This is a genomic window from Aestuariivirga litoralis, from assembly GCF_003234965.1.
Lineage (GTDB): Bacteria > Pseudomonadota > Alphaproteobacteria > Rhizobiales > Aestuariivirgaceae > Aestuariivirga > Aestuariivirga litoralis.
Genome location: NZ_QKVK01000002.1, coordinates 504452 through 614125 on the forward strand (window position 1 = coordinate 504452; position 109674 = coordinate 614125).

General features: G+C 62.5%; 124 protein-coding genes (2 of these 124 only partly in view). 49 read left to right on the plus strand and 75 right to left on the minus strand.

The window, feature by feature from the left end:
• On the minus strand, positions 1 to 1276 hold the 5' portion of the coding sequence (locus DK847_RS06320; protein ID WP_111196942.1) for a thiamine pyrophosphate-dependent enzyme. It extends 887 nt beyond the left edge of the window; the window shows 1276 of its 2163 coding nt (coding positions 1–1276); the start codon lies at positions 1274 to 1276; its stop codon lies off the left edge, out of view.
• Between the two features lie 274 nt (positions 1277 to 1550).
• Here DK847_RS06320 and DK847_RS06325 point away from each other — a divergent pair, with 274 nt between their 5' ends.
• The 5 genes from DK847_RS06325 to DK847_RS06345 are packed head-to-tail and all read left to right on the plus strand — an operon-like array spanning position 1551 to position 6627.
• Positions 1551 to 3086, plus strand: coding sequence for an ABC transporter substrate-binding protein (locus DK847_RS06325; RefSeq protein WP_111196943.1), 1536 nt, complete (start codon positions 1551 to 1553; stop codon positions 3084 to 3086).
• A gap of 59 nt (positions 3087 to 3145) precedes the next feature.
• Positions 3146 to 4153: an ABC transporter permease gene (locus DK847_RS06330; RefSeq protein ID WP_111196945.1), complete on the plus strand. Its 1008-nt coding sequence runs from the start codon at positions 3146 to 3148 to the stop codon at positions 4151 to 4153.
• Positions 4146 to 4961, plus strand: a complete 816-nt coding sequence (locus DK847_RS06335) for an ABC transporter permease (protein ID WP_111196947.1) — start codon at positions 4146 to 4148, stop codon at positions 4959 to 4961. Before DK847_RS06330 ends, DK847_RS06335 begins: the two co-directional genes overlap by 8 nt.
• Complete coding sequence (locus DK847_RS06340) at positions 4958 to 5803, plus strand: ABC transporter ATP-binding protein (RefSeq protein ID WP_111196948.1); 846 nt, start codon at positions 4958 to 4960, stop codon at positions 5801 to 5803. The genes DK847_RS06335 and DK847_RS06340 overlap by 4 nt, the downstream gene beginning before the upstream one ends.
• Positions 5803 to 6627, plus strand: a complete 825-nt coding sequence (locus tag DK847_RS06345; RefSeq protein ID WP_111196950.1) for an ATP-binding cassette domain-containing protein — start codon at positions 5803 to 5805, stop codon at positions 6625 to 6627. Before DK847_RS06340 ends, DK847_RS06345 begins: the two co-directional genes overlap by 1 nt.
• 19 nt (positions 6628 to 6646) lie before the next feature.
• Here DK847_RS06345 and DK847_RS06350 read toward each other — a convergent pair whose 3' ends face one another.
• The 7 genes from DK847_RS06350 to DK847_RS06380 all read right to left on the minus strand — a co-directional run bounded on the left by DK847_RS06350 (position 6647) and on the right by DK847_RS06380 (position 13545).
• Entirely contained in the window at positions 6647 to 7135 is a 489-nt protein-coding gene (locus DK847_RS06350; RefSeq protein WP_111196951.1) for a DUF922 domain-containing protein, read from the minus strand.
• Positions 7132 to 7728 (minus strand): 5-formyltetrahydrofolate cyclo-ligase, encoded by a 597-nt coding sequence (locus DK847_RS06355; protein ID WP_111196953.1) that lies wholly within the window; start codon positions 7726 to 7728, stop codon positions 7132 to 7134. The genes DK847_RS06350 and DK847_RS06355 overlap by 4 nt, the downstream gene beginning before the upstream one ends.
• 115 nt (positions 7729 to 7843) lie before the next feature.
• Positions 7844 to 9907: a YgiQ family radical SAM protein gene (locus DK847_RS06360; protein WP_111196955.1), complete on the minus strand. Its 2064-nt coding sequence runs from the start codon at positions 9905 to 9907 to the stop codon at positions 7844 to 7846.
• A 214-nt stretch (positions 9908 to 10121) separates the two neighbouring features.
• Entirely contained in the window at positions 10122 to 11384 is a 1263-nt protein-coding gene (locus tag DK847_RS06365; protein ID WP_111196956.1) for an ABC transporter substrate-binding protein, read from the minus strand.
• A gap of 50 nt (positions 11385 to 11434) precedes the next feature.
• A complete protein-coding gene (locus tag DK847_RS06370) occupies positions 11435 to 12511 on the minus strand; it encodes an aldo/keto reductase (protein ID WP_111196958.1) in 1077 nt (358 codons plus the stop codon).
• 4 nt (positions 12512 to 12515) lie between these two features.
• Complete coding sequence (locus DK847_RS06375; RefSeq protein ID WP_111196960.1) at positions 12516 to 12863, minus strand: TIGR04076 family protein; 348 nt, start codon at positions 12861 to 12863, stop codon at positions 12516 to 12518.
• Positions 12856 to 13545: a GntR family transcriptional regulator gene (locus DK847_RS06380; RefSeq protein ID WP_342634747.1), complete on the minus strand. Its 690-nt coding sequence runs from the start codon at positions 13543 to 13545 to the stop codon at positions 12856 to 12858. Before DK847_RS06380 ends, DK847_RS06375 begins: the two co-directional genes overlap by 8 nt.
• Before the next feature lie 155 nt (positions 13546 to 13700).
• On the opposite strand from DK847_RS06380, the gene DK847_RS06385 reads away from it, so the two are divergent.
• The 5 genes from DK847_RS06385 to DK847_RS06405 are packed head-to-tail and all read left to right on the plus strand — an operon-like array spanning position 13701 to position 18555.
• Positions 13701 to 14489: an ABC transporter ATP-binding protein gene (locus tag DK847_RS06385; RefSeq protein WP_111196963.1), complete on the plus strand. Its 789-nt coding sequence runs from the start codon at positions 13701 to 13703 to the stop codon at positions 14487 to 14489.
• Entirely contained in the window at positions 14486 to 15223 is a 738-nt protein-coding gene (locus DK847_RS06390) for an ABC transporter ATP-binding protein (protein WP_111196965.1), read from the plus strand. Before DK847_RS06385 ends, DK847_RS06390 begins: the two co-directional genes overlap by 4 nt.
• A complete protein-coding gene (locus tag DK847_RS06395; protein ID WP_111196967.1) occupies positions 15220 to 16131 on the plus strand; it encodes a branched-chain amino acid ABC transporter permease in 912 nt (303 codons plus the stop codon). Before DK847_RS06390 ends, DK847_RS06395 begins: the two co-directional genes overlap by 4 nt.
• A complete protein-coding gene (locus DK847_RS06400) occupies positions 16128 to 17090 on the plus strand; it encodes a branched-chain amino acid ABC transporter permease (RefSeq protein WP_111196968.1) in 963 nt (320 codons plus the stop codon). Before DK847_RS06395 ends, DK847_RS06400 begins: the two co-directional genes overlap by 4 nt.
• A gap of 1 nt (position 17091) precedes the next feature.
• Complete coding sequence (locus DK847_RS06405; RefSeq protein WP_111196970.1) at positions 17092 to 18555, plus strand: aldo/keto reductase; 1464 nt, start codon at positions 17092 to 17094, stop codon at positions 18553 to 18555.
• Positions 18556 to 18572: 17 nt separating this feature from the next.
• On the opposite strand, the gene kynA is transcribed toward DK847_RS06405, so the two are convergent.
• The 3 genes from kynA to DK847_RS06420 all read right to left on the minus strand — a co-directional run bounded on the left by kynA (position 18573) and on the right by DK847_RS06420 (position 23075).
• Positions 18573 to 19409, minus strand: coding sequence for a tryptophan 2,3-dioxygenase (gene kynA, locus DK847_RS06410; protein ID WP_111196972.1), 837 nt, complete (start codon positions 19407 to 19409; stop codon positions 18573 to 18575).
• A 15-nt stretch (positions 19410 to 19424) separates the two neighbouring features.
• Positions 19425 to 21041: an AMP-binding protein gene (locus DK847_RS06415; RefSeq protein ID WP_111196974.1), complete on the minus strand. Its 1617-nt coding sequence runs from the start codon at positions 21039 to 21041 to the stop codon at positions 19425 to 19427.
• 234 nt (positions 21042 to 21275) lie between these two features.
• Positions 21276 to 23075: an NAD(P)/FAD-dependent oxidoreductase gene (locus DK847_RS06420; protein WP_111197292.1), complete on the minus strand. Its 1800-nt coding sequence runs from the start codon at positions 23073 to 23075 to the stop codon at positions 21276 to 21278.
• Between the two features lie 179 nt (positions 23076 to 23254).
• On the opposite strand from DK847_RS06420, the gene DK847_RS06425 reads away from it, so the two are divergent.
• The 3 genes from DK847_RS06425 to DK847_RS06435 all read left to right on the plus strand — a co-directional run bounded on the left by DK847_RS06425 (position 23255) and on the right by DK847_RS06435 (position 25697).
• A complete protein-coding gene (locus tag DK847_RS06425; protein ID WP_111197293.1) occupies positions 23255 to 23743 on the plus strand; it encodes a lysozyme inhibitor LprI family protein in 489 nt (162 codons plus the stop codon).
• Between the two features lie 27 nt (positions 23744 to 23770).
• Positions 23771 to 24673, plus strand: coding sequence for a pseudouridine synthase (locus tag DK847_RS06430; protein WP_111196976.1), 903 nt, complete (start codon positions 23771 to 23773; stop codon positions 24671 to 24673).
• A 325-nt stretch (positions 24674 to 24998) separates the two neighbouring features.
• Positions 24999 to 25697 (plus strand): Crp/Fnr family transcriptional regulator, encoded by a 699-nt coding sequence (locus DK847_RS06435; protein WP_111196978.1) that lies wholly within the window; start codon positions 24999 to 25001, stop codon positions 25695 to 25697.
• A 3-nt stretch (positions 25698 to 25700) separates the two neighbouring features.
• Here the strand turns inward: DK847_RS06435 and DK847_RS06440 are convergent, their stop codons facing one another.
• Positions 25701 to 25913: a DUF1858 domain-containing protein gene (locus DK847_RS06440; RefSeq protein ID WP_111197295.1), complete on the minus strand. Its 213-nt coding sequence runs from the start codon at positions 25911 to 25913 to the stop codon at positions 25701 to 25703.
• A gap of 180 nt (positions 25914 to 26093) precedes the next feature.
• Between DK847_RS06440 and DK847_RS06445 the strand changes: the two genes are divergently transcribed.
• Both DK847_RS06445 and DK847_RS06450 read left to right on the plus strand, forming a co-directional pair.
• Entirely contained in the window at positions 26094 to 26606 is a 513-nt protein-coding gene (locus DK847_RS06445; protein WP_111196980.1) for a hemerythrin domain-containing protein, read from the plus strand.
• A 12-nt stretch (positions 26607 to 26618) separates the two neighbouring features.
• Entirely contained in the window at positions 26619 to 27812 is a 1194-nt protein-coding gene (locus DK847_RS06450; protein WP_111196982.1) for an NnrS family protein, read from the plus strand.
• On the opposite strand, the gene DK847_RS21105 is transcribed toward DK847_RS06450, so the two are convergent.
• The 4 genes from DK847_RS21105 to DK847_RS06475 all read right to left on the minus strand — a co-directional run bounded on the left by DK847_RS21105 (position 27809) and on the right by DK847_RS06475 (position 31496).
• Complete coding sequence (locus DK847_RS21105) at positions 27809 to 28006, minus strand: oligopeptide/dipeptide ABC transporter ATP-binding protein (protein ID WP_111197297.1); 198 nt, start codon at positions 28004 to 28006, stop codon at positions 27809 to 27811. The two genes, DK847_RS06450 and DK847_RS21105, sit on opposite strands and share 4 nt — an antisense overlap.
• Before the next feature lie 357 nt (positions 28007 to 28363).
• Entirely contained in the window at positions 28364 to 30082 is a 1719-nt protein-coding gene (locus DK847_RS06465) for an ABC transporter ATP-binding protein (protein WP_161957172.1), read from the minus strand.
• On the minus strand, positions 30079 to 30660 hold the full coding sequence (locus tag DK847_RS21110; protein WP_111196987.1) for a glycosyltransferase family 29 protein: 582 nt from the start codon (positions 30658 to 30660) through the stop codon (positions 30079 to 30081). The genes DK847_RS06465 and DK847_RS21110 overlap by 4 nt, the downstream gene beginning before the upstream one ends.
• Positions 30657 to 31496 (minus strand): polysaccharide pyruvyl transferase family protein, encoded by an 840-nt coding sequence (locus tag DK847_RS06475; RefSeq protein WP_161957174.1) that lies wholly within the window; start codon positions 31494 to 31496, stop codon positions 30657 to 30659. Before DK847_RS06475 ends, DK847_RS21110 begins: the two co-directional genes overlap by 4 nt.
• A gap of 58 nt (positions 31497 to 31554) precedes the next feature.
• On the opposite strand from DK847_RS06475, the gene DK847_RS20555 reads away from it, so the two are divergent.
• Positions 31555 to 31779, plus strand: coding sequence for a hypothetical protein (locus tag DK847_RS20555; protein ID WP_161957175.1), 225 nt, complete (start codon positions 31555 to 31557; stop codon positions 31777 to 31779).
• Positions 31780 to 32010: 231 nt separating this feature from the next.
• Here DK847_RS20555 and DK847_RS21115 read toward each other — a convergent pair whose 3' ends face one another.
• Positions 32011 to 32520 (minus strand): DUF2478 domain-containing protein, encoded by a 510-nt coding sequence (locus DK847_RS21115; RefSeq protein ID WP_111196991.1) that lies wholly within the window; start codon positions 32518 to 32520, stop codon positions 32011 to 32013.
• Positions 32521 to 32845: 325 nt separating this feature from the next.
• On the opposite strand from DK847_RS21115, the gene DK847_RS06485 reads away from it, so the two are divergent.
• From DK847_RS06485 to DK847_RS06500, 4 genes are all read left to right on the plus strand, one after another.
• Complete coding sequence (locus DK847_RS06485) at positions 32846 to 34072, plus strand: efflux RND transporter periplasmic adaptor subunit (RefSeq protein WP_245414536.1); 1227 nt, start codon at positions 32846 to 32848, stop codon at positions 34070 to 34072.
• Positions 34069 to 35202: an ABC transporter permease gene (locus tag DK847_RS06490; RefSeq protein ID WP_111196992.1), complete on the plus strand. Its 1134-nt coding sequence runs from the start codon at positions 34069 to 34071 to the stop codon at positions 35200 to 35202. The genes DK847_RS06485 and DK847_RS06490 overlap by 4 nt, the downstream gene beginning before the upstream one ends.
• Position 35203: 1 nt before the next feature.
• Positions 35204 to 35911, plus strand: coding sequence for an ABC transporter ATP-binding protein (locus DK847_RS06495; RefSeq protein WP_111196994.1), 708 nt, complete (start codon positions 35204 to 35206; stop codon positions 35909 to 35911).
• A 221-nt stretch (positions 35912 to 36132) separates the two neighbouring features.
• On the plus strand, positions 36133 to 36834 hold the full coding sequence (locus DK847_RS06500; RefSeq protein ID WP_111196996.1) for a Crp/Fnr family transcriptional regulator: 702 nt from the start codon (positions 36133 to 36135) through the stop codon (positions 36832 to 36834).
• A gap of 4 nt (positions 36835 to 36838) precedes the next feature.
• On the opposite strand, the gene DK847_RS06505 is transcribed toward DK847_RS06500, so the two are convergent.
• The 6 genes from DK847_RS06505 to DK847_RS06530 all read right to left on the minus strand — a co-directional run bounded on the left by DK847_RS06505 (position 36839) and on the right by DK847_RS06530 (position 44441).
• Positions 36839 to 38758, minus strand: a complete 1920-nt coding sequence (locus tag DK847_RS06505; RefSeq protein ID WP_111197301.1) for a nitric oxide reductase activation protein NorD — start codon at positions 38756 to 38758, stop codon at positions 36839 to 36841.
• An 8-nt stretch (positions 38759 to 38766) separates the two neighbouring features.
• A complete protein-coding gene (locus DK847_RS06510; protein WP_111196998.1) occupies positions 38767 to 39576 on the minus strand; it encodes a CbbQ/NirQ/NorQ/GpvN family protein in 810 nt (269 codons plus the stop codon).
• Positions 39576 to 40949, minus strand: coding sequence for a cbb3-type cytochrome c oxidase subunit I (locus tag DK847_RS06515; protein ID WP_111197303.1), 1374 nt, complete (start codon positions 40947 to 40949; stop codon positions 39576 to 39578). The genes DK847_RS06510 and DK847_RS06515 overlap by 1 nt, the downstream gene beginning before the upstream one ends.
• 14 nt (positions 40950 to 40963) lie before the next feature.
• Positions 40964 to 41416, minus strand: coding sequence for a c-type cytochrome (locus tag DK847_RS06520; protein WP_111197000.1), 453 nt, complete (start codon positions 41414 to 41416; stop codon positions 40964 to 40966).
• 89 nt (positions 41417 to 41505) lie between these two features.
• Positions 41506 to 42384 (minus strand): FAD:protein FMN transferase, encoded by an 879-nt coding sequence (locus tag DK847_RS06525; protein ID WP_161957176.1) that lies wholly within the window; start codon positions 42382 to 42384, stop codon positions 41506 to 41508.
• A 23-nt stretch (positions 42385 to 42407) separates the two neighbouring features.
• Entirely contained in the window at positions 42408 to 44441 is a 2034-nt protein-coding gene (locus tag DK847_RS06530) for a NosR/NirI family protein (protein ID WP_111197004.1), read from the minus strand.
• A 126-nt stretch (positions 44442 to 44567) separates the two neighbouring features.
• Here DK847_RS06530 and DK847_RS06535 point away from each other — a divergent pair, with 126 nt between their 5' ends.
• The 11 genes from DK847_RS06535 to DK847_RS06590 all read left to right on the plus strand — a co-directional run bounded on the left by DK847_RS06535 (position 44568) and on the right by DK847_RS06590 (position 54716).
• The gene (locus DK847_RS06535; protein WP_111197006.1) at positions 44568 to 46325 is read left to right on the plus strand and encodes a nitrite reductase; all 1758 of its coding nucleotides are present in this window, start codon (positions 44568 to 44570) and stop codon (positions 46323 to 46325) included.
• Positions 46326 to 46339: 14 nt separating this feature from the next.
• Positions 46340 to 47185 (plus strand): uroporphyrinogen-III C-methyltransferase, encoded by an 846-nt coding sequence (cobA, locus tag DK847_RS06540; RefSeq protein ID WP_204508248.1) that lies wholly within the window; start codon positions 46340 to 46342, stop codon positions 47183 to 47185.
• 22 nt (positions 47186 to 47207) lie between these two features.
• A complete protein-coding gene (locus DK847_RS06545; RefSeq protein ID WP_245414537.1) occupies positions 47208 to 47486 on the plus strand; it encodes a c-type cytochrome in 279 nt (92 codons plus the stop codon).
• Positions 47483 to 48655 carry a cytochrome D1 domain-containing protein gene (locus tag DK847_RS06550; RefSeq protein ID WP_193548178.1) on the plus strand — a complete coding sequence of 391 codons (1173 nt, stop codon included), beginning with the start codon at positions 47483 to 47485 and terminating at the stop codon, positions 48653 to 48655. The genes DK847_RS06545 and DK847_RS06550 overlap by 4 nt, the downstream gene beginning before the upstream one ends.
• A gap of 2 nt (positions 48656 to 48657) precedes the next feature.
• Complete coding sequence (ahbB, locus tag DK847_RS06555) at positions 48658 to 49647, plus strand: siroheme decarboxylase subunit beta (RefSeq protein ID WP_111197012.1); 990 nt, start codon at positions 48658 to 48660, stop codon at positions 49645 to 49647.
• Entirely contained in the window at positions 49644 to 50117 is a 474-nt protein-coding gene (locus DK847_RS06560) for an Lrp/AsnC family transcriptional regulator (protein ID WP_111197014.1), read from the plus strand. The genes ahbB (DK847_RS06555) and DK847_RS06560 overlap by 4 nt, the downstream gene beginning before the upstream one ends.
• Positions 50114 to 50602, plus strand: a complete 489-nt coding sequence (gene ahbB / locus DK847_RS06565; RefSeq protein WP_111197016.1) for a siroheme decarboxylase subunit beta — start codon at positions 50114 to 50116, stop codon at positions 50600 to 50602. Before DK847_RS06560 ends, ahbB (DK847_RS06565) begins: the two co-directional genes overlap by 4 nt.
• 3 nt (positions 50603 to 50605) lie before the next feature.
• Positions 50606 to 51829, plus strand: a complete 1224-nt coding sequence (gene nirJ, locus DK847_RS06570) for a heme d1 biosynthesis radical SAM protein NirJ (protein ID WP_111197018.1) — start codon at positions 50606 to 50608, stop codon at positions 51827 to 51829.
• Positions 51804 to 53357 carry a cytochrome D1 domain-containing protein gene (locus DK847_RS06575; RefSeq protein ID WP_111197020.1) on the plus strand — a complete coding sequence of 518 codons (1554 nt, stop codon included), beginning with the start codon at positions 51804 to 51806 and terminating at the stop codon, positions 53355 to 53357. Before nirJ ends, DK847_RS06575 begins: the two co-directional genes overlap by 26 nt.
• Before the next feature lie 70 nt (positions 53358 to 53427).
• A complete protein-coding gene (locus DK847_RS06580; protein ID WP_204508250.1) occupies positions 53428 to 54069 on the plus strand; it encodes a hypothetical protein in 642 nt (213 codons plus the stop codon).
• Between the two features lie 269 nt (positions 54070 to 54338).
• Positions 54339 to 54716: a c-type cytochrome gene (locus DK847_RS06590; protein WP_111197024.1), complete on the plus strand. Its 378-nt coding sequence runs from the start codon at positions 54339 to 54341 to the stop codon at positions 54714 to 54716.
• 51 nt (positions 54717 to 54767) lie between these two features.
• On the opposite strand, the gene DK847_RS21120 is transcribed toward DK847_RS06590, so the two are convergent.
• Positions 54768 to 55280 (minus strand): RrF2 family transcriptional regulator, encoded by a 513-nt coding sequence (locus tag DK847_RS21120; protein ID WP_111197025.1) that lies wholly within the window; start codon positions 55278 to 55280, stop codon positions 54768 to 54770.
• A 137-nt stretch (positions 55281 to 55417) separates the two neighbouring features.
• On the opposite strand from DK847_RS21120, the gene hemA reads away from it, so the two are divergent.
• Entirely contained in the window at positions 55418 to 56629 is a 1212-nt protein-coding gene (gene hemA / locus DK847_RS06600; RefSeq protein WP_111197026.1) for a 5-aminolevulinate synthase, read from the plus strand.
• 547 nt (positions 56630 to 57176) lie between these two features.
• On the opposite strand, the gene DK847_RS06605 is transcribed toward hemA, so the two are convergent.
• The 3 genes from DK847_RS06605 to DK847_RS06615 all read right to left on the minus strand — a co-directional run bounded on the left by DK847_RS06605 (position 57177) and on the right by DK847_RS06615 (position 60242).
• Complete coding sequence (locus tag DK847_RS06605) at positions 57177 to 57971, minus strand: class I fructose-bisphosphate aldolase (RefSeq protein ID WP_111197027.1); 795 nt, start codon at positions 57969 to 57971, stop codon at positions 57177 to 57179.
• A gap of 64 nt (positions 57972 to 58035) precedes the next feature.
• Positions 58036 to 59544 carry a GMC oxidoreductase gene (locus DK847_RS06610; RefSeq protein WP_111197028.1) on the minus strand — a complete coding sequence of 503 codons (1509 nt, stop codon included), beginning with the start codon at positions 59542 to 59544 and terminating at the stop codon, positions 58036 to 58038.
• A complete protein-coding gene (locus tag DK847_RS06615) occupies positions 59541 to 60242 on the minus strand; it encodes a GntR family transcriptional regulator (RefSeq protein WP_111197030.1) in 702 nt (233 codons plus the stop codon). Before DK847_RS06615 ends, DK847_RS06610 begins: the two co-directional genes overlap by 4 nt.
• Positions 60243 to 60326: 84 nt before the next feature.
• Here DK847_RS06615 and DK847_RS06620 point away from each other — a divergent pair, with 84 nt between their 5' ends.
• Together DK847_RS06620 and DK847_RS06625 are read left to right on the plus strand one after the other, a co-directional pair.
• The gene (locus tag DK847_RS06620) at positions 60327 to 61439 is read left to right on the plus strand and encodes an iron-containing alcohol dehydrogenase (protein ID WP_111197031.1); all 1113 of its coding nucleotides are present in this window, start codon (positions 60327 to 60329) and stop codon (positions 61437 to 61439) included.
• A gap of 31 nt (positions 61440 to 61470) precedes the next feature.
• Positions 61471 to 62265, plus strand: a complete 795-nt coding sequence (locus DK847_RS06625) for an SDR family NAD(P)-dependent oxidoreductase (RefSeq protein WP_111197033.1) — start codon at positions 61471 to 61473, stop codon at positions 62263 to 62265.
• 1 nt (position 62266) lies between these two features.
• Here the strand turns inward: DK847_RS06625 and DK847_RS06630 are convergent, their stop codons facing one another.
• From DK847_RS06630 to DK847_RS20770, 11 genes are read right to left on the minus strand one after another with little or no spacing between them, the layout of a single operon-like run.
• The gene (locus tag DK847_RS06630) at positions 62267 to 62524 is read right to left on the minus strand and encodes a hypothetical protein (protein ID WP_111197035.1); all 258 of its coding nucleotides are present in this window, start codon (positions 62522 to 62524) and stop codon (positions 62267 to 62269) included.
• 2 nt (positions 62525 to 62526) lie between these two features.
• Entirely contained in the window at positions 62527 to 62700 is a 174-nt protein-coding gene (locus DK847_RS20560; protein WP_161957178.1) for a hypothetical protein, read from the minus strand.
• A gap of 11 nt (positions 62701 to 62711) precedes the next feature.
• On the minus strand, positions 62712 to 63254 hold the full coding sequence (locus DK847_RS06635) for a TIGR02594 family protein (protein WP_111197037.1): 543 nt from the start codon (positions 63252 to 63254) through the stop codon (positions 62712 to 62714).
• A 3-nt stretch (positions 63255 to 63257) separates the two neighbouring features.
• Positions 63258 to 63584 carry a hypothetical protein gene (locus DK847_RS06640; protein ID WP_111197039.1) on the minus strand — a complete coding sequence of 109 codons (327 nt, stop codon included), beginning with the start codon at positions 63582 to 63584 and terminating at the stop codon, positions 63258 to 63260.
• A gap of 8 nt (positions 63585 to 63592) precedes the next feature.
• Complete coding sequence (locus tag DK847_RS06645; RefSeq protein ID WP_146256062.1) at positions 63593 to 63799, minus strand: hypothetical protein; 207 nt, start codon at positions 63797 to 63799, stop codon at positions 63593 to 63595.
• The gene (locus tag DK847_RS20765; protein WP_111197043.1) at positions 63796 to 65448 is read right to left on the minus strand and encodes a hypothetical protein; all 1653 of its coding nucleotides are present in this window, start codon (positions 65446 to 65448) and stop codon (positions 63796 to 63798) included. The genes DK847_RS06645 and DK847_RS20765 overlap by 4 nt, the downstream gene beginning before the upstream one ends.
• A gap of 9 nt (positions 65449 to 65457) precedes the next feature.
• Positions 65458 to 65979 carry a hypothetical protein gene (locus DK847_RS06655; RefSeq protein ID WP_111197045.1) on the minus strand — a complete coding sequence of 174 codons (522 nt, stop codon included), beginning with the start codon at positions 65977 to 65979 and terminating at the stop codon, positions 65458 to 65460.
• 3 nt (positions 65980 to 65982) lie between these two features.
• Complete coding sequence (locus tag DK847_RS06660; RefSeq protein WP_111197047.1) at positions 65983 to 66333, minus strand: hypothetical protein; 351 nt, start codon at positions 66331 to 66333, stop codon at positions 65983 to 65985.
• Complete coding sequence (locus DK847_RS06665) at positions 66330 to 68021, minus strand: hypothetical protein (protein WP_111197049.1); 1692 nt, start codon at positions 68019 to 68021, stop codon at positions 66330 to 66332. The genes DK847_RS06660 and DK847_RS06665 overlap by 4 nt, the downstream gene beginning before the upstream one ends.
• Positions 68021 to 68446, minus strand: a complete 426-nt coding sequence (locus DK847_RS06670; RefSeq protein WP_111197051.1) for a hypothetical protein — start codon at positions 68444 to 68446, stop codon at positions 68021 to 68023. The genes DK847_RS06665 and DK847_RS06670 overlap by 1 nt, the downstream gene beginning before the upstream one ends.
• A gap of 5 nt (positions 68447 to 68451) precedes the next feature.
• Positions 68452 to 71211, minus strand: coding sequence for a phage tail family protein (locus tag DK847_RS20770; protein WP_111197053.1), 2760 nt, complete (start codon positions 71209 to 71211; stop codon positions 68452 to 68454).
• Positions 71212 to 71283: 72 nt separating this feature from the next.
• On the opposite strand from DK847_RS20770, the gene DK847_RS06680 reads away from it, so the two are divergent.
• Positions 71284 to 71508, plus strand: a complete 225-nt coding sequence (locus DK847_RS06680) for a hypothetical protein (RefSeq protein WP_111197055.1) — start codon at positions 71284 to 71286, stop codon at positions 71506 to 71508.
• Here DK847_RS06680 and DK847_RS06685 read toward each other — a convergent pair.
• The 15 genes from DK847_RS06685 to DK847_RS06755 all read right to left on the minus strand — a co-directional run bounded on the left by DK847_RS06685 (position 71484) and on the right by DK847_RS06755 (position 82875).
• Positions 71484 to 72116: a DUF6441 family protein gene (locus tag DK847_RS06685; RefSeq protein WP_111197057.1), complete on the minus strand. Its 633-nt coding sequence runs from the start codon at positions 72114 to 72116 to the stop codon at positions 71484 to 71486. The genes DK847_RS06680 and DK847_RS06685 overlap by 25 nt on opposite strands.
• Positions 72117 to 72297: 181 nt before the next feature.
• Positions 72298 to 72714 (minus strand): phage pre-tape measure protein, encoded by a 417-nt coding sequence (locus DK847_RS06690; RefSeq protein WP_111197059.1) that lies wholly within the window; start codon positions 72712 to 72714, stop codon positions 72298 to 72300.
• Positions 72714 to 73214, minus strand: coding sequence for a phage tail tube protein (locus tag DK847_RS06695; RefSeq protein ID WP_111197060.1), 501 nt, complete (start codon positions 73212 to 73214; stop codon positions 72714 to 72716). The genes DK847_RS06690 and DK847_RS06695 overlap by 1 nt, the downstream gene beginning before the upstream one ends.
• A 42-nt stretch (positions 73215 to 73256) precedes the next feature.
• Positions 73257 to 73700 carry a hypothetical protein gene (locus DK847_RS06700; RefSeq protein ID WP_111197062.1) on the minus strand — a complete coding sequence of 148 codons (444 nt, stop codon included), beginning with the start codon at positions 73698 to 73700 and terminating at the stop codon, positions 73257 to 73259.
• Positions 73697 to 74047 (minus strand): hypothetical protein, encoded by a 351-nt coding sequence (locus DK847_RS06705; protein WP_146256063.1) that lies wholly within the window; start codon positions 74045 to 74047, stop codon positions 73697 to 73699. Before DK847_RS06705 ends, DK847_RS06700 begins: the two co-directional genes overlap by 4 nt.
• Positions 74044 to 74319 (minus strand): hypothetical protein, encoded by a 276-nt coding sequence (locus DK847_RS06710; protein ID WP_111197065.1) that lies wholly within the window; start codon positions 74317 to 74319, stop codon positions 74044 to 74046. The genes DK847_RS06705 and DK847_RS06710 overlap by 4 nt, the downstream gene beginning before the upstream one ends.
• Positions 74320 to 74330: 11 nt before the next feature.
• Entirely contained in the window at positions 74331 to 75143 is an 813-nt protein-coding gene (locus DK847_RS06715; RefSeq protein ID WP_111197067.1) for a hypothetical protein, read from the minus strand.
• Entirely contained in the window at positions 75143 to 76609 is a 1467-nt protein-coding gene (locus DK847_RS06720; protein WP_111197069.1) for a hypothetical protein, read from the minus strand. The genes DK847_RS06715 and DK847_RS06720 overlap by 1 nt, the downstream gene beginning before the upstream one ends.
• Before the next feature lie 39 nt (positions 76610 to 76648).
• A complete protein-coding gene (locus DK847_RS06725) occupies positions 76649 to 78088 on the minus strand; it encodes a phage tail protein (RefSeq protein WP_111197071.1) in 1440 nt (479 codons plus the stop codon).
• 9 nt (positions 78089 to 78097) lie between these two features.
• Positions 78098 to 78295 (minus strand): hypothetical protein, encoded by a 198-nt coding sequence (locus tag DK847_RS06730; protein WP_111197072.1) that lies wholly within the window; start codon positions 78293 to 78295, stop codon positions 78098 to 78100.
• On the minus strand, positions 78282 to 78641 hold the full coding sequence (locus DK847_RS06735; protein WP_111197074.1) for a hypothetical protein: 360 nt from the start codon (positions 78639 to 78641) through the stop codon (positions 78282 to 78284). Before DK847_RS06735 ends, DK847_RS06730 begins: the two co-directional genes overlap by 14 nt.
• A gap of 27 nt (positions 78642 to 78668) precedes the next feature.
• The gene (locus DK847_RS06740; RefSeq protein WP_111197076.1) at positions 78669 to 79004 is read right to left on the minus strand and encodes a DUF2190 family protein; all 336 of its coding nucleotides are present in this window, start codon (positions 79002 to 79004) and stop codon (positions 78669 to 78671) included.
• Positions 79005 to 79076: 72 nt separating this feature from the next.
• Entirely contained in the window at positions 79077 to 81164 is a 2088-nt protein-coding gene (locus DK847_RS06745) for a prohead protease/major capsid protein fusion protein (protein ID WP_204508252.1), read from the minus strand.
• Between the two features lie 15 nt (positions 81165 to 81179).
• The gene (locus DK847_RS06750) at positions 81180 to 82664 is read right to left on the minus strand and encodes a phage portal protein (protein ID WP_111197077.1); all 1485 of its coding nucleotides are present in this window, start codon (positions 82662 to 82664) and stop codon (positions 81180 to 81182) included.
• A 7-nt stretch (positions 82665 to 82671) separates the two neighbouring features.
• Positions 82672 to 82875, minus strand: a complete 204-nt coding sequence (locus DK847_RS06755) for a phage head-tail joining protein (RefSeq protein ID WP_111197079.1) — start codon at positions 82873 to 82875, stop codon at positions 82672 to 82674.
• An 84-nt stretch (positions 82876 to 82959) separates the two neighbouring features.
• Here DK847_RS06755 and DK847_RS06760 point away from each other — a divergent pair, with 84 nt between their 5' ends.
• Together DK847_RS06760 and DK847_RS06765 are read left to right on the plus strand one after the other, a co-directional pair.
• Positions 82960 to 83193, plus strand: a complete 234-nt coding sequence (locus DK847_RS06760) for a hypothetical protein (protein WP_111197081.1) — start codon at positions 82960 to 82962, stop codon at positions 83191 to 83193.
• 108 nt (positions 83194 to 83301) lie between these two features.
• Complete coding sequence (locus tag DK847_RS06765; protein ID WP_111197082.1) at positions 83302 to 83511, plus strand: cold-shock protein; 210 nt, start codon at positions 83302 to 83304, stop codon at positions 83509 to 83511.
• A gap of 9 nt (positions 83512 to 83520) precedes the next feature.
• On the opposite strand, the gene DK847_RS06770 is transcribed toward DK847_RS06765, so the two are convergent.
• Both DK847_RS06770 and DK847_RS06775 read right to left on the minus strand, forming a co-directional pair.
• The gene (locus tag DK847_RS06770) at positions 83521 to 85476 is read right to left on the minus strand and encodes a phage terminase large subunit family protein (RefSeq protein WP_111197310.1); all 1956 of its coding nucleotides are present in this window, start codon (positions 85474 to 85476) and stop codon (positions 83521 to 83523) included.
• A gap of 56 nt (positions 85477 to 85532) precedes the next feature.
• Positions 85533 to 86087, minus strand: a complete 555-nt coding sequence (locus DK847_RS06775) for an elements of external origin (protein WP_111197084.1) — start codon at positions 86085 to 86087, stop codon at positions 85533 to 85535.
• A gap of 276 nt (positions 86088 to 86363) precedes the next feature.
• Here DK847_RS06775 and DK847_RS06780 point away from each other — a divergent pair, with 276 nt between their 5' ends.
• Both DK847_RS06780 and DK847_RS06785 read left to right on the plus strand, forming a co-directional pair.
• Positions 86364 to 86585 (plus strand): hypothetical protein, encoded by a 222-nt coding sequence (locus tag DK847_RS06780; RefSeq protein WP_111197086.1) that lies wholly within the window; start codon positions 86364 to 86366, stop codon positions 86583 to 86585.
• Positions 86586 to 86685: 100 nt separating this feature from the next.
• Positions 86686 to 87219 (plus strand): DUF3489 domain-containing protein, encoded by a 534-nt coding sequence (locus DK847_RS06785; RefSeq protein WP_111197088.1) that lies wholly within the window; start codon positions 86686 to 86688, stop codon positions 87217 to 87219.
• Between the two features lie 395 nt (positions 87220 to 87614).
• On the opposite strand, the gene DK847_RS06790 is transcribed toward DK847_RS06785, so the two are convergent.
• Entirely contained in the window at positions 87615 to 88409 is a 795-nt protein-coding gene (locus DK847_RS06790; RefSeq protein ID WP_204508255.1) for an outer membrane protein, read from the minus strand.
• An 81-nt stretch (positions 88410 to 88490) separates the two neighbouring features.
• Positions 88491 to 88760, minus strand: coding sequence for a DUF7220 family protein (locus DK847_RS20775; protein WP_146256064.1), 270 nt, complete (start codon positions 88758 to 88760; stop codon positions 88491 to 88493).
• Between the two features lie 93 nt (positions 88761 to 88853).
• Here DK847_RS20775 and DK847_RS06800 point away from each other — a divergent pair, with 93 nt between their 5' ends.
• Complete coding sequence (locus DK847_RS06800) at positions 88854 to 89030, plus strand: YdcH family protein (RefSeq protein ID WP_111197314.1); 177 nt, start codon at positions 88854 to 88856, stop codon at positions 89028 to 89030.
• On the opposite strand, the gene DK847_RS06805 is transcribed toward DK847_RS06800, so the two are convergent.
• Positions 89031 to 90311, minus strand: a complete 1281-nt coding sequence (locus DK847_RS06805) for a site-specific DNA-methyltransferase (RefSeq protein ID WP_111197091.1) — start codon at positions 90309 to 90311, stop codon at positions 89031 to 89033.
• 575 nt (positions 90312 to 90886) lie between these two features.
• Here DK847_RS06805 and DK847_RS06810 point away from each other — a divergent pair.
• Together DK847_RS06810 and DK847_RS06815 are read left to right on the plus strand one after the other, a co-directional pair.
• Positions 90887 to 91177, plus strand: coding sequence for a hypothetical protein (locus tag DK847_RS06810; protein WP_111197093.1), 291 nt, complete (start codon positions 90887 to 90889; stop codon positions 91175 to 91177).
• A gap of 49 nt (positions 91178 to 91226) precedes the next feature.
• Positions 91227 to 91535 (plus strand): integration host factor subunit beta, encoded by a 309-nt coding sequence (locus DK847_RS06815; RefSeq protein ID WP_111197095.1) that lies wholly within the window; start codon positions 91227 to 91229, stop codon positions 91533 to 91535.
• A gap of 45 nt (positions 91536 to 91580) precedes the next feature.
• Here the strand turns inward: DK847_RS06815 and DK847_RS06820 are convergent, their stop codons facing one another.
• A complete protein-coding gene (locus DK847_RS06820) occupies positions 91581 to 92267 on the minus strand; it encodes a Crp/Fnr family transcriptional regulator (protein WP_161957179.1) in 687 nt (228 codons plus the stop codon).
• A 300-nt stretch (positions 92268 to 92567) separates the two neighbouring features.
• Between DK847_RS06820 and DK847_RS06825 the strand changes: the two genes are divergently transcribed.
• The gene (locus tag DK847_RS06825) at positions 92568 to 93665 is read left to right on the plus strand and encodes a DUF937 domain-containing protein (protein WP_146256065.1); all 1098 of its coding nucleotides are present in this window, start codon (positions 92568 to 92570) and stop codon (positions 93663 to 93665) included.
• A 144-nt stretch (positions 93666 to 93809) separates the two neighbouring features.
• Here the strand turns inward: DK847_RS06825 and rnk are convergent, their stop codons facing one another.
• Complete coding sequence (gene rnk, locus DK847_RS06830; protein WP_111197100.1) at positions 93810 to 94211, minus strand: nucleoside diphosphate kinase regulator; 402 nt, start codon at positions 94209 to 94211, stop codon at positions 93810 to 93812.
• 1040 nt (positions 94212 to 95251) lie between these two features.
• On the opposite strand from rnk, the gene DK847_RS20380 reads away from it, so the two are divergent.
• Positions 95252 to 95578 carry a hypothetical protein gene (locus DK847_RS20380; protein WP_146256066.1) on the plus strand — a complete coding sequence of 109 codons (327 nt, stop codon included), beginning with the start codon at positions 95252 to 95254 and terminating at the stop codon, positions 95576 to 95578.
• A 231-nt stretch (positions 95579 to 95809) separates the two neighbouring features.
• On the opposite strand, the gene DK847_RS06840 is transcribed toward DK847_RS20380, so the two are convergent.
• The 15 genes from DK847_RS06840 to DK847_RS06910 form a co-directional block, all read right to left on the minus strand.
• Positions 95810 to 96070, minus strand: coding sequence for a formate dehydrogenase subunit delta (locus DK847_RS06840; protein ID WP_111197103.1), 261 nt, complete (start codon positions 96068 to 96070; stop codon positions 95810 to 95812).
• A gap of 95 nt (positions 96071 to 96165) precedes the next feature.
• Positions 96166 to 96420, minus strand: a complete 255-nt coding sequence (locus DK847_RS06845) for a hypothetical protein (RefSeq protein WP_111197105.1) — start codon at positions 96418 to 96420, stop codon at positions 96166 to 96168.
• Positions 96421 to 96521: 101 nt separating this feature from the next.
• On the minus strand, positions 96522 to 97079 hold the full coding sequence (locus tag DK847_RS06850) for a hypothetical protein (protein ID WP_111197107.1): 558 nt from the start codon (positions 97077 to 97079) through the stop codon (positions 96522 to 96524).
• A gap of 2 nt (positions 97080 to 97081) precedes the next feature.
• Positions 97082 to 97366, minus strand: coding sequence for a DUF6378 domain-containing protein (locus tag DK847_RS06855; RefSeq protein WP_146256067.1), 285 nt, complete (start codon positions 97364 to 97366; stop codon positions 97082 to 97084).
• Positions 97363 to 97851: a crossover junction endodeoxyribonuclease RuvC gene (locus DK847_RS06860; protein ID WP_111197110.1), complete on the minus strand. Its 489-nt coding sequence runs from the start codon at positions 97849 to 97851 to the stop codon at positions 97363 to 97365. Before DK847_RS06860 ends, DK847_RS06855 begins: the two co-directional genes overlap by 4 nt.
• Before the next feature lie 385 nt (positions 97852 to 98236).
• On the minus strand, positions 98237 to 100504 hold the full coding sequence (locus DK847_RS06865; RefSeq protein WP_111197112.1) for a PriCT-2 domain-containing protein: 2268 nt from the start codon (positions 100502 to 100504) through the stop codon (positions 98237 to 98239).
• A complete protein-coding gene (locus DK847_RS06870) occupies positions 100504 to 100728 on the minus strand; it encodes a DUF6511 domain-containing protein (protein ID WP_111197114.1) in 225 nt (74 codons plus the stop codon). Before DK847_RS06870 ends, DK847_RS06865 begins: the two co-directional genes overlap by 1 nt.
• Positions 100725 to 102461 (minus strand): DEAD/DEAH box helicase, encoded by a 1737-nt coding sequence (locus DK847_RS06875; protein ID WP_111197116.1) that lies wholly within the window; start codon positions 102459 to 102461, stop codon positions 100725 to 100727. The genes DK847_RS06870 and DK847_RS06875 overlap by 4 nt, the downstream gene beginning before the upstream one ends.
• Positions 102455 to 103402 (minus strand): PD-(D/E)XK nuclease family protein, encoded by a 948-nt coding sequence (locus DK847_RS06880; protein ID WP_111197118.1) that lies wholly within the window; start codon positions 103400 to 103402, stop codon positions 102455 to 102457. The genes DK847_RS06875 and DK847_RS06880 overlap by 7 nt, the downstream gene beginning before the upstream one ends.
• A gap of 3 nt (positions 103403 to 103405) precedes the next feature.
• Positions 103406 to 103777 (minus strand): hypothetical protein, encoded by a 372-nt coding sequence (locus tag DK847_RS06885; RefSeq protein ID WP_204508257.1) that lies wholly within the window; start codon positions 103775 to 103777, stop codon positions 103406 to 103408.
• Between the two features lie 74 nt (positions 103778 to 103851).
• Positions 103852 to 104370: a DUF669 domain-containing protein gene (locus DK847_RS06890; RefSeq protein WP_111197120.1), complete on the minus strand. Its 519-nt coding sequence runs from the start codon at positions 104368 to 104370 to the stop codon at positions 103852 to 103854.
• A gap of 29 nt (positions 104371 to 104399) precedes the next feature.
• Positions 104400 to 105146: an ATP-binding protein gene (locus DK847_RS06895; RefSeq protein WP_111197317.1), complete on the minus strand. Its 747-nt coding sequence runs from the start codon at positions 105144 to 105146 to the stop codon at positions 104400 to 104402.
• A gap of 8 nt (positions 105147 to 105154) precedes the next feature.
• Complete coding sequence (locus DK847_RS06900) at positions 105155 to 105433, minus strand: hypothetical protein (RefSeq protein ID WP_111197121.1); 279 nt, start codon at positions 105431 to 105433, stop codon at positions 105155 to 105157.
• A gap of 59 nt (positions 105434 to 105492) precedes the next feature.
• Positions 105493 to 105951, minus strand: a complete 459-nt coding sequence (locus DK847_RS06905) for a hypothetical protein (protein WP_111197123.1) — start codon at positions 105949 to 105951, stop codon at positions 105493 to 105495.
• 8 nt (positions 105952 to 105959) lie between these two features.
• Positions 105960 to 106448, minus strand: a complete 489-nt coding sequence (locus DK847_RS06910) for a sigma factor (protein ID WP_161957180.1) — start codon at positions 106446 to 106448, stop codon at positions 105960 to 105962.
• 368 nt (positions 106449 to 106816) lie between these two features.
• Here DK847_RS06910 and DK847_RS06915 point away from each other — a divergent pair, with 368 nt between their 5' ends.
• The 5 genes from DK847_RS06915 to DK847_RS06935 all read left to right on the plus strand — a co-directional run.
• Positions 106817 to 107575: an ImmA/IrrE family metallo-endopeptidase gene (locus DK847_RS06915; protein ID WP_111197127.1), complete on the plus strand. Its 759-nt coding sequence runs from the start codon at positions 106817 to 106819 to the stop codon at positions 107573 to 107575.
• Positions 107572 to 107853: a helix-turn-helix domain-containing protein gene (locus tag DK847_RS06920; protein ID WP_111197129.1), complete on the plus strand. Its 282-nt coding sequence runs from the start codon at positions 107572 to 107574 to the stop codon at positions 107851 to 107853. The genes DK847_RS06915 and DK847_RS06920 overlap by 4 nt, the downstream gene beginning before the upstream one ends.
• Before the next feature lie 84 nt (positions 107854 to 107937).
• Positions 107938 to 108618: a hypothetical protein gene (locus tag DK847_RS06925; protein ID WP_111197131.1), complete on the plus strand. Its 681-nt coding sequence runs from the start codon at positions 107938 to 107940 to the stop codon at positions 108616 to 108618.
• Positions 108619 to 108953: 335 nt separating this feature from the next.
• Positions 108954 to 109394 carry a DUF2924 domain-containing protein gene (locus tag DK847_RS06930; protein WP_245414538.1) on the plus strand — a complete coding sequence of 147 codons (441 nt, stop codon included), beginning with the start codon at positions 108954 to 108956 and terminating at the stop codon, positions 109392 to 109394.
• Positions 109391 to 109674 carry the 5' end (the start) of a recombinase family protein gene (locus DK847_RS06935; RefSeq protein WP_111197133.1) on the plus strand. 1048 nt of this gene lie beyond the right edge of the window, so only the first 284 of its 1332 coding nucleotides appear in the window; it begins with the start codon at positions 109391 to 109393; its stop codon lies off the right edge, out of view. Before DK847_RS06930 ends, DK847_RS06935 begins: the two co-directional genes overlap by 4 nt.

Consider the following 109674-nt stretch of genomic DNA (forward strand, 5'->3'; position numbering starts at 1 on the left):
GCTTCATCGCCGCGAAGATGGGGCGCTCCGGGCAGCCGGTGCAGAAGCCGGGCGGGCGCGGCGGCACGACATTCGCCAGCGCCTGGACTTCCCTGCTGTTGAGAACCGGCGAGGCATCGGGCAGCGGCGGCCGGTTGCCGAGAAGGCGCGGCGCGTGCTTTTCGAGGAAGCCCATCAAGCCTTTCTGCATCACCGTGGCAGTATATTCCCCCGCCATGGGGAAGACGTCCTTGCCGGAGATGCGGGTGTTGATGTCCCGCCGGCGCAGCAGGGTGTTGAGCGCCTGCTCGATGAACTCGGGCTGCCCCTCCTCGACCACCACCACGGCGGATTTTCCCGTGCAGAAGGAGACCACCTCCTCGTCCACCAGCGGATAGGTGACGTTCATGACATAGAGCGGCACCCTGGTATTGCCATAGGCATCCGACAGGCCCAGCTGCTGCAGGGCGCGGATCACGCCATTGTACATGCCACCCTGAAGGATGATGCCGACCTCGCCGTCCTCAGGCCCGAAGACCTCGTTGAGCTTCTGCTCTCGGATGAAGTTGACCGCGGCGGGCCAGCGCTTCTCGATCTTCAGCTTCTCGTGGATGAAGGAGGCGGGCGGCAGCACGATGCGGTTGACGTCGCGCACCGGGTTCTCCAGCGCCTGCTTCAGGGTGTAGGCGGGCTTCCTGTTGTCCTTGGCCCTGAAGCGGCCATGCACGTGGCAGCCGCGGATGCGGACCTCGACCATGACCGGCGTGTTGGAGGCTTCCGAGAGCTCGAAGGCCTTCTCGACCATGTGCACCATGGTGGGCAGATCGGGGCGCGGGTCCATCAGCCAGATCTGCGACTTCATTGCATAGGCGTGGCTGCGCTCCTGCATGATGGAGGAGCCTTCGCCATAATCCTCGCCGATGATGATGACGGCGCCGCCATTCACACCACCGGAGGAGAGGTTCGACAGCGCGTCACTCGCCACGTTCGTTCCGGCCGTGGACTTCCAGGTGACGGCACCGCGGATCGGATACATGACGGAGGCCGAGAGCATGGCGGCGGCGGTGGCCTCCGAGGCGGAGGATTCGAAATGAACGCCCAGTTCCGCCATGTAGTCGGACGCGTCCGCCAGCACGTCCATGAGGTGCGAGATGGGCGAGCCCTGGTAGCCCCCGACATAGGAAACGCCCGACTGCAGCAGCGCCTTGGTGATGGCGAGGATGCCCTCGCCGCGGAATTCCTGGCCGTCACCCAGCCGGAGATCCTCCACCTCACGCGCAAAAGACCGTTCAGCCATCTTCCGCTTCGCCTTGAATTACATTCAAATGCATATATCCAAGCTTCGACAGGCGCCTGACCAAGCCCCGCCGGAACCTGCGAATACTGACCCTCCTACGCCTGTTTATCAAGCAATATCGAATTTCTTGTGCAGTGCGTCATGAATTCCATGCGTTTGCATGGTGAGGGCCCTGACGGATGTGAAAAATGCACTTGAATATTTTCAACGCACAGCCCCAAAATGCTGTTCAATCCGGCGTGAACGAAGCGCACGGCACAACAGGGAGGACAACATGATCGAACTTTCACGCCGCCAGCTGCTGCAGGGCGGCCTGGCCGGGCTGCTGGTGGGACCGGGAATGATGGTCACCGCGGCCCACGCCGAGGGCAGCACCGTCACCATCGCCTACAACGTGAACCTGCCGTCCTGGGACCCGACCACCGGCCTCTCCGCCGTGAACCCGACGATCCAGGCCATCTACCGCTCGGTCTTCGACCAGTTCATCGGCCAGAAGCCGGACCTCGCCTTCCAGCCGGGGCTTCTCACCGAGTGGGGCTGGTCGGACGACAAGAAGCAGGTGTTCATGACCGTGCGCGACGGCGTGAAGTGGCATGACGGTTCGCCCTTCACCGCCGAGGACGTGGTGTGGTCCCTCGAGCGCGCCGGCAAGATGGATGGCGGCAACCCCATCGCCTTCATCTGGTCGAAGATCGGCAACTTCAAGGTCGACGGCAACAAGATCACCGCCGATGTGCTGCAGTTCGAACCCACCTTGTTCAAGTGGATGGCCTTCCTCACGGGCTATGTGATGCCCAAGGCCTATTACGAGAAGGTGGGCGCTGAAGGCTTCGAGGCCAAGCCCATCGGCACCGGCCCCTACATGGTCGACCAGTTTGAGCGCAACGCCTTCGTGCGCCTCAAGGCCAACCCGGATTACTGGGGCGGCAAGCCGGCCTTCGACACCGTGGTGTTCAAGTTCGTGCCGGATGCGACGAGCCGTGTCGCTGAAATCGAGTCGGGCTCTTCGGATGTCACGGTGGACGTGCCCTTCGAGGAATATGACCGCCTGAAGGCCAAGGACGGGCTTGCCGGCGTCGTCACCCCCGTCTCCGACATCGGCATGATCTTCCTCAACAATGACGGCCCGATGCTGGACAAGAACGTGCGCATGGCGGCTGCCATCTCGATCGACAAGAAGGCCATCGTCGACAAGCTGCTGCGCGGCTACGCAACGCCGATCAGCACGCTGGAGGCGCCGGAATATGTCGCCTTCGATCCGGCCATCGTGGTGGAATACGACCCGGAGAAGGCCAAGGAACTGCTCAAGGCTTCGGGCTTTGGCCCGGACAATCCGGTGAAGTTCACCATCCAGACCACGCGCGGCCTGAAGCCCAAGGACTACGAGATGGTGCAGGCCATCGTCGGCATGTGGCGCAAGGTGGGGATCGAGGCCGAGATCGAGGTCTACGAGATCGCCAAGCACTACGAGCTGCGCGCCGCCGACAAGCTGGCGCCGGCCGCCTTCTACAACTGGGGCAACGCGATCGGCGACCCGACCACCTCCACGGGCTTCGCCATGTTCGGTCCCTCGCCGCACTCGGTGTGGAACACCGATGACCTCGACGGCATGATCGGCCCGCTGTGGGGCGAGGCGGACGAGAAGAAGCGCATCGACGGCTGGAAGGCGGTCGACAAGTACATCGCCGAGAACGCCTATGTGATCCCGCTGATCCAGTATCAGCAGCCGATCCTGTTCAAGAAGACGGTGAAGGTGACGCCGAACGTCGCAGGCTCGCCCGAGCCGGCGCAGATGTCGCCCGCCTCGTGATCAACACCTGACAGCATGCGAGGCCCGGCCCCGGCCGGGCCTCGCTGCTTCTCAACACCATGCCGCTCAGCCTCATCCTGTCCCGCGCGCTCTCCGCCCTCGTCACGCTGTTCGGCGTGATGGTGGTGGTCTTCGTGTTGGTGCGCGTGGTGCCGGGTGACCCGATCGCCATGATGATCGCCCCCGGCGCGACGGATGCCGACATCGCCGCGCTCAGGGCGCATTACGGGCTGGACCTGCCGATCTGGCAGCAGTTCTGGATCTGGTTCGGCCAGGTTCTGCACGGCAATCTCGGCACCTCGATCTCGATGAAACAGGGCGTCATCACCATCATCGGGCAGCGCCTGCCGGCGACACTGGAACTCGCCATCTTCGCCCTCACCATGGCGGTGGTCTGGGGCGGGTTCATCGCGCTCGTCTCCACCGCCTGGCGCGGCACCTGGGTGGAGCGCGCCATCGACAATTTCAACGGCGTGATGCTGGCCGTCCCCGACTTCATCTGGGGCCTCACCTTCGTGCTCGTACTGGGCGTGCTGGTGCCGCTGCTGCCGATCTCGGGGCGCAGCGACCCGTCGATCGATGCGGGGCTTTATACCCAGTTCTACGTTCTCGAAGGGCTGCTGAGGGCCAAGTTCGGCTTCGTGTGGGACGTGCTGAAGCACATGCTGCTGCCGGCCTGCGCGCTGGCCTTCCCGCTTGCCGCCGTCATCGGCCGCGTGCTCAAGAACACGATGATGGACGTGATGGTGCAGGACTACATCACGCTTGCCCGCATCAAGGGCCTCTCGAGCCTGCGCATCCTGCTGCAGGAAGCACTGCGCAACGCCGCCGTTCCCGCTTTGGCATTGACCGGCGTGCAGTTCACCTTCCTGATCGGTGGCACGGTGATCACTGAACGCATCTTCTCCTATCCCGGCATCGGCAATCTCGCCATCGATGCCGTGATCAACCGCGACCTGCCGCTGATCCAGGGCCTGGTGCTGACCTTCGGCATCATCTTCATCGCGGTGAACATGCTGGTCGATGCACTCACCGTGTGGCTGAACCCGAGGCTGCGGCATGCCTAGGGACCTGCGCATCTGGCTCGCCGGCGGCTTCATCCTGTTCCTCGTGCTGGTGGCGGTCTTCGCGCCGCTGCTCGCCCCCTTCGACCCGCTGGAGCAGGACCTGATGGCGGCGACCGCCGCACCGGGCGTCGAGCCCGGCCACTGGCTGGGCACCGACAGCCTCGGCCGCGACGTGCTCTCGCGCCTCATCCATGGCACGCGCATCGCACTCACCGTGGCCTTCGTGGCGGCGACGCTCGCCTGCCTGCTCGGCACGCTGCTCGGCCTTCTGGCGGGCTATTACCGGGGCTGGGTCGATGCCACGGTGAGCCGCCTCGTCGACATCTGGATGGCCTTTCCGCCGGTGCTGCTGTCGATCCTGCTCGTCGCCGTGCTGGGAGCGGGCCTCACCTCCGTCATCGTCGCCATCGTGGTGATCGACTGGACCCGCTTTGCCCGGGTGGTGCGCGCCGAGACGCTGCAGCAGGCACGCCTCGAATATGCGGAAGCCGCCTCCGCCCTGGGCATGGGGCGCGGCGCCATCCTGTGGCGCGAGGTTCTGCCCAATGTGCTGCCCGTGGTGCTGGTGCTGCTGTCACTCGAGATGGGCATCGCCGTCATCGTCGAGGCGATCCTGTCTTTCGTCGGGCTGTCGGTTTCGACCGATACGCCGACCTGGGGCGGCATGATCGCGGAAGGCCGCCAGATCATCTACCAGGCCTGGTGGGTGCTTGTTTTCCCGCTCGGCGCATTGTTCCTCACGGTCCTCGCCTTCAACCAGCTGGGAGACGGATTGCGCCAGTGGCTCGACCCGATGCTGAAGCGATGAGCCCGGTGATCGACATCAAGAACCTCTCCGCGCGCACCGCGGTGAGCCCCATCCTGCGCGATGTCTCGCTCAGCGTGAACGCCGGCGAGGTGATGGCGCTGGTGGGCGAGAGCGGGGCGGGAAAATCGACGATCGCCAAGGCGGTGCTGGGCATATTGCCCGCCGGCATCAAGGTGACCGGGGGCAACATTTTCTTCGAAGGCACCGATCTCCTCGCCCTCGCTCCCGCAAAACTGCGCGAGCTGCTGGGCGTGCGCATCGCACTGATCCCGCAGGACCCGCTCACCTCGCTGAACCCCGCCCGCCGCATCGGCGACCAGCTGACGGACGGCTTGCGCCTGCGCGCAGGGCTGAGCCGCAAGGCGGCTTTCGACAGGGCGCTTTCGCTTCTGAACGACGTGCACATCCGCGAGCCGGAGCGCGTGCTGCAGCGCTATCCGCATGAGTTGTCCGGCGGCATGCGGCAGCGCGTGCTGATCGCCCAGGCCTTCTCGCTCAACCCCCATGTCATCATCGCCGACGAGCCGACCACGGCCCTCGACGTGACCGTGCAGAAGCAGGTGCTGCGGCTGATCCGCGACATGCAGCGCGAGCACCGGACGACACTTCTCTTCGTCACCCATGACCTGGGCGTCGTCGCGCAGATCTGCGACCGCATGACGGTTCTCTATGGCGGCAAGGTGCTGGAACAGGGGGCAACGGCGGAGATCCTGCAGAACCCGCAGAGCCCCTATACCCGCGCCCTGCTCGCCGCGAGCCCGCGCTATGACCAGCCCGAACAAAGCCTGAAGCCGGTTCCCGAAGCGCTCATCGCCGAGCTCAGGCGGGAGATCGGCATGTGATGCTGATCGAGGCGCGCAACATCTCGCTCGACGTGCCGGACATGGGGCACCAGGTGCTGATCGGCCAGCGCCGAAAGCTGCGCATCCTGAACAACGTCTCGATCTCGCTGAAGAAGGGCGAGACGGTGGGTCTCGTCGGCGAGTCCGGCTCCGGCAAGACCTCGCTCGGCCGCTCGCTGCTGCGCCTTTATGAGCCGAGCGAAGGGCAGTTGCTGTTCGAAGGCCAGGACATCACCCATGCAGGCCCCGCGCAGCTGAAGCCCCTGCGCCGCCGCATGCAGATGATCTTCCAGGATCCGCAATCCTCGCTCAACCCGCGCCACACCATTGGAAACATTCTTGCAACGGCCCTGAAGCTGAACGGGATGGATGCGGGCGAAACGTCCATCGCCGCGATCCTCGACCGCGTGGGCCTGCCCTCCTCCGCCATCAGGCGTTATCCGCACCAGCTTTCGGGCGGGCAGCGCCAGCGCGTCGGGATTGCGCGGGCCGTGGCGCTGAAACCCGACTTCGTGGTGGCGGACGAGATCGTCTCCGGCCTCGATGTTTCCACTCAGGCGCAGGTGCTCGACCTGCTGCGCGGGTTGCGCGACGAGATGGGGCTGGCGCTGGCCTTCATCAGCCATGACCTGTCGGTGGTGCGCTATCTCTGCGAGCGCGTGGTCATCATGAAGGGTGGCGAGATCGTCGAGGAAGGACAGACGGCGGAGGTCTTCGCACGGCCCCGGACCGACTTCACCCGCACTCTCATCGCATCAATCCCGCTGCCAGAGGTGACACCCGGCTGGCTGGACGAGACACCGCTGGAGCGGGCAAGACCCTGACGGCCGCGGCCGGACCCCTTCATTCATAGCGCAATGTGGCGCCGCTGCGGACCCCGTGCTTGGTCTTCCGGTCGAAGGCCCGCTCCACCGCCATCCAGCGCCGCACCACCTTGCGGTAGTCCGCATTGCAGCCGAGGCCATCGACTTCGACGGCGGCGTTGCGCGCAAACTGCACATGCTGCGCCTCGTGCGCCAGCAATGCCTTGTAGAAGGCATCCCACTTGCGCTGCACCCGTGCCGGAGCCCGGCTCCTGTCGGTCCACTTCGGCAGGGTCTGGCGGATTTCGAGTGTCGTCACGCAAGACTGGCGCGATACCCGCCACCACGTATAGGCCCAGGCACCATTGGTGCGGCTGCGGTTGAGGCTGCGGATCAGCTCGTTCACCGACCTGCCCTTCACCGCCTTGTAGGTGATGCTCGCGGTGACCACCGGCTCCGCCCGACCGTGATCGGGCATGCCAAGCACCATCGCGCCCGCGAGCAGCAGGATCAGGACCGCACGCCTCATTGCAGCGCGGCCGGCTGGTGCAGGCCGGCCTCGGTCACGATGGCCTGCATGGGAATGTCATGCCCGAGGGGATGGATCGTGGCGATCGCCTGCAGCTCATAGCCGACGCCGAACACCCGCGGGCGCGGGGCGCGCAAGGCCAGCGTCCGGTCGAAGAAGCCACCGCCATAGCCAAGACGAAAGCAGTGCGGGTCAAATCCCACGACGGGCGCGATCACCACGTCCGGCTCCACCTCCGCACCCTCTGCGGGAACGGGAATGTTCCATACCCCGCGGACCAGCGGCTCGCCCTCCTTCCAGCGGCGAAACACCAGGGGCTGGCCCTTGGCAAGCACCACCGGAAGGGCACAGCAGCCACCCATTGCCTCCAGCCGCGCCATGAGGGGCCGCAGGTCGGGCTCGCCGCGAAACGGCCAGTAGGTGCTGACGATCAGGCCATTGGCGGCGCCAATGGCGCGCTGCAGCACATCCGCGATTGCGTGGCTCCAGGCGGCACGCTGGTCGCTTGCCGCCGCGAGGCGCGCCGCGATCAGGCGCTCGCGCTCGCTCTTGCGCCATGCCATCACCTCGCCACGCGTCCAGCCCGAGCCCATGCCGCAGTTACTCCCTGCCCGGCGATCATCCTACGACGGCCTGTCCGGCGCGCACGGGGAATTTGCCTGCGGCGCATGCAGTGCTCCCATGAACGGCCAGCCAGCGGCCCGCCGCTCAGCCGGCGCCGGGCGGGCGGCGCGGCAGCACGCCCTTGGTGAGGAAGGTGCCGCCCTTCGGCGCACCCGGCTTCTGCCGCCCCTTGTGGCCCACGCGCTTGCCCTCGCCCTGCCCGCCGGTGCCCTTGGGCTGCCAGGCGGGCACCAGCTGGTGCTTGCCAGGCCCGATCAGGTCGGCCCGGCCCATCTCCTTCAGGGCCTCGCGAATGGTGGGCCAGTTCTCCGCATCGTGGTAGCGCAGGAAGGCCTTGTGCAGGCGGCGCTGCTTGAGGCCGCGCACCGTGTCCACGGGTTCGGAGACGCCGCGGCGCACCGGCTTCAGCGGGTTGAAGCCGGTGTGATACATCGCCGTCGACAGCGCCATGGGCGAGGGCAGATAGGTCTGCACCTGGTCGGCGCGATAGCCGTTCTTCTTCAGCCACAGGGCGAGGTTCATCATGTCCTCGTCGGTGGTGCCGGGATGCGCCGCGATGAAATAGGGGATGAGGAAATACTTCTTGCCCGCCTTCTTCACCGCCTCGTCGAACAGCTTCTTGAAGGCGTCATAGCTGCCGATGCCGGGCTTCATCATCTTGGAGAGCGGACCGTCCTCGGTGTGTTCCGGCGCGATCTTCAGGTAGCCGCCCACGTGATGCTCGACGAGCTCCTTCACGTATTCGGGGCTCTCGACGGCGAGGTCATAGCGCACGCCGGAGGCCACGTTCACCTTCTTCACGCCGGGCACGGCGCGCACCTTGCGATAGAGCTGGATCAGCGGATCGTGGTTGGTGTCGAGGTTCTTGCAGATATCCGGATAGACGCAGGAGGGCCGGCGGCACAGGGCCTCGGTCTCGCGGTCCTTGCAGGCGATGCGATACATGTTGGCGGTGGGGCCGCCAATGTCGGAGATGACGCCGGTGAAGCCTTCCGTCCTGTCGCGGATGGTCTCGATCTCCTTGAGGATCGACTCCTCCGAGCGTGACTGGATGATGCGCCCCTCATGCTCGGTGATCGAGCAGAAGGAGCAGCCACCGAAGCAGCCGCGCATGATGGTCACCGAATGGCGGATCATCTCCCAGGCGGGGATCTTCTGGCCCTTGTAGATGGGGTGCGGGGCGCGCGCGTAAGGCAGGTCATAGACGCCATCCATCTCGGCCGTGGTGAGCGGAATGGGCGGCGGGGTGAGCCACAATTCCTTGTCGCCATGGCGCTGCACCAGCGGCAGGGCATTGCCGGGGTTTGCCTCCTTGTGCAGCACGCGCGAGGCGCGCGCATAGAGCTCCTTGTCGTCGGCCACCTGCTCGAAGGCGGGCATGCGGATGACGGTGGGCACATGCTGCATGTGCTTGCGGCGGATCCCTTCGTCCGGGCTGTCGATATCGTCGGCATGGGCCTCGAGGAAGCCCTCGGGCACGGCATCACGCAGGAAGGCCACGCCGCGCACGTCGCTGAAGTCCGACGTGATCCCGGACTTGGCGATGCGGTGCGCCACCTCGACCAGCGCCCGCTCGGCATTGCCATAGAGCAGGATATCAGCCTTGGCATCCATCAGGATCGAGCGGCGCACCTTGTCCGACCAGTAGTCGTAATGCGCGATGCGCCGCAGCGAGGCCTCGATGCCGCCGAGCACGATGGGCGCATCGGGGAAGGCCTCGCGGCAGCGCTGGGCATAGACGATCACCGCGCGGTCCGGCCGCCTGCCGCCCTCGCCGCCCGGCGTGTAGCTGTCATTGTGGCGGAGCCGCCGGTCGGAGGTGTAGCGGTTCACCATCGAGTCCATGTTGCCCGAGGTGACGCCGAAGAACAGGTTGGGCCGGCCGAGCGCCCTGAAGGCGGAGGCATCGCGCCATTCCGGCTGGGCGATGATGCCGACGCGGAAGCCCTGCGCCTCCAGCAATCGCGCCACCAGCGCCATGCCGAAGCTCGGGTGATCGATATAGGCATCGCCGGTGACCAGGATGACGTCACAGGAATCCCAGCCGAGCTCATCCATCTCGGCGCGCGACATGGGGAAGAAGGGTGCCGTGCCGAAGCGGTGCGCCCAGTATCTGCGATAGGAGAAGAGCGGCTTTGCAACCGGCATCGGGGCGGGCGCTGGGGCGGCAAGGAGCGTGGTCGTGGTCATGGGATCCGGCGGCTGACACGGAACGGGCACACAGGCCCGCGGCGCTCCGGTTCTGTCGGATTTGGCCCATCAGGTCAACATGGCGCGAACCCGGCCAGGACCTTCCCGCAACCCCGGATCCACACGGCGTGGGGCGGCGGCCTCGCCAGGAGGCCGCCGCTCCCTGTTTCGGCTACTTCAAGGAGGCCTTGATCTGGCCGACCTCGTGGGCGCTGATTTCGCCGGTGGTGGTCACCACGCCATCCTTGATCTTCCACAGGCGGAAGGGACCCGTGATGTCGCCATACTGGTCGAAGGCGATGGGACCGATCACGCCTTCATACTTGATGGTCTTGCCGTCCTTGATGAGGGCAAGCGCCTTGGCGAACTCGTCCTTGCCGGCGTGGATGGGCGTGCCGTTGGGGTCGGTGACCTGCGGGATTGCGGCCTTGATGGCCGCCGCATCGCCCTTGCCGGCCTTGGCGGTGGCGAGCGCCACGATGGCCCCGGCGTCATAGGAGCGGTCGGCGGCCGGTGCATCGGGCTTGATGCCGCCGGAGAAGGCCGCGAAGTTGCCGTTGAAGTACTTGGTGGAGTCGGTTTCGGTGGTCCCCGACGACGTGCCGTAGGCGTCGTTGAGGTATTGCGCGCCGACGGCCTTGATGAAGTCCTCGGAGTTCATGCCGTCGTTGAGCAGGAACTTCTGCGGACCACCGGCCGAGATCCAGGCGCGCGCCACCGTGGCGCCGTCGACCGGATAGCTGACGAGATAGAGCGCTTCCGGATCGCCCGCCATCGCAGCGCTGGCTTCAGAGGCATAGCTCGACTGCTTCTCGTTGTACGGCGTGACCGAGGTGATGGTGCCGCCCAGCTTCTTGTAGGCATCCGAGAACTCGCGGACCATGTTCACGCCGAAGTCGTTGTTGACATGGACGATCGCGATCTTCTTGAGGCCCTGGTCGACCGCGTATTTGGCGGCCGCCGTGCCCTGCAGCGCATCCGACGTGATGGTGCGGAAGAACACGCCATTGGTCTTGCCCTGGCGGCCGAGCTCGGTGAGCGTGGGCGAGGACGAGGCGGGCGAGACCTGCACCACGCCGGCAGGTGCCGTGACCGAGGTCAGCATCGGGATCGACATGGGCGAAATGATGCCGCCGATGATGACCGGCACCTTCTTGATGTTGACGAGCTGGGTCGCCTGGTCGACGGCGACGTTGCCCTGGGTCTGGCTGTCACGGGTGTCGGTGATGATCTTGCAGCCATTGACGCCGCCGGCGTCGTTGAAATCCCTGAAGGCCATTTCCACGGCCTTGGCCCCGGCCTGGCCATATTCGCCGGCGGGACCCGTGAGTTCGAGCACCAGGCCGATGGTGACGTCGCAGTCAGCGGCCTGCGCCGTGGAGGCGAGGCCGGCCGCGACGCCCAGCATGGTCGCGGCGAGGAACAGTTTCTTCATGAGTGTCTACCTTCCCTGTTGGAGTTTCTGTGTGTTGCCGTCGTCAAGAATCATCGCGCCGTCTCCCGCGGCGCAGCGGTCTTTCCCTCGCTGTTGAGATTGTATTTCATGATCGAGCCGTGGCGGCCCGTCGCATCGCGCTCCAGCGCATAGACGTCGCCATCGAGGTCATTGAACCCAGCCTGCACCGCGTCGATCGCGGCGTGGTCCTCCGCCGTCAGCGCCAGCGAGGCGATGCGCAAGTTGGCGGCGAGGTGGCTGCGGTTGCGGGCGCCGACGATGACGGCCGAGACACCGGGGCGCGCCAGCATGGCGGCACTCGCCACCGTGGCGATGTCGGTGCCGTGGCGGCGGGCGATGGCATCCAGCACGCGCAGCAACTGCTGGAACAGGTCCCAGCCGCCGAGTTCGTCGATGATCAGCTTGTATTTCACCAGCGAGCGGTTCTCGAGCGGTGCTTGCGGCTCTGGCTGCCCCAGCCAGCGCTCGCCCAGGAAGCCACCCGCCACGGTGCCATAGCAGAAGATGGCGACGTCCTGCGCCTGGGCTGCGGCCACCAGCGTCTTCTCCGGCCGGCGGTCCAGCAGGGAATACTGCACCTGCATCGAGGACATGGGCACGCCCGCCTGGCGCATCGCCAGCAACTGCGCCGTGTCGAAATTGGTGCCACCCACCCGCCGGATCTTGCCGGCCTTTCGCAGTTCTTCCAGCCATTGTGCCGTTTCGATCCAGCGCTCGATGCCGACGTTCCACCAGTGGAACTGCACCACGTCGAGGCGCTCCATGCGCAGGCGCTTCAGCGATGTGTCGATCACCTTCTCGACATAGGCCTTGTCGATGACCGGCAGCACGGCCAGATCCGGCACGAACTTGGTATGAACGTGGATTTTGGCGAGCGCCTCCCGGCCCCGCAGGTCGGCATAGTGCTGGCGGAAGGTGCCGATCGCCTCCTCCACACCGGTATAGATATCGGCGCAGTCGAAGGTCGTGATCCCGGCATCGGCGAAGGCCACCATGTCGCCCACCGGATCATCGCTCACCGCCTGGCTGTGGCTCGCCGACAGTTGCCAGCCGCCGCGGATGACGCGCGAGATCTCATAACCGGGCTCGAGGGTGATGCGCTGCACGGTTTCAATCCTTGGGCAAGGGCACGGCGGTGGTCTGGGCATGGCTGAAGCGCCGGAGCCCGGTCCGCGTGATCCGGAAGCGGGTGGAGCAATTGGGGTCGGGGCAGGCGACCTCGGCATCGCTCGTCATCCAGTCGTTCCTGTGGGTCGGGCGCTGCTTGGCCGGCAGCAATGGCAGCAGAGCTGCGAGCGAATAGATCGAGAAGCCCTGCCCCGGCGGGAAATGGATCATTTCACCGCGCATCTCGAAGTAATCGCCAGGCTTGGCGCCGCAGTAGATCGGGCCGCCGGGAGGCGCCGTCACCTCCACCCGCAGGTCATAGAGTTCGAAGCCGTCGTCAGTGTCAGCCATGATGCCTTGCCCTGGCGTCTGCCTCGTCCGCATCGAGCTTGTTGCGGAGCAGGCTGAACGCCCGTGTGATGTCGCGCGTCAGCGCCGCGATGGCGCCCGTCGCGTCGCGCTTCTCCAGCGCGGTGATGAGTTCCCAGTGATGGTGCGTGCCGGCAGGATCGTTCGTCTCGTCGTGGAGGAAGGCGGCGGCATGCACATAGGGCCCGGACTGCAGCCACAGGCTCTCGATCATCGGCTGCAGCACAGGCGAGGCGGCGGCGCGGTAGATGTGGTCGTGGAAGGCGTGGTTCAGCTCGGTTGCGTGGCGGATATTGTTCTCGTTCCGCTCCGTGAAGGCGGCCTCGCATTGCCGGGTCAGGTGCCTGAGGCGGACGAAGTCAGCCTCATTCAGGTGCGCCATGGCGCGCGCGGTCACCTCGCCCTCGATCAGCACCCGGGCACGCGCCAGGTCGTCGAGCTTCTCGCGCGTGATGACGGGGACACGCACCGTCCGGTTCGGAAGCGCTTCCAGCGCCTGTTCGGAAATCAGCCGGGCCAACGCCTCGCGCACCGGCATGGTGGAGGTGTTGAGCTTTTCGGCCAGGTCCTGGATGCGCAGCATCTGCCCTGACACGAAGACACCATGGATGAGCGAGCGGCGGAGCTCGGCATAAACCCGGTCATGCAGCGTTTCGCGGCGCACTGGCGTGATCCCGCCCCTGCCTGCGCGTGCCGCCTGTGACCCGTTGCCGTCCGGCATCTCTCTCCCTTCAGGACCTCTTCCGGCTTGCGCCGGGCGCGGGCCTCCCATAGAGATATCTTTGATCAAACATCAGCCGTCCGCAAGAGAGATTCCGGATGACCGGCACCGCAGCCCACCCAACTGACGCGCTCCTCGCGGCGAAGGAGGTCGTCATGCATTTCGGTGGCATGCGGGCGGTGGACGGCATGTCGCTGGAGCTCAGGCGCGGCGAAATCCTGGGGCTCATCGGGCCCAATGGCGCCGGCAAGACCACCATGTTCAACCTCATCGCCGGCAGCCTGAGGCCGTCCGCGGGCCAGATCCTCGCGGGCGGCGCCGACATCACGCGCGAGGCGCCCGAGCGGCGCATCGGGCGCGGCATCGGCCGCACCTTCCAGATCCCCCGCCCCTTTGCCGAGATGACCGTGCTGGAGAATGTGCTGACCGGCGCGCAGCACCAGACCGGCGAGAACATGCTCGCCAACTTCCTGCAGCCCGGCAGGGTATCCAGGGAGGAACACGCGGCGGTGGACAAGGCGCAGGGTCTTCTCGACTTCCTCACCCTGTCGCACCTCGCCAATGAGCCGGCCCGTGTGCTTTCCGGCGGCCAGCGCAAACTGCTTGAACTGGCACGCGTGCTGATGGCGGACCCGAAGGTGATCCTGCTCGACGAGCCCGCGGCGGGCGTGAACCCCGCCCTCCTCGAATTCATCATCGCCCGTATCCTCGATCTCAATGCGCGCGGCACGACGATCCTGCTCATCGAGCACAACATGGACATGGTGGCCCGGCTCTGCGGCCGCATCATCGTCATGGCGCAGGGCAAGCTGCTGCGCGAGGGCAAGCCCGACGAGGTGGCGCGCGACCCGGCGGTGATCGAGGCCTATCTCGGGGTTGCCGCATGAGCGAGGGAACCGCCCTCTCGACGCGCGGGCTGATCGCCGGCTACGAGCGCGACCTTCCCATCGTGCGCGGCATCGACTTCGATGCGAAGCCAGGCGAGCTGGTGGTCGTGCTGGGCCCCAATGGTGCGGGCAAGTCAACCTTCGTAAAGGCCATAGCCGGCACCGTGCCGGTGTTCGCGGGGCGCGTGGCGCTTGGAAATGACAACGTCACCCAGCTACCGGCTCACGACAAGATCAGGCGCGGCCTCGCCTTCGTTCCGCAAACCGAGAACATCTTCGCCACGCTTACGATCCTCGAAAACCTCGAACTGGCGGCCGACATCCTGCCGCGCCACCTCAGACGGCAGCGGATCGCATCTGTCGAGGCCATGTTCCCCGATCTCGCCAGACGCCCGGCACTCCGGGCCGGTCAGCTGTCGGGCGGCCAGCGCCAGATGCTGGCGGTGGCCCGGGCGCTGATCGTCGACCCGAAGGTGCTGATCCTCGACGAACCCTCGGCGGGCCTGTCGCCCCGCATCGTGGGCGAAGTCTTTTCCAGCCTCGCGCGCATCAACCAGTCCGGCGTGACCATCATCCTGGTGGAGCAGAACGTGAAGGCCGCGCTCGCCGTCGCTCATCGCGGCGTGGTGCTGGTCGAAGGCCAGCTTCGCCATGAGGGCCCCGCCGCGACGCTGGCACATGACCCGATCATCGCCGAGCTCTATCTCGGCGTCGCCCCGGCACTGCCCGCATGATCGCGCAGGCGCTGATGGACGGGCTCATCGCCGGCACCATGATCGGGCTCGGCGCCATCGGCATCACGCTGACCTATTCGATCCTGCGCTTCGCCAATTTCGCCCATGGCGAGCTCATCAGCTGGGGCGCCTATGCGGCGCTCGGAGTGAGCGGCGCGCTGGCCACCGCCTATGCCCCGCTCGCCGCCCCCATTGGCCCCTTTTCCTTCGGCTGGTCGCTGCCCATCGGCCTCGTCGCCTCAATGGTGCTGACGGGGCTTCTGGCACTGCTCGTCGATGTGTTGCTGTTCGGCAGGCTGAGGGCGCGCAAGAGCGCGGTCATCATCCTGGTGATGGCAGGATTCGGCGCGGCATTGACGCTCCGAAGCCTGCTGGAATTCCTCTTCACCTCCAAGCCGGCCTATTTCACCGACGCGCTGCAGATCGCCATGAAGCTGGCGCCCGGCGTGCGCGCCACGCCGGACCAGCTGCTGTCGCTTGGCGTGTCCGCGCTGCTGGTCTTTGCCGTCCACCTGCTGCTCACCCGCACCGCCATCGGCCGCGCCATGCGGGCGGTGAGCGAAAACCAGCAACTCGCGGCACTTGCAGGCGTCGACGTGCGCCAGACCATCCGCATCGTATGGCTGCTGGGTGCGGCCCTCGCCGCCGTGGCGGGCGTGATGGCGGGGCTTCTCGTGCAGATCCGCCCGCACATGGGGCATGACCTGCTGCTGCCGCTCTTCGCGGCCGCCATACTGGGCGGCATCGGCAGCGTGCCGGGCGCCATGCTGGGCGGCCTCATCGTCGGGCTGGCGGAGGCGCTGTCGGTTCAGGTCATCGGCGCCGAATGGCGGGCCGCGGTGGCCTTCGTCATTCTTGTCGCCGTGCTGCTGTTGAGGCCGCGGGGCCTGTTCGGGAGCGCGGCATGATCGAGCTCCTCTCCTATGGCGCCTTCTTCCTCACCGTGGCGCTGACCTATGCCATCATCTGCCTCGGCCTCAATGTGCAGTGGGGACAGACGGGACTTTTCAATGTCGGCGTCGCGGGCTTCGTGGCCATGGGCGCCTATACGTCCGCGCTGCTGACGACCCCGGAGGATCCTGTCCGCTTCGGCGGCTTCGACCTGCCCATCGCCGTCGGCTGGCTGGGCGCTGCCCTGATGGCGGGACTGCTCTCGGTGCTGGTCGGCCTCCTCACCATCAGGCTCCGCGCCGACTATCTCGCCATTGCCACCTTCGGTGTCGCGGTGGTGATGCAGCTCTGCGCGCTGAACCTCGAACCGCTGACCGGCGGCCCCTTCGGCATCGGCTTCATTCCCCGGCCCTTCGGCTGGATGGCGGAGGACCGGCTCACCTTCGGCCTTCTCAACCTCGGCCTCGTGGTGTTGACCACACTCGGCGTCTACCTCGCCCTCGAACGCCTTCTGAGAAGCCCCTGGGGGCGCGTATTGCGGGCCATCCGCGAGGATGAACAGGCAGCCCTTGCACTGGGCAAGAATGCCTTTGCCTTCCGGCTGCAGGCCTTCGCCGTCGGGGGGGCCATCATGGGTCTCGCAGGCGCGGTTCAGGCTCATTTCATCGGCTTCATCGCGCCGGAGAACTATGTGCCCATGCTCACCTTCCAGGTCTGGGCCATGCTGATCGTCGGCGGCTCCGGCAACAACAAGGGTGCCGTGCTGGGCGCGGTACTGGTGTGGGCCGTCTGGGCGGCCACCGCCGCGCTCATCTCCGCCGTCGTGCCGCCCGAACTGCAGGCGCGTGCCGCCGCCCTGCAGATCGTGATGATCGGCCTTGCCATCTGCATCATGCTGCTGGTGCGCCCGCGCGGCATTCTGGGAGAGGTGCGCACCGTCTCCCGCCACGTCCACGAAGCCTCAGGGAAGAAGTGACATGACCAAGCCGCCCCGCACCCGGATCGCCAGTGACCTCGATATCAGCCGCATGGTCTGCGGGCTGTGGCAGGTGGCCGACATGGAGAAGGACGGCACCACGCTCGACCCCCACAGCGCCGCCGCGCATCTCGCGGCCTATGCCGCCGCGGGCTTCGACAGCTTCGACATGGCCGACCATTACGGCAGCGCCGAGATCATCACCGGCACGCTGCTCAAGCGCTATTCCGCCGAACAGCGCCGACCGGTGGCCTTCACCAAATGGTGCCCGGAACCCGGGCCGATGACGCGAGACGTGGTGCGCCGCGGCGTGCAGGAACGGCTGGACCGGCTCGGTGTCACGTCGGTCGACCTCCTGCAATTCCATTGGTGGAGCTTCGAGCACCCGGCCTGGCTCGACGCCCTGCACGAGATGAAGGCCATGCAGGAGGAGGGCCTGATCCGCGCCATCGGCGTCACCAATTTCGACGCAGCGCATCTCGGGCTGGCGCTTGCCGACGGCATTCCCATTGCCACCAACCAGGTCTCCTTCTCGATGGTGGATCGCCGTGCCGCGGGGGACTTGTCTGAACTCTGCCGCGCCAGGGGCGTGAGGCTCCTCGCCTATGGCACGCTGTGCGGCGGCTTCCTGTCGGAGAAGTGGCTCGGCAAGCCGGAGCCCAGGGCGATCGCCGACTGGAGCAAGTCGAAATACAAGCGCTTCATCGATGCCGCCGGCGGCTGGGACCGCTTCCAGGCGCTGCTTGCGGCAGCGAACAGCATCGCGCGGAAACACGGCGTCTCCATCTCCAATGTCGCGACGCGCTGGGTGCTGGAACATGACAGCGTTGCCGCGGTCATCATCGGCGCCAGGCTCGGCGAAAGCGAGCACCGCGACGACAATCTCAAGGCCTTCGGCTTCGCCCTCGATGCCGCCGACAACATGCTTCTCGGCCAGGCCTTCGCCGCCATGACGCCCATTCCCGGCGATTGTGGCGACGAATACCGCAAGCCGCCCTTCCTCACCGCATCGGGCGACCTGAGCCATCACCTGAGCGCCATTCCCTCCGCTTATGAAGCCCTGCCCATGCAGCACAGGAAAGGTACGCGCATCTCCACGGGGAGCGTGTGGGAGCCGATCGCCGGCTACAGCCGCGCGGTGCGGGTGAAGGACATGATCTGCGTCTCCGGCACCACCGCGACCCATTCCTCCAGCCGCTGCGTGGCGCCGGGGGACCCCGGTGCGCAGGCCGTCTACATCCTCGACAAGATCGCGGCGTCGCTTGCCGCGGCGGGCGGGCGCATCGAGGATGTGGTGAGAACCCGCATCTACCTGCGGCATGCCGGCAACTGGGAGCCCGTGTCCCGCGCCCATGGCCGCGTCTTCGGCACGATCCTGCCCGCCAACACGCTGGTGGAGGCCAGGCTCGTGGGCGACTACGAGGTCGAGATCGAGGCCGATGCCGTGATTGGTGCGGCTGACTGAATGGCGCGCGGGTCCCGTCAGAGGGATGTCCGCACCCGCCACAGCTCGGGGAAAAGTTCCACCTCCAGCATGCGCTTGAGATAGGAGACGCCCCCGGTTCCGCCCGTGCCGCGCTTGAAGCCGATGACGCGTTCGACCGTGGTGACGTGATTGAACCGCCAGCGCCGGAAATAGTCCTCGAAATCAACGAGCTTTTCAGCCAGCTCATAGAGCTGCCAATGTGCTTCCGGAGCGCGGTAGACCCCGGCCCATGCCTCCACCACCGCGTCGTCGAAGCGGTGTGTCTCGCGCACGTCGCGGGTCAGCACGGCCTCGGGCATGACCACGCCGCGGCGCTGCGCCAGCCGCAGCACCTCGTCATAGAGGCTCGGCGTCGCAAGCTCGGCTGCGAGCTTTGCAAGCACCTCCGGCCGGTGCTCATGCGGCTTCAGCATCGCGTGGTTGCGGTTGCCCAGCACATACTCGATCATGCGGTATTGCCATGACTGGAAGCCGGAGGACTGCCCGAGCTCGCGCCGGAAATGCGTGTAGTCGGCGGGCGTCATGGTGCGCAACACGTCCCAGGCATTGTTCAGCTGCTCGAAGATCCGCGACACGCGCGCCAGCATCTTCATGGCGGGGGCAAGATCATCGCGCGCGATGGCAGCGCGCGCGGCGGACAGCTCATGGATGGCGAGCTTCATCCAAAGCTCCGACGTCTGGTGCTGGATGATGAACAGCATCTCGTCATGCGCCGTCGTGCGCACCGCCTGGGCATCGAGGATCCTGTCGAGACGGAGATAGTCGCCATAGGACATGCGCCCATCAAAATCCATCTGGGCGCCGTCACCGGCCGGGTCGAAGTCACGTGTCATGGCGGGCCTCCACCGTCAGGATTCGCGCAGCCGGAAGCGCTGGATCTTGCCGGTCTGGGTCTTGGGCAGCGCATCGCGATACACCACGCGGCGCGGATACTTGAAGGGCGCGATCACCGCCTTCACATGGTCCTGCAGGATCCTGGTCATCAGCGCGTCACCCGCGTGGCCCTTCGCCAGCACGACATGCGCCTCGACGATCATGCCGCGTTCGTCGTCGGGGGCGCCGATCACGGCACATTCGGCAACGGCCGGGTGGGACAGCAGGGCTGCCTCCACCTCCGGCCCTGCGATGTTGTATCCGGAAGAGATGATCATGTCGTCCGAGCGCGCGGCGAAATGGAAGTAGCCGTCCGTGTCCTGCCAGAAGCTGTCGCCCGTCAGGTTCCAGCCGTTCCTGACATAGCTGGTCTGGCGCGAATCGTTGAGGTAGCGACAGCCGGTGGGGCCGCGCACCGCGAGGCGCCCGACCTCGCCTACCGGCTTCTCGTTGCCGTCGTCGTCCACGATCCGCGCCTCATAGCCCGTCACCGGCTTTCCGGTGCAGCCGGGGCGATGGTCACCGAACCGGTTGGTGATGAAGATGTGCAGCATCTCGGTGGCGCCGATCCCGTCGAGGATGGGCTTGCCGGTGCGTGCGATCCATTCCTCATAGACCGGCGCCGGCAGCGTCTCGCCGGCGGAAACCGCCGCCCGCAGCGTCGAGAGGTCGGTCCCCTCGGCCATCGCCTTCAGCATGGCGCGATAGGCGGTCGGGGCGGTGAAGCAAACGGTGGCCTTGTGCTGCTGGATGATCTCGATGAGGTTGGGCGGCGTGGCATGCTCCAGCAGAGCGGCCGCCGCCCCGAAGCGCAGCGGGAAGATCGCCAGGCCGCCGAGGCCGAATGTGAAAGCCAGGGGTGGTGAGCCGACGAACACGTCGTCAGGCGTCACGTTCAGCACCTCCTTTGCGTAGGCATCGGCGATGATCAGGATATCGCGGTGAAATGCCACTGCGCCCTTGGGCGTGCCCGTGGTGCCGGAGGTGAAGCCGATCAACGCGACGTCGTCGCGCCCGGTCTTCACCGCGGCGAACTTCACGGGCTTGGTCAAGGCGATGCGATCGAGCTCGGCATCATGGTTCGCCGTGCCGTCAAAGCCGACGATCGTATGGAGGAACTTCGAGGCCTTCCCGCAGGTGACGAGTTCTTCCATCAGCCGCGTGTCGCACAACGCAAATGCGATCTCCGCCTTGTCGACGATCTGTGCCAATTCGCCGTGGCGCAGCATGGGCATGGTGTTGACGACCACGGCCCCGGCCTTCATCGCGGCCAGCCAGCAGGCCACCATGGCAGGGTTGTTGGCCGAGCGGATCAGCACCCGGTTGCCGGGTTTCACGCCATAGACATCAACCAACGCGTGGGCGATGCGGTTCGACCAGTCGGTGAGTTCCTTGTAGGTGCGCTGCCGGCCATTGCCGAAGAGCGCCACATGATCGCCGAAGCCGTTCTCCACCATGCGATCGGTAAGCTCGACCCCGGCATTCAGCCATTCGGGATAGGAGAACCCGTCGGTCAGGATCACCGGCCACTGATCGCGAGGCGGCAGGCGGTCGCGGGTGAATGTGTCGGAATGGCCTGTGGGCCCCAGCATTCTCGTCCCCTTCGACAGAAGAGCATGCAAAACAGGTTGTCGAGGCTGCCACGCACATCAAATTGTTTCAAGCTTAAAATATTCATCTGCGTGAGCGGCTCCCTGCAGCGCCCAGGTGCGGAGATGAACAGGCGGTTGAGGGACCGCGCCAATGCGCGAGATCCCCGCGCCGTTTCGGGCTGCGGGGATCCTTCGTTCACGAGCGTCGCTCGTATGGTGGGTCTCTCCGGCGCGTCAGCCCAGGTGATGGGTTGGCGGAATGCCATAGACCGGTGTGGCAATTCCCTCGTGCCGCGCCTTCAGCTGCAGGGCGAGGAATTGCGAGTAATGCCGTGACTGGTGCAGGTTGCCGCCGTGGAACCACAGCGCCTCCTGCTGGGTGGGCTTCCACATGTTGCGCTGTTCGCCGACCCACGGCCCGGGGTCCTTCGTGGTGTTGGACCCAAGACCCCAGCACTTGCCCACCTTGTCGGCCACGTCCTTGCCGATCAGGTCGGCCGCCCAGCCGTTCATCGAGCCGTAGCCCGTGGCGTAGACGATGACATCGGCCGGCAGGTGCGTTCCGTCCTCGAGCATCACGCCGGTTTCGGTGATCTCCTTCACCTGCCCATGTGCAAGCTTGATCTTGCCGTCGATGATGAGCTGGCTCGCGCCGACGTCGATGTAGTAGCCCGACCCGCGCCGCAGATATTTCATGAACAGGCCCGAGCCATCGTCACCCCAGTCCAGCTTGAAGCCTGCCTTTTCCAGTCCGGCATAGAAATCGGCGTCCCGTTCACGCATCTGCTCGTAGAGAGGGATCTGGAATTCGTGGAGGATGCGATAGGGAAGGCTGGCGAATATCATGTCCGCCTTGTTCGTCGTCATGCCGCCGCGCACCGCCTTTTCGGAATAGAGCCCGCCGAGGCCGATATCCATCAGGGTGTCCGACTTCACGATATGGGTCGAGCTGCGCTGGACCATCGTGACATCGACGTCGTTTTCCCAGAGTGCTGCGCAGATGTCGTGGGCGGAGTTGTTGGAGCCGATCACGACCGCGCGCTTGCCCTTGTAGGCATCGGGGCCCGGGTGCTTGGAGGAATGATGCTGGTCGCCCTTGAACTTCGCCATGCCCGGATAGTTCGGAAGGTTGGGCTTGCCCGACATGCCGGTGGCGAGGACCAGCTGCCTGGGCTTCAGCACGACCTCCTGGCCGTCCCGATCGACGACCACGGTCCATTCCCCGGTGGCTTCATCAAACCGGGCGGATTTGGCCGTGGTCTTGGACCAGTAATTGAGCTCCATGATCTTGGCGTACATTTCCAGCCAGTCGCCGATCTTGTCCTTCGGCGCAAACACCGGCCAGTTGGGCGGAAACGGCAGATAGGGCAGGTGATCGTACCAGACGGGATCGTGCAGGCAGAGAGACTTGTACCTGTTGCGCCAGCTGTCTCCGGCGCGCGCATTCTTCTCGATGATGATGGTCGGCACCCCGAGCTGGCGGAGCCTTGCGCCCAACGCTATGCCGCCCTGTCCGCCGCCGAGGATCACGACATAGGGCTGCCTGGTGTAGCCCAGTTCACGCGCCTCGGCCTCGCGCTCTTCCAGCCATGTGGGCCGGTGCTTTGCGGCACCATGCTTGGCGCCCAGGGGACGGTCATACCCGAGCGGCTCCTCATGCCCCTTGAGTTCGACCATCGTGGTCAGCAGCGTCCAGATCTTGTCGCCGCGCAGGCGAATGAGGCCGTAGCCACGGGCCACGGCCGTCTCGAAGCTGATCCACGCGGTGATCACGCCACCCTCCTCGGTGGCCTCCTCGCCCTCGGCCACCTGCCAGTTCGAGGGCTTGCAGCCCGCAAGCTGGTGACGGAGCATGTCGGCGATTTCCGCCTTGCCTTCCATGGTCTTGATGTTCCACGTGAAGGTTACCAGATCGCGCCAGTAGCAATCGTCCTCGAACATGCCGGTCACGGCCTCGATGTCTCCGGCAGCCAGTGCTGCGCCGAACCTGTCAAGAAAAGCCGCGACCTTGCCTGTCGCCGTTATGTCGAGCATGGGGTCCTCCTTTGTGTTCTTTGTGACGGCAGGTTGCACTGCATGAAACCCGGATGCAACATGCTACGCCGTGCCCATGCCCAGATTCTTGATGGTCAATGGCACGCCTGAGGAGTTCGATCTGCCAGATGTCAAAGACCAGGTTTCGACATTTTCGTCCCGTCGCCACGGGGCTCGCGATGACACTCGTCCTCATTTCACCGGCGCATTCGGACCCGCTGTTTTCTCCCGAGCTCACGTCAGCTTGCGTGTCCGCAGCTGTATCCGCCTCGCCCGGCCTTTCCGGTTCGGCCGTTCTCGACTGCATCGGCAAGGCCTCGCAGGCCTGCATGACTTCCCCGGGTGGCGACACCACGATCGGAATGGTCGACTGCCTTCAAGGTGAATTGGCCTATTGGGACAAGCGGCTCAATGCGGCCTATGCCAAGCGGCTCGCGGTGGCCAGGAAAGACGACGCGGAGATGAAGAGCGCACGGACCGCCAAGGTCTCCGTCGAGGAGAGTTTGCGAAACATGCAGCGCGCGTGGATCGCCTTTCGGGATGCAGCCTGCCTTTACGAGCAAGTGCAGTGGATGGGCGGCTCCGGTGGAGGCCCGGCAACTGCCGCTTGCCGCCTGCAGGAGACCGCCCGGCAAGCGCTGAGACTTGAAGGCTGGTGGTCCCAGTAGAACGTGGAGTTCAGAAGGATCTGAACGATGCACATCCCGACACGCCACGGCGTGGGCCCCACTTGCGTATCGCTGCCTGCCGGTCCCTGGCCCACGGTGCTGGACTTCCTGGTCGAACGCATGCCCCACATCCCGCGCGAAACCTGGGCCGAGCGCATGCGCAGCAAGTCGGTGTTGAACGCGGATGGCCGGCCGGTGCCGCTCGCGCAGGCCTACACGCCGCACACGCGGCTGTTCTACTACCGCCACATCGAGGATGAACCACAGCTGCCGGAGCTGCCCGGTATCGTGTTCGAGGACGATCATCTCCTGGTGGCCGACAAACCCCATTTCATGCCCGTTACACCGGCGGGGCGGTATGTGCAGCAGAGCATGCTCGTGCAACTGAAGACGCTGACGGGGTGTGACGATCTGGTGCCGCTGCACCGCATCGACCGCGAAACCGCGGGCCTGGTGCTGCTGGGAAAACGCCCGGCCGACCGCGACGTCTACCACGCGCTCTTTCGCCAGCAGCAGATCCACAAGACCTACCTCGCCGTCGCCCCGTTTCGGCCTGGTCTGGCGTGGCCCCGCATCCATACCAGCCGCCTCGTGGCGGGCGAGCCCTTTTTCCGGATGCAGGAAGTTGCGGGCGAACCCAACAGCCAAACCCGCATCAGCCTGCTGCGCAGCGATGGCTCTCGCGCGCTGTACCAGCTGGAACCTGTCAGCGGCAAACGCCACCAGCTGCGGGTCCACATGCAGGCGCTGGGGCTGCCCTTGGAAGGTGACCTGTTCTACCCGGAGGTACTGCGCACACCGGATGCGCCGGACGACCATGCCCACCCCCTGCAACTGCTGGCGCAGCGCATCGCCTTCACCGACCCGGTGACCGGCGCGAAGCGTGTGTTCCAGAGCCAGCGCAGCCTGCGCTTTCCCGATCGGGTGTAATGGCGGAGGGAGAGAAGCTGGCTGCGAACTCTCTTTCTTTCCAAGCCATTGATTTTGTTAGACTCGGTATTTAGCGGCGTTCGAATCCCGCGCGGGGATCCAAACTCTATCGATTAGACCCGAAGCTTCAGGTCGCGATCCAGCGGGAACATCGCGTAGACAGAGGTGCGGCGCTCTTAGCGTGTCGTGGAGAGCGCGCCGCTGTCGCAGACGATGAGGCGGCCGGCGACGGGTTCGAAGGCGACGCAGAAGTGAAGCATTGCAACGCGTCGCGGCTGGGCTAAGAGCAGTGGGTCCACCCTTGGCAAATCGCGCGGAGGTTGCCTTGCCTGCACTCGACAGATCGCTGGTCGCCAGCCTGCCCGTGTTCCAGGGCCTGACCCCGGAGCAGCAGGATGACGTGCTGGGCGAAGCACAATCGGTTCGCTATCCGAAGGGCGCCGACGTATTCCAGCAGGACCAGCAGGCGCAGCACTTCTTCCTGCTGCTGCATGGCCATCTGCGTGTCTATCGCCTGACGCCGGATGGCCAGCAGGTGGTGGTGCGCTACATCTCGCCCGGCGAGATTTTCGGCGTGGCCATGGCGCTCGGCCGCACCACCTATCCGGCCACCGCTGCGGCCGTCGTCGACAGCGTGGCGCTGGTGTGGCCCAATGCCGTATGGCCGCGCCTGTCCGAGACCTATCCGGCACTTCTCGCCAACACGCTGCGGACCGTGGGCAGCAGGCTTCAGGATGCGCAGACGCGCGTCGTCGAGATGTCGACCGAGCAGGTGGAGCGCCGCATCGCCCACGCGCTGCTGCGGCTTGCCCAGCAGTCGGGACGCAAGGTCGAGACCGGAATCCAGATCGACTTTCCCATTTCCCGCCAGGACGTGGCGGAAATGACGGGAGCCACGCTCCACACGGTGAGCCGCGTGCTCAGCGCGTGGGAAGACCGGGGCCTTGTCGAAGGCGGCCGCCAGAAGATCACGCTTCGTGACCCGCACCGCATCTTCATGCTTGCCGAGGGCAATGGCGGCTGAGCCTCACGCGGCGCGCGCCGCGAGCCGCCGCAGATCACGCAGGAAGACATCGGCCTCGACATGGTGCTCGCGGCAGGCATCCGCCACAGTGTGGAAGCAGGCGATGGGACAACCGGGGCAGTTCATGCGGTGATCGAGGAAGGCGCGGATCGTTTCAGGCCAGCCGCGCATGACGTCATCCACGAGGGTCGCAGCGGTGATGTTCAGTTCGGTCATGTCAATCTCCATCGGCAGCTTGCCCCTCCTTGCTCCTGATTAGCGCCGACCGGGCAAAGCTGCTTTGCGACACCGCAAAGAGCGGGCGAATGGGCTTCGGCGCCGCGATTTGCGCCAGCACAAAGTCTGCCGTCGGCCCGCCCGCTAAGCATGGCCCGACACTGAACAGGAACGAGCACGATGTCCCTCATGGTCCCGACTTCGCCCGACACCTTGCCTGTCAACGAGCTCATCGCCCACATCGCGGCCCGCTACCAGGAGGTGCATCGGCGCGACCTTCCCGAACTGATCGAACTTGCCCGCAAGGTGGAGCGGGTGCACGAAGCCGCGCCGGACGCACCGATGGGCCTAGCCGACGCACTGGACCGCATCTTCCTCGAACTCGACATGCACATGCAGGTCGAGGAAAACGTGCTGTTCCGCGCGATGCGGCAGAACCTCGACGGCGCCATCGCGCATCCGATCGCGCTCATGCGGAGCGAACACGCCGACTACGTCGGTGAGCTCGAGAATATGCGCGAACTCGCGCATGGTTTCATCCCGCCGGAGGGCGCCTGCGGCTCTTGGCGGCGCCTTTACCAGGGTGCGGCAGCGCTCGACGCGACGCTGCGTGAACAGATTCGGCTGGAGAACGAGGTGCTCTTTCCACGCTTCGAGGTGGCGCAGACGCGCTGCACCTGCGCGCATGCCTGAGCGGAAACCGTCATGAGCACATCGGCACAGCAGATCAGGGCCTGGAACGGGCCGCAGATCCTCGGCTACGGCTTCCGGCCCTTCTTCCTGGGCGCGGCACTCTACGCGGCCTTCGCCATGGTGGCGTGGATCGGCGCGCTGACAGGCGCCTGGACAATTCCCTCCGCCTTCGGGCCAGTGGAATGGCACGTGCATGAATTCCTCTGGGGATACCTCTCCGCCGTGGTGGCGGGCTTCATGCTGACGGCGGTCCCCAACTGGACGGGACGGCTGCCCATCGTCGGGGTGCCGCTCGCGGTCCTGTGGAGCAGCTGGCTCCTGGGGCGGATTGCGGTGTTCTTTTCCGCGGGCTGGCCACCCGTGCTGACGGCGGCGCTGGACCTCAGCTTCCTCGCATTCCTCATTGCGGTGCTGGCGCGCGAGATCATTGCCGGCCGCAACTGGCGCAACCTCAAGGTCCTGGTCATGGTGGGCCTGCTGCTCGCCGGCAATGCAACGTATCATGCCGAGATGATGCGGGGCGGCATGGCGCATGACAGTCTCGGCCTGCGCATCGGGCTGGCCAGTGCGGTGCTGCTGATCGCGGTGATCGGTGGGCGCATCATTCCGAGCTTCACCCGCAACTGGCTGGTGCGGCGCGCCCCTGGCGCCCTGCCGATGCCCTTCGATGGCGATGACAAGGTGATCATCGCGGTTACCGCCCTTGCCCTGCTATTGTGGATCGCGATGCCTCATGCGCTCACGACTGCCATCGCCATGCTGGCGGCGGGCATTGCCAATCTCTGGCGGCTGTCGCGCTGGGCAGGATGGCGCAGCCTGGCCGAACCGCTCGTCGGCATCCTGCACCTCGCCTACCTGTTCCTTCCGCTCGGCTTCATCGCAATGGCGGCGGCCACACTGCTTCCTGATGCGGTGCCGCATTCCGCCGGCCTTCACACCTGGACTGTAGGTGCCATCGTGCTGATGACCCTCGCGGTGATGACGCGCGCCAGCCTTGGCCACAGCGGCATGCCGCTGCATGCCGACCGGCGCATTTCGGGCATCTACCTGCTGGCGGCGGTGGCTGCGGTGGCGCGTGTCTGCGCCGGCCTCTTCCCGCAGGCCGACTGGCTGCTTCATCTTGCGGCGGCGTCCTGGGTACTGGCCTTCCTGCTCTTCGCAGGTGTCTACGCCCCGCTCTTCGTGAGGCCGCGCGTCCGCACCTAGGTTTCTCCGGCGAAATGGCAGCGGGCGCGTGATGCGCCTGCAGGCCGGAAGGCCGGAGCTTCGGCGCGGCAGATGTCCTGCGCGATCGGGCAGCGGGGATGGAAGGCGCAGCCTGCCGGAATGTTCTCCGGGTTGGGCGGGCCGCCGCGCAGCAGCGCATGCGATCTGCGTTTCGTGAGATCGATCTCCGAAATGTGGAGATCGGCGCCTGGGTAAAGATATCCTTCGGGGTACCCAGCGCTACGTCTGGCAGCCCCTCTTCGACGATGCGGTCAAGATACATCACCGCCACGCGGTCGCTCACATGCTGCACCACCGACAGGGCACCCATCTCCGCTTCCACGAGAGCATCGAAACCCTCACGCCGCCCGCAATCTACTTCGGGCGCGGTCAGACAATCTTGCTAGAAGGAGAACGGATCAAATACGACACCATCAAGACCAGATGCTTGCAACACCGCGGAAAAGCCGCATAAAATCAAACCAAGATGCGCCAATTCCTCTCTTCAATGACGCACCCAATTGTCTCAGAATATCTGATGTCGGAACACTCTAGGCTGATATCCTTGGAAGGAGGTCGGTTACTTCCACCTGCATGCACACACCAGCTTGCAAGTCGTATATCCTATCAGCCGCCATAGCCCATGCTGCTCGGTGTGAAACGGTGAACACAGTAAGCCGCCCTTTAAGAGCAACTATATTTGCAAGTACCTGAGACTCAGTGACGGGATCAAGCGCACTCGTCACCTCATCGAGAATAAGAAAGGATGGCCGCCCGACAAGTGCTCGAGCCAGCGATACTCTCTGGCGTTCACCGCCCGAGAGCTTTGACCCCATCTCGCCCACGACGGTATCGAGGCCACTCGGCATCTGCCTAACCAACTGCGCGGCACCGGCCAGAACCAGTGCCTCCCACACCTCTCCATCACTGATCGTTGGATCGAGCAGAGTTATGTTCTCCCTTATGGATGCGTGGAACAAGTTCAGTTCCTGTGGCACATAGCCGATATGTCGCCGCCAAGCCCAGATATCCACATCGGGCAATGACACATCTCCCAGAACCACTCGCCCTTCCGAAGGCGAGATGAGGCCGAGGATCAAGTCTATAATGGTCGTCTTTCCTGATCCGGAATGGCCTTGCAGAACAGTAATTTTTCCCTCTGGTATCTCCAGGCAGGCGTTCTCCAGCACACGGTTCTGTCCTCGCCAAAAGCTGACGCCTTCAAGTCTCAGACTGCAAGGCACCGCAGGCTCAAGATGGCCGCCATTGATCTCACGATTTGCCTCCACATCTGCAATCAGCGACGTTGTACGCAAAAAGGCACTCTCAAGCGAAGCTGCCTGCTGAAGATAGCGCTGCAATCTAGAAACGACAGTCAGGATCTGAAAGAATCCGATGCCGCTGATGATGAGCGCGGGCAACGGCAACCCGCCAACGGCATGACCGAGATAGAGGCCGCCGCCGATAAGCACGGCCAGCAGCAAGTCGCTCCCCTGAGCCAATCCAGCCTTCGACACCTCTCTAGCAACCAATGAGCGGTGCACGCCTGACATTGCTCGCCCAATTCGCTCTTGAATTGCATGCTGGCGCCACATGGACTTGATCGGCTTGAGACTTGCCAGAGCGTCGGTGGTCAGCATGGAGAGTTGGGCGGTGCCATCCGTCTGGCGATAACCCGCACGACGCCCAATCTCCACAAGACGACCGAGGCTCAGCACAACGACTAGGCCGCCTCCCAAACCGAACAGAGCCACACGCCAGTTTATGAGAAAATTGAGAGCAACATAGGAAAGCGCCTGGATTGCATATGCCGCCACCTGAGCCGAGACGAGATAGGCGTCTCCAGCGCGTGCTGCATCATTGCCCAGCGAATTTGCCACGTGGCCTACTTTCTGGTCGGCAAGATAAGGCCAGCGAGCATCAAAGAGACCTGCTACAAGCCGTCGGCGCAGTGAGACCGACACTCTCGCCGCAAGAATTCCGGCATAGGAAAGGGCGGAGAAGGAAAGCAGAGACTTGGCAGCCATGAGTGATACGGCGAGCAGAATTAAGTTGCCGAAGGTCGGCGCTACACCAAGCGCTGCGAGCCCACTTTGAACGTAGCGACCGACAGTCGAATTGCTCTCACTAGAGCCGTTTGCAATGGTTGACAGCGCTGGAAGCAGAGATCCGATGCTGGCTGCTTCGGCGAGGCCCGACAGCAACAGGCACACCAGGACAACGCCAGAGGCTGCCTCTCTGCGCTCCAACAGCGTGCGAGGCAGGCTCAAGCGCATCCTGTGGCGCCGCTGACCAGAGAAATCCGAGGTTCTGATTGCAGCAACTCGGAAACGTATTCTCGCTCTCGATCGAAGTCATGCGGAGGTGGTGAAGTTAGGCCTCGTTGACTGAGGGAGCCCGATTCGAAAAAATCAAAGCCAAACAACCGCAACTCGGAGAATCCTCCCAAGCGCAAGATGAGGTCAATCACCATTGCCCCCGTGCTCGGCCGGGCTCCGCCCAGTCTCGCAGCCAATATATGCCACCATTCACTAGGATAGAACGACATTGGGAGCAACGCCCCATAAGCCAAAAGAGCGAGCGCTCGGCGTCGGGGGGACATCCAGATCAGACGCTCCGGTTTGAGAGCCTGCAGGCGGCGAGGTGAAAGGAGCGTGCTGGAGGCAATCCAGCTTGTGCGTGCGCCATGGCTCCCTGTCTTCTGGTTAGGTGCTGTATTCAGCCGAATGACGAGTTCACAACTATCGATTTCTTGACCGTGGGAGAGGGTCGACAAACTCCGGGCATTGCCAACAAGGGCAACGGATCTGCCGGACACACGTCGTGCTAACGTCGATCTCATCGTCATGACGCAACCTGTCTCGACATCATGGCCGCTGATTGAGCTATATGATCGAACATTTTGTTGGCTCGGGCGATAGCATCGCGCCGATAGCGTCGAATTCTGTTGATCTCATCATTGCTCAGAGGCGGTACGAGCAGTGTTTGCCTTTGCAGGTCTCCAGTTTGGATCAATCGTTCGGGCGTTCCCAATGCCTCTAGAAGCAGTGACTCGATTTTCGCTGTATTAGATCTGACTGCCAGAAATGGGGTCTCGCTCATCAACGAAAAGACAGCGGCGTGGAAACGCCCTGTCACCACGGATTGAGCAGCAGCAATGGAGGAGAAGTATCGAATGGCAGAACGCTCGTGAGCCCCAGGCGTTACGGTCCATCGCATCATGGACTTGAACCGAGACCGCTGCATCGGGAGGAATGTCGCCTCATAGACGATCGCTTGACGGCGCAGAAGACGCGAGACTTCCGGCAGTGTACTATCGGTGACCACCTTTCCCTCGCCCTTCATGGCCGGGCCAAGGCGCGCACTGAAACAGAGGTCAGACGCTATTACGGCTGAAAGTCCGTTCGCTTCTGCGTACCTGCAAGATCTGGTATCACGCAGGAAAAGCCGCTCGCAGTGCTGCAGCACCGAGAAGTCCCGTGACCGGAGATTTTCAATCGTCGCGTTGATGAGAAATATCGGGGCGCTGGTGGCACCGCGGATTCGCTTGATCGCGTGCAGCAGTCGTCGCGCTCCAGGCCGCGCGGCCGTGTTGTGGAGAGTACCTTCTCCATTGACGACAACGACATGGGCCTGTCGCAGTGCGGGTGAGAGCTCCAGTCCAAACTGGGGCTCCGCCCCCATGGGCCACCGTCCTGAGACGGCTATTCCACGTGCCTCGAGACTATCTTTGATTACAGACATGACGGTCACGCAGCCCGGATGGCCGGAGACGCTCGTGTCGTTCACCAAGAAGGCGCTTCGGCCCCTCATTCGCGATTCTCAGATGCTGTTCCCTGCTTTAAGGCTGGTAGGGGGCCTGAACCGGAAGCTCTTTGCGGTAGCGCAAACTGGCCTGCTACAATGCCTGACTTCATCTCGATCGAAGAGCGACAAGAAGCTGGTGCCGGTCGCGCCGTCTCGTTAAGGATTAATTGAGTCCGTTGGTTCACGACGGAAAGTCCAACTCCTGACCGGCTCGTCGGAATGGAGTTCCCCTGGTCTGAGGCTCATCCAAATTGGCTGTCTGCAGCAATTCCAAAGTCAGGTCATGCGCGCCTAGCGCAGCTATTGTTCCCAAAGGATTTTGGGCCGCTCGACTTTGAACTTCCTCCAAAGGAGGGAATATCTCGATCTTCTTTGCTCACTGGCATGACGCTCAGGGACTTGCTTCCTGTCGACACCACGCCAGGATTGCGTCCTCGTGAGAGGGCAAGCTGGTCGCTAAGCCACCTGAGAAGCGCTCAAAGGCGATACGGTGTGTCGGGGAGAGACCAATGAGGACCGGCAGGCCAATGCCGAGCGCGTCGGCTATCAAGGCACGGAAGCCTCTACCTTCCGCTTCGCTAAGTCCGAACTTGTTGAGAATGACGAGATCAGCGCCGCCAGCCTTAAGCCTTGTGGTCGCTAGCCCCACGGCGTCCTCAAATGCGCCTGTATCCATTCGGCAGGCGGTCGACCCGGGACCCAGATTCTGCGTAATCCGGGCCATGGGACCATCGGGAAGCAGCCACAAGTCACTTTCGCAGTCCCATGTTCCTGCTATGGCCGGAGCTACTCGCAGAGCGCCGACCATTCGTACGCCGTCTCGCTTTAGCTGCAGATATACGTGGTTTAACAATGCATCGGTATGACCGCGTTGGTTTGACAAGACGCTTGCTATGGCCATCAAAGGACAAGTCCCGAGTAAAGGGCGCTGGGCGGACCAAAAAGGTGTCGCGAACTAGGTCAGATCCGAACCCACTATAGTCAGTCCACGATTCCGCTTTTCCAGGCGGCAAGAATAATGGCCATTCCAGCAACCGTGAGCAGCACCAAGATTCCAGCCAGCATTGAGTCCTCCCAAAGTATGCGAGGTGACTATTGCCTTGGCTCGAGTAAACCTCGTTGCGCTGCCGCAACTAAGGTACGCTCGATTGATCGGCGCTGATAAGACGTCCCGGGCGAAGGAGAGCGGCGAAATTCTCGGATTGATGAGGCCGATAGAGTTGGTCATGAGCCAGTTGCTTGATCCACATCAACCAGTGCGCGACCATCATCTCTTAAATGATCGAGCAATCGAGTGGATCAGAACCATGTCCAGAAAATGGGTAATTCTTGCAGTTACGGCCATAGCGACAACAGCGGCGGCGGTACTCATCTTCCAACGGCCGCTGTCCGTTACCGTTGTGCGCCCGGAGTCTGATGTACCACTCCGGATTTACGGTCTTGGCACCGTCGAAGCCCGTGTGCTGAGCCGTGTGGGCTTCGAAGTTGGCGCCGCCTTGCTGTCCCTCTCAGCGGACTTGGGCGATCATGTCGCCAAGGACCAAGAGCTGGCGAAGCTTCACCCAGCCGAACAGGAAGCTCGCGTGGCGCGCGCCGAGGCGGCCATCGATGCCAATGCAGCAGCACTCCTGAAAGCCAAGGCCGGCGTCGAAAAGGCCCGCGCTGTCCTCGCTGAACGCGAGGTTGCCAACAAACGTCTCCAGGACCTCGCCCGCAAGGATGTCGCCTCCGTCCAGAGGGCGGAGGAAGCCCAGCGTGACGAGGATGTGGCGCGCGCTGAATTCGCGGTCGCTGAGGCTGACGCCGCTGTCGTTGCAGCCCAGGGCGCGGACTCCGTGGCGGCTCTGAAGTTCGAGAAGACCTTGCTGGAGCATCATCGGCTGCTTTCGCCCTATGATGCGGTTGTCGTTGCGCGCCATGCGGAACCGGGCACGGTCGTTCGGGCGGGAGATCCGATTTTCACGCTCATCGATCCTACCAGCGTGTGGATCCAAGCTTACATTGACGAAGAGCGGGCAGGCCGGCTGGCACTCGCCCAACCCGCGACGATCCGGCTGCGGTCCCAACCGCAACGAGAGTTCGTGGGAACTGTCACTCGCATCGGCCTCGAAAGCGACCGCACGAACGAGGAGCGCCGTGTCTGGCTGACATGTACCGACTGCCCAGTCCCCATGTATCTGGGAGAGCAGGCAGAGGTGCGAATCACGACAGGCAGCCGCCCCTCTGCGCTGATGGTTCCGGAAGTTGCAATCACGGGTTTTGACGGCCACCACGGCAAGGTGTGGCTGCTGAAGGATGGCAAACTCACGCAGGCCACGCTGACCTTCGGCGACCGCGATGATCGCGGGCGGGTCGAGGTGAGCGGAAGCTTGCCGGAAGGTGCCAGCATCGTGGCAGATCCCCTACCCCAGGGGCGTGAGGCCCGCGCGGCGAAGGCCGAAGCGACGCCATGAACCTGGCGCTGAAGGACATCCAGCACGGTCTTTTCCGCTTCGTTATGACGTGCTTCGGGCTTGGCCTCTTAATGACGGTCGTGTTTGCGATGACCGGTATCTACAATGGCCTGGTCGTCGAGGCTCTTGCGGTGGCACGCGCACCCGCAGCCGATCTCTGGGTGGTCGAGGCGGGAACGAAGGGGCCATTCGCTGAAGCCTCAAGCATACCTGCCGACACGCGAGACGCGGTGGCAAGGCTTCCGGGAGTTATCGAGGCGGGCGCGGTCAACTACCAAAACGTCGAGGCCAGCCATGCGGGCAAAAGCCTGCGGCTCTATGTCATCGGTTACGAGCGTGGCCGGCCCGGAGGACCAGCCCGCATTGTGGAAGGCCGCGCACTCGACGCCAGTCACTTCGAACTGGTCGCTGACCGCAAATCCGGGCTCCGACACGGAGATACGATCAAGCTGGGTCGAAACCGGTTCACTGTCACCGGCCTCACCGACGGTGTCATCAATTCAGGGGGTGACCCTGCTGTGTTCATGACGATCGCCGATGCCATGGCTCTTCAGACTGAACTCGACCCGTCGGCCGAGCGTGTGCAGGTCGCGCGCAACGCCACCTCCGTCAAGTCCGCCTCCGTGGCGGCCGTCATCGCAAGGCTCCACCCTACGGCAGATACGGCCCTGCTGAGTGCAACGGTCCGGCAATGGAAGCACATGTCGGCTCTGACACAGGCCGAGCAGGAACAGTTGTTGCTCGTCTCGGTGGTGGACAAGGCACGGCGGCAGATCGGCCTTTTCCTGATTATCCTGTTGACAGTGTCGGCGGTTGTAATCGCGCTCATCATCTACACCATGACGATGGAAAAGCTGAAGCAGATCGCGACACTCAAGCTGATCGGCGCACCAGACCGCACCATCGTGTCGCTCATCGTCCAGCAGGCACTGATCCTCGGTGCTTCCGGGTGGACGATCGGCCTGCTCCTCATTCTCTTGGTGGAAGACTACTTCCCGCGGCGCGTCGTACTCGAGCCCGTCAATGCCGCGGCTCTTGCAGGCATCGTATTCGTGGTCTGCATTGCGGCATCCGCTCTCGGCGTTCGGGCGGCCATGAAGGTTGAGCCGGCGACGGCATTGGGAAGCTGAGATGACCCGGGAAGATGTCCTGATCGACCTGCAGGGGATTGCCAAGCACTACGGCGAGGGTGAAACGCGTGTTGACGCCTTGCGCTCCATTGATCTCCAGGTAAGAGCCGGCGAGGTCATTGCGCTGCTTGGGCCATCGGGATCAGGCAAGACGACGCTGTTGAACATCATAGGCTGCATCCTGGCCCCCTCGGCCGGACGCGTGACACTCGATGGGGAGCCGGTCTTTGACGGACACTGGCTCAGAAGAGACCTTCGGCGCCTGCGTCTGGAGAAGATCGGATTCATTTTCCAGTCGCACAATCTTCTACCTTTTCTCACCGCGGAAGAGAATGTCTCTGTGGTTCTCGATCTAGCTCGCTGGCCGGCTGACAAAGCTCGGGAACGATCACGTCAACTGCTAGACTATCTCGAGGTGGGCCGCCGTGCCGCAGCCAAGCCGGCTCTTCTGTCGGGTGGCGAAGCCCAGCGCGTGGCGATCGCACGGGCGCTGGCTAACCAACCCCGCATCATTCTGGCCGATGAGCCAACTGCCGCCTTGGACAGCAAGCGAGCCCAACTGGTAATGGACCTCCTGCGCAAGTTGGCAGCCGAGCAGCAGGCCTGCATCGTGACGGTCACCCACGATGAAAAGATATTCGACCGCTTTGATAGATTGATCCACCTGCGAGACGGAATGCTGAGCAGCGATGGACCCGGTGTTGAATGAGCGTGCATCCGGAAAACAGAGAATATCGCTTACTTAAGAGTGTATTTATAGCCACATCTTGCGCATTCAATGTCTAAAACGGTGACAGACGCCATACATGGATTGATCTAAAGCAGTTCCGTACAAGCCAAAACCGCGTAATCATCCCTTTGGTTGCAGTGCCGAAATACAGCAGCCATCCCGTGGCTATTGGAAACGCAAGTAGGGAAAGGGTCAGCAGGATGATTGCAGAGCAGGAGCATATCGCCCGCTGCAGCCCCCTCTTGAAGAGCATTCCGCCGCCCATTGTCGATGCTCTACTGTCCGCTTCGGCAGTGCATGAGTTCGATCGGGGATCGACAATCTTCCTTCAAGGAGAACAGGCCAAGGCCATTTTCATCGTTACCGAGGGATGGGTGAAACTCTATCGGATATCCCCCAACGGCTCGGAAGCGGTCGTAGCCGTGTTTACAAAAGGTGCCAGTTTCGGCGAGGGCATCGCCTTCCGGAATGGAAATTACCCCGTCACGGCGGAAGCGGCCACCGATTGCCGCCTCGTCATGGTGCCGGTTGACACCCTGATCAACCGCATCAGAGAATCTCCTGAGATCGCCCTTTCAATTCTATCGGCAGCATTCATCCACCTCCAGGGCCTTGTCGCCCAAGTGGAACAACTCAAGGCTCGGACCGGTGCCCAAAGGGTAGCCGAATTCCTCCTTGAACTTGCGCCCTGCGAAATCGGGTCATGCGAGGTTGTTTTGCCATATGACAAGGCGCTGATTGCAGGAAGATTGGGCCTCAAGCCTGAGAGTCTTTCTAGGGCATTCGCAAAGTTGCGTGACTATGGCGTAACTGTAAAGCTGAACAATGCGAGCATCAGCGACCTCAAGACGCTTCGTGAACTGGCGAACGAAGATCCAGCCCTCTCATGGTCGAAATCCTGATTCCTCAGCCCGAAGCCAGCTGTCGATAGATCGCAGGCAGGATTTGCGTTAGTTTCTCGGGATGTGGAACCAATGCATAGGCGCCCTGTCCGAAGATGCGAGGGAACCACGACTTGCCATCACGTTCGATGGTAATGCCAAAGACAGCATGGCCGGCACTGCGCGCCTCTCGCACGGCCATGTGGCTATCCTCGATGCCGTGGCGCCCTTCGTAATGATCGAGGTCGTTGGGTTTGCCATCGGTGATTACCAGAAGCAGGCGGCGCTTGCGTGGTTCTCGTGTGAGGCCTGCAGAAGCATGGCGGATTGCAGCACCCAGGCGAGTGTAGAAACCGGGCTTCAGGCCAGCAATCCGCTGTTCTATGAGGCCCGTCATGGGCTCTCCGAAATCCTTCGCGCACTGGACGTAGACACGGTCGCGCTTCAGTGACGAGAAGGCGTTAATGGCGAAGTCGTCACCGCAGGCATCAAGGCCCCAGGCGAGAGCTGCAAGCGCTTCGCGCTCGATGTCGATAACACTGCGACCATCGTGCCCATGGCCCGGCAATGCAGCCTGCGTTGATCGGGAGATATCAAGCAGGATCGATACTGCAAGGTCTCTCTTCTGCGGCCTCACCTGTGTCCAGATACGGTCATCGGAATCACCGGTTGCCAGAAAGTCCGCACGAGCACGCACTGTGCGATCCATGTCAAGGTCATCGCCGTCGATGCACCCGCTGACAGTAAGGCGTGCGGGGCGCAGCGCCTCGAACTGACGTTTCACCGCCAGGATGCGAGCCCGTGCCCTTGGATCGAAGCGTGCCTCGACGGTGTCACCACAAGCGTCGATCCTGGACGCCAGGACACGGACATGACTTTTGAGATATGAGCCACTGCGCACATCCCATTCAGGATAGGTCAGCGCAGCTGAGAGTGCCTCACGATCAACGTCCTCTGGAGCCAGATCGAGATGGAGCTTCAGCCGCGTGGCAGGCGCTTTCGATATCTGACCGAGCCCGATCTCGTCCTGGTCATCGGCTGCCTTCTTCGCATCATCCGTGTCGTCATCCTCAACACGACGGTTGAGATTGATGAACTCGGCCCAGCTCAGGAGCGCCTCGAACTTGTGCAGAATGAAGCTGTCTTTGCGCTCCGCCTGGTCCGACTTGCGCCGACGCGCGCGATGGGTTCGTGAACCCTCGCCTTCCTCGGGAGCACCATCGGTTGCGCGAGTTTCTACACCACTTGCTTCACAGCGACCAGGTCGTCCCAGGTCGGGCCAGAGCGGTACTGGCCGGAAGGCGCGGTAACCACGCGGGGCTCGCTCAAGAACGAGTTCAGCTGGCGTCGGCCCCTCATCTCCAAGAGCTCGACGAATTAACATCTCCACCTGCGCTTCTACGGCCGGCAATGCCGCTCGAGGGCGGTTGGATAGCACCGCACGGCAGAGTTCAGCATATAGCGGCCTGAAGCCAGGAGCTGCTTCCAGCGTATGGTCAACCATCAGGCGCGCTGCCTCGATTGCGGCCATATCCGCCTTCAGCGGATCGTCCTCCTCGATTGCCGGACCGGCGTGGGCAGAGCAGGCAGCAAGCCAGACATAAAGCGCAGCGTTGGCTTCCCGCGCAGGAAACACGTTAAGGCTTTCCGGCAAGCGTAGTGTTTCGCCGTCAAAGCTGGCATGTGGTACTCGCTCCTCGGAGTTGCCCAGACGCCGCAGGAGGCCGAGGCGGTGGCGGGATGCTTCCTCCGGCGCCGCGCGCAAATCCACCGCCGGGCTACCGCCAAGGCCGCGGAACAATACGGCCAGCCGTCCGCCAACCTCTGAGAGGTTGACCCGGGCTCCATCGTTGACGAGGGGGGCGTCAAGACGGCTGGCAAGCACGTGCCAGAGTTTCCCGATGGTTTCCTCGGGTTCCCATGGCGCGATATCGATCCCGGACACCGCCGGCCTCACCCGAATACGGCGGTGACGAGATCGAGGAGCCCACGTTTCACATCTGCGTCATCGGTGAGCGGCTCGATCATGGCGGCACGGATGGCGCGTTCGACCGGCATGCCGCGCTGGATGAGAGTTGCCGCATAAACCACGAGGCGGGTGGAGACACCTTCTTCGAGATCCTGGCCTTTAAGTGCACGCAACTTGTTGGCCAATCGAACCAGCGGTCGCACCCGGTCCTCGGGGAGACCGCTTTCGCGGGCAACCACCGGAACCTCGTGTTCTGGACGTGGAAAGTTGAATTCCAACGATACAAAGCGCTGCCGGGTGGACGGCTTCAGTGTCTTGAGAATATTCTGGTACCCGGGGTTATAGGAAGCGACCAGCATGAAGCCAGGCGCAGCCTCGAGTTCTTCTCCAGTACGGTCGATGGGCAAGATGCGCCGGTCATCGGTCAGCGGATGCAGCACGACAGTGACATCCCTCCGCGCCTCAACGACTTCATCGAGATAGCAGATTGCTCCCTCGCGGACCGCGCGCGTCAAAGGACCGTCAACCCAAACCGTCTCACCTCCCTTGAGGAGGTAGCGTCCGATGAGGTCGGCTGCGGCCAGATCGTCATGGCAAGCAACCGTGTGCAGCGGCCGGCCCAGCCGAGAAGCCATGTGGGCCACAAATCGAGTCTTGCCGCAACCTGTCGGTCCTTTCAACAGCAAGGGCAGTTCGTTGGCGTGGGCAAGCTCGAAAACTTCACATTCATCGCCCTGGGGTAGATAGAAGGGGGCCTCTGCCCCCTTCACCGATATCATGCCATGCATGAGCATCACTCCGCCGGAGTTGCCGCAAGCGACGGACCGCGGGCGATCACTTCACGACGCGGGAACATCACCGAGTAGATGAACAGCAGTGCTCCCAAAACCACCGCAACGCCGGAACCGAAGCGCATCGCGTAGAACATCCACAGCTGGTCCTGAACGTCCATATAGTTCATGCCCATCACCCGTTGCAGGTGGGTCTGCAGTGCCCCGGCGAAGGTCAGCGTGACGGTCATGAATACCATCCCGCTGCTCATCAGCCAGAAGGAAGCCATATTGAGCACTTGGTTATAGGGATCACGCCCGCGCAGGATCGGCATGGCATAGGTGATGATCGCGAGGTTGACGCAAACGTAGGCTCCATAGAAAGCCAGGTGGCCGTGAGCCGCCGTGATCTGGGTACCGTGGGTATAGAAGTTCACTCCGTGCAGAGTGTGCAGGAAGCCCCACACGCCGGCTCCGAAGAAGGACAGCACACCACAACCAAGGCTCCAGAGGAGTGCTGCCTTGTTCGGATGATCACGGCGTCCCTTCCACACCATGACAAAGGCGAAGGACATCATGGCGAAGAACGGGATGATCTCAAGCGACGAGAAGATCGAACCGGTCCACTGCCAATATGCAGGTGTGCCGATCCAGTAATAGTGGTGCCCGGTGCCAAGGATGCCCGAGAACAGCGCGGTCGCCACGATAACGTAGAGCCACTTCTCCACAACCTCACGGTCGACGCCCGTCAGCTTCAGCATGAGGAAGGCGAGGATCGATGCCATGATCAATTCCCATACGCCTTCCACCCAGAGATGGACGACGTACCACCAGTACTGCTTGTCCACCGCTAGGTTGGACGGATTGTAGAAGGCAAAGAGAAACAGGAGCGCCAGTCCCCACAGACCGAGAAGCAGGATGTTGGTGATAGCGGTCTTCCGGCCCTTCAACGTCGTCATCGAGACATTGTAGAGGAAGATCAGCGCAGCAACCACAATACCAGCCTTGACCCAAGTTGGCTGCTCCAGGAACTCACGTCCCTGCTTACCCAGGAAGTAGTTGCCCTCAAACAGATTGAACAGGTAGGTGACGACCACGCCCAATGTCCCCAGCACAAGAATGGCGAGTTGGACGTAGGCCAATGCCGGCGAGTGGATTTCGCGTTCCGATTCCTCGGGTATCAGGTAATAGGCTGCGCCAAAGAAGCCAAGCAGCAACCATACGATGAGGCTGTTGGTGTGCAGCATACGCGCGATATTGAAGGGGAGGATGGTACTGAGGAAATTCGGTTCGACGTAGATCCAGCCCATGAGCAGGCCGATCGAGACCTGCACGGTAAACAGCGCCATGGCCACCGTGAAGTAGGCAAGCGCGATCTTCTGTGTGTGATACTTCATGATGCTCTGCCTCCTCAGCCCGCGTCGTTCGGCGGCCAGTTTTGGGTATTGATCTTGCCCGTCCACAGCAGGAAGTCGGCAAGGTTCTTGAATTCCTCGTCGGTGAGGTTGAAGTGCGGCATCTGCCGCCGGCCTTCGATGCCCGTGGGCATCGAGGTCATCCAGCCTTTCAGCATCTCGGTGGCGGCTGCGGGATCGTCCTGCACCTTCCACCTCTTCATCACATTGCCAAGTTCAGGAGCGAAATATGCTCCTTCGCCGAGGATTGTATGGCAGTTAATGCAGCTATTCTTTTCCCATACGTGCTTGCCGGCGGCCACGCTGGCTGTCAGCCCCGCGGAATCGGTGGATTTATTGACGATATAGTAGTGGCTCTGGATCGACAGCCCTACAAAGATGACGATGAAGAACAGCGACCCGCCATAAAAGATGTTACGGGCCATGTTCTTCGTCAGGACCTCACGCATTGCGCTCTCCTCCCCGAAGACAAAATTGTAACAACTATGCATGTTTTAGTCGCGGGAGCGACGCGCGCCTTAACGAAAGTCAACCGGCTCTAAATAATGGCCTGGAGGTGAACCTCGGGGAGGACAGCCAGTGTCCGGTCGATAGCGCTCCTGTCCATAAGGCAAAAGGCCGTTGATAGACCATCGGCGACTGCCGCACTTGAAGCAGAGACCGCCGCCAACTTCCAGACTGGCGGAAGCTGCTCTCTGGGATTGACAATATGGGGCGCTCCTGGACCGATCCTTGTCCCTTCGGGCGAAGATACCGCCAGCGCCATGTCAGAAAGCTCAGCCCGCCCCACCAGGCGACCACTCGGAAGCATAATGTCGGCCCGCCAGCACTTGCCATCGGGCCGCAAGCCACGTGCTGAGATTTCGCCCGTATCAATCATTACGTCTCGATAACCCTCTTCCGCCAGAAGCAGCGCGACCAGGTCGGCGGCATGCCCCTGCGCAATGCCGTTGAACGTCAGTTGCATGCCAGGCTCCAAGGCGATTTCGTCCTCCGAAACGTGAACACGGTGCCAGCCGACGAGTTGCTGAGCGTGCTTGACATCACCGGACCCTGCTATCGCGAGCCATAACGGTAGAATTGTCGGGTCGAAGAGCCCCTCTGTGGCTGCATGGATATGATCGACCAACTGGAATAGCGAAATCATTGCAGTTGGCGGATGAGTCAGACGGCCAATGCGGTTGAGGCGTGTCAGTGCTGAGTCGCGGTACAGCGAAAAGTGTTCCTCGACGCCATTCAGGACTGCTTCCATCTTGCCAAATGTGCGGAGGGCCTGTTCAGGGGTGCCACCGACCAAGGAAATCTTGACTTCAGCGCCAAGCGCATAGCCACTCCAGATCGTCGGCTCGGCCAAAGCCGTAGCAGAGGACGCCGCCAGCGCGGCGGCGGAGATTGCCAGGAAGCGTCGACGATTCATTGTGCCTGATCTCGTCATGAAACTCATACGGTAGCCCCCTCTCCAGAGCGCGCACGACGCTTCAGCACCGGACATTGAGTATTGTCACCCATGATCACCTGACATCTCAGACAGAGCACACACTCGTTGGGATTGATGCGGCCGAGCGGGTCGATGGCCCCAACGGTACATTTGGTCTCACAAAGGCGGCACTCGCGACCACACTGCGGCCGGCGCTTGAGCCAATCGAAAATCTTGAGTTTCGCGGGAATCGCCAATCCTGCTCCAAGAGGGCACAGATAGCGGCAAAAAAATCGTTCAATGAACAGGCCGGCGAACAACAAGACGACGACAAAGGCCACGAATGGCCAGGCGCGAATCATCCGCAGTGATATTGCGGTCTTGAAGGGCTCAGCCTCCGCCATGACCAGCGCATCATGCATGGAATAGAATGAGAGCCCCAGGATGCCGACGAATATGGTGTACTTGATGACCCACAGCCGCTCATGAAGCCCTTGTCGAACTGCTATTTGCCGTACTCCGATCCGTTGTGCCAGAACATTCAGCAACTCCTGCAGCGCCCCAAAGGGGCAGAGCCATCCGCAGTAGACCCCCCTGCCCCAAAACAGCAATCCGAGCGCGACAAAGCCCCAGAGCATGAAGATGACAGGGTCCATGAGGAAGGTCTCCCACCGGAACCCAGATAGTAGCGAGTGAATAAAAGCAACGACCTGAACGACCGAGAGTTGCCCGTTAATGCCCCAACCAAGCAAAAGCAGTGTCGCAGTCAGAAAGCCCAGTCGAAGATTGCGCCACAGACGCGGCTTCCTGGTGATCCAGTCCTGCGCAAAGAGAATCAACGTCAGTATCACAAGCATGCTTGCGACCAGGAAGGTCTCAAGGCGCTTCTTTGACCAGATTTCACGCCACAGCGGCTCGGAGGTCTCTGATGACTGACTGAGCATGAATTGCGGAATGGTGTAGTCTGCAACAACGCTCGCCTGTTTCTCGCCGCCACTCGTCATTGGCCGTGAGGCCGTGATCTCGATGCGTAATGGCTTCGCTGGATCGATCACCTGCGGTAGCCGAAAGACGCTCACTTCCTTGAATTCTGGTGCACCGGCTGCGCGGAGGTTCTTTATGAAGAGATAGTCGCCCGCCTGCGGTGTATATCGCGTCTCGCCTTGGACGATCGCAATTCGCTCAAAACTGCCCGTTCGCTTCCAATCCGTACCACGATGCGAATGAAGTCCGGTCGTCGCGATCAGCAAAACACTCTCACCGGGGCCGATAGCGCCGACCGCCTCGGTATAGGCCTGTTGTCCCAGGAGATTTCTTCCCGCCGTGGGAGAGTCAACGATGCCGGCATAGAGGTCCAGGAAGGCACCATTTCCGGCTGGTACCGGGACGACGGCGTGTTCGAATATCCTGGAGGCCTCGTCCATGCTCATTCTGGCATGGGTGAGTACCCCCCTGTCGATGATTGCGGTCCAGTCCAAGGGCGTGAAGTCAATCCTGTCTATGCCACTTCCGCCGGCAAGAAGGCCTCGGGCAATGGCCAGAGTGCGTGCAGTCCGCAGCACGCCGTCACGGATCACGCCTGTTGAAACCGTGGCGCGCGCAATGACGTCGGGAAGGTCAGACTGACTTTCGAGAATGTTCTTGCGACTGACATGAAGATCAACGCCCTTGAAACCATTGACATAATTCCGGATGTCGTCGTCAGAGATGCCTAATGTCAGTACAGGTTCATTATGCTGAACCAGCGCGGCACCGGCGATAAAACCCTCCGGCGACACCGCAACCAGAACGTCAATTGGCCGCCCGGAATAGCCCACCGTATTTGCGATTTCCCAGCTCGATCCAATGTAGCCGGCCAGACCGGCCGATGACGTGACCGTCCAGCCAGGCACCCCGGCCTCTGTTCGTTGCACGCTCACGGGTTCGCTTACGCCAAGAAGTCGAGCGGCGAGTGCCGCGTCCGGTGCGGTGACCACGATCGCCTCCGGCGTGACGGCCGCCTCAGCCGGCACAACAAAGGCCAGAGCAAGCAGAATGATCAGGGCAACAAGGCGCATCTGGCCTCCATGGACGAGGGAGACCTTGGACCGAGCGCGCCACCCTCTCCTTAACGAAAGTCAAGGCAGCGCACTCTCGTCAGATGCATGGTTGCATGGCCCCACCCGACGAATGGAGAGACAAACATGAGATTCCCCGCCACCCTTGCCAGGAGACTTCTGCTGTCATGCGCCATCTTGGGCGTGGCAGCTGGTGCTGGTCTCGCAGACGAAAAGCCCAAAACGCACGGCGACACGCCCGCTGCGGCCTATCAACCGTCGATGACGACGCTCGGCCAGATCAAGGTCGAGATTCCAGGCCGCAAGGAAAACGACCCGGTAATGAGCCAGGAGGAGTTCCAGAAGGCAACAGAGATCTATTTCGAGCGGTGTGCCGGTTGCCACGGAGTATTGCGCAAGGGCGCCACCGGCAAGCCATTGACGCCTGACCTCACGCGTTCGCCTGACAAGGGCTACGACTACTTGAAGAACTTCATCACCTACGGATCTCCCGCCGGTATGCCCAACTGGGGCACCTCCGGACAACTCGATGAAGCCACCGTCGACATGATGGCCCGCTACCTGCTGCTCGACCCGCCTGCCCCCCCAGAGTTTGGCATGCCCGAGATGCGCGCTTCCTGGAAGCTCATCGTTAAGCCTGAGGACCGTCCAACCAAGAAGCTGAACGACATAAACATCGACAATCTCATGTCGGTAACCCTCCGTGACGCCGGACAGGTGGCTTTGATTGACGGGGGCACCTATGAAATCAAGGCAATCATCGACACCGGCTATGCAGTACATATCAGCCGCATCTCCGCTTCAGGCCGATATCTCTTCGTGATCGGGCGCGACGGCAAGGTGGTGATGATTGATCTCTGGATGAACCCGCCGGCACCTGTCGCTGAAATCAAGATTGGCTCGGAGGCCCGTTCAATTGAGACCTCCAAATTCAAGGGGTTCGAAGACAAGTACGCGATCGCCGGTGCTTATTGGCCGCCGCAATACGTAATCATGGACGGCAACACGCTGGAGCCAAAGAAGATCGTCTCTACCCGCGGCAACATCTATGATGAGCAGGTTTATCACCCCGAACCTCGTGTGGCGTCGATCGTTTCGTCGCACTTCAAGCCCGAGTTCATCGTAAACGTGAAGGAGACGGGCAAGATCCTGTTGGTCGACTACTCGGACATCAAGAACCTGAAAACCGTCGAGATCGAAGCAGAACGCTTCCTGCACGATGGCGGTTTCGACAGCACCAAGCGCTACTTCCTGGTGGCTGCCAACGCCCGTGGGAAGGTCGCGGTCGTCGACACCAAGGAGGACAAGTTGGTCGCACTGGTGGAAACCGGTGGCCAGACTCCCCACCCAGGTCGTGGCGCCAACTTCGTGCATCCGGTGTTTGGCCCCGTCTGGGCCACATCCCATCTTGGCGACGATTCAGTCGCCCTGATCGGAACCGACCCTGAAGGCCATCCCGATAACGCCTGGAAGGTCGTTGACAGCTTCCCGGCTCTGGGCGGCGGATCGCTGTTCATCAAGACCCACCCCAAGTCGCAGCATCTCTATGTCGATGCTCCGCTTAACCCCGAGGCGTCAATCTCATCGTCGGTTGCGGTGTTCGACATCTCGAAAATGACGAAAGATGGCGATCCCGAGATCACGACCCTGCCAATTGTCGAATGGTCGGGCATTGCCGAAGGCCAGCCGCGCGTAGTCCAGCCCGAATTCAATGAGGATGGCACCGAAGTGTGGTTCTCAGTCTGGGGCAAGGCCTCCGAGGAATCGGCAATCGTGGTCGTCGACGACAAGACACTGCAACTGAAGAAGGTGATCAAGGACAAGCGCCTCGTGACCCCGACCGGTAAGTTCAATGTCTTCAATACCCGCGAAGACGTCTACTGATCCAGAGGCGGCGGGTGGCTGATGCCTCCCGCCGTCACCCTTCAACCTTCGACGAGGCTGATGCGATGAGAAACCCGCACATGGGAAAGGTCACGCTCGTAGGCGCCGGCCCCGGAGACCCTGAACTGCTGACGCTACGTGCCTTGAAAGCCATAGAGCAATCCGATGTGGTCGTGCACGACAGGCTTGTTTCGTCCGAGATCATGGCCCTCGTCCCCTCCCATATCCGGCGTATCGATGTGGGGAAACTTCCACGCTATCACGCCGTTCCACAGGACGAGATCAATGAATTGCTGGTGAGCCTGGCGCTCCAAGGGCTCAATGTCACACGCCTGAAGGGTGGGGATCCACTCATATTTGGACGGGGAAGTGAGGAAGCCCAAGCACTCTCCGAGGCAGGCATTGGCGTTTGCTATGTGCCCGGCATCACTGCCGCACAGGGCGCTGCTGCCTCAGCAGGTGTACCGCTGACCCACCGTGGGCTTGCCACCGGCGTCCGCTACGTTACCGGGCATCGTGCACGTGACGCCGAACTCGACCTTGACTGGCAAAGCCTCGCTAGCGGTGAGACAACACTCGTTGTTTACATGGGAGTTTCGAGCATCGGAGAGATCGCCACGCGCCTGGTTGAGCACGGTCTATCCATGTCGACACCAGTATTGATGGTGGCTGCCGCCACAACCCCGCGCGAGGAACGCAGGCTCTCCAACCTTTCTCGGATTGCGTGTGATGCGGCAGGGCATACGTCCGAAGTACCAGCGCTGTTCATCATAGGATCCGTCGTGTCGCTCTATGTTGCAGGAACGCCCGCGGCGCCGATCGACGGCTTGCTTGAGTGCGAGATGGCGGACAATGGCTAGCCGAGTGGCAATTGCCGGGCTCATGGCATTGCTGTCTGCGGGAAGTTCACTTGCCGAGGACAGCAGGCGCCTTGAACATGTGGTGAAACAGGACTGCGGGTCCTGCCACGGCCTGACGATGAAGGGCGGCCTCGGAAAGCCGTTGACCCCTGAGGCCCTGGCCGGAGTGGACCAGCAGACAATTGCCAGCATTATCCTTGACGGTGTTCCTGGAACCGCAATGCCGCCGTGGCGACCGCTGCTTGCAGAGTCCGAGGCACTGTGGATTGCCAACTACCTGAAAGGAGGAAAACTCCAATGATCACGCGCCGTTCGATACTCTCCGGTGCGGTGCTGTTCGGCGCCTCGCCGCTGATCCGCACGGCTGCCGCGGGCCAACCGGGCACAATGGCGACCGGAGGACTTGGCCTCGTCGTCGAGCGCGCCTCCGGATCGCTGGTTCTCGTAGATCGCCTTGCGCATTCGGCCGTTGGCAGAATCGAGGGATTAGGTGACCTCTCACATGCAAGTTTGACCTATTCGCCGGACGAGCGCTTCGCCTACGTTTTTGGCCGCGATGGGGGACTCACCAAGGTGGACATGGTCAACCGCAGCATTGCGGGTCGGGTCGTCCAGGCTGGCAACTCCATTGGAGGCGCAATCTCGGACGACGGAAAGCTGGTTGCCGTCTCAAACTACGAACCAGGTGGCGTGCGAGTATTCGATGCCGATACCCTCGAAATGGTGCAGGACATACCTGCCGGCTCCAAGACCATAGGCCTCGCCGACATGCCGGGCCGCCGCTTCATTTGGAGTCTTTGGGACACCGGCGAAACCTGGATCGCGGACTTGTCGGGCTCCGAGATGAAACTCCGCAAACTGGCGGATGTCGGCAAGAACCCCTTTGACGGTGTGATGACCGACGACGGCAGCACCTATCTCGTGGGATTGTTCGGCGAAAAGGGCGTAACCGCCATCGATCTGTGGAGCAAAGACCCGAAGCCGGTTCGCTTCCTCAAGAATTATGGCAAGAAGGAAGATGACCTTCCCGTCTACAAGATGCCTCACTTGCAGGGCTGGGCTTTCACTGACGGCCAATTCGTCCTGCCTGCCGTGGGCGCGCATGAACTTCTCTGGGTGGACCGCATAACGCTCGAGGAAACCGGCCGCACAGCCGTTCACGGTCAGCCTGTCTTCATAATTTCTCAGCCTGCCAGCCCCTACGTGTGGACCAACTTTGCGATGCCGCTGAACGATACCGTTCAGGTTGTGGATAGCCGCAGTCACGCCGTCGTCAGGACACTGCAGCCAGGTCCTGCCGTATTGCATATGGAATTCGCACCGCGGGGCGCTGAAGTGTGGATCTCCGTGCGTGATGCCAATGTCGTTCAGATCTACGACACGCTTACCTTCGCAAAGATCGGCGAGATTCCAGCTCAGAGCCCGTCCGGCATCTTCTTCACGGCGCGCGCCCACCGCAATGGGCTCTAGCAATGCCACATCGAATCGACACAATCGACCACCGCCTGCTTGACGAGTTCCAACGAGGGCTGGCTCTCGCGCCGCGACCCTACGCCGCAATTGGGAAAGTACTGAACATCGATGAAGGCGAGGTGATCAAGCGCCTCTCGAGCTTAACGGAGCGCGGTTACATCTCTCGTGTCGGAGCCACCATCCGCCCAAACACGGCTGGTGCGTCGACGCTCGCCGCAATGTCGGTTCCCCTGCAACAGGTCGAGACGGTTGCAGCGCTGGTGGGTGCCGAGGCCGGTATCAACCATTCCTATCTCCGCGAGGACGACTGGAATCTTTGGTTTGTCGCCACTGCGCCGACTTCGGATGAGTTGCAGGCCCTGCTCGATCGTCTATCGGCAGTCACAGGGTTTCATATCCTCAACCTGCGTCTGCTGCGCCCCTTCAACATAGACCTCGGCTTCAGCCTTTCCGGTAGGTCGACGCCCATGCCCAACCGGGTGCTACCTCGGCTTGAGTTGATCCGCGACGAGGACCGCCCCCTCCTGCAGTTGTTTTCACTCGGTATGCCCCTTGCGACGCGCCCCTATGCTGCCATGGCAGACAGCCTAGGAAAGAGCGAAGAGTGGGTAATCGAACGCCTGGGTACGCTCATTGCGGCGGGAATCATCACACGACTCGGCATTATCGTACACCATCGCGCCATGGGGTGGACTGCAAATGCAATGGTTGTTTGGGACATGCCAGAACATCGGATTCTCGAAGCAGGTCAGGTGGCGGCCAGCTTTCCAGGCGTTACCCTCTGCTATCAGCGGTGCACGGTTCCCGGTCTGTGGCCCTACTCACTCTACAACATGGTGCATGCTCGCACACGGGAAGAGGCACTCGCTGTCGTGAAGGAACTGCAGCGACGTCCGCAGTTCGCCAACGTCGCGCATCGCGTCCTGTTTTCCACTCGTTGCTTCAAGCAGACGGGTGCGCTGGTACATCGGAAGGAGGCTGCAGCATGAGCCGAACACCATTGGCCCAGAATGAGCTTGACGTCATAGACAGGACTATCCTCAATGAGCTCCAGTCCAACTTCCCGCTCACTCATCAACCCTTTACGGAAGTCGGTCGTGACCTCGGCATCAGCGAGCAAGAGCTGATTGACCGCATCCGACGGCTGCGAACCATCAAGGCGATCACCCGATTCGGGCCCTTCTTTGACGCCGAAGCCATGGGCGGCGCATTCTGCCTTTGCGCAATGGAAGTGCCCGCAGAAAGGTTTGAGGAGGTCGTGACTTTGGTCAATGCACATCCCCAAGTCGCGCATAATTATGAGCGAAGCCATCGCCTGAACATGTGGTTCGTTCTCGCCTGCGAGACGCCGGACGGCATCAGGGCGGCGGCGGACGATATCGAACAGGAAACAGGGCTGCCAGTGTTACGCTTTCCAAAGCTCAAGGAGTTCTTCATCGGCTTCCGGGTGAACGCATGAACTTGGATCCAACAGACCGAAGACTCATCGCCGCCACACAGAGTGGCCTTCCACTCACGCCATTCCCCTATGCGGAGGTGGCGAGCTGGCTCGACTTGTCAGAGGAAGAGGTGCTCTCGCGTCTCGCCGCACTTCGTGAGCGTGGCATTATCCGAAGAATTGCACTGGCACCGAACCATTACGCTCTTGGGATCAGCGCAAATGGTATGAGCGTCTGGGATGTCGAGGATACGGAAGCAATCGACCTCGGCCAAAAGGTTGGGGCGCTGGACTTCGTGACACACTGCTACCTGAGGCCACGCGCATTGCCGGACTGGCCCTATAATCTATTCGCCATGATCCATGGCGCAGACCGAGGCGAGGTGGAGGCCAAGCGATGTGCGATCGCTGACCTTCTCGGTCCCGCAAGTCACGCCAGCGACATTCTTTACTCAACGCGCATACTGAAGAAAACTGGAATGCGCCTCGCCCAAGCGGGAGACTGATCGATGTTCAGACTGACCCAGTACATGAAGGAGCTGTTTCATCCCACGCCCCCTCGCCGCCGCGGAGACGGCACAGGAGGTGTCAAGCCTGTCGTCATCTGGAACCTCACCAGACGCTGCAACCTGCGCTGTCGACATTGCTACACAACCTCGGCGGATATTCCCTTTCCAGGGGAGCTCTCACACGAACAAGCCATGGCCATCCTTGAGGATCTCTCGGACTTCCGCATCCCCGCGCTCATCCTTTCCGGCGGTGAGCCCTTGGCTCGGTTTGACTTCTTCCAACTCGCCCAACGAGCCCGTGATCTGAACTTCCGCCACCTCTCTCTATCCACCAACGGTACGCGACTCACTGGCGAGAATGCCCGCCGAGTAGCCGATTTGGGCTTCGACTATGTTGGAATATCGCTGGATGGCATCGGTGCAACGAACGACTGGTTTCGTGGTGTGAACGGTGCATTTGCAGACGCACTGGCTGGCGTCCGCGCTTGCAAGGCACTGGGCGTGAAGGTCGGTCTCCGGTTCACCATAACGGAGGACAACGCAGGCCAACTTCCTGACATGCTTGATCTCTGCGATGCTGAAGGTGTGGATAAGTTCTACTTGTCACACCTTGTCTACGCGGGGCGCGGTGACAAGCACCGCGGCGAAGATACTGGTCACTTGCGCACCCGAAATGCAATGGATCTCCTGATCGATCGAGCCTGGGCCGCCGTAGCGGAAGACAGACCTCTCGAGATCGTCACCGGCAATAACGATGCTGATGCGGTCTACCTGCTGAGATGGATCATGCGACACCTCGGAGAGGAGAAGTCTGAGCATGTGAGAGCACATCTCGAAGCCTGGGGAGGCAATTCATCCGGCGTCGGAGTGGCCAACATCGATCCACAAGGCCTCATACACCCAGACACCTACTGGTCCGATTACACGATTGGCTCCGTGAAGGAGAAGGCATTCTCCACGCTCTGGACAGGAGACGATCCTATGCTCGCAACCCTCCGGCAGAGGCCCCGGCCTCTCAAGGGGCGTTGCGGAGATTGTGCCTTCAAGGCCGTTTGCGGAGGCAACACACGAATTCGTGCCCTGCAATTGTCTGGCGACCCTTGGGAGGAGGATCCCGCCTGCTATCTTACAAACCAGGAAATCGGGCTTTTGGGGGAGACGACCCGCTTGCCACTCACTCCATTTCGCGGCAAGAGTCATGACCCGGTTCATCGCTTCCATTAGCCTGCTGTGCATTCTTGCCGGTCAGGCATATGCTGGATCGGACGCTGCCACGCTGTTTCAGGAGCACTGCTCCTCATGTCACGCTCCCACAAGGTTGGGGGGTACAGGCCCGGCCTTGATCCCGGAAAGTTTAGGAAAACTGAAGGGCAACACTCTTGAGTCGGTCATCACCAACGGTCGCCCCGCTACCCAGATGCCCGCCTTTGGAGATACCCTTTCCAAGGGAGACATCTCCGCTCTTGCTTCCTATGTGACAACACCACTGGCATTTGAGCCTAGCTGGACTGCTGATGACATAACATCTACCCGCACTCTCGATACCTCTTACAAGCCCGCTGAGAGGCCGGTGTTCAGCGGCGACCCAATGAACATCACTCTTGTCGTTGAGACGGGGGACCACCATGTCAGCGTGCTCGACGGTGACAATTTCAGCATTCTTGATCGTTTCGCCACTCCATTTGCAGTTCATGGCGGCCCGAAGTTCAGTCCCGACGGACGCTATGTGTTCATCATGTCGCGAGACGGATGGGTTCAGAAATACGACATATGGTCTCTAAAGGAAGTGGGACGCATTCGAGCGGGTTTGAATAGCCGAAATATTGCCATGAGCCATGACGGCCAATGGCTCGCTGTTGCGAACTACCTCCCGGATACGCTTACGATTATTTCCACCAGAGATCTGAGCGTCATTAAGGTAATCGACGTAAAGGGGAAGGACGGTACGCCATCGCGGGTATCCGCCGTCTACCAGGCACCAGACCGCAAGAGCTTTGTGCTGGCTCTGAAGGATGCTCCCGAGATTTGGGAAGTCGCCACCTCCCCAGACGCTGGACCGTATCACGACGGCTTCGTTCACAGCTTCGAATCCGGAATGGAAGAGTCTCTCGCCGCAGAAAGAGGATTGTTCGCCCGCCGCAGGATCATGATATCTGCTCCCCTCGACGATTTCTTCTTCACGCCGGGCTACAGGAACCTCATTGGCTCCAATCGAGCGGGCGATAAAGGAGTCGTAGTCAACCTGGATGTTGGACGAGAAATTGCCGAACTTCCACTTCCCGGGATGCCGCATCTGGGTTCAGGCATCACGTGGGAGTCTCAAGGCCGTCACGTCATGGCAACACCTCATCTCAAGGAGGGTATTCTCTCCGTCATCGACATTGATAACTGGACGCTCATTAAAACCATCAAAATGGATGGGCCAGGCTTCTTTTTGCGTAGTCATGAAAGCAGCCCGTATGTGTGGGCTGATGTGTTCTTCGGCCCCCACAAGGACGAAATGCACATCATCGACAAGCAATCACTTGAAATCGTCAAGACTCTCAATCCGGCACCAGGGAAGACCGTTGCCCATACGGAGTTTACGCGGGATGGTCGCTACGCACTCGTTTCGGTCTGGGAGGATGATGGAGCGGTCATCGTCTATGACGCCAAGACCCTTGAAGAGGTAAAGCGACTGCCGATGCGAAAGCCAGCGGGCAAGTATAATGTGTGGAACAAGATCACGTTCTCGGATGGAACGAGCCATTAGAATGACCATGCATAACGCCGTTATTGTTGCTCATGGCTCACCAGGGACTCCTCAACCTCAGGACGCGGCGATGGCAGTTCTCGCGGCCAGTGTCTCGGATGTGCTCCCGAATTGGACGATACGTGGAGCAACTTTGGCATCGCCAGGCAGTCTCGAGTCGGCACTTCACGGCGTGGACAGCCCCCTTATCTATCCATTCTTCATGTCTCAGGGCTACTTCACGAGTGACATTCTACCAAGGAGACTGAGTAGCGCTGGATGCAATTATCTGCAGTTGCCACCATTTGGAGCGGATCCGGCGATCCCTGCCCTTGTAGCGGAAGCTGCGATGACGGGCGCTCGCACTGCAAATCTCATTCCGGAAGAGACTTCGCTCCTGCTTGCCGCTCACGGAAGCGAGGTCTCGCCAGCTTCCCGCATTGCCACTCTCGCGTTGGTCGAGCAACTTCTCGCGGCTCTGCCGTTTAAAGCAGTCGTGGCAGGCTTCATCGAAGAGCCGCCATATCTGGGGGAGTCAGCACGTGATCTCGGACGGGCTCTCTGCCTGCCACTTTTCACGTTGACCGCAAGCCACGTTCTCGATGACGTGCCTGATGCCATGCTTCGAGCCGGCTTCACTGGCCCGATTCTTCCTGCCATTGGATCGCATCTGGCCGTTCCACGCGTCATTGCGGCCGGCCTTGAACGCTACGCCACGCGGATAGCGGCATGAAGAAGCGCGCCGAGGACATATGGCCTGTCTGGAAGCTCGGCCTGTTGCTATACCCCTTTGCGACTGCGGCAGTTGCAGTTAATCTGTTCATGCTAGCACTTCTTGGGAGCTGGATTGGACTTGGCACGCTGTCGCCCATGTCTGCTGTCTGGCTTTCGCTACCCCTTGGCATTCCTGCCACGTGGGCATCAGCACTATGGGTGCAACGACTTCTTGTCCAAGCGTCACGTTGAACTAATGACAGGCAACAACAGAAGGGAAAAGCAAACATGAAGATTACTACAATCATCGCGGCGGCAGTTATTGCTGCCATGTGCCTTCCTGCCCTCGCAGATGGCGATGCGGCAAAGGGAGAAAAGGTGTTCGTTAAGTGCAAGACCTGCCATGACGTTGACAAAGGCGTCAACAGGGTTGGACCAACACTCAAGGGCGTCGTCGGCCGTCCGGTCGCGTCAGTTGAAGGTTTCAAGTATTCTGAGGACATGCTTGCCAAGGGCAAGGAGGGAGCGGTTTGGGATGAAGCTACCCTTGCTGCCTATCTTCCCGATCCAAAGGCCTGGGTTCCCAAGACAAAAATGGCGTTTGCGGGCCTCAAGAAGCCCGAAGATGTCATGGATCTCATTGCATATTTAAAGACCAAGCCCTGATCAACCACCGCTTGAGAACTCCGGGCGGGTTACTTGCCCGGAGTTGCCCCGTCAGCATGAGGATTTGGCGCTTCGTCTATTTCGAACAAGATCAGCCAACGTCGCCTTATCTAGTTCACTGAGGAACGACATCATTGCGTCTTGGAGGTAGATTGGACCTCGGCATATGTTCTCCAAGCTGCACGCCCCCGGCGTCGACATGCATTGTACCGGCAGGAGAGTTGGCTCGGTCACTCTGATTATGTCTCCCAATCGGATATCTTCAGAACTCCTGCTGAGGCGAATTCCGCCTCTTCTTCCTCTTGTGCCAACTATGAAGTCTTTCCTGACCAATAAGTTGGCAATCTTGATGAGGTGGTTTTTTGATAGTTTCAGTGTGGCCGCAGCATCCCCTATCGTGATGGAGTGCCCTTCCTCCATCGCGAGCAACATGAGCAGTCTTATAGCGTAGTCGGAGAATTGCGTGAGTTGCACTCCACTCTCCCTTTGGGAGGATACTGAGACAGACTCCGTCGAGACTGAATGACCAAAGTCAAGAGGGCGCACACAGGTTTTCTCCCCCATCGCGTACGCGGTTCCTGGCGCATCCACGGTTAGGGCACATGACTACAGTTTAGGGCAATTTAACCAAAGTCAATGCCAATAAACTGAAGGTGTCGGAATCTGGCCGGGAGACTTTAGATCCTCTCCGGAGTGCCCTGATGGACTATGAAAGCTTTTTCCAGACCGAACTCGACGCGCTGAAGACCGAAGGCCGCTACCGCGTCTTCGCCGATCTCGAGCGCAAGGCGGGCAATTTCCCGAAAGCGACGCACTACGGCCCGGACAAGAAGGAGATCACCGTCTGGTGCTCAAACGACTATTTGGGAATGGGCCAGAACGCGTCCGTCATCGCGGCAATGCACGAGGCGCTGGATCGCTGCGGCGCAGGCGCCGGCGGCACGCGCAACATTTCCGGCACCAACCACTACCATGTCGAACTCGAGCGCGAGCTGGCGGACCTTCACGGCAAGGAAGGCGCCCTGCTCTTCACCTCCGGCTATGTCTCGAACTGGGCGGCGCTGGGCACGCTGGCGAGCTGCATTCGCGGGTGCATGGTGTTCTCGGACGCCGGAAACCATGCCTCGATGATCGAGGGCATTCGCCACAGCCGCGCCGAGCGCCACATCTTCAGGCACAATGACCTCGTCGACCTCGAGCGCCTGCTCAAGGCGGCCGATCCGTCGCGCCCCAAGCTCATCGCCTTCGAGTCGGTCTATTCGATGGATGGCGACATCGGCCCGATCAAGGAGATCTGCGACCTCGCCAACAAGTACGGCGCCATGACCTATCTCGACGAGGTACATGCGGTGGGCATGTATGGCCCGCGCGGAGGAGGAATTGCCGAGCGCGAGGGGCTGATGGACCGCATCACGGTAATCGAGGGCACCCTCGGCAAGGCCTTCGGCGTCGTCGGCGGCTACATCACCGGCTCCGCCGCGCTGTGCGACTTCGTGCGCAGCTTCGCCTCAGGCTTCATCTTCACCACCGCCCTGCCGCCGCACTGCGCCGCAGGTGCCGCTGCCTCGATCCGCCATCTCAAGGCCTCGCAGTTCGAGCGCATGCGCCAAAAGGACCGGGTTGCACGGCTGCGCAAGAAGCTGGACCAGGCGGGCGTACCTTACATGGCGAACAGCAGCCACATCGTTCCGGTGATGGTGGGCGATGCCAAGAAGTGCAAGTGGATCAGCGACATCCTGCTCTCGCAGCATGGCATCTACATCCAGCCCATCAACTACCCCACCGTGCCGCGTGGCACCGAGCGGCTGCGCATCACCCCGACCCCCTTGCACAGCGATGCCGACATCGACCAACTGGTGACCGCCCTCTCCGAGCTTTGGTCGCAATGCGCCCTGTCTAGGGCGGTTGCCTGATGGCGGATTGGAGAACCGCAGCGACGCCCAGCGGCCTCTAGACCATCAGGTGAAATAGATTGAGGGCAATTCGCGTCCAATGGACAGCAGGAGATATGACAGTTGAAGTTAAAAACCGCAGTAGACGCACTTGTCGGGGCATCAATTGGATCTTCGCCTAACAATTGCATATCAGCCAACTTGATAGCCGCGGCACTCGCACCCAAGCACTCGTTCATTCCCCAAGATGAGATGCTTGCCGCCATCCGAATCTCTCTCAAACGCCTCATGTATCGAGGCAAGTGACTTCAGAAGCATTACTGATTGCGTATTCGCTTTCCACAGTTAAGCCTGACCGTTGTAGGGGCGCCACACGCTGAGTTCACCTACTTCTGAGTCGAAGCGCCCCCTCGACCACTCATCCCCCTGCCCCCGCCTCTCGGCCTCGCGCCACACATCCTCCTCCGCCGGCAGTCTCTTCGAGACATAGCGCCATGCCAGCGGCAGCAGCACCCTGCCATGTCGTGACGCGAACTCGATCCAGAAGGATGACCGCTGCGACGCTCCGCTACCAGCGCCGGCTGAAGGATTTTCGCGTGATAGCGGCAACTTCCTTTATCAGGCTGCTTGCCTCTTGTTCCGGCCGCTGCCAGATCTTGCGGCCGACGACAACGCCCTGGGCTCCGGCCTCGATGGCTTCACGGATGTCTTTCAGGGTTGAGTCCTTGTCGCCACTCAACGGTCCTCCGGCAACGACTATCGGAATGTTGAGCTCAGCACAGAGTTTCGCCGTTGCATCGGGCCCCGGGAAGGTGATCTTGATGATGTCGGCCCCGAGGTCGTAGCCGACACGGGCTACTTCCAGCTCGGCCTCGATAATCTCAGGAGTACGCGGCGCGGCGAGGAAGACCGGTTCGACCATGACGGGAATGTGCCACTTTGAGGCCTCCGACACGACCGTGCCGATGCGTTTGCAATAGAGCACCTTCTCAGCATCATTGACGTTCCACGGCAGCAATAGCTTGACGCAATCGACTCCAAGGCGAGCCGCATCCTCGACACTCGCGACCAGCGTACCAGTACCCGTGTCAGGCGCACCCGTCGGCCAGAAGGCGTCTATGGCCAGAACCCGCGCGAGGTGTGACGCCTTGGCGAGTTCGACTTCGGACTGCTTGACGATTCCGGTCGATACCATGAACCCCGTAATGTCTTCCGGAATGAAGCGCTTCATCACCTCCACAGGAGCTTCCAGTGACTTTACCCTGCCCCACACCAGGCCATGGTCAATGGGCACGATCAGCGCAGCGCGATCGGGGCGCAGAACACGGTTCATGCGATAGTTGGTCGAATAGCGGTTGGTCATTTGGCTCCTCGTCGCGGCATGAAAGCAGTCAGGTGATCATTGAGGTCGTTCGGCCAACAGCTCATCACTGAAGAAGATGCTCTGCCGTTTTCACCGCCTGCGCCACGATGGTTAGCGAGGGGTTCACCGCCGTTGACGACGGCAGGAACGAGGCATCGACGACATAGAGATTGTCGAGATCCCAGGCCTTGCAGTTGGAATCGAGAACCGATGTCGCAGGATCACTGCCGAAGCGCGCCGTGCCGCACTGGTGCATGGCGACGGTGATGTCCATCTTCTGAGTGATGACGATCGGATAGCCGAGGCTCTTCATCAGACTGGTCCAGTGGCTGACGAGCTCGCCGTGGGATTTCAGGTTGTTGGGCGTGTAGGATACGCGGATCTTGCCGTCGCCATCTACCGTGACCCGGTTGTTGGGGTCCGGCAGGTCCTCCGACATGATCCACCAGTCGACGCTACGTTCGGCGAACCAACTCATCAGGCTTTCGGGTACCCAGCGCATGTTCGCGGTGAGCATGCCTCCCTGCAGCTTGCCCAGCCCCTGAACATTGCCGAGTGGATAGGGTCTCACCTCGTTCTTCAGATAGTAGTCGTTGACGCACAGCGACTTCTGGAAGACCACGTGGTTCTTCTTGAAGGGGTTCACCGCCATCATGGCCGTGTTGTTGTGGGCCATATAGTTGCGGCCGAGCAGGTCGGAGGAGTTCGCCAGCCCCCTCGGGTGCCTGTCATTGGCGGAGCGCAGCAGCAAGGCCGCCGAATTGATGGCGCCGGCACTGGAGATGAACACGCCGCCAGAAATCACCCGCCGCTCGCCCTTCTGCTCGATCTCGACCCCCGTCACCTTGCGGCCGGATGGATCGGTGAGGAAGCGGTGCACATAGGTTTCGAGGATGAGATCGACATTGCCTGTGGCCAGGGCCGGGTCGACAAGGCGCACCTCGGCGTCGTTCTTCGCGCCGATCTTGCAGGCAAAGCCATCGCAGGTGCGGCAGCGGATGCATTTGCCGCCGGCGTGCAGGTCGATGGCCACGGGCAAGGGAAAGGGGTGGAGCCCCTTGGCCTTCAGCTTCGTGTTGAAGGCCTCGATCTCGGGTTCATGACCGATGGCGGGATGCGGGAAGGGTGCGGACCGCGGCGGCTCGGTGGGGTCGAGCCCCTGCTCGCCGTGGGTGCCCATCAGCTTCTCGGCCACGGCATAATAGGGTTCGAGATCGGCATAGCGGATGGGCCAGGCGGGGGTTCGCCCGGCTTCGTGCTCCATGCCTTCGAAGTCCTGCTCGCGGAAGCGCAGCGTCGCCGTGCCGAAGAACTTGGAATTGCCGCCGACATAGTAATAGGTCGACGGCGTGAACTCGGCACCGCTGCGATCGCGCCAGGTTTCCCGCGTCGAATATTTCCGGTCGTGGAAGACGGCCTTGACGCTCCAGTTGTCGGCCTCGCGCGGAAGCCTGGTGCCGCGCTCAATGACCAGCACCTTGCGGCCTGCCTGCGCCAGCCGGTTGGCCATGGCCCCGCCGCCGACACCCGCACCGACAATCACCACGTCATAGGATGATTTCACACCGCTCATCCGGCCCTCTCGACTGACACGTGCCGGGCCGCTTCCGCAAACAGCGCGGGCTGGCCCGGATAGATCGACGCCATCACCTCGAATGACTGGTCGAGGTGGATGCGCATGGCGAGTTCCGCCTGCATGGCGTTGCGCCGCCCCAGCGCCTGCACGATTGCCGCGTGCTGCTCCGTCACCTCGGCGAGGTGGCCTGGTACCGGGGCCGAGAGCTGCCGCATGCGGTCCAGCTGCACCTTGGCAAGGCCGATGAACTTCCAGATCCGCGGATAGCCGCTGACGCGGGCAATGGCGGCATGGAAGGCGTCGTCGACCTCGAGGTAATCCGCCAGCCGGTCCTCGCGCAGGATGCGGTGCATCCGCGCCACGATGAGCTCGAGTTCTGCGATGCCGGCACCGGTGATGAGTGCCGCAGCCTTGCGCACGCTTTCCACCTCCAGCGCCCGGCGCAGCACGAAGCCCTCCTCCGCCAGGGCAAACGAGATGCGGCTCACCCAGGTGCCGGAATGGGGGAAGATGTCGACCAGGTCTTCCTCGGCCAGCCGCTGCAGCGCCTCGCGCACTGGCGTTCGGGAGACATTGAACTGGGCGCAGATGTCCTTTTCCGAGATGGCCGTCCCGGGCTGCATCTCCAGCCGGACGATGGCGCGGCGAAGCTGCTCATATATCTGATCGGCTTTGGCGGGGTTCTTCTCTGCCATTACTTTCAAGCGCTTGACAGGTTGGCGGCGTTCTGCGCCTAGTAACTCATATATCAGTTGGGCTGACAAGCAGAAAGACGCGCCATGAGCACCATCAGCTATCTCACCCGCGTGGAGTTCGGCGAAGGCCAGGTATCGCGGCTGCAGGAGTTCCTCGATCTTCTCGGCGTGAAGCGCCCCCTGCTCTGTACCGACCGCGGCCTCGTTGCCACCGGCATGGTCCAGCGCATCGCCGCCCTGCTGAAGGCGCCGCCCGCCATCTTCGACGGCACGCCGGCCAACCCGACCGAAGAGGCGGTGCTCGCCGCCCATGCGCAGTATGTGGCCGAAGGCTGCGATGGCATCATCGGGCTGGGCGGCGGCTCGGCCCTCGACCTTGCCAAGGGTGTGCGTCTGCTGACGGGCCATGATGGCCCGCTGGCACAATACACACTGGTGGCCGGCGGCCTCGCCCGCATTCATGGCCGCATCTGCCCGCTCATCGCCATTCCGACGACCGCCGGCACCGGCTCGGAAGTCGGCCGCGCCGCCGTCATCATCACCGCGGAAGGCCGCAAGCTCGGCATCATCTCGCCGCACATGCTGCCCTCCATCGCGCTGTGCGATCCCGAACTCACCTACGGCCTGCCGCCGGGCCTCACCGCGGCGACGGGGATGGACGCCATCTCGCACTGTCTTGAGACCTTCATGGCCCCCGCCTTCAACCCGCCGGCCGATGCCATCGCGCTAGACGGGCTCGCGCGCGGCTGGCGCTCCATTGAGAAGGCCGTGAGAGATGGGTCCGACAAGTCGGCGCGCAATGACATGATGGTCTGCGCGCTCGAGGGCGCACTGGCCTTCCAGAAGGGTCTCGGCGCCGTTCACGCCCTTACCCACCCGCTCGGCGCCATCCGCCAGCTCAACCTGCACCACGGCACGCTCAACGCCGTGCTGATGCCCGCCGTGCTGCGATTCAACCGCCCGGCCATCGGCGCCAAGTGGGATCAGCTCCAGAGCTTCTTCGGCGAAGCACCCGACGTCGCAGTGGCGAAGCTCAACCAGCGCCTCGGCATGCCTGCAGGCCTCGCAGCCATGGGCGTCACCGAGGAGATGCTTCGTCCCGTCGCAGAAGACGCCCTGAAGGATCATTGCCACGCCACCAATCCCCGCACGCCGACCGCAGACGACTACCTCGTCATCATGCGCGAGAGCTGCTGAATCACGACACGCCCAAGGCCGGGAGGATCAAATGACTGACGTTTCGGACTATCGTGGCATCTTCAGCCTCGCAGGCAAGAAGGCCATCGTCACCGGCGGCTCGCGCGGCATCGGCAAGGCGCTGGCCGAGGGCCTCGCGGCGCACGGCGCGGATGTCGCCATCGTCGTCCAGAACACGGTGGAGCGCGGCGAGGCCGTGGCCGCGGGGATCAGGGCCGCGGGCCGCGATGCCATGGTCATCAAGGCCAATGTCGCCAGCGAGGCAGATACCATCCGCGTGGCGGACGAGGTCGCTGCACGCTGCGGGCGGATCGACATTCTCATCAACAATGCCGGAATCGTTCTGCCGGCTGCCGCCGAGGACTGCAGCCTTGATGACTGGCGTTGGACCATGGCGGTGAACCTCGATGGCGTGTTCCTGATGTCGCGCGCCGTGGGCCGGAAGATGATCGCGCAGAAATCCGGCACCATCATCTCGGTCGGCTCGATGTCAGGCCGCATCGTTAACTGGCCGTTCCGGCATGCCGCCTACAATGTCTCGAAGGCCGGCGTCCACATGCTCACCAAGTGCCTTGCCACCGAATGGGCGGAGCACAACATCCGCGTCAACGCCATAGCACCCGGCTACGTGTTGACTGAACTCACCGAAGAGGTGCTGCGCGATCATCCGGATGTGGTCAATAACCAGTGGGCCAAGGGAGCTGTCCAGAATCGTATTGGCAGCGTCGAGGAACTGGTGGGCGCCACTGTCTATCTCGCGTCAGATGCTGCAAGTTTCACCACCGGCGAGGTCATCACGATTGATGGCGGATTAACACTGCGCTAGCTTAATCAGCTTTCCACTGCTTCTGCCGCCGCTCCCTCAGCCACTCATCTCCCTGCCCCCGCCTCTCGGCCTCACGCCACGCAGCCTCCTCCTCCGGCGGCATCCTCTTGCCGACGAACTGCCACGCCAGCGGCAGCAGCGCCTTCGCCACCCGAGACCCGAACTCGATCCAGAAGGAGGGCCGCTGCGCCACGAGGAATGCCCCGGCCCCAAGGCCTAGGAGCACCACGGCTATCGCAACGCCCTCCTGCCAGCTCATGCTCAGACCACCTTCTTGTTGGGGATGGCCCAGACCAGCACCGGGGTGACGAGACCGATGATGGTGGCAATGGTGTCAGGGGTCGCCCAGGCCATGCTGAACCCGGTGTAGGTCTGGACAATGAACAGGATGCCCATGATGGCGGCAACGAGCGCCTTGTCGATCGACGTGAACAAGCGAGTTTCTCCTATGCTTCGTTGGTGGAAAGGGCGCCGTTGGCCGCCAGCACGACAGGTCGGACTGCAACCGGCTGATTGATCCTCCAGGGGCAGCGCCGGGCCCCGAGAAGGCGGTTCTTGGCGATGCGCTTGATCATCACCCGGTCGGACTGGTTGCCGCCGAGAACATGGAAGGCCTGGGCGTCCTCGCCGACATAGAGCCCCACATGGCCGTTGAAGCCGCCTGACGTCCCCCGCCAGAAGACGAGGACATCGCCTAAGGCGGGCTTCTGCTGGGGCACGCCGAAGGCCAGCCAGTTGCGGGCGCCCAGAGGGTTCAGGGGAACATCCCAGCCGGCCTGCAGCGCCACATAGGCCATCCAAAGCCCGCACCAGGCGGTCGCGTCGCTGCGGTAGATGCGATCGAGGCCCGTGACCTTCGCCCAAGCCAGTATCGATGGGTTCGACCCCGCTCCCGGCTTCTCGATGGTGCCGTAGGTCTTGAGCGCCTCGACAAGGAGGCGCGGGCCCGGCTCACGCTCAAGCCAGGCGTATTGCCGTGGAAGGTCCATGGTTCAGTTCTCCGGGTATGGAAGTTTGGGGTTGCGCGACCAGCCACGGATGAAGCGCAGCACGCCCTCGCAGATCAGCATGGCGGTCAGGCCGACGAGGAAGCCGATCGCGTGCTCGGTTGAGGCGTCACCCGTCAGCGCCGGGAAGTACGCCTTCGCCGCCGCGTAGACGGGTGTCGTCAGGTAGCCTGCGGTCAGGCTGCCAATGACCACGGAGGAGATGGCCGCAAGCCACCCGCCCCCGGACAGCAGCGCGCGCACCACACCTCCGGCCACACCGGCCACCAGATGTGTCGCCTTGATCCCGAGCACGGCCTGAACCGGGTCCATGGGTCACCTCACAATGTCGTGGAAAAGGGAAAAGGCGCTAAAGGCGCTTGGTCGGACTCCGGGGCGCCGGCCAGTTCGCGCAGCACGGCGGCCCTCTGGCGTAGTTGGAGCATCCGTCGCTTGTGGGCGAGCATCTCCGAGGCGGCCTTGTCGGCCCGCGCCTCGAGTTCCGCCGCCATCTCAAGCAGTGTGTCGCGCTGGAACGGGATCATCACGCCATGTCTCCCGACAGGGTCCAGGTGTTGGTCCCGGTCTTTCGGAGCCGCACCACGGAGTATTGCCCGGCCGTCGCCGCCATGCGGGTTGATGGCTTGTTCACCGTCACCCCGACGTCGCCAACGATCGACACCTGGCCGGCACCCCTCTGCTCCAACTCGATGGCCGCCCCGATCGGAAAGGCAACGGACGCGTTGGCCGGGACGGTGACGGTTGTCGCAGTGGCCGAGGCGAACAGCAGGCAGGCGTTGATGTCGACCATGCTGAGCGTACGCGCCGCCGCTGCGTCGGTCTGCACGTTTGCGATGTTGATGCCGCCTTCGACCTCGATCACCTCGAGCGTCAGGACGGTACGGTCAGCCTCGATAATGACGGAGGTGTCTGAGGTTCTGAGGAACAGTTCGAACCAGTCGCCCTCGACGACGCTGACGACGCTGGTGGCCGCATTCAGGATCTGGCTGGTCGTACCGCTGTTCTCGGCGTCAAGCGAACCACTGCCGTAATAGACTTCGCTGCCGTTCTTGCGGATCGAGACATAGTTATCAGAACCGGCTGCAATGCTGGAGAAGCGCACGGAGGCGTGCAGCTTGACCCGCCTGATCCCAAGGCCCGCCGGAATGGTCAAGCGGGTATTGTTGGTGACCGTGTCGTGGAACCCATCGGTGTCGAAGGCCTCGGAATTGAATGGCACCGCATAGCCGGCCGTGATGTTGAGGGCCCCGGTCGAGGCGGACATATAGACCTGTGCGCCCATGAAGCGCGGCGTAGCGGCAACGGGGAGAAGCGTTCCAGGTGACGTGAACTGGAGGCCTGTGCCATCGGTCCTCACCGTGACCAGCTTGCCGCCATGCCCCGCATAGCTCGTTGGCACGTCCGAGAGCCCCGTGAAGGCGATCTGCGATACGGCGGCAGACAGGGAATTTGCCGTATCGTCATAGGTGAAGCTGATCCCGGAATGGGTTCCGGCCGACAACGCCGTCGCCGCAGCATCCTGGGCCAGTTCGTCGGTGTACTGCGTGATGTCGACGGTGGCGCTGACCTGCTGACTGGCAAAGTCGTAGGCAAAACTGATCCCCGTGTGGGATCCGGAGTACAGGAAATCCCTGACAGCATTGAAGTACTCCACCCTCCCGGCCGTGAAGTCGACCGTGGAGGTGATGTCGCCAGAGACCGGATCATGGGCATAGCTGATGCCGGTGTGCGTGTCGTTGTCGAAGACCGGCCCCACGGAACTCCGGGCCGCGGCATCGCCATCGAACATCAACTGGTAAACGGGTACGCCGCCTATGGTCTGGGTTGGCAGGAAGTCCGGGCCACTGGTGTGGTCGGCGGCGATGAAGAAGACATCATTGCCGTTACGGACGATGTCGTTCTTCAGGTAGGAGGTGTTCGGCGCCCAGGTTCCCATGAAGCGAAGCGCCACGGCTGGCACCGGCAGGGGGCCATAGACGTCGCCATTGTCCATGATGACCGTCAGGGCAGAGCCCGAACTGGTGATGGCCTCGATCTGGGCGGGCTGAGCGGGGTTGGTTTCGACGGCGGAAAGCCTTGTGGCAAGGCCATGGAAGTTCCCGTCGACCTCTCCTGCTGTCAGGTTGGCGCCCTTGCCGGGGCCCCAGACGCCCGGCGTCCGGTAGGTGATCGTCATGTTCTGTCCTCACAGGAATTGCAGCTGGGGCCCATTGACCAGGATGCGTCCGATGATCTGCGGGTTGTTGTAGCGGGTGGAGATGGTCACCGACCGGGAGAGGCTAGGCCCTGAGGCCCCCTCGAGGTAGTCGACCCGGAAAGACACCTGGCCATTGCCCGGCTCCCCGTACCAGTGGGCCGCGCAGTTGATCACCATCTGACGGGAGGGATCCGAGGACGCCGCGGCATAGGCCAGCATGTTGTCGAGGTTCGCGTCGACATATTCCTCGCCACCCTGGTTAGTGTTGTCGCCCGATACCCAGTGGAGAAGGTCCAGCAACTGGACGGAACCGGGGCGGTATGTGCTGGCGGAACCTCCGAAGCTCCAGCCGACAGAACCACCCAGGATGTTGCCGCCGAAAGTCACCCAGGTCTTGGTATCGAGATCGCGCCCGGCGCCTGCCGTCCAGATGTAGCGCAGCCGGATCCTGCCCCTCGACCAGCTCACCGCGACGATGCGCTGGAAAGGTCCGATACAGGGTGCTGCCATGGGTCAGGCCGGATTCGAGAAGTTCCAGGTGTAGATGCCGCTCATCCCCACCATCTCGAGGCTGTCAATCACCTCGACATCGACCCAGATGCTCTGGTTGTCAGGGTTGTAGACCCGAATGACATGGGTTCGCCGCATCGTCTCGTCGAGGATGTGCATATTGGAGGGGCCGCTTCCGCCGCCGCCCCCACCGTCATAACTGTCATAGACGCTGGTGCGTTCGGCGAGCCCCAGGGGTCCGTTTCCCCACTCGATGACCGCCTCGTTGTCTTCGGACGCCGTGACAGGCTGTACGGCCTGGTTCCTGAGGACGGTAACGGCACTTGCGGGCCTGACGACGATTTCGATGCTCATGCGGAGGGGGCCTCAAGGTCGATGGTCTTCGGCACGATGAGGGCCGAGCAGTCGATCTGGTAGTCAGTACGGAAGGGTCCGCCCTTCACCGGGCGGTAGCGGACAGCGATCTTCGTCGGGTACTTCGTCAGGGCGGCGTTGGTGTCCTGCGAGTTCCCATAGACATAGGGCTTCTGGACAGAGGCCGGATTGGTGATGGTGGTCGAGAGGATGGTCGTCGCGGGCGTCATGTTGAAGAGGTCGAGTCCGTCGTCATTGGGAACGATGCCGTCGAAATTGGCGATGGTAAGCGCTGCGTCCCCTGCCCCGTCCGTCACCAGCACCTGCGTCGCACCCACATAGACCTGGTAACCGTCGACATAGTCCGTGACATAGGCAGGCGTTCCAGGGTCAAGCACCAGCGAACCGCCGTAGCCCGGCGCGCAGCCAAGCGTCACCCGGCAGCCGGTTTCCCCCGAGGAGCCATCGGCGAAGATGGCGTAGGACTTGATCTTGCCGGTTGCGCCGCCTCCAGGCAGCCGCGGGTCGACCAAGGAGCCGCTCTTCCGCAGGCTCAGCGCGGCGGCATGGGAAAACGGCACTTCGAAGGAGATCTCTACGCAGCGGGCCGAAGCCAGCAGCCGGGCAGCGGCAATGTTGGCGAGGTAGGCGACACTCAAGTGCCCACGCTCCGTGGTGAAGTAGGCGCGCCGCCGGAGGTCGCCGATCGGCATCGTGTCCCCGGCATCCACCGGCTCGTCGGCATCGCCCGACACGGAGAGGGCAATCTGCTCCTCGTCCCCGGACTCGGTGACGATCTCCTGCAGACCTGATTGAAGCGTGAAGGTCGCCACTTCGGTGTAGCTGCGCTCAGCCTCGTAGGTGGCATCGAGATTGCCACTGATGGTCCACTTGTAGAGGATGTACTTGGTGACCCCGTCGCGGTCGTTGATCGTCTCGGTGTTGAGCTTCGACCAGGCGTCCCTGGCGAAGGCGTCCGCCACCGTCCAGCCACCGCCAATGCGCTGCCCCTTCTTCGGCCAGGCTGAGAGAAGCCCGTCACCGGTATAGGTGCGGATCCCGGCGAAGCTGAGGGGAACGGTGCCATAACCATATTGCGTCCAGCGCACCTGCGCCTCGATTACCACCTTCCGCTGCGGGGCGCCGGAATAGCCGCAGCGCACGCTGTCGGCATAGGCGTCGTCGCCAAAGGCCAGTGTGCCATCCTCGCCCGTCAGCACATGGCTGGCGGTCACGGCATGGGTCACCCGGTCGATGTGCCAGACCATGGGACGGGCCTCGAGCACGGTGTCCGGTTCAAGTCGCCGCTCCTGCTCGATGAACAGAGGATCAAAATGTTCGGGCTGCCGCATCGTGTCGGCGACCGCGGCCTTCGCTGCCTGATAGTTCAGCGGCTTTGCGATGAAGGACAGCGTCACGACGTCCTCGTTCATCTCCTCGGGCAGGCCGATCAGACGTCCGAAGAACAGCGGTGTCAGGGATGTTCCCTCCGAGACGGAAAGCCAACCCCAGCGCTTGCGGTTGATGCTGAGCAGCCCGACGCGGGGATTACGCACCTCGAGCCTGAGGGAGGCAAAGTCGCCCTCCTCCTGGGCAAGCTCAAAGGACAGGACCTGCTCGTCCTCACGGGCGAAGGCAGAGGAAAAGCTCGTCTGGCCGGCGTCGACCCAGGCAAAATGGAAAGCCATCAGACCTCCTCCAGCTGGAGTGACCAGGAGACTTCCGCCCCATACTCGTTGGTGTCCTGGCTGAACGACACGACCCGCATGGTGAGGCTCGGCCGGTAGAAGGTGAAGGAGCCCTCGGTGCGGGATGAGCCTGCCACCACGGGACGCGCCGGCGCACCGCCAGACGTTCGATAGGAAAGCTCCGAGATGCAACCGACGGTGAGCACCTGACCGGGCCAGACGCCATCGACGGCGGGCGGCTGCTGGTCCGCGCAGGAGACGGTCGAGCGGTACTTGCGGAACTCCGCGCGCGAGATGTCGATGAGCTCTCCATTGATGATGCGGCGCAGCTGCTGGGACGCAGAGATCGGCTCCAGCGACTGGCTGGCCCCACGCGCCGAATAGGGTGGCACGCCGATCCCAGACAGCGTCAGGACATCCGACACGGGGCTCAGGCTCCGTACCAGGAGGGCTTGCGACCGGCGCTGTTGACCCGGCGCTTGGCTGAGTAGCGGATCAGCTTTTCGGCCACGTCATTGTCGGCGACCATCTGGAAGGACTGCTCACCAAGGCTCAGCACCACGGGCCGTCCTGTGGCAGCACCAGGCGCCATGACAGAAGGTGGCGCCACGCTGACGGGACCGCCCAGCGTGAAGCCGGGGAAGCCATCCCTAACGACAGGCCCGGCGCTGAGGCCGTTGATGGCGCGCAGGAAGTCGACGCCGTACTTCCGCACCGCAGCGGCCCGGATGATGAACTCGCCGTTCGACAGCCAGGCCGGAATGGAGTCACTGGTTGCACTCCCCGCTCCCCGCACATAGCCGCCGGAGGCATATTTGGATCCACTGCTGCTGCTCGCCTGGGCCCGGAGACGGGCCGCCTCAGCAACGGCGCGCTGCAGGGCCGCGATGATGGCAGCGATCTGGCGCTGGATGGCGGCTCCTGCGGCGGCGACGGCATTGCCCACAGCCGAGAAGCCGACCTGGACGATGGATTGAAAGCTCCCGGCGATTTCCCTGATCCGGGCTTGCGCGTTGACGAAGGGCTGGACCAGGGCCGCAGCAAGGGCCTCGGCGCCTGCGACGTCGCCGGCAATGTCTGTTGCCGTGGCAATGGCATCCCGAATGGCGGCGGCACTCTGCGCGACCGTCTGGCTCGCTCCAGACCAGGCCGAGACGACGAGGTTGGCCACGCCGGAGAAGGCGGAATAGGCGGTATCGACGATGCCTTGCCAGATGGGGGCCAAGGCCATGGCGACCCCCGAGGCGGCTTCGGTGATCGCACCCCAGGTCTGCGAGGCGGCCATAAGAAGACCTTCACGCGCGAGCGCCACCGAGCTGGTGATGCCGGACCAGGTATCGCTCGCCACCGTGATGAGGCCCAGCCGGGCGTCCGCCGCGATGGTGGTGAGCCCGGTCCAGAGGTCACTGTAGGCGAGCTTCAGCCCATCGAAGGCGGTGGTTGCGGCCGTGATCAACCCGGCCCAGGTGTCGGTGAACATGGTCTTCACGCCCTCGATGGCTGAGGCTGTCACCGCCTTGATGCCATCCCAGGCAGCGGAGAAGGCCGTTTCGAGGAAGGCAAAGGCTGCCTTGGCGCCGGCGACGATGTCGTCCCAGAAGGCATAAAGCAGTGCGCCTAGCGCCACCACGCCCACGGCGATGAGCCCGCCGGGGCTGAGAAACATCGCAAGCTGCGGCAAAACGGAGAGAAGTGCCCGCACACCCGTGGCCAGCACCGGCCAGAAACCAGCGATCACCTTCCCCAGCGGCGCGATGAGCGCCAACACGTCGAACACGAGCCGCAGCGAGTTGACGCCCAACCCCAGCACCGAGAACAGCAGCCTGAACCCGCCCGCGAGCTGCGTGACGGCCGCCACGATCAGCAACTGGTCGCCCGAGAGGTTAGTGCCGAAGATCCGGTTGATCTGCTCGGCCACCGGCTGGGCGTACTGGCGGATTGTCTGGAACGCCGGGACCAGCACATTGTCGAAAAGGTCTTTGGCCGCCGCACCCGCGCTGACAAGCCCGTCACGGAGATCGACGATCCACTGGTTATGAACGGCGGCATCTGGCCCACCGGTCGCCATGGTGATGAGGTCCTGGACGATGGACACGAACTTCGCCGCCGCGCCGGTGATGAAGGCGTTGATAGCGGCCGAGTTGTCTGCAATGGCGCCGAGGATCGCGTCGGAGGCCTTGGTGATGCCCGGCGCGATCAGCGAGGTGAAGACGTTGCGGTACTGGCCGAAGAGGAAGCCGATGACGGCCAGCTCATCGCCTGCGGCATCGGCCGCCTTCACCCCTTCATTGGTAACGAGCGCGTTGAAAGACTTGAGGATCCCCTTGTAGTTCTCGATCGCCTTGCCGCCCTGGTTCAGGAACGGGATCAGCTTCGGCCCGAGCTTGGGGCCGAGGAGATCAATCGCCAGCTGCGTCTTCTCCGCCCCGTCCTTCATGCCGGCGAAGGCCGTGGCGATGGTCTTCAGCACATCCGCCGGAATGAGCTTGGTGCCGGGTGGGACACCGGCCTTGGCCAGCACCGTGCTCAGGGCCTTCGCCTTGTCGGAGAGCTTGTCGGTGGCCTTTCCGGCGCTGTCACTTCCCGACATGATGCCGCGGTAGATCTTGACGCCGTTCTGCTCGGCGACTGTGAAGCTGTTTCCGAGCTTCACCATGCCGTTATAGGCGCCGGTCGTGTTCAGTTCGTTCAGCGTATCGCTCAAGGAGGCGATGGCCTTGACGAAGTCCCCGGCGCCGACCCCCGCCTGCACACCGGCATACTGGAAGGCCTGCAGGTCCTCCGAAGCAATGCCGAGCGATTCCGAGAGATCGTTCAGCTGGCCGAGGCTGTCGAGGCTGCCCTTGAGAAAGACACCGGCACCGTAGGCCGCTCCGCTGAGTGTCGCCGTGAAGATGCCTATGCGCGCAGCCGAGGAATGGAAGGCGCCCGAGATGTTGCCGAGGCTCTTGCCGACCCGGCCGAAACTATCGGCCACCTTGGAGCCTGCAGCCTGGAGGCCGGCGAACTGGGCCTTGAGATTGGCAAACGCCGAACCGAAGGATTTGCCGACGCTGACATTCCTGAAGGCGGCCTCGAGCTTCCTCGCTGCCGCCTCGCCCTCATCGCCCATCTTCCTGAGCATGGCGACGATCTCGTCGCCGCCTTCCAGCGCAATCGACTGGTTGATGACATTGCGTCCGCGGGCCATACGTTCACCTCTTCTTTAGGGGGACCGGCTTTGCTGAACGGCGCGGCGAATCGTTTGTGAGGAGTACCAGGGGTGAACGTGATCAACTTCGAGGACAGGATCGTGGCACGTTTGGCAAAGAAGGCGGCAGCCTACGGCATGGATGTTGTCCGCGAGCCCGCCGGCACCTGGGCGCTGGTCGCGTGGGGGTTCAGGACACCGGAACTCTCAGGCGTCTCGCTGCGGGAGATCGAGGCTGATCTCGACTCCTGCGCGGAACTGGAGTTTCAGTTTCACACCGAGATGAACGACGCATAAAGCTGAGGCAACCGGTCGCTCGCGCTGCGCACGATCGCACTGATGTTCAGCTTCTTGCGGATCGACACGCTGTCCACTCCGACGAAGACCGGCACGGACACGAACGGACCCTCTCCTCGCCCACCTGAGCGGAAGCGGGCGAGGCTGATCTTCGTCATGTTCTTCCCCTTCTTCGCCTTGGCCACGAGCAGCGGTCGCTTGCCGGGGCGCTTCACAAAGGAAAGTGGGCCAATGCTTTTCCGGAACAGTTCCGGCGTCATGGGTTTCCGGCCATAGCGCTGCGGCGTTGAGGGAAGTGCGAGCCACAGGCGAGGCCGGCCGCGGATAGTGACGCCTTCCTCGAATACCCCGGCATAGGGGATCTTGTGATAGATATGCGCCGTCGCGTTGAGGCTGTTGCGCCCTTGCGGATAGATATCCACCCGCAGCGCCTTGACGAAGCCCGCCCCCAGGCCGGCTGCAGCGATGTCGGCCCGTCCCTCCGCCTTCACGATGGCGCCCGCTGCAGCAATGGCTCGCTGGGCAGCTTCCGCCATCGGGGCATAGCGGGCGCGGAAGGCCGCTTCGAAGCTTCCCTGCTCATAGCGGTAGCGAAACCGTGCAGTCATTCGCGGGTGAGCTCCTTGTGCTGGCGGCGGATTTCCTTGGCGTCACCCCGGGCCGCGAGAGCCGAAATGGAGAGTGCCTGGGCAGCCTCCCTCCCCAAACGCCGGTGTACGAGCTTCAGGAAGCCGGCAATCCGCCGCGGCGTGTAGCTCCACACGGAAGTCGGCGCGTGCCCGGCCGCGATCAGTTCTTCGATGCCGGCAGCGAGGTCGTAGCCAGCGTCGCGGAAGCGCCCCCGGCGAGGAGGCCCAACCGGGAGAGCCTTTCCACCAAAGGGCCAAGACCCCGCGGCATAGTGAGTTCGACGATGGCAGCCAGCAGGTCGGCTTGCTCCTCGAGGGTCAGGTTGTCGGCCGCCTTTTCGGCCTGGGCGTCACCCGGAGCTCCCGTCCCCGCTGCGATGATGGCGGCAATCACGTCACCACCGAGCTTCAGAAGCTCCTCCAGAGCGACCTCGCGACCAGTCATCAGAGCCCGCAGCTCCGGAAACCGCGCCAGGAGGGAGGCGATCCCACGGGCCGAAACACCTGTGATGGTGATGTCCTGCCCGCGAATAGAGACGGACGAGGTAATGGGCGCAATGTCGACCAGTCCGACCATTAGACGGTCTCCAGGTCGGTAATGGTGCCGAAGGAGCCGGAAACCGCCGCACACTCTCCGGTCAGTTCCAGCGTCCCCCACTCGTCCGAGATCAGGCTGATGGACGACGACGGTATGAAATCTACCGCATGGAACAGCCATTCGTACTTGGGCCCGATGTCATTGGTGCCGGTGAACTTGATGGCACCCGAGACGCTGCTCTGGTCGAAGATCTGGATGACGTCGGCCCCCGACACGACGGCAGAGCTGCCGAGAACTGCCATCTTGAGGTTGTCGACGGTCCATTCGTCCAAAACGAGCCTCAGGGTGCCGCTCTTCTGGATCACCACCGACTTGTCCTTGAAGCGAACACCTGTGCGGGACGAGAAGTGATCGAGCTTCTCGATCTCGGGCGTGAACTCGAATTCGGTGCAGTTCCCCATGTCTGCAAAGGACGTGGCACCCGTCTTCTTGAAGGACACGAGGCCCTTGCCCACGGTGTAATTGTCAATCGAGGCCATGACGACCCTCCATTTTTGAAGCGTTCAGGTTCGAGAGAAGGTTCAGAGCTCTTCCGGCCGGAGCACGTAGGCGAAGGAGAAGGACACGCCCATCTCGCCTTCCATGCTGCGGCCGCGGGCGAGAGCGGTGGCACAGCCCTCGTAGCGGACGTCACCGTTCGTACCAACGATACTGCCGAGCTGGGCGTCGGTAAGAACCGCCTTCACGAAGCGAGCACGCAGGATATTGATGGCGTTTCCGAGATCTTCGGGCTTCGCACCCAGCAGGATGTAGATCTCCGGGGTCATCGCCACGCGGCGGGGTGCCCTTGATGACCGGGACACGGGATCTGCATCGTCGGCCGCCTCGTCCGCATCGAGGATCACGATGGCCGGGCGCTGCTTCTCGCTGATCTCGTCCCTGTTGCGGAAGGCCGACGTGACGCCTTCGATGCCCCGGGCAATCTCGAGGAGCCGCATCAGTATCAACTCGCGGCGGTCGGTCATGCCTCGTCCTCGATCAGGATCAGATAAAGCTCGCCATCGGCCTCGCCGGTGGGTGCGGGCTTCGGCATGGTTGCATTGACCCTCCAGATCTTGCCGTTGAGCTCGAGCGCGGCATCCTCGAGATCATCCCGGGAGAGCCCCCGCTCTCTGAGTTCCGGCATGCGGACGACAGCGGCCGGCCGGATGGTCTTCACATCGATGCCGGAGCCCTCGGTTACCTCGATCCCCGACGTGCAGTCGATGGCGCGAATGTCGAAGGCGTCGGAATAGAGGTAGCGGATAACGGCATCAGTGCCGAAACTGGCATAGAGTGGGTCATAGAGGATCGCAATGTAGTCCATCGTCATTCGACCACCACGGCCGTCACGGCGTCCCGTGCTACCTGCGCGGCCTCTTCCGCTTCCACCGCCATGACGATCGCCTTGATGTTATCGATCGAGAACTGCCGCACCCGTGCGAGAAGCTCGGCTCCGGTCATCTCCCTGGCGACCATGGTCTCTTCGCCCGTCTCAGGGTCGGTGACGGCTTCCACGACGGGACCGAACTGCTTACGCAGCGCATGGCGGATGCGGTCCATGTGTTCGTCAGCAACAGCGAACTCAATGGTGAAGGTGGCCATGGCAATGATCCTCAGTAGTTGGTCCTGACCCAGCTGGTGCCGTTCCAGACCTTGAGGGGCTTCTGCACCCAGGCTGTCCCGTTCCAGTGCTTGACGGGCTTCGCTGCCCAATTGCTGCCAGTGTAATGTTTGATGCGGCCAAGTGCCGGTCGCAGCGCCAGCGTTGCAGCACACCAGGATGCACCGCTGCCGCCCGCCGAGGCAGTCATGGTCCCGGGGTCCTGGGCAATGCCCCCTGCCACATTGAGCTTGTAGCAACCGCCAACACCCGATCCGCGGGTGCCGCCCTGGCTGCTCAGCGTGCCGCCCGCCGTATATCCCGCCGCCGCCGAGAATGTCCCGGCATTGGTTGCCGCCATCAGTGATACAGCGACTATGGCCGCACCCGTGGTCACGGGTGTGATCGCCGGGGGATTGCCGGTGCTGCTGCCGGTACCGGTAGCGGTCGTCACGGTGGCATCGAGTGGTGCACTTGGGTCGACGCCGCGGAACACCATCATCAGGCCGCAACTGCCGTTTGCCGAACTGCCGGAACTGTTGATGCTGATGAAGCTCGGCACGGACCCCGTGGTGAGCATCCAGGCGACCGACATGTTGGCGTCATTCGTGCCGTTGGCATAGAGGTCCGCCACTTCCGTGAACCCCGGAGAAGCCACCCCCGGGTCAGCGTTTGCGGTCGAGGCCCAACCCGAGGCGATGACCAGAAGGTCACCGATCTGGGCAGCTGTTCCGATGCCACCGGTCAGGCTGCCGGTATAGAGGGCGTAGGCGGAGCCCGAGACGGGGTCTGCCCCGGTGATGTAGCCAACGAACTCGATCGCCATCAGTTGGTGTCCACCCAGAGGTCCCCGACGGCAGGGCTTGCCGGCGCAGTGGTGCCGACCGCAATGCCCAGATTGGTGCGTGCGCCCCCTTTGGTGGTCGAACCAGTGCCGCCATTGGCGAGTGCGAGCGTTCCGGCGACCGTGACGGCGCCACCCGTGGCGCTTGCCGGAGTAAGGCCGGTCGTGCCGAAGCTGATCGAGGTAACGGCGGAGGTTACGTAGGCGCTGGTATCGAGTGCCCAGGTATTGGTGGCCGTCTTCCTCAGAAGCCCCGAGGTTCCGGCGAGCGCCTCGATCGCGTCAAGATCCGCACTCCAGGCCTGGGTGAGGGATCCAATGCCCAGCGAGGTGAGATAGGTCGATGTATCCAGCGTCCAGCTGTTGGCGGCAGTCTTCTTCAGAAGTCCTGATGTTCCGGAAAGTGCTGCTATCGCATCCAGGTCCCCGTCCCAGGCCTGGAACATCGTGCCGATATTGGCGATGTTCGAGGCCCACCTGGTCGCCGTCGCCCCGTAGAGCACCAGTGTATCACCGACCGGCAGACTGATGGGCGTGTCATTCGCCAGGACGTCGATCGCATGGCCGGTCGCCGGATAGACGTTGACAGGGTTGGTGCCCCGGTTTGTCACCATGACCATGCGGCCCGCCCCGGGGCTCGGCAACGTGACACCGGACGGGTTCAGCGCCGTGGTCGTAATGGTGTGAAAGTCCTGAAGGGCCGAAAGGTTCACGGAACCTTGCGTGGAAGCGCCCGCGGTAACAGCAGTATTGGTGTCGAAGAAGGGGCTTCTGAGCAAAGGATAGCTCAGCTGCGGGCTGGCGTTCAGGACCGCGGCACCCGCACCGGAGAAACTGGTCGCACCCGCAAAGCTTGCCTGCCAGGCGGAGGCGGCATTGCTCACGTTCGAAACGCAGGTGACCCGCAGCACGATCCCCGACCCGCTGGCGGTGATGGCTGAATTGGTGGAGGTATTGATGTACTGGTTCCACCCTTGGGCCGCGATGAATGTATAGGTGGCGCCCAAGGGGATCGTGGCGGTATCGGGCAGCAGGAAGGTTGGCTGGTAGCCGGAGCCCGTCAGCAGATGGTTACGTGTGCTTGCCGCGGTGAGCGTGATGGTGGTGCCGGAGCCATGGATCGTCCAGCCATCGAGGCTGGAGATGGCCGCAATCGCCGAGGTCTGGCCCGTACCGCCATTGGCAAGTGGCAGGGTGCCCGAGACCTTGGTGGCAAGGTTCACGGCCCCGTTGTCGATGGTCCAGGTCGCACCCGAGACGGTGATATCGCCCTTGTCGCCATCGGTGACACCGGTTCCGACTTCGATGATCGAGGCGGTCCCGTTGTCCTTCTTGATGTAGAGCTTGCCGTCGAATGTATTGATGGCGATCTCGCCCAGGGCGAGGTCTGCCGTGGTCGGCACCTTGCTGGCGACCGCTGACCGCTTCATGCGTACCGTGTTTGCCATGTGGCTCCCCAGAGGCGGCTATGTAGCCGGGGTCATTCGCTAGAACGTGCCGCCATCGATGGTGGCGTTGGGGGAGAGGTAATCGGTACCGTCGACTGCGGCCGAGAAGGCAGCCGCACCATTGCCCTTCACAAGTCCGGTCAGGGACGTGACACCCGTGCCGCCGTAGCCCACCGCCAGTGTCGAGCCATTCCAGGTACCGGTGGTGATCGTCCCCAGCGTGGTGATGGTGTTCTGGCCGACGTAGCTGGAGGCGATATCGAGGGTCGGATTGCCGGAGACGCCGTCGCCATTGGTGATGGCGATACGGTTGGCGGTCCCGGTGATGGTTCGGGCCGTGACCGTGTTGGCCGCCGTACGGGCAATGATACCGCTGGTGGCGAGATTGAATAGCGACAGGACGTTGGAGGGCCCAAGCGCGATGTCATCGGCGTTGACCTGGATGCCTGTGCCGGCCCCGATGTCGAGGGTCGAACCGGTCTTGGTGAGGCCCGCGCCCGCCGTGACCTGGCCGGCGCCTGAGAACTGGGTGAAGGCGAGCGAGGTGGTGCCGAGCGTGACCGGTGCATTGGTGGTCAGCACCCAGCCGGTGTCGGCATTGGCCGTCCCTTCCTCAACGAAGGTGAACATGCCGGCCGTGACCTTGGCGGAGCTGTCGGCGTCGGTCGCCCTCGTCCAGGCCCCGGCCGCCACGACGTAGATGCCATTGGCGGAAGCGGTCGACTGGTCCTTGACCAGTACGCGGTCCCCGGCAACGAGTGCTACACCGTCCACGGTCTGGGTGGCGCTCAGCGTAATGCTGGCCGTGGTGGCGGCGCGGACCGAATCCTTCACGTCGAGCCCCTGCCGCGTCGCATCGACATAGGCCTTGGTGGCGGCATCCTGGGCGCCTGCCGGATCGGCGAGGTTGCTGATCTTCTGGGAGTTCAGGGACACCGTGGCGGTGGGTGCCGCCATCTGGTCCAGACGCGAGGTCCGGACCTGGGTGTCGAAGTCGGAGATCTTTGAAGCGGTAAGCGTCGGGATGTCGGTGGCCGAAAGGGTCGTTCCGGAAGTAACCCTCCCCTTGGCGTCGGTCGTCACCTTCGTATAGGTGCCGGCCGTGCCCACCGAGGCCAGCGTCAGGGCGATCGCCGTGGTGCCGGACCCCGACGCATCGCCTGAGATGGTGATCGTGTTGTTATCGGTGAGGTAGCCAAGCCCCTTGATGAAGGCGGTCGTTGCCAGCTTCGTCGAATTGTCGGTTCCAGTGGGTGTGGGAGCCGTGGGCGTGCCCGTGAGCGCCGGACTGTCGAGCTTTGCGAAGGTGCCCTCGCCCCCGACCGGCTTTACCGCCGTGGCATTGCCCGACCCATCGTCCCCGTAGCCGGCGTAGATCGCATTGTCGGCCATGTTGTAGGCAAGTTCGGCCGACTTGAGGCCGGTCGGCGCTCCGGCCGCACCGGAAACGCGCCGCTTGATGCGGATGATGTTGGACATGAACTCTCCTCAGAAATTGCCGCCATCAAGGGCGATCATGGAGGTGTCGACAGCGGGACCCATGGGACCCTGTGCCCCCGGCTGCCCGGTCTGGCCTTTGGGACCCTGGAGACCGGGGCTCGCCACCTCGATCATGTCGATGGCATCCGGGACCGTGACTTCGATGATCTGCGGGGATGCAGGAACGACGACCTCAATGATCTCCATTGTCATCGTTGATCCCGTCCATCACCGTGATGCAGCCAGAGACAAGGGTGGTTTCCTCCCCCTCGATGCGCCGCTCGATCTCGTAGCGGGCGCGCAGGCGCCCCACCGGAAGCATCCGTGTCTCGGCGGGGGTCAGGTTCAGCACGATCTCGCCGGCAACAGGGTCCGGCATCGCGAGAGAACCGTCTTCAGTGGACTTGCGGATCCGCGCTGTTCCCGCCTCGGCCACGAACACAAGAACAGACCCCGTGAGGTCGACGAGGTCACCGGCGGCATCCTTGAACCGAAAAGTTCGCCGGAAACTGTTGCCGCGACGCAGGCCTGTGAGGTCATAGCTTGCCTGCATCGCTCGACCTCACAGTCCCTGCTTGCGTCAGAAGCTGCCGTTGAGTCGCACGCGGCCAGTCGTCTCGTCCGTGCCACTGCCAACCACAGACAGCGACACGCCGATCAGCGTGTTGTCGGTGGCGATCTTGGTCACGCGCTTGTTGGTATTGTCCCAGTAGACCTTGTCGCCCGGCGCCCAGGCCTGCGAGCCGATCTTGTTGAGATCGTAGACGCCCGAAGTCGCGGTTTCGACCGGGTCACCGGAGGCCGCATCATGCATCGCGATGCCGAAGATGGCGCCGACCAGCACGCCGGAACCGGAAGTGACGGCGGCGGGAGCGACAAGGGTCACGGTCAGGCCGTGCTGAACGAAATTCTTCATGGAGATGTCCCTCTCAAAAGAGCGGGCGGCACAATGGCCGCCCTCAGGATGGATTGATCGTCAGGTTGGGCGTCAGCTCAGCGCCACGCCCGGATTCTTGTAGAGGCCGCGCCAGTCGATGGCCTTGGCGCCGAAGTCGAGGCGGGCCTTGATCTCCACGCCATCAACGTCGAAGCCCATGCGGGTCTCGATGAAGACGCCATCCTGGCCCTCGAGGAAGGCGTACTCGATGGTGTCGATCGCCGTGGGGCTCGCCACGAGGTACCACGGCACCGCTCCCGAGGCCGGATCGAGCCGCGGCTCCGAGACGACCGACAGGCTGCGAATGGTGGCGGGCACCACATCGCCCACTCGCGTCGGCACGATGTTCTGGGCCAGCAGCTGTTCGGCCGCGAGTTCCAGCGAAGTGGGTACCACAAGGAAGGTCGGACGGATGTTGAGCACCGTCTTGCCGTCGAGGCCGGTCTGCTTCGACATGGCGGTACGCGCCTTGGCGAGGTTCGCGACATCGAGCGCTGTGCCAGTGCCGGCGAGGTTGCTGTGACCGGCATGGAACAGCGACTTGCCGTCAGCCATGGCAAGGTTGGCGGTGAAGATGCTCCAGACGACGTCCGACTCGAGCGTGGCAGCGGCCGTGCCGAACAGCGAGGGCACGCGGGTGAACGCGTCGAGGTCGTCGTTGATCAGAACTTGGCGGGTGATCCCCACCACCTTGCCGTAGGTCTCGACGCGGTAGGTTTCCTTGGCCTCGCCGATGCTGCCGCGCTTGAACTCGCCGGCCTCATTGACCTTCTCGAGCTGCGGGGCCTCACCGAGCTGCAGACGCTGCACCGACTTGAAGTCGGCGACCGTCGTACGACGGGCAATCGCCTGATAGGTGCGGGGTGCCGCCTCATAGGCATCGCGGAGTGTCCTGTTGGTGACCCCCGCGAGGATCTGCGGGAAGTCGGAGCCGGTGTGGAGCGCGCGGGTGGCGATCTCGTCGCGGCCCAACCCTTTCACCCGGATACCTTCGGCCTCGAGGAAGCCGCGGGCCATTTCGATGAGGCTGAGGCCCCGCCATTCGCGCGCCGCATCGGTCAGGCGGAACTTGCCCGGCTCGAAGCGATGGAGAAGGGCAGCTTCGACGGCGGAACGGCGGGTTTCAGTCGCATCGAGATCGCCGGCACGCACATGCGGCCGGGTTTCGATGGCTGCGTCCTTCGCTGCCGCGGCATCGATGAGGAAACCACGGGCTTCGGCAAGGCTTGTACCGCGCTTTACGAGATCATCGGCCACGGCCTGATCGACGTGGAGCTTGCGGGCAGCCTCGTAGATGCCGGCGATGCGCGCACGTTCCTGGGCGAGGATCTGCTCCGGCTTGAAGGCAGGCTCCTGCGGAACGGCGCGGGTAATGGCCTCCGGAGCAGCGGCCCGCACTTCCTGCGGGGACGGCGGCGGCACGGGAGCCTCAGGGGCCGCAGCAGGCGCATCAGCCTGAGGTTCAGTACGCTCAGTCTCGGCCGCGGCCGGGGTCACTTCGGTCATGGGAGATTCCTTCTCACTGGAATTTTCGGGATTTGCCTGGCGCAGCAGGCGGCAAAGGGTCGGGGATTGATGGGAGCGAAAGCCTGCGGCGCCATCGGCGCCGATGGGAACGGCCGAGAGTTCGAGGGGCTGCCAGTCGACGGCGGTCCACGTGGGGATGGTGCCTTCCTCCTCCCGGATCTCGTAGGCGCGGACGGCGTAGCCGACCGAGACATTGCGGATGATGCCGTTCCGGACGTCCTGCCAGATCGGCTCGACATCAGCCCGGTCGCTGAAGCGCACCGTGGCGCGTCCCACGTAGCTGCCGTTCTCGCGCGCGATCCACGCCCGCTCCACGACCCCGACCACATCCTCGAGGTCGAAGGCGTCATGGGCGTTGAGCAGCGGGGCCCCGCCATTGAGGCGGGAAAGGTCGACATGAGCGGGGTCAAGCGAGAGGATCTCCTCGTAGAGCCTGCCAGACCACGGATCGCGGCGGCGGACCGCAGCGCCTGTCGACCACACCACCTCGATGGTGCGTGTCTCGGCAATGACGGTGTCCGGCATCAGCCGCACATCCATGCGGGTCTGGAGCGGCAGCTCGCAACTGTCCGCTGCCGCCGGCATGAGCTGCGGCGGTTCCTGGTGGGTCATGAACCCTCCTCGTGATTATAGGGTGTTGGGATCCTGAGACGGATCGGACGTGGCGGACTTCTCCTGACCGGTCTTGGTCGAGCGCCGCGGATCGGTGTCCAGTGTGATGCCGGCGGCATCGAGCTCGGCATTGGTGGCGGCAATTTCCGCCAGCACCTGCGCCGGGTCGTAGCCCTGTCGCGCGATGGCCTCCTTCAGCGTCATCACACCCGCACGGACCGCCAGAATGTCGGCCTGGATGTCCTTCAGCGGATCGACGGCTTCAAACCTCGGTGCTGTCCACTCCGAGGTGATCTCGCCCTCAGGCAGTTTCCCGGCAGCCTGTGCCAATTCGATGAACCTCGCCCACACTGGCTGGCAGAGGCCCGGAACGATCAGCTGCCACTGCAGCGCCTCCATGCGGCGGCGGAATTCGATGAGCCCGGCGCGGATGGAAGAATAGTTCACCTGGCTCAGGTCGCCGGTGAGGAGCTCATAGGTCAGCCCCACCCCGGCGGCGACGGCATGCAGTTGCATGCGCATATAGTCGGCATAGTCGCCATTGGCCGAAGGTGCGGCGAACTTCACATCCTTGCCGGGCTCCAGATACTCGATCATACCAGGCTCGAAGCTCTCGATCCGGTCACCCGCGATGCCTGTCGATGGCTTGCCCAGCGTCTCCTCATCCTGCGCGCCGGTCACGAAGGCGGCAAAGCAGGCTTCTATCTTCTTACGCATCAGCTCTGCGTCATCGTAGTCGTCGAGATCGCGGAGCTTGAGGATGACGGGTGCGAACCACGGCACGCCCCGCACCTGCCCCGGACGCAATCGCTCGAACAGATGCAGCACCTGTCGCGCAGGAACCGGCCGCGATGAAACTGATCTGCCCCTGCTCTCCCCCGGGTGAACCGGAAACAGCCAGTAGGCCCGTCTGCGCCCAAAGGCGTCGAATTCGATGCCCTGAACAATGTATCCGCCATCGGCGAGATCTTCGGTCTTGCCACTGTCGAGATGGTCGGGCTCAAGCACCTGAAGCTGGAAGGGTACGGGCAAGCCGTCCTCAACCCTTCGATCCCGGAACCTGACGATGACCTCCCCGCTCTCGACAAGGCTTCGCACGATGAGCGCCTGCAGGCCGCCGAAGTCGGTCAACCCGTCTGCATCGCAGGCTGCAGCGAACTGCACCCACAGCTGATCGGCCTGCTTCGCGGCAGCGAGCTTGCGGCTGCGGGCCCGCGGCACGATGCCGGTGCCGACCAGGTTGCTCACCAGGGCGTTCACCGCCTTGGTAGCATATGGATTGTTGCGCACCAGATCGCGGGCGCGCTCCCGAAGCCGGGAACTCGCTGGCCCGACTTCTGCATTGGCGCCGGTTCCGGCGGTCACCCAGCCATCCGTGCGCCGCCCGGCCTTTGCCCCCTCGTAGGCCCGCTGCATCAGGCGAAGCGCCTGCCGCTGGCGGACACGGCGAAGCCCGGCGGCCGGTGCAACGGCGCCGATGACCCGATCCAGCCAGTTCATCTGAACATTATCCCCGGGCAAAGGACGCAAGGCTGCGGCGCGGCGGCTTCCGGCCAGACTGAGTTTGCATTTCGGCTTCGATGGTTCGAATACGGCTCAGCAGATCGACGGCCGAACCATACTCGACGCTCCGCCCCTCGAACGAGACCCGCAAGGTGCCGCTCGCATAGGCCTTGCGCAGTGCAGCCAGTTCGGCGGCGGTCCAGCTCATGCGGTAGCTCCAGTATGATCCACATCAAGGCGGGGCGCAGCCGCACTGCCCAGTGTCGGCATCTGCAAGACATGGGATGTGCTTATGGACATCGATATCAACACCGCCGTTGGGACCCTTGTACGTGCCGCCATGGGGCAGGACCCCGACAATCGGGTGACCGTGGGCCTGATCGTCGCCGTGCTGGCCCGGAAATTCGCGGTCTTTCCCGAAACTCACCTTGCGCGCCTGCTGATCCAGGCGATCCTGGACATCGGCGGCAAGGTTGATTTGTCCATTCCCGTCAGGGTTCCGGCAGACATCCGCCGGTCGGCATGAGCTCCCGCAGCCGCGGCAATGTTTGACTCAGAGGCAGCTTACCTGCTTTGTTCCGGTGGCTGCTTCGGGCAGCAATGACGACACTCAGACAAGAAGAGAGATTCTGTTTTGGCTACAGGCAAGGTTAAGTGGTTCAACGACGCCAAGGGTTACGGCTTCATTCAGCCGGATGATGGCACCAAGGACGTCTTCGTGCACATCAGCGCCGTGGAGCGCGCCGGCCTCCGGTCCCTCCAGGAGAACCAGGCCGTGTCCTTCGAGCTGCAGACCGACCGCCGCTCCGGCAAGGTCTCGGCCGATCAGCTGCGCCCGCTCTGACCCAGGCGTCTACTTGATCCAGCCGCGCCTGCGGTTGATCCAGTTGCCATCACGCGCTCCGGATACGGGGCGCGTGTTTTGTTTCTGTGGCACGGCGCGTTCTGACCTAAGCCTTGAACCCGCGCCATCCTTCAGTTCCGTCTCCAGTGCCTCCCAGCGGTCCTCGCCCCAGCGATCAATGCCGGCAATCCACGCGGCGGCTCTCGCATAACTCCGGCAATCGAGGGCCTCGTTTCGCTCGCGGAGCTTCTGCCACTCTAGCCGCTGGAAGCCACGCTTGGTCTTCACAGTCACCAGCTGCTCGGCAACGAACTGTTTGCACCATTCGCTTTCGGCCCAGGCCGGAAGATGAATCGTGCCGGGTGGATGCGCGGTGCCTGTGCCCAATTCCTCATCCGTCGGCCGCTCGAGCCTGAGGAAGCGATAGGTCTCCGACTTGAAGGTCGAGACAGCGACGGTCCATAGCCTGACACCGCGCCGGATACGTCTGCCGCCCGCTGTCATGTCCACGTAGGTGGGGCCTGAGACCGGGCTCAGGCGGTTGAAGCCATCGACACCCTTGACGGGCGCCACCTGCTCGAAGCCCTGTCCCCGCGCCCAGGCATAGACAGCGGGCGCTTCATAGCCGGTATCGATCCCCAATCGCACAATCTGCATCGAAGTTCCGGACGCATGCCGCCAGGTCTTGGCACACAAAGCGGTCAGTTCCGACCATGCGGCCGGCCGATCGGGCCCTCCTTCGATGACAATGTGGTCGATGAGCCAGCTTTCGAGCCCCCGCCCCCAAGCCCAGACGTCGATTTCGATGCGATCCTTCTGAACATCGGCGCCGGCCGTCAGGAAGAGCGCCTTCTCCGGCACAGTTCCCGGCGTCCAACGTTCCCTTCGGTCGTAAAGGCGTTGCCAGTCCGGGGCTTCGCCCGATTCCATCCAGGTCTCACCCAGCAACACGTTCTTCGCCGTCTTCAGAGCCGCCTCATTGTGCTGGGCGTCCTCCCAACTCCGCGCGATGCCGGACCAACTGGTCCATCCGACCGGCGAATAGAGCGCCGAGAGGTGATATCCGCGGGTACGAGGGTCATTTCCGTCCGCCATGGGGCGCCATTCGCCCTTCGACATCATCTCGGTCTTGGCAGCCTCTAGGATTTGGGCGTCACAGGCCTCGCAGATGTAGTGCGCGGTCTCCGGTTTCCCTTTCTCCCAGCGCAGCCGCTCGAACTGGAGCCACTGCATCTCCCCGCAATGCGGACAGGGCACGAAATACCGCCGCTGGTCGGAGGCCTCATACTCCCGCTCGATGCGCGACAGCCCCTTGATCGTTGGTGTCGAGACCAGAAACAGCTTCTTGCGATGCCCGAAGGTGGCGGTGCGGGCTTCGGCCAGGGCAATCGGGTCGCCCTCCCCGTCCACGTCCCCCGGATAGGCGTCGACCTCGTCGAGGAACACGTAGCGTGCCGGCATCGAGCGGAGCCCCGTGGCACTGTTGGCACCTGTAAGGACCAGTTGTCCCCCGGGAAAGCGCTTCGCAAGAACAGTATTTCCTGAATCTCGTGAGCGAGCAGGCGCCACGATCTTCCGGAGCGCCTCGCTATCCTCGATCAGCGGGTCGATACGCTGCTGCGAATTGCGCTTCGCCAGCTCCACCGTCGGCTGGACCGCCAGGATGGGGCCTGGCGCCTGGTGGATGACGAAGCCGATGAAGTTGTTGCCGGCCTCGGTGGCTCCGGTCTGCGCCGCCTTCATGAACACCACCCGCTCGATGGGGCTCGACGGGGAGAGGTTCTCCATGATTTCGCGCATGTAGGGGGTGCGCGAGGTGCGGTACCTGCCGGCTTCTGCCGCCGCCCTCCCCGACAGCATGCGATAGCTGTCGGCCCATTCGGCGACCGTCATCAGTGGATCGGGCGTCAGGCCGTCGGCAAGGCTCCGCAGGAAGGCGGCATTGCCGGCATAATCATTGGCCATCGCCGCCCGCATTCTCAAAGTTCAAGATTGGAGCCTCCAATCTTGAAAATGTGCACTCACCCCGTCCGCTCATGCAGCCGGAGCTCATCGGACGCGGAGGCCTGAAGCTGCTCGCGCACATGCTCGGTGAGCAACGCCTCGAGCTTGTGGGTATCGACACCCAGATCCGCTGCCATCAGCGCCGAGACGCGCGCCGGCCAGCCGAGCCACTGGTCCCGGATCCGCCTTGCGAAGGAGAACCCCTGCTCGATGGCGTAGTCGCGCTCGACCACCTCCCCCTTCTCGCGGCGAAGCTTCTCGCGCAGCAACTGCACCGTCAGCACCTTCTCCGCCGTCTTGGCATGGAGGTAGCTCATGCCACCGACGAGTGGTGAGCCTGCCTCTGAAAGTGTATCCCGCACGGCGCCGACTGCCGCTTCGGGCACGGGCTTCAGCGTTGTGCTGCTCCGCGCCTTCGATGGGTCGGCATTCCGTACCCAGGCGCGATCAGCCTTGTCGGGGTCAATCGTCCCGTCAGGTTCCGTTGTCAGTCGGCCCGACGCGATCGCCTTCCGCACGCTGGTGTGGCTCACACCCCGATGGGCGGCATAGGCGCGGATGGAAAGGCCCATGTTCTCACAAATCCCGGGAATGCAAGCGAATTACCGACGTGGACGAAGATGGAAGGGGAAAACTCAATCACCCTAGGGAAGTGTCAGATCGCAAAGACAAGATTGGCCCAGAGGGGGAACACCCGGCCAACGCATGCACAACAGCCTTCCGACCCGGTACGCGCTGGCGGCTCAAGCTCTACCGTGAATAGCAATCACATTGCTCACAATCGACTGGATAGGCGGGCCACACAGAGCAAATGTCCAATCAACAGAGCGACACGGAGCCCCAACACGATGCGGAAGCACAAGGACAACAGTGAAGCGGTTTCCGCCTTCATCGCCAAGAAGGCAGAGATCGACACCATGCTAGCGCGATTGGCGACGCTGAGCGGAGATCACTTCAATACCGATCCCGAAACACTGCATTGGGGTCACGTCGGTAACCTGGAATTCTACGCCAGCCTTCTGAAGCGCGTGACCGACTCGGCCTTCCGCGAAGGCGAGCACGCCGAATAGGGCCAAGCCCCGCCCGCTCCTTCGCCCCGTATCAGATGTGGGGCTTGGGCTCGTAGGAACCGGCGATCCCCGCCGCTCCACAGAGCCAAGGAGCAAGACCATGACAAAGCTTTCCGATACCCAGAGCATCATTCTCAGTGCAGCCTCGCAGCGGACCGACCGCTTTGCCCTCCCCCTCCCCAAAAGCCTGAAAGGCGGAGCGGCCCACAAGGTGGTGGCCGCACTGGTCGCCAAGGGCCTCCTCAAAGAGGTCAGGACCAACCGCAAGCTCAACGACCCGGTCTGGCGCGAGACCGACGACGGCCGTCTGGTCACGCTCGTCATCACCGACGCCGGTCTTGCGGCCATCGGGGTCGAGCCAGACGAGCCCAAGGAGCATGCCCCTGAGAAGGCCGCGGCTACCAAGCCCGCTGCCACCAAGGAGCGCAAACCCCGCGAAGGCACGAAGCAGCAGCAGATGATCGACCTGCTGCGCCGCCCCAAGGGCGCCACGCTTGCCGAGATCGCCGAAGTGACGGCGTGGCAACAACATACAATTCGTGGCGCCATGGCGGGCGCCCTGAAGAAGAAGCTGGGCCTGACGATCACCTCCCAGAAAGATGAATCCCGGGGCCGCGTGTACAAAATCGCCTGAACGCCCTTCGCGGACGAAAGAAAAAAGAGCCGTTGGGTGGATATCCGGCGGCTCTCAAGTAGGGAGGTACGTGGGCGTCTCTCTAGGCGATGGGTGTGAATTGGATTGATCGGAAAGCGACACTTGGAGTCGCGTTGCGCCAATGCATGGCAGCCCTGTGTAGCGCGTTGGATATCGCGGATTCTGGGAGTATGGTTGGTTCCACGTATCCCACTCAGCACAGGAGGGACTGGCCATGATGCAAGGGTTCGATGGCATGGGTATGGGATGGGGTATGGGCCTGTTCGGCCTGCTCATCCTGGTGTTCCTCGTTCTGGCAATCGCTGCACTGGTCAAGTACCTGCGGACCTAACGCCGACAGCGTTGTAGATACGCCTGAGCGCAAAGTTCGGGCGTCAGAAGTGATAGGTCAGACCGGAAACCCAGAGATTGTAGTTCTGCTGACCCACGTCGACGTTCCACTTCGTCGTGGGAAGATGCTCACCCGGATAATCGGTCTGACCGAATGTGTAATCCGTGGATGCGATGTAGACATGCCGGTATTCGGTGAACACCGACCAATTGCTGGTGACATCAGCCCTGATGCCAATCTTGGCCTGAAGTGCCAGGCCTCCACTGGATGCATCCGGCTCAGAGTTGAAGTGATTTATTCCCGGCTCCGACGGATTGGTGGAGTTGGAACCATTGATGAAGACGGCACCGTAACCAGCCCCGATGCCGGCATAGGGCGTAACGGCCTCCGAATATGGCGTCCGGAGATTGAACACCGCGTTTACGAGCACGGCGCCGACACTGACGGGAAGGGTCACGTACTGCGTGCCCAACGCCTGCGGATCAATGTCGAGAACGCCCTTGGGTTTGGCCCCAAGATAGAGCCCCTCGATCTCGGCAGCCATTCCGACGCTCCACCCGGAAGCAGAGACATCCCATTGATTGAATTCGTAACCTAACTGTAAGCCCGCAATGGGTGCCACGACGCTGTCTGCGGAGCCCCGAGCATCGACGTTGATATCTGGAACGATGAACGGCGTGATGACCGTACCGACCTGCCGCATGCTGGTCTCGTCCAGCAGGCCGACACCGCCAAATGCCCCCACGTACATCCCGGGACTGTCCGAAACATCAGCTGCCGAGGAGCCGTTGGCGAGCAACAGGCTCGTCGCTGCCGAAAGCGCCAGCCTAGTGATCAAATTCGTGCCCCATCTCGTTCCCAACGGCCGCCTCCCCAAGACCCTCAGTGAGCATGTGCGTCACAACCAGTCCTGAATCAATCAAGGTAGATGGTGTTGAGCCGGGAGAGCACTGTCAACGATTGTTCGGGGCTCCGACGGGTGATGGGATCCGAGATTGAATATTCGGCGGAGTATATAGCTCCGCACGAGCGAAATGACGGTGAAGACGGCACCGATGCCGAGGTTCTCGCCGAGCGAGACGCTCAGACCGAACAGCGGGAACACAATTACCTGCGTCAGGACGGCCAGACAGTAGCCGACGACAATATTGGTCGTCGCCTCAACCAGGGACATCCAGCGTGACTGCATGACCTCTCCCACCACTATGCGTTTGACGGCGCTGCAGTTCGGATTCACTCTTCAACGCATTCTGCCTCACGCAGAACCAGCAGTGGAGTGACCATGTCGACCCAATCTCACCTCGATGCACTGAAGGCAAAGCACAAGGCCCTTGAGACCCAGCTTGCCGATGCCGTTGCCCATGCTTCGTCGAGCGACCAAGAACTGGCTGAGATCAAGCATCAGAAGCTGAAGATCAAGGACGAGATCACGGAGCTGGAAGCGAAGCTGAAGTCGTAGTCATCCGCCCGAGACGGCCCCGGTCGCGTGCTTCGCGCGCGCCGCCTTGAGGTCGTCGTAGGTCCGATCTTCGCCGTCCAGTACGGCTGCCTGACCCGTCAGGTTCTGCCAGCGCTCGACAATGACGTCGACGTACTTCGGGTCGAGCTCAAGAAGGCGGGCAGACCGACCGGTGCGCTCGGCTGCAATCAGGGTGGTGCCTGAGCCGCCGAACAGGTCCAGGACGATATCCCGGCTCTTGGAGCTGTTGCGGATCGCCCGTTCGATCAGTTCCACCGGCTTCATGGTGGGATGCAGGTCGTTGACCCGCGGCTTGTCCACGAACCAGACGTCGCCCTGGTCGCGGGCGCCGCACCAGAAGTGGTCGGCCCCCTGCTTCCAGCCATAGAGGATCGGCTCATACTGGCGTTGGTAGTCTGCCCGACCCAGGGTGAAGGTGTTCTTGGCCCAGATGATGAAGGTCGACCACTTGCCGCCGGCATCAGTGAAAGCCTTCTGGAGGGTGTGGAGCTCGGAGGAGCTCATGCACACGTAGCAAGCGCCCTTGGTGACCATCAGCAGGTTCACGCAGGTATCGTAGAGGAACTGGTAGAAGCCCTCGCCCAGGGCGTCGTTCAGGATGCGGCGGTCCTTGGCGAGGGACTTGTTCTTGGCGGCGTTGGCGTAGTCGACGTTATACGGAGGGTCGAGCGCCGCCATGTCTGCGAGCTGCCGGTCCATCAGGCGCTCGACGTCCGTCACCACGGTCGCGTCGCCGCAGAGCAGGCGATGATTACCGAGGACCCACAGGTCGCCCGGCCGGGAGGTTGGGACAACCGGAACCTCGGGAAGGTCGCCTTCCTCAGCCACTGCTGCGCTATCCTCGGCGAAGCTGGCCAGGTAGCGATCTAGTTCTTCAGAGACGAACCCCAGCAGATCCAGATCGAATTTCTCGGTATCCAACTCGCGGATCAGGTCGGAAAGGGCTGCTTCATCCCACCCCGCGTTCAGTGCCAACTGATTGTCGGCGATGACGAGCGCCTTGCGCTGAGCGTCCGACAGATGGCCCAGCCGGATGACCGGCACCTCGGTGAGACCGAGGCGTGTGGCAGCGGCGAGACGGCCATGGCCGGCAATGATCGTGCCCTCGGCGTCTACGAGAATGGGGTTGGTCCATCCGAACTCCCGGATGCTGGCCGCGATCTGATCGATCTGCGTGTCGGAATGCGTGCGGGGGTTCCCGGAGAACGCCGTCAGCGCGGACACCTCCACGCGTTCGATGCCGTAGCTCTCGGGGATCATGGAAACCTCGTGGTGGAAACCGGGAAGTGGAAACCCGCGTGGAACCCAGGAGGACTGGAACCGCGCAGGTTTCCACGCACATTCACCGGCGGCAGTGAATGCTTTTGAATGCGAAAAGCTCCGGAACACGGGGCTATTTCGAATGATGCTATTCAGATGATGCGATAATCGTCGGGGTGGAAACTGGAAACCGGGACCCCAAACTGGAACCCTGTCGCTAGCGAAAGCCTGCGCTGAGCGCCCCCGCTATTCTTTCCCTTTGGGAAGGACCCGTGTTTTTATTCAGGCTCGGCAATCAGGTGGTCGAGGCATTTGCCCTCTCCGACACTTCATCGAGCCTTCAATATCGGAACTTCTATCACACTCAGGGACGACGTCAACAACTATTTTCAAGTAAGCAGACACTTTTCTTGATAAGTTGGTTGCCAGACTCTCTCGCCTACCGCTTTGATCTCCGCACTCTTGGAGCAACTGAGTGCGGGCACGCTCACCGTTCTCGTATACACGCCTAATAATTCCCCGTTGGCGGATCGCCCTACCCAAGCTAGCGTTCTCCCAAAAGACGGAGGGGTCTCATGCACGCAGTCGTTCGATTGTACTACGGCACAGGCGGTCGCGACCTTCTCGCGTTCATTGCCGCCAACAAGCCACAGATCGAGACGATGATGTCAGGCGTGTCCGGCTTCGAAAGCTATGCGATTTCCCCGGCAGGCGGGTTCACCATTACGGTGTGCGCGGACGAGAAGGCATCCGAGACTGTGACAGAGCTTGCCCGGAAGTGGATCGCCGATAACGCGAGGCACATCAAGGCCGAACCGCCAAAGGTCCTTGGTGGCCCCATAGCCTGGACCTTGGCTCGCGCTTGACGGCAGTCACATTAGCCGGCTAGGTCCTCGCACCTTCAAGGACACCCCTATGATCAAATCCGAACTCGTCCAGAAGCTGGCGACCCAGAGCCCGCACCTTTATCAACGTGACCTCGAGCGCATCGTCAACCTTGTCCTGGATGAAATTATCGGTACGCTCAAGGAAGGCGACCGCGTGGAACTCCGCGGCTTCGGCGCATTCTCCGCCAAGGAGCGCACCGCCCGCACTGGTCGCAACCCACGCACCGGTACAGCCGTAGAGGTCTCGGCCAAGAGGGCGCCAGCATTCAAGCCGGGCAAGGAAATGCGTGCGCGACTCAATGCGCCAGCGCCTAATACCACCACATCAGCAAAGTAGTGTCCTGCTCAGAGATGTCTCGGTGCGTGACAGAAAGCACGCTATTCATGCCGTTTCCGAGCAGAATGCCAAAAGGCTAACTGGATCCGAAATCTGGATCCGTCGATAGGCCGTCTGGATAATGCCTCGATCTTCCAGTCTCTTCAGCACTTGGAGAACCACTGAGCGACTGAGGTTGCACATCTCTGCGAGATCGTTCTGTGTCACACACAGTTCAATTGGTGTAACACCACCGGCTTTCTCGGCAAGCAGAGCAAGGCGGGAGGCAATCCGATGCTCTGTTCGATCCGAGAGAAGGTGCGCAAGAGCTGTAGCGGCTTCATAATAATGCTCCACCGTCAGCAGAGCGAAACACCTTGCATATGATGCGTCAGCCATGAGCTCTTCAAACCTCTCATGGGAAATATGAAGAATGCTGGACGGCTTTGTCACGGTGACAGTAACGGAGTGGGCCTCACGCGTCAGAGATGAGGCCTGCCCAAACCAGAAGTTCGATTGTTTGACGCTTGCAATCTTCAGGTCCTGCCCGGGCGTCGCGAATTCGATCTTCATGATGCCGGTGACCAGGCCGAACATACCGGTAAACCTGTCACCGACGTTGCAGATAATCTCCCCCGCAACATGCCGACGCAGATTGCAACGTGACAGTAGCGCCTCCTGAAACTCGGATGGTTGCTTCGATAGCCAGCCAGAGGACTTGGCAAGCGTGTTGACGTCCTCTCTGCTGATCATGGCTCCCTCTCTCGGCATGCACGGAGGGCAGGTACTCGATAGATTAGTCGTTTCCTTTAGGAGACTTTGTCGATGGAGATTGTGTGCACCAATGAAAAGTTGGCCACAAGGCGTCGGGTTTCTGAAGTCCGGGCTCATGCAATCGATTTACACCGCTTCATGCGAGTGGAAACACCTAATCAAGAAGTTCCCCCAATTGCCTAATTCAGAACAGTTCCAAGGCTTTGCCAGCCCCATACGTCGCTGACGAGCGACTGCCGCGTGCGGATCTCGTCAACCAGACTTATTGGAGCAACACACGTGTCATCTAACATCGTTACCTCAATTCTCAACATGCTCGCTCCCGCGCTGCTCGACAAGATCGCAGCGGCGCTCGGCGTGAGCAGCGGCACCGCGAAGGCCGCTCTCGCAGCGGCCGTGCCTGCAGTTCTCGGTGCGCTTGGCAGCAAGGCCTCGACCGAAGTCGGCGCGCGCTCGCTGTTCGATGCCGTGACAAAGACCAACACCGGTCCCATGGGAGACCTTGCATCGACGCTTACTGGCGCTGCTGGCGCGAACTTCGTCCAGGGCGGTCTCGGTTCGCTGGGCTCATTGCTCGGCGAGAATGCCGTCCAAAGCCTCTCCGGCGTCATCGGTAAGCAGGCAGGCATTGGTGCTGATGCTTCTTCCTCGATTATCGGTCTCGCCAGCCAGCTCGCCATGGGCCAGCTCGCCAAGTCGGTAACCGGCGGTGGCCTCAATGCCTCCTCGCTGTCAGGCCTCCTCAGTGCACAGCAAGGTAACATCGCCTCGGCTCTTCCCGCTGGCCTCGGCAGCATGCTGTCCACCGCCGGCGTTCTCGGAGGGAACTTTGCTGGTAACGCAACCCGCGCTGTCAACGATGCTGCCCGCAGTGCATCCGCAGCAACCGCTCAGGCAGCCAATGCTGCCAAGAAGACCGGCACCAATTGGCTAGCCTGGATCATTCCACTCGCCATTATCGCTGCCGCGGCCTGGTACTTCCTGGGCCAAGGCACACAGGCGGTGAAGGACGCTGCGCAGCAGGCAGCGGGCAGTGCCACTGCTCTTGTCGTGGATGGCGTCGATCTGAACGCCCAGCTGACGTCCTCTATGGATGGCCTCAAGTCCGCACTCGGCGGTATAACCGACGTGGCGAGCGCCCAGGCCGCACTCCCGAAGCTCGAAGACGCTGTTAAGTCGGTGGACGGTCTGGCCGCCATTCTCGCCAAGCTGTCGCCTGAGCAGCGCACGGCGGTTGCTGGTATGGTCAACACTTTCCTGCCTACCCTCAAGGAACTGATCGCCAAGGTAATGGCGATTCCGGGTGTCGGTGACGTTGTGAAGCCGACAGTTGATGCCCTGCTGACGAAGGTCGAAGCACTCGCCAAATCGGCCTGACCGGCAGCTCATGAATATCTCCACCGTATCTTTTAGATACGGTGGAGGCTCTCGACCAACACGCTCGGCCACTCGCGTGAGGTGGGTATTCAGCGACATTCAGGATTCTGAACGTCGCTCTTGGTGCGGTGGCAGCGCCACTCGTCAATCGCGCGGCTGATTGTCGACCTCAATCACCTTCAGCCATCGGCTTTGGCTGTTCCTGTCCGTCCAGTGCATCACCTGACCTTCAGAAAGACCAATCAGTGCAGTGCCCATCGGCGAGAGTATTGACAGGCGATCGCGGATGATGTCCGCGTCCTCTGGATAGACCAGCATTACACTGTGCTCCGACCCTCGATCGGTTGTGAACCGCACCACAGAGTACATCCGAACGACGCCGAGCGGCACGCGTCCGCTCTCGCAGACTTCAGCTCTCTCAAGTTCAATCATCAACTCTTCCGCGACATCAGGCAGCTTGCTCGCAGCGGAACGTGCAATCTTCGAGAGTTCGCTCTTGTCCACATCGCTGATGACGATTGGAGGACGAGCGTTGCCATTATTCATGGTTGAATTCCATTGAGAAGCAGCTTCGGGCTGATGAGGATCAGGGAAACGACAATCGACTCCTTGCGCCTCGGCAGTGTTTCAGTGAACAGGGCCGAGGCCTATGGACCGAAGATAAGTCGCATGGTTTCCAATTGCCTGATCATTGAACGTTACTATGTCGCCACAGCGATCATTACAAGATAGCGCCCTACGCGCGAAGAGGAGCTCATCATATGCATTGGAGCTGGCGGGGCGCTCACAGTCCGAGGGAGTAGCCCGGCTCGGAAACGCTGCCTATTTGCGCCGATACCGCAGTTTCACTTAGTGGTATCAAAGGTCTGCCGTGGTTGGATCATTCCAGGTCGGACAGTTTTGGGGCATGTACACACTGGCTGATCTGGGAGTGCAGTGCTAGGCCTTGAGGGATGTAATCGAACTGCTGGCGCGCGGCTTTGCGGCTCAACGTCAACCGTTTGATGTTGAAGTTGCCCTCTGGGGTCTGTCCTATCGCTTCCCCACAAGGACGCGAGATGAACTCCGGACTGCGATCCTGGATGTTCTCGGTGACGCCGCAACACCACCGAGGGAGCCCATCAATCAGTCCACGATTACCTATCTCCCGAAAAAGCGTAAGCCGCCTTTCCGTCAACAAGTCACTTGGGAACGCAAAGCAGGTTGAAGTAGCAGGCCGTGAAGCCCGACTTGCTAAAGCCTGAACAGCCTGACCAGCGCATTGAGCGCCACCCGTAGGTTACCGATGCCCTCCTCAGCCCAGTGCAAGGCATCCTGACTTGTGCAGGCGATCAAGTAGATCACCAAACTCGACGACAAGTGCTCCGGTTCAGCGGCTCTACACGCTGAACTCGGGAGACCGCGCAACTGGTATTGCGGCGCCATTATACGACCAGAGATTTTGTTCTCTGATCTCACTCAAACGAAAATGACCATCACCTCTGAGTTTGATCCAGCGCAATTTCAAACATGGATTTTCAATCTAGCTTTTAGATAACACCCGTGCCTGCTCGTGCATCTCCACTGTCATGTAAGAGGGATACAGCATGAACACCCCCCAATCTCCGCTGAGCAACTTCGTCATGCGTTTTGCCGAAATCAGCGATCAGGTAGGCAAGCGCCTGCACATTGGCTGTGTGATGGCTGCAGGTCAGGATTGGGTCGAAGTCAGCCTACCGGAACACGCTGACCTCGGATCGAACCTTCAGGTACGATTCCTTCCCTCAGATGTGACTCACGAAGTCAAGGCCGGCTGGAGAGCCGATGACCGCATTGGTTTCACTTATGCTGCGGGTGGTCCGCCGGAAGAGCACTTTGCCGGATTACCTGGACTACTCGATCCGCGCCCGGCCTTTCTCAAGATCGGACACTGAGGAGCGCATTCCATGGATGTCATTATGTTGCTGCTCGTGCTCGTTTGCTCGGTCCTGTTCGTCTCGATTGCCGTTGGCATGACGTCGACAATCTGAAACAGAGGTCGGCTCTGTCCGTACTGCCGCTCTCAATTCGCGGGAGGCACCTGTCCCAGTACTTCATCGCTCACCATTCAGCGTGCCGAATGCCCCGCGTGTGAGATCCGCCCAAACTCAGCCAGACATTCTGGCTTAGCCGCCAGTGCCTTCCTTATCCCGGATCTCATTCTGGTTGGGATTGTACTTCGCACAATTGATCTTCAAGAGGCTCTTGGCGATCAGGTTGTTGAATTCGGAAGGGTGTTCCTGAAACTCCTCGAAGAGTTTCTGGCGCATGGAAGGAGCCCAGTTCTTGTTGATGTGCTCTGCCACCATTTGCATCGCCTCGTCTTCCGAGAACGATTGATGGAACCTGGCGATGTCGTTCGCCATGTGAACAAGATGGCTATCCATTGGCTGCCTCCTTGGTTCAGGACGCATGAGACGCAAGGCCTACCGATCAAGGATGCCACAGCAGGCGAGAAGTTCCAGACACCTTCGCGTGATTGTCAGGCGGCCAGCATTTCCATCACACCGTCCGGCAGATCACCCTCCTTGCAAATGAGAACGGCTTCGCCGTACTCGCCAATGTTCGGATCTCCGGAGCGCCTGAAGGCGATCGCACCGATCGCTCCCTTGGAAACAGCGCCACGCGCCTGGGCGATGGCCGAGCGTTCGGATGGGCATTGGATGCCCTGATCGGCCACCAATCCGTTCTCCGTTTCCTGGAAGGGAACCACCACAAAATACGTGATCTCTGCCATGACGGGTCTCCTGTGATAGACTGGAACATAACAGGAACGTGCAGGAATGTCGAGTCCCCGGGAAATCAGGGCCGGCCGAGACCGGCCCCATCGCTTCCGGCTCAAAGCCTGAACAACCTGACGAGCGCATTTAGCGCCACCCGCAGGTTACCGAGATCCTCCTCCGGCCAGTTCATCGCATCCTGATCGGTACAGATGACCCGGTAGACCAGAAGCGTCGGACGTTGCCCCGGCGACAGTCGATGCTCGCGATCGCAAGCATCGAGCACATCGGTGGCATCGCCGAACCGCCGCTTCAGCTTATCTACCACCTCCGCAGCAGGCTCGCTCGGAGTGGTTCCGAAGATACCCTCATTGATGAGGAGCCCGGCAACCGACCGCGGGCTGGGCGAAGGAAGCCCAAGTACCGTATGATGCTGCTGGTAGAGCTGGGCGAATGCTACCCCCGCCTGGTATTGCGTTTCGCTGATCATCTCCCGAAAGGCGAGGCGACCCAGAGCCGTACCAAGCCTCTCGTCCCTCGCCTGCTTCGCCGTAACCCCAAAGTGCCGGCGCCGTGCATCGATCACCGTGCTCATGGCATCCATCTCCAGCTGCTGCTTCGTGCGCTTGCCACAGGGGTAGCGCTTGCCGGGTTTGCGCTTGCGTCCAGGTGCCATGTTCAGCGTCCTTCCGTATTGGTGGTTTCGGCAAGCTCGCGCAGCAGAGCAGCGTAACCGCAGACATCGACTGCCGAGTCTTCGTGGGTGGGGTCATGGGCGAGACGGGCCAGTTTCAGGTCGAGGAGGCAGAGCACCACCTGTGACGGGGTAATTTCCCAGCCCAGCGTGCTGGACCAGCGGGCAGCGATGGCCGCCATGTTGCCGGCCGCATCGCCGTACTGGGTGCTTCGCTCGGCCACGACGTTGGCAACATGTTTGAGGAACATCTCTGCAGGAGTGCTCATGCGACACCCCCTTCCGTCTCGAGTACCCAGAGCAGGATGGCGATGGCATCCGCCTCGTTGTCATCCGCAGGCTCGAAACCGCGCTGACGCATGGCGGCGATAACTTCGTGCTTGCTAGCATTCCCCTTGCGGCAGGCATGCCGTTTCCAGGTTCCGACCGGCACGCCTTGGTACGGGATACCGCGCCCCTCGCACCAGGCGGTCAGCGTAGCGAGCAGTCCGCCGAAGACATGTGCTGCGTCCGTGCCGATGTGGCGGCGCACTTCCTCGAAGTAGACGACATCGATGCCGCCGGTAACCTCGAGCGTCTGTTCGAGCCACCGTCCGAAGCGGAGGTAGCGCATGCCTCCGCCTTCGAAGCGGGTCGGACGGAACTCGGCCGTGCCATGCAGGATCCGGCAGCGGCCGTTGCGGACAGCCCAGCCAGTGGTGCTGCCCAAATCGAGCGCGAGAATGCTCGCGACGTTGTCAGGTGATTGGGTCATGACGACCTCCTCTTCGGGTTGGCGGCCGGGGCGATGTCGCTGTCCTGTGAAGGAGGCGCATCGCCCGGACCCGAAAGGGGTCTGGTCAGGTCATCTGCCAGGCGGAAAACCGCCGGAGGCTTTCTTCAGTTTCTTCAAGAGCCGTTCTTGAAGGAAGTCGGGGGTTAAGTCCTTGAGATGACTACCCTCTGTACCTTCTTTCAATATTTCTATTATTTCAATGGATACTCAATTCTATCTATAACGCGCGCGCGGGGATGCACATACATACATGGCACTCCTTGAAAGATTGAAAGAAGGGTCCGCGCAGAAAAACCCGATTCAGATCAGCCACTTCTGAGGCAACTTCTTTCAATTGAAGAATGGGTGGCATTGAAGGAAGCCCTCAGACCACGACGCGGTAGATCATGGCCCTGCGTCCACCAGTCTCCCGCATCGCCGGTTTGATGTCCCCGCTTTCGATCAGAGTATTGAGAATGTCATCGCGATCGCGCGCCTTCAGCCACTGCGATGCGCGCGTAAGCTCCGATTTCGTCAGCCCGCTGCTTCCGGCGACACGGATGATCTCCCGAAGGCGCTTCAAATGGGCCTCCGTCTCGGTGTCCGCGACATGACGCTCGACGGCCTCCATCGTCCGGCCGGCAAAGTGCCGCACGAAGCGGATCGCCCACTCGGCATCATGCGCGTCGATGACAGGTTGCGCCGAATCACGCCCCACAGCGATGATCAGCGCCAGCTTCATGGCATTCTCGCCGATGCGGGCGAGGATCGAGGTGAAGGCCGTTCCGGCGGCGGATCGAAGTTCCACCGTCAGCTCACGACTGAGCATCGCAGAGCAAGTCCTCGCATCCCCCGTCATCGGCACAACGGCAGCATCCACAGCGGCGCTTGCGCCGGAGGTCTTGCCGACAAGATTGCCACGCTGCCGACCACCACCAGCGGCGATCCTTTGCAGGCCTTCCAGCAGCTCCCGCGGCGCCTCCCGCAGTCCTGCCCCGAGATTTTCGTCGGGATAGCTGTCCTCGCTGGGCAGGATGAGGAAACGGGCGAGAGAGCCGTCCGCCACGTTCGCCCCCTGCAAGGCGCCCCAGAAGTGCAGCGGCGTGGTCGTGCCGTAGACAGAAAGGCATGGCTCGACGATGTCGCGCCGCTCGTTCATGCCGTCCCGATTGGCATACTCGGCCCCCAGGAATATGCCTCCGGCGGCCGTGAAGAGCTCCGTCATGTTGTCGAGTATCTCGGTGATGTGACGCGGGCTGCGCTTCCTGTCCGCGGCGGCCGAAAGGAACATGCCGAATTCGTCGATCTGAAACAGGATGGCGGGCTGCCGGTGAAGTGCCGTCAGCAGCCCTGCCCCCGAGGCGATCTTGTTGCCACCGAGGTGATTGGCGAGCCCGGCCTCGAAGAACACCTCGTTGACGATTTCGCGGGCGTGGTTCTTGCCGGAGCCACTGTCGGCGATGCCGACGACATAAAGGTTCGACCGGAGATTGCTCTCCGTCCGGTAGAGCCTGCCCATCAGCGCTCCGATGGCGCAGAGGCTGGCGCCGAGCGACAAGAGCGGCTGCGGCCGGCGGGCGGTGGCAATCATGTAACGGGTGAGATCTCCCACCAGGCCACCCGGAATGACCAGATCGAAGGGCGCGGCAGGAGCAGTCGCAGGGCGCGGGTTCGAAGGTTCCGAGAGTTTCTCCAGCAGTGCGCTGGCCGGATGCGCATCTTCAACAGGCAATGAGCCATCAAGCACGAGACCCGCGTCAGGAACCCAGCCGCGCTCCATCGCGAGATGATAGATCGTGCCCGCGCCGATGCTGTTGGGCTTGAAGGACACCCAGCTTCGTGCGGTGAAGGCATCGTCATTCTTGGCTGCCTGCGCCGACCAGGCGACGAACAGCTCTGCCCCGTCCTCGCCCAGCGCACCCTTGAGCGCCAGACCGACACGCACCCAGCTGTCGTAGTCGAGCTCGGCGTTGGGGATGAAGGCCAGCGCCGCGCGGATTGCAGGGAGTGTTCCCCTCCGGGTATGGGCTGGCAAGCCAGAAGTGCTTGCCCCATCGCAAAGCGATGCCGGGCGCTGTTCCGCTGGAAGGCGCGAATAGGCCTCATCGAGAAACGCGCGCGCCATGTCCTCGTCGATCTCGGGCAGGCTGGCGACATCAATGTCCGCAAGTCCCTCCTCCGGCCACGCGTAGGGTTCGCCTGTTGCGGGGTGGATCGCATAGGCGACGAACTGCTGGCCGAGGCACAACACCTCCAGCGGGTGGCGCTTGAGGCCTTTGAAGGGCGCCGACGTCCGGTAGACCAGCATTCGCTTCGGAGCCTGGCCGATACGAATGGCCGGGGTGTCGCCAAGGCGCGCGCGTGCCAGTTGCTCGATCTCCAGCGCCAGTTCCGGATTGTCGGCGATGTCGATATCGACCGCCGCCACGGCACCTCCCACGATGCCGATGCCGCAGCCAGGCCAGCGCGACCAGGACTTGAGCTCGATCTCCGTCGTCGGTCGCTCGGAATGGCGGTTCCATTCGGGATAGTCGCTCCACGTGCCGCGCGTAAGACGTCCCGGCTTCTTGGTGCCGGGCGCGACCGGGAGAATGGAATAGCCATTGCTCAGCAGGCGTTCGCCATGGCGCGCCATGAAGTTTTCGTTTGCCATCAGAACGGCACTCCTTGTTTCATGGCGTCAAGCCGATTTCGGTCGGTGGACGCGAGCTCGCGGAGGCAGTCGCAGTAGCCCGTGACCACGCATTCGATGAAGGTGGTCCACTCTTCCACCGTGAAGGAGGCGAGATCGGTCTTGCCAAGGCTGTCGAGATACTCGCCGCCCATCTGGCCGCCATGCTCCATGGCCGCTTTCTCATTGGGGCTCGGATCGATCATGCCTTTCCTCCCGTGACAGATGTCCTGGCAGACGCGACTGCAGAGCCGCCGGCGGGTCGGGTCCCGGCGGGGGTCGGAAGCCCGGTAGTTGGCGTCGAACCAGCCATGGTGGCGCGGCTCGCGATGGCAGACGGCGCAAAGGCCGACATCGGTGGCGTGCATGCTTCGAACCTGTGCTTGGAGATTTCAGTGAATTTGCCGTTTGAACGGACGAAGATGTGGCTCGGACGCAGCAACCCGCCGGACGCATTCAAGGCCTCATCGACCGTCCGCGGGAACGGTGCAACGGACCGGCGCTCCCACCAGCCTTCGGCCTTGAGCCGGGCATAGCCCTGATGCTCGAAGCAGACCCATTCCTTGTGGATCACGAAGCCACAATGATATTCGGCCCTGAGCGAGGGCGGGCTGCCTTCCTTCACGTGCTTCCTGTAGGTGACGGAGCTCACCTCCACCCAGCGGTCACGTTTCCCCGACAGGATGGCGAGTGTCGACGCCGTGGGTGCGATCTTCACCTCCGGTGCCGGAAACTCATAGCCGCAGTCCGAGCATTCGCTCGCGGCGATGGGAAGAATGCTCTCGCATTCCGGACAGACCTTTGTGGGAGCCTCGCCTCCACCAGCTCCGCCAGGCCTGCGTGGTTCCACGAGGTCGATAGGTCCATGGCGGCTGACATTGCCGGCGAAGTCGAGGACGAGGCAGTTCGCCTTGCCTGGCGCCAGACGCGTGCCCCGACCCGCCATCTGGACATAGAGACCGGCGGACTTGGTGGGGCGCAGCATCGCGATGAGATCGACACCCGGCGCATTGAAGCCAGTGGTCAGCACGCCCATGGACGCCAGTGCGCGGATTTCTCCGCGCTTGAACGCGGCGATGATCTTGTCCCGCTCGTCCTTCGGCGTGTCACCGAAGATGGTCGAACAAGTAATGCCACGGCCGCGGAACTCCTCGGCAACATGGCGGGCGTGCTCGACGCCCGAGCAGAAGGCAAGCCACGACTTCCGCTCCGCGCCGTAGGCGATGACTTCCGAGACCGCCGCCCGGGTGATGGCCTCCTTGTCGACAGCCGCCTGCAGCTCGCTGGCAATGAACTCGCCGCCGCGGCTGCCGACACCTCCGACATCTAGCCTCGTCTTCGGCTGCTTGCTGACCAGCGGGCAGAGGTAGCCCCGGTCGATCAGCTCGCGCACCGACACCTCGAAGGCAAGATCGGTGAACAGCGCCGCATCGCCCTCGTGCAGCATCCCGCTGTCGAGGCGATAGGGGGTTGCGGTGAAGCCGATCACCTTTAGCTTCGGATTGATCGCCATAAGCTCGTCGATGAAGCGCCGGTACATGGTGGCTGAGGAAACCGGGATCAGATGCGCCTCGTCGATCAGTACCAGATCGCAGTGACCGATCTCGACCGCCTTGCGATGGACCGACTGGATGCCGGCGAAGAGAATGCGGGCATCCGCCTCCCGCCTGCCGAGACCGGCGGAGTAGACACCCGCCGGTGCCTCGGGCCAGAGTCCCAGCATTTCGGCATGGTTCTGGGCGATCAGTTCCCGCACATGGGTCACGATCAGGATGCGCTGGTCGGGCCAGGTCTTGAGGACGCCCTCGGAGAAGGCAGCCATAACAAGGCTCTTGCCCCCGGCCGTCGGGATCACGATCAGCGGATTGCCGGTGTGTTTCCCGAAGTAGGCGTAGATGGCATCAATGGCTTCCTGCTGGTAGGGACGAAGTTTCAGCATGACTCCACCTCGTCTTCGCTCCGCGCATCATTGACCCAGCACGAGCCGTCCTTCATGCGATAGGCGACGAAGTCATCGCCCGCGCCGCTCACTTCACCGCCGACAAGATCGGGTATGAACAGGTGCTTGCTACAGGCGATGCGCTGATCGATGGAATCGGGCATGTGGCCGTGCCGGGCGCAGTGCCAGCCACCCTCGACGGGGGTCGAGTGCAGGCAGGTCCGGCAGGTGACGGCGGCCTTCGCACCCTCGTGGCAGACGGCACGGTGGCTGCACATGCGGCACTCGAACCAGGAGGCGTCTTCGCTGATCCGGAACGGCGGTCGCGGCGCATCGATGATGCGCGAGGCCTTGGCCATGAGCCTTCCGGCCTCCTCGTGATCGACCTCCACACGCTCGGCGTAGAGGGCATCGGTGTCCTTGCAAACGGCGAGGTAGAAGGCCCGGGAAATCCCCATCAGATGCATGTAGATCTGCATCTGTGCGGCATGCTGGGGCTTCGAGGCGGCAACGCCCTTGGAGCCCAGCTGTCCGAAGCTCTTGGCCGAATGCGTCTTGAACTCGAGCACATGCCAGGTTTTCGGGGCCTCGCGGAGCCCCAGCGCGATGCCGTCCAGAGAACCGCCGAAGTGACCGCCATGGGCCTCGACGCGGAACTGGCGCCCCGTGGCGGGATCGACCTCCAGCACGGTGGCACCCGTGGCACGGAGATTGCGCACGAGACGTTCTTCCTCGCGTTGTCCGGTCTCGAACAGGCGCAGGATGCGGCCCTCGTGCCGCGAGCATGTGGCCCAGCGGAAGTCGTACCAGAGGGCGCGCTCGCAGGACTTGCCGATGAGCGACGCGCCGAGATGTTCCCGGAAGCCGTCGCCTTGGGCAGTTTCGTATGTGGCGAGGATTGCATCGACGGTGGGGGTGGGTACCGGAGGGAGCTTGACCATGACTCAACCCTCCCCAGCGACGAGGCACCGGGCCTCGTTCAGTACGGTGGCCCAACTCGCCTCGTCATGGTCCCGGCGCACCACCTCGATGATAGCGTCCTTGAGCCTCGCCTTGCGGCGCGCGGTAACGGGGCCGGTCGCAAGCAGTTCGACGCGCTCGCGCTGCAGGTGCCGCATGGCCGTCTTGGCGCGGTGGAACCAGCTGGGATCGATCTTCTTGCCCCGGGCCTGACGCTCGAGATCGGCAGCCGCGATCTGCGTGCGGATACGCGCAATGGCGTCGTCCAGGGCGGCAAGCCGCAACCTGCGCACATCGGGGCCGGCGTCGGACAAGGCTCCGGCGGCCGCGGAATCAGCGGAATGAAGGGTATCCATCGATGTCTCCGTAAGTTCGAGGGGAAGACCGCCGCCGAAGGCCTGAGGAAGCCCGGCAGCGGCCTGGTTTTGCCTCAGGCCTTGGCTTTCCACGGTGCCGCGTTGGGGCGCTGCGGCGCCGTGGGCGTTGCCGTGGTGGCGGGACGGACCGGACGCTGCGGCGCTGCCGGGCGTGCGGGCGCTGTGGGCGCCTCGTCCTTGGGCACGAGGTAGCGGATCTGGTTCCGCTCCTGTCCGCCGTCCTTGGGCTTCCTGATCGAAACCCGGATGGTCATGGGCTTGAAGTGCAGGTCCTCGGAGTCGCTGACATGCAGTTCCCCCGTCGCATGGCAGATCGCCGACAGCGTGCGCTGGGCCATTTCCACGGTGGTGGGGTTCTGGTTGATGAGGTTCAGCTGGTCATAGACCTTGCGGCCCTGATACTGGCCCTCGAGAATGTCCATCCCGATCCAGAGATACTCGCCGGTCCCGCTGCGGGTGGGGCGCATCTCGCTCTCAACGATCTGGGCAAGATAATCCCCGGCCGGGAGAAGCTCGTAACCGGTGAGGGGCTCGACGCCGCTGGCGTCGAAGGTGGTGTCGAAACGTGCCATTGTAATGGTTCCTGTGATGGTGTGTGGGGTCAGTCGAACTTGGGCATGGCCGCGGCGAAGGCGTCCCAGTCCAGGGGAAGGACATCGGGAAGCCCGTAGCGGTTCTTGGCGAGGAAGGCGGGACGCTCGGCGGTGTAGAGAACCCGTTCGCCACTCCCGAGCGCACGGGTCACCTTCTTGTTGAACCCGACATCCGATTTCACCGTCGAGATGCGGTAGTTGGCGAACAGCACGATGTCGGCATGTTCCTGCAGCAATGCCGCGGCGCGTGCGTGAAGCTTGATCACGTAGCGGTCGTAGGGCTCGTGTTCGGGGCTGTCGAAACGCTTGATGTCGGTGTGCGCGAGCTGCACCACCATCATCCGGCGGTCCTCGCGGAGCGCATTGATCCAGTCGAGGTACTGGCGCCACAGGTCGAGGGCCGCGATATAGCCCTTGCCGTAGCCGGGTTCCTCGATCGTCGACCAGTTGTTGATCTTGCAGGCATGCTGCCAGATCAGCGGCTCCAGCCAGTCGAGGCTGTCGACCACCAGCGTGCGGTGCTCATGCGGTTCGGCATGGAGCGCTGCCAGCGCCTCGATGACCTCCTCGAAGCTCCGTGCCAGGGGAAAGTGCGGCAGCTTCAGGGTGCCGAGACCGTCCTCGGTGCAGACAGCGACGGCCTTGTCGCTGCCGGCGGCGAAAGTGGTCTTGCCCACCCCCGCCACGCCGTGGACGATGATGGCCGGTGGCGTGAGCTGGCTCGAGGTCTTGAGTGATGCGAGAGAGATTGCCATGGCGGACCTCACTGCGCGTTGGTGGTTGGTGTGGTCGTGACTGCGCCTTCGCCCAGCGGGGTGCCGCCGGCAGCTATGCCCAGCAGGAAGTCACGGAGCGCATAGAGCTGGTCACGGGTGCGGTCGTGATTGCCGATCGCGTCGGTGACGATGCGCAGCGCAAAGCCGATCGCCTCGGCATCGGCCAGGGCAATTGCCTCATTGAGGCGGTGGTACCGGTCGGGACCGACTACGTCGATCAGCCGGGCGGCAAGCTCCACATGGGAGCGGGTCTGGATTGCGGACATGAGTTCTCGTTCCGTTGTTTGACGGTTGAAAAAAGCGTCGATTGAGAAGGGCTGAAGGTTCAGGCGTCGTTGGGCGGCCCGGTCGCCATCGGCATGCCGCCAGCCGGCGCAACTATGTCCGCGGCGGCGGGCTTCTCGCGGTTGCTCTTGCGCGGCTCACGGGCCAGGGACTGGATGATGCGATAGACGGGCTTCTGCTTCGGCGTATCGGCGCGGCGGACCGCGATGTACTCCCAGCAGCCCATGGAGACGCGGCGCTGGATCAGGTGGACCCAGTTCTCGTCGCCCAGCATCCAGGCGGCATTGCCAAGCTCGCCGATCTTGCGGCGGACGGCCTCGGAGTAGCCGTCGATGTGCGGGAGACGGTCGCGGCTCAGATGCCCGGTGTAATAGACAATCCGGGCGCCGGGCCTGGCGTCGGCGACCCAGACGCAGAGGTCGACGTCGTTCATGATGTCGGTAACCGTGAGGTCCCGGCTCCGGGGGAAGATCGAGGAGTTGGTTGCGATGTTCAGCATTAGAGACCTCAGTTGCTCGCTGCCACGTTGACGGTGGACGGTTTGAGACCTGCCGCGATGAGGCGAAGGCGCAGCTGACGGAGGGCGCGGTAGAAGGACGCCGCCGGCAGTGTACCGGCCCGCTGTGCGCCCGTGACGCTCCCCTCCTCGGTAATCGCATCGAGGATCTCGGAGAGAGATGGCGGCAGGCGCCGGCGTGCGGCCTTCACGTCGATCGACAGCAACGTTGCGGCTTCAACATGACTCCTGGGATCCGCGAGGTCGTCGGTCGGGGTGTTCTCGATGATGGCGGAGCGAAGGTGCTGCGCCAGGAGCGTCAGCGCAGCATGGCGGGTCACAACCGTGACGAAGGCACCCCAGGAGCCACGTTCGGCGTCGAACCGGTGGGCCCGCTGGAGGAGATCGAGCAGGATGTCCTGGCGGTGATCGTCACGGTCACGTGCAGGATCCCTGACCTGCCGCGCCAGCTGTCCTGCACGGCGATTGGCTGCACTCATGGCAACCGCAAGTGCAGTCTGGTCCTGCAGTGGAAGGGGTATGGAGTGCTGAAGCATTCTGCGTCTCGTCGGTGGCGTTGTTGCGAACGCCCCGAGGAGAACACCGCCGCTCCGGGGAAAGCGAGGCGGAATGGGGAATAAAGGGGAATAAATACCCTTGCCGATTTATTCCCCGAGTTTTCGTGAACAGGAACAAATACTTCTCAATGAATTTGGCTTTCCGGGGAATAATTGGGGGGCGGAATTGGCGGCAAATTCGGGGAAGAATTCCGAATTATTCCCCACCTCCAAAATCTCCCTCTGGACTCTTTTGACGAGTGGAACATATAGTGAACACTCAACAGGCAATCCGGCCGGGAGGGCTCCCCATGACACTGTCGCTGACCTACGCTCCATCCTTCCCCGACCGGCGGAATGCCGATGATGCCCCGCGCTTCTGGCTGGTGGCCAATATGCTGCGCCGGCAGGTTTTTCCGCGGGAACCGGAGCAGCCGCTGGAGGCCTCCGACATGCCGAAGCTGTTCCCCGGGATCGTCATCAACGGCCGGGCGGTCGAGATCGCCTGGGACTTCCAGCACCACGTCCACGACACTGCGGGGCTCGAGGTCTATGGCGTGTGCGAGACGGACGCGGAGCTTGCCGGCACCGCAAACGTTTGCATCAACGGCCCCCTTCTCCACAACCGGCCCGACATCATGCTGAGCACGGCCGCGCACGAACTGGGGCATGTGGTGTTCGACATCCCCGAAACGCTTGGAGGTCAGGCCGCGTCCTATCGGCACTACCGGTCGGCAGAGGCTGCCGACAACGCCTTCCGGAACGCCGCAGCGGTCTGCTTCTGCGAATGGCGGGCCAACGAGTTCATGGGTGCCCTACTCGCCCCTGCGCTCGCCGTGCACCGCCGGCTTCTGCACCACGCCCGCAATGAGCGCCTTGCCATCGTGAGGACCAGGAGCGCCGGGCATCCGGCGTGGCCGGTCGTGTCGGGCGACAACGACCCCGACGCTGTAGCAGGTATCACCGAGGTTCTCGCCCAGGAGTTCGGGGTATCGCCGCGCTTCATGAGCGTGCGCCTCGACCAGTACAAGCTGATCACGCGCAGAAACCGCACGGGAGGACGCTCATGAGCTTCGGGCTTTATATCCGCCAGCGCCGTATCGAGATGGGATATGGCCTGAACGAGTTCTCAGGGCGGATCGGAATCTCGCCGGCCTATTGGTCGCGCGTCGAGCGCGGGATCGAGAAGGCGCCCCGGGACGAGCTGATCGAGAAGACCGCAGCACTGCTGGGCATGAGCGTCGATGAGCTCTTCCTGCAGGCGGCGCGTCTTCCGCCCGACATGCAGAAGGAACTGCCGCAGGTTGTGTCGCTATACCGGCGGTTCAATTCTTCCGCCCGGCCTTAAGCTTTTCGACCACTTCTACCTGACACATCACACCCGCGGGACGGCGTCCGGCGGCAGGCATCGTTTTCTCGTCCGGAGCGTTCCATGACCTATTTTTCAAAGCCCTTTTACCATGTCGATGAAGTCCTCACCCGCTGGAGCCTGACAGAGCGGGATCTGATGTCCTTCGTGCTGTCCGGAGCATTGACTGTTTCCGCAACAGTTGCCGGCCTCAGGGTCACTTATGGCCTCTGCCGCCCGTCCGCTGCGGGTGTCGTCGACCGGATTGCCACCAGCCACAGCTACATCATCGGTCTCGTTCCCCTGACCCAGAGCGATGCCTGGCGGGTTCTCCGCCATGGCGAGGTTGCGATCACGACGCTCGCGGCCCCGGCAGAGCAGTTCGCCATGATCGAAAATGCGACCGGCGACAACCAGCACCTCGTCCAGAAGAGCGATCTCGTCGTCTCTCACGAGGAGTTCCTACGGTTCGAGAAGGTTCACCCCGCCTTGGGAGCCCTGGATGGCGGTAGCGATCTCAGCCGCCGCGGCGCACCCTCGAAGTACGACTGGGACGATATCTGGGTTGAGCTCTGCGCCATGCTCTTTCTCGAAGGGATCCCGGAAACCCAGGCCGAACTGGTTCAGCATGTGGCCGCATGGCTTGAGGCCCAAGGAAAGCGTGTTCCAGACGACAGCACCATCAAGAAGAAGATCAAGCCGCTGTGGCAAAGGCTTCGCGCGGAAGGCTCTTTGCAGGCTGCCAAACAGCAATCGACCCCCTGAGAGTAAATCGGGAGCGCGCAAGTAATACACAGGCAGAGACCATGGAGCCCGCTGCCCGTGAATCAACATTCCCATCCCACCCGCATGTCCCCGGACGACCGGCTCGCAGAAGTGGGCCGCACTCTGGCCACCGGCCTCATCCGCATGTTCGCGACACAGTCCAGTTCTTTATCTGCGCCGCAGTCTCAGACAGTTGTCGACTTAGCACCCACCAAGAGCGGTGCTCACCGTCGCAAACCGCACAACCGAGTTGGAGGGTAATGATGCAAACTGCGACGAAACCGAAGCCACAGGGACTCCCGCGGCCGGGAGAAGACGCCGCCACGGACGGGGCCGTGTTGGCCCAGCTGGCGGCCATGCAAAAACTGTCGGTCAACGAGCTTAAGGCCAAATGGGAGGCGCTGTTCGGCACCCCTGCTCCCAATAATGCCCGCGCATTCCTGGAGCTTCGGATCGGCTACCGAATACAGGAGCTGACCTATGGCGGCCTCACCCGGGAAACCCGCCGGGTGCTGGATCTGCTGGCCGACGAGGTCGAGGGCAAGATTTCGCGCAAGAACATGGTGGCCGACCCCCGCAATCCTGTGGTCGGCACGCGCCTGGTGCGGGAGTGGGACGGGGCTGAGCATACCGTCACAGTGCTGCGGGACGGGTACGACTGGCAGGGGCGGAAATTTCGCTCCCTCTCTGCGGTTGCCAAGGCGATCACCGGCACGAACTGGAACGGCTTTCGGTTCTTCGGGATGCGCGAGAAGAAGAGGGAGAACCGGGCATGAGCAAGTCATCTGTGGTCCAGATGCCGAAGCGCTCGCGGTGCGCCATCTACACCCGCAAGTCCACGGAAGAAGGCCTCGATATGGAGTTTAACTCCCTCGACGCACAACGGGAGGCCTGCGAGGCTTATGTTGCCAGTCAGCGGTCCGAGGGCTGGGCAGCCATCCGCGAGCGTTATGATGATGGTGGGTTCTCCGGCGGCACGCTGGAACGCCCTGCCCTGAAACAATTGCTCAAGGACATCGAGGCCGGTCTGATCGACGTGATCGTCGTCTATAAGAT

Bases quoted from the DNA above. Each gene is read 5' to 3' on its own strand.
- DK847_RS06325 (WP_111196943.1), top strand. From the start codon at position 1,551: ATGATCGAACTTTCACGCCGCCAGCTGCTGCAGGGCGGCCTGGCCGGG.
- DK847_RS06330 (WP_111196945.1), top strand. From the start codon at position 3,146: ATGCCGCTCAGCCTCATCCTGTCCCGCGCGCTCTCCGCCCTCGTCACG.
- DK847_RS06335 (WP_111196947.1), top strand. From the start codon at position 4,146: ATGCCTAGGGACCTGCGCATCTGGCTCGCCGGCGGCTTCATCCTGTTC.
- DK847_RS06340 (WP_111196948.1), top strand. From the start codon at position 4,958: ATGAGCCCGGTGATCGACATCAAGAACCTCTCCGCGCGCACCGCGGTG.
- DK847_RS06345 (WP_111196950.1), top strand. From the start codon at position 5,803: ATGCTGATCGAGGCGCGCAACATCTCGCTCGACGTGCCGGACATGGGG.
- DK847_RS06350 (WP_111196951.1), bottom strand. From the start codon at position 7,135: ATGAGGCGTGCGGTCCTGATCCTGCTGCTCGCGGGCGCGATGGTGCTT.
- DK847_RS06355 (WP_111196953.1), bottom strand. From the start codon at position 7,728: ATGGGCTCGGGCTGGACGCGTGGCGAGGTGATGGCATGGCGCAAGAGC.
- DK847_RS06360 (WP_111196955.1), bottom strand. From the start codon at position 9,907: ATGCCGGTTGCAAAGCCGCTCTTCTCCTATCGCAGATACTGGGCGCAC.
- DK847_RS06365 (WP_111196956.1), bottom strand. From the start codon at position 11,384: ATGAAGAAACTGTTCCTCGCCGCGACCATGCTGGGCGTCGCGGCCGGC.
- DK847_RS06375 (WP_111196960.1), bottom strand. From the start codon at position 12,863: ATGGCTGACACTGACGACGGCTTCGAACTCTATGACCTGCGGGTGGAG.
- DK847_RS06385 (WP_111196963.1), top strand. From the start codon at position 13,701: ATGACCGGCACCGCAGCCCACCCAACTGACGCGCTCCTCGCGGCGAAG.
- DK847_RS06390 (WP_111196965.1), top strand. From the start codon at position 14,486: ATGAGCGAGGGAACCGCCCTCTCGACGCGCGGGCTGATCGCCGGCTAC.
- DK847_RS06395 (WP_111196967.1), top strand. From the start codon at position 15,220: ATGATCGCGCAGGCGCTGATGGACGGGCTCATCGCCGGCACCATGATC.
- DK847_RS06400 (WP_111196968.1), top strand. From the start codon at position 16,128: ATGATCGAGCTCCTCTCCTATGGCGCCTTCTTCCTCACCGTGGCGCTG.
- DK847_RS06405 (WP_111196970.1), top strand. From the start codon at position 17,092: ATGACCAAGCCGCCCCGCACCCGGATCGCCAGTGACCTCGATATCAGC.
- kynA (WP_111196972.1), bottom strand. From the start codon at position 19,409: ATGACACGTGACTTCGACCCGGCCGGTGACGGCGCCCAGATGGATTTT.
- DK847_RS06415 (WP_111196974.1), bottom strand. From the start codon at position 21,041: ATGCTGGGGCCCACAGGCCATTCCGACACATTCACCCGCGACCGCCTG.
- DK847_RS06420 (WP_111197292.1), bottom strand. From the start codon at position 23,075: ATGCTCGACATAACGGCGACAGGCAAGGTCGCGGCTTTTCTTGACAGG.
- DK847_RS06425 (WP_111197293.1), top strand. From the start codon at position 23,255: ATGACACTCGTCCTCATTTCACCGGCGCATTCGGACCCGCTGTTTTCT.
- DK847_RS06430 (WP_111196976.1), top strand. From the start codon at position 23,771: ATGCACATCCCGACACGCCACGGCGTGGGCCCCACTTGCGTATCGCTG.
- DK847_RS06440 (WP_111197295.1), bottom strand. From the start codon at position 25,913: ATGACCGAACTGAACATCACCGCTGCGACCCTCGTGGATGACGTCATG.
- DK847_RS06445 (WP_111196980.1), top strand. From the start codon at position 26,094: ATGTCCCTCATGGTCCCGACTTCGCCCGACACCTTGCCTGTCAACGAG.
- DK847_RS06450 (WP_111196982.1), top strand. From the start codon at position 26,619: ATGAGCACATCGGCACAGCAGATCAGGGCCTGGAACGGGCCGCAGATC.
- DK847_RS21110 (WP_111196987.1), bottom strand. From the start codon at position 30,660: ATGACGATGAGATCGACGTTAGCACGACGTGTGTCCGGCAGATCCGTT.
- DK847_RS06475 (WP_161957174.1), bottom strand. From the start codon at position 31,496: ATGGGGGCGGAGCCCCAGTTTGGACTGGAGCTCTCACCCGCACTGCGA.
- DK847_RS20555 (WP_161957175.1), top strand. From the start codon at position 31,555: ATGACGGTCACGCAGCCCGGATGGCCGGAGACGCTCGTGTCGTTCACC.
- DK847_RS21115 (WP_111196991.1), bottom strand. From the start codon at position 32,520: ATGGCCATAGCAAGCGTCTTGTCAAACCAACGCGGTCATACCGATGCA.
- DK847_RS06485 (WP_245414536.1), top strand. From the start codon at position 32,846: ATGAGCCAGTTGCTTGATCCACATCAACCAGTGCGCGACCATCATCTC.
- DK847_RS06490 (WP_111196992.1), top strand. From the start codon at position 34,069: ATGAACCTGGCGCTGAAGGACATCCAGCACGGTCTTTTCCGCTTCGTT.
- DK847_RS06495 (WP_111196994.1), top strand. From the start codon at position 35,204: ATGACCCGGGAAGATGTCCTGATCGACCTGCAGGGGATTGCCAAGCAC.
- DK847_RS06500 (WP_111196996.1), top strand. From the start codon at position 36,133: ATGATTGCAGAGCAGGAGCATATCGCCCGCTGCAGCCCCCTCTTGAAG.
- DK847_RS06510 (WP_111196998.1), bottom strand. From the start codon at position 39,576: ATGCTCATGCATGGCATGATATCGGTGAAGGGGGCAGAGGCCCCCTTC.
- DK847_RS06515 (WP_111197303.1), bottom strand. From the start codon at position 40,949: ATGAAGTATCACACACAGAAGATCGCGCTTGCCTACTTCACGGTGGCC.
- DK847_RS06520 (WP_111197000.1), bottom strand. From the start codon at position 41,416: ATGCGTGAGGTCCTGACGAAGAACATGGCCCGTAACATCTTTTATGGC.
- DK847_RS06525 (WP_161957176.1), bottom strand. From the start codon at position 42,384: ATGAATCGTCGACGCTTCCTGGCAATCTCCGCCGCCGCGCTGGCGGCG.
- DK847_RS06530 (WP_111197004.1), bottom strand. From the start codon at position 44,441: ATGCGCCTTGTTGCCCTGATCATTCTGCTTGCTCTGGCCTTTGTTGTG.
- DK847_RS06535 (WP_111197006.1), top strand. From the start codon at position 44,568: ATGAGATTCCCCGCCACCCTTGCCAGGAGACTTCTGCTGTCATGCGCC.
- DK847_RS06545 (WP_245414537.1), top strand. From the start codon at position 47,208: ATGGCATTGCTGTCTGCGGGAAGTTCACTTGCCGAGGACAGCAGGCGC.
- DK847_RS06550 (WP_193548178.1), top strand. From the start codon at position 47,483: ATGATCACGCGCCGTTCGATACTCTCCGGTGCGGTGCTGTTCGGCGCC.
- ahbB (WP_111197012.1), top strand. From the start codon at position 48,658: ATGCCACATCGAATCGACACAATCGACCACCGCCTGCTTGACGAGTTC.
- DK847_RS06560 (WP_111197014.1), top strand. From the start codon at position 49,644: ATGAGCCGAACACCATTGGCCCAGAATGAGCTTGACGTCATAGACAGG.
- ahbB (WP_111197016.1), top strand. From the start codon at position 50,114: ATGAACTTGGATCCAACAGACCGAAGACTCATCGCCGCCACACAGAGT.
- nirJ (WP_111197018.1), top strand. From the start codon at position 50,606: ATGTTCAGACTGACCCAGTACATGAAGGAGCTGTTTCATCCCACGCCC.
- DK847_RS06575 (WP_111197020.1), top strand. From the start codon at position 51,804: ATGACCCGGTTCATCGCTTCCATTAGCCTGCTGTGCATTCTTGCCGGT.
- DK847_RS06580 (WP_204508250.1), top strand. From the start codon at position 53,428: ATGGCAGTTCTCGCGGCCAGTGTCTCGGATGTGCTCCCGAATTGGACG.
- DK847_RS06590 (WP_111197024.1), top strand. From the start codon at position 54,339: ATGAAGATTACTACAATCATCGCGGCGGCAGTTATTGCTGCCATGTGC.
- DK847_RS21120 (WP_111197025.1), bottom strand. From the start codon at position 55,280: ATGGGGGAGAAAACCTGTGTGCGCCCTCTTGACTTTGGTCATTCAGTC.
- hemA (WP_111197026.1), top strand. From the start codon at position 55,418: ATGGACTATGAAAGCTTTTTCCAGACCGAACTCGACGCGCTGAAGACC.
- DK847_RS06605 (WP_111197027.1), bottom strand. From the start codon at position 57,971: ATGACCAACCGCTATTCGACCAACTATCGCATGAACCGTGTTCTGCGC.
- DK847_RS06610 (WP_111197028.1), bottom strand. From the start codon at position 59,544: ATGAGCGGTGTGAAATCATCCTATGACGTGGTGATTGTCGGTGCGGGT.
- DK847_RS06615 (WP_111197030.1), bottom strand. From the start codon at position 60,242: ATGGCAGAGAAGAACCCCGCCAAAGCCGATCAGATATATGAGCAGCTT.
- DK847_RS06620 (WP_111197031.1), top strand. From the start codon at position 60,327: ATGAGCACCATCAGCTATCTCACCCGCGTGGAGTTCGGCGAAGGCCAG.
- DK847_RS06625 (WP_111197033.1), top strand. From the start codon at position 61,471: ATGACTGACGTTTCGGACTATCGTGGCATCTTCAGCCTCGCAGGCAAG.
- DK847_RS06630 (WP_111197035.1), bottom strand. From the start codon at position 62,524: ATGAGCTGGCAGGAGGGCGTTGCGATAGCCGTGGTGCTCCTAGGCCTT.
- DK847_RS06635 (WP_111197037.1), bottom strand. From the start codon at position 63,254: ATGGACCTTCCACGGCAATACGCCTGGCTTGAGCGTGAGCCGGGCCCG.
- DK847_RS06640 (WP_111197039.1), bottom strand. From the start codon at position 63,584: ATGGACCCGGTTCAGGCCGTGCTCGGGATCAAGGCGACACATCTGGTG.
- DK847_RS20765 (WP_111197043.1), bottom strand. From the start codon at position 65,448: ATGACGATCACCTACCGGACGCCGGGCGTCTGGGGCCCCGGCAAGGGC.
- DK847_RS06655 (WP_111197045.1), bottom strand. From the start codon at position 65,979: ATGGCAGCACCCTGTATCGGACCTTTCCAGCGCATCGTCGCGGTGAGC.
- DK847_RS06660 (WP_111197047.1), bottom strand. From the start codon at position 66,333: ATGAGCATCGAAATCGTCGTCAGGCCCGCAAGTGCCGTTACCGTCCTC.
- DK847_RS06665 (WP_111197049.1), bottom strand. From the start codon at position 68,021: ATGGCTTTCCATTTTGCCTGGGTCGACGCCGGCCAGACGAGCTTTTCC.
- DK847_RS20770 (WP_111197053.1), bottom strand. From the start codon at position 71,211: ATGGCCCGCGGACGCAATGTCATCAACCAGTCGATTGCGCTGGAAGGC.
- DK847_RS06685 (WP_111197057.1), bottom strand. From the start codon at position 72,116: ATGACTGCACGGTTTCGCTACCGCTATGAGCAGGGAAGCTTCGAAGCG.
- DK847_RS06690 (WP_111197059.1), bottom strand. From the start codon at position 72,714: ATGGTCGGACTGGTCGACATTGCGCCCATTACCTCGTCCGTCTCTATT.
- DK847_RS06695 (WP_111197060.1), bottom strand. From the start codon at position 73,214: ATGGCCTCGATTGACAATTACACCGTGGGCAAGGGCCTCGTGTCCTTC.
- DK847_RS06700 (WP_111197062.1), bottom strand. From the start codon at position 73,700: ATGACCGACCGCCGCGAGTTGATACTGATGCGGCTCCTCGAGATTGCC.
- DK847_RS06705 (WP_146256063.1), bottom strand. From the start codon at position 74,047: ATGACGATGGACTACATTGCGATCCTCTATGACCCACTCTATGCCAGT.
- DK847_RS06710 (WP_111197065.1), bottom strand. From the start codon at position 74,319: ATGGCCACCTTCACCATTGAGTTCGCTGTTGCTGACGAACACATGGAC.
- DK847_RS06715 (WP_111197067.1), bottom strand. From the start codon at position 75,143: ATGGCGATCGAGTTCGTTGGCTACATCACCGGGGCAGACCCCGTCTCG.
- DK847_RS06720 (WP_111197069.1), bottom strand. From the start codon at position 76,609: ATGGCAAACACGGTACGCATGAAGCGGTCAGCGGTCGCCAGCAAGGTG.
- DK847_RS06725 (WP_111197071.1), bottom strand. From the start codon at position 78,088: ATGTCCAACATCATCCGCATCAAGCGGCGCGTTTCCGGTGCGGCCGGA.
- DK847_RS06730 (WP_111197072.1), bottom strand. From the start codon at position 78,295: ATGGAGATCATTGAGGTCGTCGTTCCTGCATCCCCGCAGATCATCGAA.
- DK847_RS06735 (WP_111197074.1), bottom strand. From the start codon at position 78,641: ATGCAGGCAAGCTATGACCTCACAGGCCTGCGTCGCGGCAACAGTTTC.
- DK847_RS06740 (WP_111197076.1), bottom strand. From the start codon at position 79,004: ATGAAGAATTTCGTTCAGCACGGCCTGACCGTGACCCTTGTCGCTCCC.
- DK847_RS06745 (WP_204508252.1), bottom strand. From the start codon at position 81,164: ATGACCCACCAGGAACCGCCGCAGCTCATGCCGGCGGCAGCGGACAGT.
- DK847_RS06750 (WP_111197077.1), bottom strand. From the start codon at position 82,664: ATGAACTGGCTGGATCGGGTCATCGGCGCCGTTGCACCGGCCGCCGGG.
- DK847_RS06755 (WP_111197079.1), bottom strand. From the start codon at position 82,875: ATGAGCTGGACCGCCGCCGAACTGGCTGCACTGCGCAAGGCCTATGCG.
- DK847_RS06760 (WP_111197081.1), top strand. From the start codon at position 82,960: ATGGACATCGATATCAACACCGCCGTTGGGACCCTTGTACGTGCCGCC.
- DK847_RS06770 (WP_111197310.1), bottom strand. From the start codon at position 85,476: ATGGCCAATGATTATGCCGGCAATGCCGCCTTCCTGCGGAGCCTTGCC.
- DK847_RS06775 (WP_111197084.1), bottom strand. From the start codon at position 86,087: ATGGGCCTTTCCATCCGCGCCTATGCCGCCCATCGGGGTGTGAGCCAC.
- DK847_RS06780 (WP_111197086.1), top strand. From the start codon at position 86,364: ATGCGGAAGCACAAGGACAACAGTGAAGCGGTTTCCGCCTTCATCGCC.
- DK847_RS06785 (WP_111197088.1), top strand. From the start codon at position 86,686: ATGACAAAGCTTTCCGATACCCAGAGCATCATTCTCAGTGCAGCCTCG.
- DK847_RS20775 (WP_146256064.1), bottom strand. From the start codon at position 88,760: ATGCAGTCACGCTGGATGTCCCTGGTTGAGGCGACGACCAATATTGTC.
- DK847_RS06800 (WP_111197314.1), top strand. From the start codon at position 88,854: ATGTCGACCCAATCTCACCTCGATGCACTGAAGGCAAAGCACAAGGCC.
- DK847_RS06805 (WP_111197091.1), bottom strand. From the start codon at position 90,311: ATGATCCCCGAGAGCTACGGCATCGAACGCGTGGAGGTGTCCGCGCTG.
- DK847_RS06810 (WP_111197093.1), top strand. From the start codon at position 90,887: ATGCACGCAGTCGTTCGATTGTACTACGGCACAGGCGGTCGCGACCTT.
- DK847_RS06815 (WP_111197095.1), top strand. From the start codon at position 91,227: ATGATCAAATCCGAACTCGTCCAGAAGCTGGCGACCCAGAGCCCGCAC.
- DK847_RS06820 (WP_161957179.1), bottom strand. From the start codon at position 92,267: ATGATCAGCAGAGAGGACGTCAACACGCTTGCCAAGTCCTCTGGCTGG.
- rnk (WP_111197100.1), bottom strand. From the start codon at position 94,211: ATGAATAATGGCAACGCTCGTCCTCCAATCGTCATCAGCGATGTGGAC.
- DK847_RS20380 (WP_146256066.1), top strand. From the start codon at position 95,252: ATGAACACCCCCCAATCTCCGCTGAGCAACTTCGTCATGCGTTTTGCC.
- DK847_RS06840 (WP_111197103.1), bottom strand. From the start codon at position 96,070: ATGGATAGCCATCTTGTTCACATGGCGAACGACATCGCCAGGTTCCAT.
- DK847_RS06845 (WP_111197105.1), bottom strand. From the start codon at position 96,420: ATGGCAGAGATCACGTATTTTGTGGTGGTTCCCTTCCAGGAAACGGAG.
- DK847_RS06850 (WP_111197107.1), bottom strand. From the start codon at position 97,079: ATGGCACCTGGACGCAAGCGCAAACCCGGCAAGCGCTACCCCTGTGGC.
- DK847_RS06855 (WP_146256067.1), bottom strand. From the start codon at position 97,366: ATGAGCACTCCTGCAGAGATGTTCCTCAAACATGTTGCCAACGTCGTG.
- DK847_RS06860 (WP_111197110.1), bottom strand. From the start codon at position 97,851: ATGACCCAATCACCTGACAACGTCGCGAGCATTCTCGCGCTCGATTTG.
- DK847_RS06865 (WP_111197112.1), bottom strand. From the start codon at position 100,504: ATGGCAAACGAAAACTTCATGGCGCGCCATGGCGAACGCCTGCTGAGC.
- DK847_RS06870 (WP_111197114.1), bottom strand. From the start codon at position 100,728: ATGATCGATCCGAGCCCCAATGAGAAAGCGGCCATGGAGCATGGCGGC.
- DK847_RS06875 (WP_111197116.1), bottom strand. From the start codon at position 102,461: ATGCTGAAACTTCGTCCCTACCAGCAGGAAGCCATTGATGCCATCTAC.
- DK847_RS06880 (WP_111197118.1), bottom strand. From the start codon at position 103,402: ATGGTCAAGCTCCCTCCGGTACCCACCCCCACCGTCGATGCAATCCTC.
- DK847_RS06885 (WP_204508257.1), bottom strand. From the start codon at position 103,777: ATGGATACCCTTCATTCCGCTGATTCCGCGGCCGCCGGAGCCTTGTCC.
- DK847_RS06890 (WP_111197120.1), bottom strand. From the start codon at position 104,370: ATGGCACGTTTCGACACCACCTTCGACGCCAGCGGCGTCGAGCCCCTC.
- DK847_RS06895 (WP_111197317.1), bottom strand. From the start codon at position 105,146: ATGGCAATCTCTCTCGCATCACTCAAGACCTCGAGCCAGCTCACGCCA.
- DK847_RS06900 (WP_111197121.1), bottom strand. From the start codon at position 105,433: ATGTCCGCAATCCAGACCCGCTCCCATGTGGAGCTTGCCGCCCGGCTG.
- DK847_RS06905 (WP_111197123.1), bottom strand. From the start codon at position 105,951: ATGCTGAACATCGCAACCAACTCCTCGATCTTCCCCCGGAGCCGGGAC.
- DK847_RS06910 (WP_161957180.1), bottom strand. From the start codon at position 106,448: ATGAGTGCAGCCAATCGCCGTGCAGGACAGCTGGCGCGGCAGGTCAGG.
- DK847_RS06915 (WP_111197127.1), top strand. From the start codon at position 106,817: ATGACACTGTCGCTGACCTACGCTCCATCCTTCCCCGACCGGCGGAAT.
- DK847_RS06920 (WP_111197129.1), top strand. From the start codon at position 107,572: ATGAGCTTCGGGCTTTATATCCGCCAGCGCCGTATCGAGATGGGATAT.
- DK847_RS06925 (WP_111197131.1), top strand. From the start codon at position 107,938: ATGACCTATTTTTCAAAGCCCTTTTACCATGTCGATGAAGTCCTCACC.